The organism is Photobacterium marinum (assembly GCF_000331515.1).
Lineage (GTDB): Bacteria > Pseudomonadota > Gammaproteobacteria > Enterobacterales > Vibrionaceae > Photobacterium > Photobacterium marinum.
The window spans coordinates 346,028-461,370 of the sequence record NZ_AMZO01000002.1 but is presented as its reverse complement, the minus strand read 5'-3'; the positions used below and the strand labels follow the sequence as shown (position 1 = coordinate 461,370).

Annotated in this window: 86 protein-coding genes, 10 tRNA genes and 1 pseudogene (2 of these 97 running past the window's edge); 47 read left to right on the top strand and 50 right to left on the bottom strand. The window is 45.2% G+C overall.

Features of this window, described 5'->3' with window-relative positions; translation table 11 throughout:
* On the bottom strand, nt 1–16 hold the 5' portion of the coding sequence (gene yccX / locus C942_RS03335) for an acylphosphatase (protein WP_007462410.1). Its footprint begins 257 nt before the window's first position; 16 of the gene's 273 nt are visible here — the first part of the coding sequence; it begins with the start codon at nt 14–16; the stop codon falls past the left edge of the window.
* Between the two features lie 102 nt (nt 17–118).
* On the opposite strand from yccX, the gene C942_RS03330 reads away from it, so the two are divergent.
* Nucleotides 119–1,519 carry a methyl-accepting chemotaxis protein gene (locus C942_RS03330; protein ID WP_007462408.1) on the top strand — a complete coding sequence of 467 codons (1,401 nt, stop codon included), beginning with the start codon at nt 119–121 and terminating at the stop codon, nt 1,517–1,519.
* A gap of 145 nt (nt 1,520–1,664) precedes the next feature.
* A complete protein-coding gene (locus C942_RS03325; RefSeq protein WP_007462406.1) occupies nt 1,665–2,855 on the top strand; it encodes a class I SAM-dependent methyltransferase in 1,191 nt (396 codons plus the stop codon).
* An 86-nt stretch (nt 2,856–2,941) separates the two neighbouring features.
* Here C942_RS03325 and C942_RS03320 read toward each other — a convergent pair whose 3' ends face one another.
* Complete coding sequence (locus C942_RS03320) at nt 2,942–3,703, bottom strand: sulfite exporter TauE/SafE family protein (RefSeq protein WP_036798548.1); 762 nt, start codon at nt 3,701–3,703, stop codon at nt 2,942–2,944.
* A 244-nt stretch (nt 3,704–3,947) separates the two neighbouring features.
* Between C942_RS03320 and C942_RS03315 the strand changes: the two genes are divergently transcribed.
* Entirely contained in the window at nt 3,948–4,568 is a 621-nt protein-coding gene (locus C942_RS03315) for a YccT family protein (RefSeq protein ID WP_007462402.1), read from the top strand.
* Nucleotides 4,569–4,606: 38 nt separating this feature from the next.
* Here the strand turns inward: C942_RS03315 and C942_RS03310 are convergent, their stop codons facing one another.
* Entirely contained in the window at nt 4,607–5,767 is a 1,161-nt protein-coding gene (locus tag C942_RS03310) for an EAL and HDOD domain-containing protein (RefSeq protein ID WP_007462401.1), read from the bottom strand.
* A 507-nt stretch (nt 5,768–6,274) separates the two neighbouring features.
* Here C942_RS03310 and C942_RS03305 point away from each other — a divergent pair.
* Both C942_RS03305 and C942_RS03300 read left to right on the top strand, forming a co-directional pair.
* Nucleotides 6,275–8,911 (top strand): annotated as a pseudogene (locus C942_RS03305) (chitinase C-terminal domain-containing protein); the annotation flags it as partial.
* 763 nt (nt 8,912–9,674) lie between these two features.
* Nucleotides 9,675–10,322 (top strand): murein L,D-transpeptidase catalytic domain family protein, encoded by a 648-nt coding sequence (locus C942_RS03300; RefSeq protein WP_007462395.1) that lies wholly within the window; start codon nt 9,675–9,677, stop codon nt 10,320–10,322.
* Between the two features lie 844 nt (nt 10,323–11,166).
* Here C942_RS03300 and ald read toward each other — a convergent pair.
* The 10 genes from ald to C942_RS03250 form a co-directional block, all read right to left on the bottom strand.
* Entirely contained in the window at nt 11,167–12,282 is a 1,116-nt protein-coding gene (ald, locus tag C942_RS03295; RefSeq protein WP_007462392.1) for an alanine dehydrogenase, read from the bottom strand.
* Nucleotides 12,283–12,777: 495 nt separating this feature from the next.
* Nucleotides 12,778–13,044: a hypothetical protein gene (locus C942_RS03290; protein WP_007462391.1), complete on the bottom strand. Its 267-nt coding sequence runs from the start codon at nt 13,042–13,044 to the stop codon at nt 12,778–12,780.
* 58 nt (nt 13,045–13,102) lie between these two features.
* Nucleotides 13,103–13,759 carry an HAD family hydrolase gene (locus C942_RS03285; protein WP_007462389.1) on the bottom strand — a complete coding sequence of 219 codons (657 nt, stop codon included), beginning with the start codon at nt 13,757–13,759 and terminating at the stop codon, nt 13,103–13,105.
* A 155-nt stretch (nt 13,760–13,914) separates the two neighbouring features.
* Entirely contained in the window at nt 13,915–16,866 is a 2,952-nt protein-coding gene (locus tag C942_RS24270) for an EAL domain-containing protein (protein WP_007462387.1), read from the bottom strand.
* 263 nt (nt 16,867–17,129) lie between these two features.
* Nucleotides 17,130–18,362, bottom strand: a complete 1,233-nt coding sequence (arsJ, locus tag C942_RS03275) for an organoarsenical effux MFS transporter ArsJ (protein ID WP_007462385.1) — start codon at nt 18,360–18,362, stop codon at nt 17,130–17,132.
* A 102-nt stretch (nt 18,363–18,464) separates the two neighbouring features.
* Nucleotides 18,465–19,466 carry an ArsJ-associated glyceraldehyde-3-phosphate dehydrogenase gene (locus C942_RS03270; protein WP_007462383.1) on the bottom strand — a complete coding sequence of 334 codons (1,002 nt, stop codon included), beginning with the start codon at nt 19,464–19,466 and terminating at the stop codon, nt 18,465–18,467.
* 229 nt (nt 19,467–19,695) lie between these two features.
* A complete protein-coding gene (locus C942_RS03265; protein WP_007462380.1) occupies nt 19,696–20,199 on the bottom strand; it encodes a phosphatase domain-containing putative toxin in 504 nt (167 codons plus the stop codon).
* A gap of 51 nt (nt 20,200–20,250) precedes the next feature.
* Nucleotides 20,251–21,012 carry a metalloregulator ArsR/SmtB family transcription factor gene (locus C942_RS03260; protein ID WP_269744759.1) on the bottom strand — a complete coding sequence of 254 codons (762 nt, stop codon included), beginning with the start codon at nt 21,010–21,012 and terminating at the stop codon, nt 20,251–20,253.
* 179 nt (nt 21,013–21,191) lie between these two features.
* Nucleotides 21,192–22,268 (bottom strand): PGAP1-like alpha/beta domain-containing protein, encoded by a 1,077-nt coding sequence (locus C942_RS03255; RefSeq protein ID WP_007462376.1) that lies wholly within the window; start codon nt 22,266–22,268, stop codon nt 21,192–21,194.
* A gap of 271 nt (nt 22,269–22,539) precedes the next feature.
* Nucleotides 22,540–24,177 carry a GMC family oxidoreductase gene (locus tag C942_RS03250; protein WP_007462373.1) on the bottom strand — a complete coding sequence of 546 codons (1,638 nt, stop codon included), beginning with the start codon at nt 24,175–24,177 and terminating at the stop codon, nt 22,540–22,542.
* 274 nt (nt 24,178–24,451) lie between these two features.
* Here C942_RS03250 and C942_RS03245 point away from each other — a divergent pair, with 274 nt between their 5' ends.
* Nucleotides 24,452–26,446 carry an SDR family oxidoreductase gene (locus C942_RS03245; protein WP_007462371.1) on the top strand — a complete coding sequence of 665 codons (1,995 nt, stop codon included), beginning with the start codon at nt 24,452–24,454 and terminating at the stop codon, nt 26,444–26,446.
* A gap of 50 nt (nt 26,447–26,496) precedes the next feature.
* Nucleotides 26,497–26,763 (top strand): acyl-CoA-binding protein, encoded by a 267-nt coding sequence (locus C942_RS03240; protein WP_007462369.1) that lies wholly within the window; start codon nt 26,497–26,499, stop codon nt 26,761–26,763.
* A 108-nt stretch (nt 26,764–26,871) separates the two neighbouring features.
* Here C942_RS03240 and C942_RS03235 read toward each other — a convergent pair whose 3' ends face one another.
* The 3 genes from C942_RS03235 to C942_RS03225 all read right to left on the bottom strand — a co-directional run bounded on the left by C942_RS03235 (nt 26,872) and on the right by C942_RS03225 (nt 30,321).
* Complete coding sequence (locus C942_RS03235; protein ID WP_157372536.1) at nt 26,872–28,008, bottom strand: hypothetical protein; 1,137 nt, start codon at nt 28,006–28,008, stop codon at nt 26,872–26,874.
* 204 nt (nt 28,009–28,212) lie between these two features.
* Nucleotides 28,213–29,874, bottom strand: a complete 1,662-nt coding sequence (locus tag C942_RS03230) for a wax ester/triacylglycerol synthase family O-acyltransferase (RefSeq protein ID WP_007462365.1) — start codon at nt 29,872–29,874, stop codon at nt 28,213–28,215.
* Between the two features lie 81 nt (nt 29,875–29,955).
* Nucleotides 29,956–30,321, bottom strand: coding sequence for a phasin-related domain-containing protein (locus tag C942_RS03225; protein WP_007462364.1), 366 nt, complete (start codon nt 30,319–30,321; stop codon nt 29,956–29,958).
* Nucleotides 30,322–30,702: 381 nt separating this feature from the next.
* On the opposite strand from C942_RS03225, the gene C942_RS03220 reads away from it, so the two are divergent.
* From C942_RS03220 to C942_RS03205, 5 genes are all read left to right on the top strand, one after another.
* A complete protein-coding gene (locus tag C942_RS03220; protein WP_007462362.1) occupies nt 30,703–32,958 on the top strand; it encodes an acetyl-CoA hydrolase/transferase C-terminal domain-containing protein in 2,256 nt (751 codons plus the stop codon).
* A gap of 35 nt (nt 32,959–32,993) precedes the next feature.
* Nucleotides 32,994–33,143: a hypothetical protein gene (locus C942_RS25285; protein ID WP_007462360.1), complete on the top strand. Its 150-nt coding sequence runs from the start codon at nt 32,994–32,996 to the stop codon at nt 33,141–33,143.
* Nucleotides 33,144–33,577: 434 nt separating this feature from the next.
* Nucleotides 33,578–33,835, top strand: a complete 258-nt coding sequence (locus C942_RS03215) for a YgjV family protein (RefSeq protein WP_007462357.1) — start codon at nt 33,578–33,580, stop codon at nt 33,833–33,835.
* Nucleotides 33,836–34,286: 451 nt separating this feature from the next.
* Nucleotides 34,287–34,643, top strand: coding sequence for a diacylglycerol kinase (locus C942_RS03210; protein ID WP_036798443.1), 357 nt, complete (start codon nt 34,287–34,289; stop codon nt 34,641–34,643).
* A gap of 27 nt (nt 34,644–34,670) precedes the next feature.
* Nucleotides 34,671–36,323 carry a phosphoethanolamine transferase gene (locus tag C942_RS03205; RefSeq protein WP_036798440.1) on the top strand — a complete coding sequence of 551 codons (1,653 nt, stop codon included), beginning with the start codon at nt 34,671–34,673 and terminating at the stop codon, nt 36,321–36,323.
* Nucleotides 36,324–36,546: 223 nt separating this feature from the next.
* On the opposite strand, the gene C942_RS03200 is transcribed toward C942_RS03205, so the two are convergent.
* The 14 genes from C942_RS03200 to C942_RS03135 form a co-directional block, all read right to left on the bottom strand.
* Entirely contained in the window at nt 36,547–39,024 is a 2,478-nt protein-coding gene (locus tag C942_RS03200) for a hypothetical protein (RefSeq protein WP_036798438.1), read from the bottom strand.
* Nucleotides 39,025–39,444: 420 nt separating this feature from the next.
* On the bottom strand, nt 39,445–41,223 hold the full coding sequence (locus C942_RS03195; protein WP_007462348.1) for an oxygen-binding di-iron domain-containing protein: 1,779 nt from the start codon (nt 41,221–41,223) through the stop codon (nt 39,445–39,447).
* Nucleotides 41,224–41,432: 209 nt separating this feature from the next.
* Nucleotides 41,433–42,350 carry a GGDEF domain-containing protein gene (locus C942_RS03190; protein ID WP_007462346.1) on the bottom strand — a complete coding sequence of 306 codons (918 nt, stop codon included), beginning with the start codon at nt 42,348–42,350 and terminating at the stop codon, nt 41,433–41,435.
* 529 nt (nt 42,351–42,879) lie between these two features.
* Nucleotides 42,880–42,953, bottom strand: a tRNA-Cys gene (locus C942_RS03185).
* Between the two features lie 15 nt (nt 42,954–42,968).
* Nucleotides 42,969–43,055 (bottom strand) — tRNA-Leu (locus C942_RS03180).
* An 83-nt stretch (nt 43,056–43,138) separates the two neighbouring features.
* Nucleotides 43,139–43,212, bottom strand: a tRNA-Cys gene (locus C942_RS03175).
* Between the two features lie 262 nt (nt 43,213–43,474).
* A tRNA-Cys gene (locus tag C942_RS03170) sits at nt 43,475–43,548 on the bottom strand.
* A gap of 6 nt (nt 43,549–43,554) precedes the next feature.
* Nucleotides 43,555–43,630 (bottom strand) — tRNA-Gly (locus C942_RS03165).
* Nucleotides 43,631–43,641: 11 nt separating this feature from the next.
* Nucleotides 43,642–43,728 (bottom strand) — tRNA-Leu (locus C942_RS03160).
* Between the two features lie 145 nt (nt 43,729–43,873).
* Nucleotides 43,874–43,949 (bottom strand) — tRNA-Gly (locus C942_RS03155).
* 19 nt (nt 43,950–43,968) lie between these two features.
* Nucleotides 43,969–44,042: transfer RNA gene (locus C942_RS03150), tRNA-Cys, on the bottom strand.
* A gap of 225 nt (nt 44,043–44,267) precedes the next feature.
* Nucleotides 44,268–45,401: a carboxynorspermidine decarboxylase gene (nspC, locus tag C942_RS03145; protein WP_007462344.1), complete on the bottom strand. Its 1,134-nt coding sequence runs from the start codon at nt 45,399–45,401 to the stop codon at nt 44,268–44,270.
* 179 nt (nt 45,402–45,580) lie between these two features.
* Complete coding sequence (locus C942_RS03140; protein WP_036798530.1) at nt 45,581–46,825, bottom strand: carboxynorspermidine synthase; 1,245 nt, start codon at nt 46,823–46,825, stop codon at nt 45,581–45,583.
* Nucleotides 46,826–46,926: 101 nt separating this feature from the next.
* Nucleotides 46,927–49,815 (bottom strand): pyridoxal phosphate-dependent class III aminotransferase, encoded by a 2,889-nt coding sequence (locus C942_RS03135; protein WP_007462339.1) that lies wholly within the window; start codon nt 49,813–49,815, stop codon nt 46,927–46,929.
* A gap of 971 nt (nt 49,816–50,786) precedes the next feature.
* Here C942_RS03135 and C942_RS03130 point away from each other — a divergent pair.
* Nucleotides 50,787–51,809: a PTS sugar transporter subunit IIC gene (locus tag C942_RS03130; RefSeq protein WP_007462334.1), complete on the top strand. Its 1,023-nt coding sequence runs from the start codon at nt 50,787–50,789 to the stop codon at nt 51,807–51,809.
* A 179-nt stretch (nt 51,810–51,988) separates the two neighbouring features.
* Nucleotides 51,989–52,891 carry a LysR family transcriptional regulator gene (locus tag C942_RS03125; protein WP_036798527.1) on the top strand — a complete coding sequence of 301 codons (903 nt, stop codon included), beginning with the start codon at nt 51,989–51,991 and terminating at the stop codon, nt 52,889–52,891.
* Nucleotides 52,892–52,968: 77 nt separating this feature from the next.
* On the opposite strand, the gene C942_RS03120 is transcribed toward C942_RS03125, so the two are convergent.
* The 5 genes from C942_RS03120 to uvrY form a co-directional block, all read right to left on the bottom strand.
* On the bottom strand, nt 52,969–55,809 hold the full coding sequence (locus tag C942_RS03120; RefSeq protein ID WP_007462330.1) for an FAD-binding and (Fe-S)-binding domain-containing protein: 2,841 nt from the start codon (nt 55,807–55,809) through the stop codon (nt 52,969–52,971).
* A gap of 391 nt (nt 55,810–56,200) precedes the next feature.
* Nucleotides 56,201–56,274, bottom strand: a tRNA-Cys gene (locus tag C942_RS03115).
* 253 nt (nt 56,275–56,527) lie between these two features.
* Nucleotides 56,528–57,085 (bottom strand): CDP-diacylglycerol--glycerol-3-phosphate 3-phosphatidyltransferase, encoded by a 558-nt coding sequence (pgsA, locus tag C942_RS03110; RefSeq protein WP_007462327.1) that lies wholly within the window; start codon nt 57,083–57,085, stop codon nt 56,528–56,530.
* 43 nt (nt 57,086–57,128) lie between these two features.
* The gene (gene uvrC, locus C942_RS03105; protein ID WP_083882289.1) at nt 57,129–58,964 is read right to left on the bottom strand and encodes an excinuclease ABC subunit UvrC; all 1,836 of its coding nucleotides are present in this window, start codon (nt 58,962–58,964) and stop codon (nt 57,129–57,131) included.
* The gene (gene uvrY / locus C942_RS03100; RefSeq protein WP_007462322.1) at nt 58,964–59,608 is read right to left on the bottom strand and encodes a UvrY/SirA/GacA family response regulator transcription factor; all 645 of its coding nucleotides are present in this window, start codon (nt 59,606–59,608) and stop codon (nt 58,964–58,966) included. The genes uvrC and uvrY overlap by 1 nt, the downstream gene beginning before the upstream one ends.
* A 931-nt stretch (nt 59,609–60,539) precedes the next feature.
* On the opposite strand from uvrY, the gene C942_RS03095 reads away from it, so the two are divergent.
* The 6 genes from C942_RS03095 (at nt 60,540) to C942_RS03070 (ending at nt 67,417) form a co-directional block, all read left to right on the top strand.
* Nucleotides 60,540–61,091, top strand: a complete 552-nt coding sequence (locus C942_RS03095) for an ECF-type riboflavin transporter substrate-binding protein (protein ID WP_007462321.1) — start codon at nt 60,540–60,542, stop codon at nt 61,089–61,091.
* Nucleotides 61,092–61,094: 3 nt separating this feature from the next.
* Nucleotides 61,095–62,792, top strand: coding sequence for an ABC transporter ATP-binding protein (locus C942_RS03090; RefSeq protein ID WP_007462319.1), 1,698 nt, complete (start codon nt 61,095–61,097; stop codon nt 62,790–62,792).
* Nucleotides 62,789–63,628 carry an energy-coupling factor transporter transmembrane component T family protein gene (locus C942_RS03085; RefSeq protein WP_007462317.1) on the top strand — a complete coding sequence of 280 codons (840 nt, stop codon included), beginning with the start codon at nt 62,789–62,791 and terminating at the stop codon, nt 63,626–63,628. The genes C942_RS03090 and C942_RS03085 overlap by 4 nt, the downstream gene beginning before the upstream one ends.
* Nucleotides 63,629–63,861: 233 nt before the next feature.
* A complete protein-coding gene (locus C942_RS03080) occupies nt 63,862–65,100 on the top strand; it encodes a cation:proton antiporter (RefSeq protein ID WP_007462314.1) in 1,239 nt (412 codons plus the stop codon).
* Between the two features lie 68 nt (nt 65,101–65,168).
* Nucleotides 65,169–65,597 carry an ion channel gene (locus C942_RS03075; RefSeq protein WP_036798435.1) on the top strand — a complete coding sequence of 143 codons (429 nt, stop codon included), beginning with the start codon at nt 65,169–65,171 and terminating at the stop codon, nt 65,595–65,597.
* Between the two features lie 344 nt (nt 65,598–65,941).
* Complete coding sequence (locus C942_RS03070) at nt 65,942–67,417, top strand: peptide MFS transporter (RefSeq protein WP_007462308.1); 1,476 nt, start codon at nt 65,942–65,944, stop codon at nt 67,415–67,417.
* Between the two features lie 120 nt (nt 67,418–67,537).
* Here the strand turns inward: C942_RS03070 and C942_RS03065 are convergent, their stop codons facing one another.
* Nucleotides 67,538–68,041 carry a DUF4442 domain-containing protein gene (locus C942_RS03065; protein WP_007462306.1) on the bottom strand — a complete coding sequence of 168 codons (504 nt, stop codon included), beginning with the start codon at nt 68,039–68,041 and terminating at the stop codon, nt 67,538–67,540.
* Nucleotides 68,042–68,379: 338 nt separating this feature from the next.
* On the opposite strand from C942_RS03065, the gene C942_RS03060 reads away from it, so the two are divergent.
* Nucleotides 68,380–69,744: an 8-oxoguanine deaminase gene (locus tag C942_RS03060; RefSeq protein WP_007462303.1), complete on the top strand. Its 1,365-nt coding sequence runs from the start codon at nt 68,380–68,382 to the stop codon at nt 69,742–69,744.
* Between the two features lie 45 nt (nt 69,745–69,789).
* Here the strand turns inward: C942_RS03060 and C942_RS03055 are convergent, their stop codons facing one another.
* Nucleotides 69,790–70,404 carry a TetR/AcrR family transcriptional regulator gene (locus C942_RS03055; protein WP_007462300.1) on the bottom strand — a complete coding sequence of 205 codons (615 nt, stop codon included), beginning with the start codon at nt 70,402–70,404 and terminating at the stop codon, nt 69,790–69,792.
* Nucleotides 70,405–70,609: 205 nt separating this feature from the next.
* Between C942_RS03055 and C942_RS03050 the strand changes: the two genes are divergently transcribed.
* A complete protein-coding gene (locus C942_RS03050; protein ID WP_036798432.1) occupies nt 70,610–71,929 on the top strand; it encodes an ABC1 kinase family protein in 1,320 nt (439 codons plus the stop codon).
* A 247-nt stretch (nt 71,930–72,176) separates the two neighbouring features.
* Entirely contained in the window at nt 72,177–73,091 is a 915-nt protein-coding gene (locus tag C942_RS03045) for a DMT family transporter (RefSeq protein WP_007462297.1), read from the top strand.
* A gap of 19 nt (nt 73,092–73,110) precedes the next feature.
* Here C942_RS03045 and C942_RS03040 read toward each other — a convergent pair whose 3' ends face one another.
* Nucleotides 73,111–73,452 carry a histidine triad nucleotide-binding protein gene (locus C942_RS03040; protein WP_007462295.1) on the bottom strand — a complete coding sequence of 114 codons (342 nt, stop codon included), beginning with the start codon at nt 73,450–73,452 and terminating at the stop codon, nt 73,111–73,113.
* A 136-nt stretch (nt 73,453–73,588) separates the two neighbouring features.
* On the opposite strand from C942_RS03040, the gene C942_RS03035 reads away from it, so the two are divergent.
* Nucleotides 73,589–74,512 (top strand): histone deacetylase family protein, encoded by a 924-nt coding sequence (locus C942_RS03035; RefSeq protein WP_007462293.1) that lies wholly within the window; start codon nt 73,589–73,591, stop codon nt 74,510–74,512.
* 274 nt (nt 74,513–74,786) lie between these two features.
* On the opposite strand, the gene C942_RS03030 is transcribed toward C942_RS03035, so the two are convergent.
* Together C942_RS03030 and C942_RS03025 are read right to left on the bottom strand one after the other, a co-directional pair.
* Nucleotides 74,787–76,052, bottom strand: a complete 1,266-nt coding sequence (locus C942_RS03030; protein ID WP_007462291.1) for a RidA family protein — start codon at nt 76,050–76,052, stop codon at nt 74,787–74,789.
* Between the two features lie 944 nt (nt 76,053–76,996).
* Nucleotides 76,997–77,087: transfer RNA gene (locus C942_RS03025), tRNA-Ser, on the bottom strand.
* A gap of 229 nt (nt 77,088–77,316) precedes the next feature.
* On the opposite strand from C942_RS03025, the gene C942_RS03020 reads away from it, so the two are divergent.
* The 4 genes from C942_RS03020 (at nt 77,317) to C942_RS03010 (ending at nt 80,404) form a co-directional block, all read left to right on the top strand.
* On the top strand, nt 77,317–77,640 hold the full coding sequence (locus tag C942_RS03020) for a hypothetical protein (protein ID WP_007462287.1): 324 nt from the start codon (nt 77,317–77,319) through the stop codon (nt 77,638–77,640).
* Between the two features lie 107 nt (nt 77,641–77,747).
* Nucleotides 77,748–78,899, top strand: a complete 1,152-nt coding sequence (locus C942_RS03015; protein ID WP_007462286.1) for a PQQ-dependent sugar dehydrogenase — start codon at nt 77,748–77,750, stop codon at nt 78,897–78,899.
* Between the two features lie 117 nt (nt 78,900–79,016).
* Nucleotides 79,017–79,178: a hypothetical protein gene (locus C942_RS25280; protein ID WP_007462284.1), complete on the top strand. Its 162-nt coding sequence runs from the start codon at nt 79,017–79,019 to the stop codon at nt 79,176–79,178.
* Nucleotides 79,179–79,189: 11 nt separating this feature from the next.
* The gene (locus tag C942_RS03010) at nt 79,190–80,404 is read left to right on the top strand and encodes an MFS transporter (RefSeq protein ID WP_007462281.1); all 1,215 of its coding nucleotides are present in this window, start codon (nt 79,190–79,192) and stop codon (nt 80,402–80,404) included.
* A gap of 63 nt (nt 80,405–80,467) precedes the next feature.
* Here the strand turns inward: C942_RS03010 and htpX are convergent, their stop codons facing one another.
* Nucleotides 80,468–81,346: a protease HtpX gene (gene htpX / locus C942_RS03005; RefSeq protein WP_007462278.1), complete on the bottom strand. Its 879-nt coding sequence runs from the start codon at nt 81,344–81,346 to the stop codon at nt 80,468–80,470.
* 413 nt (nt 81,347–81,759) lie between these two features.
* Between htpX and C942_RS25275 the strand changes: the two genes are divergently transcribed.
* Nucleotides 81,760–81,924 (top strand): hypothetical protein, encoded by a 165-nt coding sequence (locus C942_RS25275; RefSeq protein WP_007462276.1) that lies wholly within the window; start codon nt 81,760–81,762, stop codon nt 81,922–81,924.
* Between the two features lie 263 nt (nt 81,925–82,187).
* Complete coding sequence (locus C942_RS02995; RefSeq protein WP_007462274.1) at nt 82,188–82,844, top strand: hypothetical protein; 657 nt, start codon at nt 82,188–82,190, stop codon at nt 82,842–82,844.
* A 144-nt stretch (nt 82,845–82,988) separates the two neighbouring features.
* Here C942_RS02995 and bioD read toward each other — a convergent pair whose 3' ends face one another.
* The 4 genes from bioD to bioB are packed head-to-tail and all read right to left on the bottom strand — an operon-like array spanning nt 82,989 to nt 86,678.
* Nucleotides 82,989–83,669, bottom strand: coding sequence for a dethiobiotin synthase (gene bioD / locus C942_RS02990; RefSeq protein ID WP_007462272.1), 681 nt, complete (start codon nt 83,667–83,669; stop codon nt 82,989–82,991).
* Nucleotides 83,662–84,486: a malonyl-ACP O-methyltransferase BioC gene (gene bioC, locus C942_RS02985; protein WP_007462270.1), complete on the bottom strand. Its 825-nt coding sequence runs from the start codon at nt 84,484–84,486 to the stop codon at nt 83,662–83,664. The genes bioD and bioC overlap by 8 nt, the downstream gene beginning before the upstream one ends.
* A complete protein-coding gene (gene bioF / locus C942_RS02980) occupies nt 84,479–85,639 on the bottom strand; it encodes an 8-amino-7-oxononanoate synthase (protein ID WP_007462268.1) in 1,161 nt (386 codons plus the stop codon). The genes bioC and bioF overlap by 8 nt, the downstream gene beginning before the upstream one ends.
* Nucleotides 85,626–86,678 (bottom strand): biotin synthase BioB, encoded by a 1,053-nt coding sequence (bioB, locus tag C942_RS02975; protein WP_007462266.1) that lies wholly within the window; start codon nt 86,676–86,678, stop codon nt 85,626–85,628. The genes bioF and bioB overlap by 14 nt, the downstream gene beginning before the upstream one ends.
* Nucleotides 86,679–86,897: 219 nt before the next feature.
* Between bioB and bioA the strand changes: the two genes are divergently transcribed.
* Nucleotides 86,898–88,157 carry an adenosylmethionine--8-amino-7-oxononanoate transaminase gene (gene bioA, locus C942_RS02970; protein ID WP_036798516.1) on the top strand — a complete coding sequence of 420 codons (1,260 nt, stop codon included), beginning with the start codon at nt 86,898–86,900 and terminating at the stop codon, nt 88,155–88,157.
* Nucleotides 88,158–88,300: 143 nt separating this feature from the next.
* Complete coding sequence (locus tag C942_RS02965; protein WP_007462262.1) at nt 88,301–88,870, top strand: LON peptidase substrate-binding domain-containing protein; 570 nt, start codon at nt 88,301–88,303, stop codon at nt 88,868–88,870.
* A gap of 126 nt (nt 88,871–88,996) precedes the next feature.
* Here C942_RS02965 and C942_RS02960 read toward each other — a convergent pair whose 3' ends face one another.
* Nucleotides 88,997–89,362, bottom strand: coding sequence for a DCC1-like thiol-disulfide oxidoreductase family protein (locus C942_RS02960; RefSeq protein ID WP_007462260.1), 366 nt, complete (start codon nt 89,360–89,362; stop codon nt 88,997–88,999).
* Nucleotides 89,363–89,859: 497 nt separating this feature from the next.
* On the opposite strand from C942_RS02960, the gene C942_RS02955 reads away from it, so the two are divergent.
* The 5 genes from C942_RS02955 to C942_RS02935 all read left to right on the top strand — a co-directional run bounded on the left by C942_RS02955 (nt 89,860) and on the right by C942_RS02935 (nt 95,558).
* On the top strand, nt 89,860–91,440 hold the full coding sequence (locus C942_RS02955) for an L-lactate permease (RefSeq protein ID WP_007462258.1): 1,581 nt from the start codon (nt 89,860–89,862) through the stop codon (nt 91,438–91,440).
* Between the two features lie 105 nt (nt 91,441–91,545).
* Nucleotides 91,546–92,265: a (Fe-S)-binding protein gene (locus tag C942_RS02950; protein WP_007462256.1), complete on the top strand. Its 720-nt coding sequence runs from the start codon at nt 91,546–91,548 to the stop codon at nt 92,263–92,265.
* A gap of 12 nt (nt 92,266–92,277) precedes the next feature.
* A complete protein-coding gene (locus tag C942_RS02945) occupies nt 92,278–93,687 on the top strand; it encodes a LutB/LldF family L-lactate oxidation iron-sulfur protein (protein ID WP_007462254.1) in 1,410 nt (469 codons plus the stop codon).
* A 37-nt stretch (nt 93,688–93,724) separates the two neighbouring features.
* Nucleotides 93,725–94,480 (top strand): LutC/YkgG family protein, encoded by a 756-nt coding sequence (locus C942_RS02940; RefSeq protein ID WP_036798515.1) that lies wholly within the window; start codon nt 93,725–93,727, stop codon nt 94,478–94,480.
* A 175-nt stretch (nt 94,481–94,655) separates the two neighbouring features.
* A complete protein-coding gene (locus C942_RS02935) occupies nt 94,656–95,558 on the top strand; it encodes a LysR family transcriptional regulator (RefSeq protein ID WP_007462251.1) in 903 nt (300 codons plus the stop codon).
* Nucleotides 95,559–95,659: 101 nt separating this feature from the next.
* Here the strand turns inward: C942_RS02935 and C942_RS02930 are convergent, their stop codons facing one another.
* Nucleotides 95,660–97,573 carry a pyridoxal phosphate-dependent decarboxylase family protein gene (locus C942_RS02930; RefSeq protein ID WP_007462249.1) on the bottom strand — a complete coding sequence of 638 codons (1,914 nt, stop codon included), beginning with the start codon at nt 97,571–97,573 and terminating at the stop codon, nt 95,660–95,662.
* Nucleotides 97,574–98,167: 594 nt separating this feature from the next.
* Here C942_RS02930 and C942_RS02925 point away from each other — a divergent pair.
* Nucleotides 98,168–98,851, top strand: a complete 684-nt coding sequence (locus tag C942_RS02925) for a GntR family transcriptional regulator (protein ID WP_007462243.1) — start codon at nt 98,168–98,170, stop codon at nt 98,849–98,851.
* A 140-nt stretch (nt 98,852–98,991) separates the two neighbouring features.
* Here the strand turns inward: C942_RS02925 and C942_RS02920 are convergent, their stop codons facing one another.
* The 3 genes from C942_RS02920 to mlc all read right to left on the bottom strand — a co-directional run bounded on the left by C942_RS02920 (nt 98,992) and on the right by mlc (nt 102,520).
* Nucleotides 98,992–100,506, bottom strand: coding sequence for an AGE family epimerase/isomerase (locus C942_RS02920; RefSeq protein WP_408633475.1), 1,515 nt, complete (start codon nt 100,504–100,506; stop codon nt 98,992–98,994).
* A gap of 274 nt (nt 100,507–100,780) precedes the next feature.
* A complete protein-coding gene (locus tag C942_RS02915; RefSeq protein ID WP_007462239.1) occupies nt 100,781–101,065 on the bottom strand; it encodes a hypothetical protein in 285 nt (94 codons plus the stop codon).
* Nucleotides 101,066–101,305: 240 nt separating this feature from the next.
* Entirely contained in the window at nt 101,306–102,520 is a 1,215-nt protein-coding gene (mlc, locus tag C942_RS02910) for a sugar metabolism global transcriptional regulator Mlc (RefSeq protein WP_007462237.1), read from the bottom strand.
* A gap of 446 nt (nt 102,521–102,966) precedes the next feature.
* Here mlc and queE point away from each other — a divergent pair, with 446 nt between their 5' ends.
* From queE to C942_RS02875, 9 genes are all read left to right on the top strand, one after another.
* Nucleotides 102,967–103,635 carry a 7-carboxy-7-deazaguanine synthase QueE gene (queE, locus tag C942_RS02905; RefSeq protein ID WP_007462235.1) on the top strand — a complete coding sequence of 223 codons (669 nt, stop codon included), beginning with the start codon at nt 102,967–102,969 and terminating at the stop codon, nt 103,633–103,635.
* 271 nt (nt 103,636–103,906) lie between these two features.
* A complete protein-coding gene (locus C942_RS02900; RefSeq protein WP_007462232.1) occupies nt 103,907–106,738 on the top strand; it encodes a hypothetical protein in 2,832 nt (943 codons plus the stop codon).
* A gap of 304 nt (nt 106,739–107,042) precedes the next feature.
* Entirely contained in the window at nt 107,043–108,656 is a 1,614-nt protein-coding gene (locus tag C942_RS02895) for a methyl-accepting chemotaxis protein (RefSeq protein WP_007462228.1), read from the top strand.
* A gap of 89 nt (nt 108,657–108,745) precedes the next feature.
* Nucleotides 108,746–110,146: an asparagine--tRNA ligase gene (gene asnS / locus C942_RS02890; RefSeq protein ID WP_007462225.1), complete on the top strand. Its 1,401-nt coding sequence runs from the start codon at nt 108,746–108,748 to the stop codon at nt 110,144–110,146.
* A 370-nt stretch (nt 110,147–110,516) separates the two neighbouring features.
* Nucleotides 110,517–111,095, top strand: coding sequence for a hypothetical protein (locus tag C942_RS02885; protein ID WP_007462223.1), 579 nt, complete (start codon nt 110,517–110,519; stop codon nt 111,093–111,095).
* 230 nt (nt 111,096–111,325) lie between these two features.
* Nucleotides 111,326–111,544: a VF530 family protein gene (locus C942_RS24540; RefSeq protein ID WP_007462221.1), complete on the top strand. Its 219-nt coding sequence runs from the start codon at nt 111,326–111,328 to the stop codon at nt 111,542–111,544.
* A 290-nt stretch (nt 111,545–111,834) separates the two neighbouring features.
* A complete protein-coding gene (locus C942_RS24970; protein WP_157372535.1) occupies nt 111,835–112,113 on the top strand; it encodes a hypothetical protein in 279 nt (92 codons plus the stop codon).
* A gap of 282 nt (nt 112,114–112,395) precedes the next feature.
* Complete coding sequence (locus C942_RS02880) at nt 112,396–114,813, top strand: TonB-dependent receptor (RefSeq protein WP_007462215.1); 2,418 nt, start codon at nt 112,396–112,398, stop codon at nt 114,811–114,813.
* Between the two features lie 318 nt (nt 114,814–115,131).
* A protein-coding gene (locus tag C942_RS02875) for a leucine-rich repeat-containing protein kinase family protein (protein ID WP_007462214.1) crosses the window boundary here: on the top strand, nt 115,132–115,343 show its start. The gene runs 1,030 nt beyond the window's last position; the window shows 212 of its 1,242 coding nt (coding positions 1–212); its start codon is at nt 115,132–115,134; its stop codon lies beyond the right edge, outside the window.

Here is a 115,343-nt window from a genome sequence, read left to right as displayed (position 1 = left end):
CACAAATTTGTGACATCCATCACCTCAAGAAATCCGCAAATTATTCGATAATCCCCTTGTATCAGTTTCCTAAAAACGCCTGATACATGACTCATTTGCTACAGCATAGGATAATAAAATGAAAGAAGTTGCCTTTCGATGGATCGATAAGTATTTAATTCATATAACAATACAGGAAAAATTCTATCTTCTGTTCATGCTCCCTATCATTGCTATGCTGAGTATCAGTGCAATTTTAGTTGATGCCGCGAATGAACAACGTATTGAAATTACGACCAGTCAATTAAATGCAACATCAACTTTACTTTCAGAATACAAAGTAAACCAATCTGATGCCGCATTCATGCTGGCAAAAACCGGATTCCAAATTGGCAGTGGCGAATTATCCGCCCCAGTGTTTGGAATGAACTATTCAATCGCTGCAACCGAGCTACCAGGCTTGCTAAGCTACCTTTCACCACTACAAATCATTCTTGCCTCCATTGTACTGATTGTGGCTCTGGCGACTGTGTACTACATCATGTCCTTCATCGGCGGTGCGATGTTTACCACCAATAAAGCCCTGCAGGCACTTGCTGACGGTGATTTAACTAATCGCTTGAATTTCTTCAAGGTCAGGGACGAATTCAGCACACTGGCAATCACTATCGATAAAGTCAGTGAACGTGAACAGAAACTGGTTCTGGCGACCCAGGAAGCCATCGCCCTGATGCAGCAGCTTAGCAGTAACCTACGCCAGCGCAGCCATGAAAGCGAAAGCCTGTCTTCAGGTCAGCAGCAACACCTGGATTCACTGGCGAGCGCAACTGAAGAAATGGCAACGTCTATCCGTGAAGTAGCTGAGCATGCTCAGGAAACTTCCCTACAAACACAAGAGGCTCAGCGTGTATCTGAACAAGGGCGTGCCCAGGTTGAGCAAACTCGTGGGGCTATCGCTCAACTGAGTAATGAAATCAGCCAGGCTGCCGATGCCGTTGCCGAACTCGACAGTAATGCAGCTAAAATTGACGATGTCGTGACTACCATCAACGGCATTTCCGAACAAACAAACCTGCTGGCACTAAACGCCGCAATTGAAGCAGCCCGTGCCGGTGAACAAGGCCGCGGATTCGCCGTTGTTGCCGATGAAGTGCGTACCCTTGCTGGCAGAACTCAGACAGCAACTGTCGAAATCCAGCAGATGATCGAAGCATTACAACAAAACAGCCAGACGCTGATGAGCGTAATGAAAGATACTGTTAACAATGCCCAGAATAGCGAACAGCAGATGGATTCGGTAGACAGCGAAATTAGCCAGATGACCGAACGCAACCAGCTGATTTCTGATCGAAGCACCGAAATTGCAGCCGCAGCCGAACAACAAGGAGCAGTGGCAGACAATATTGCATCAAGCGTAGAAGAAGTGCGCAGCCAGTCCAGCAAAATTAATGACGCTATCAGTCAATCTACCAATGAGATTGAGCGCCTGAACCAACAGTCTGAAGTCCTTGAGTCACTAATGAATGGCCTGAGAGCTTAAATTAATGAGCAACAGCTAAACCTAAAGGGTGTACCAACGCGTACACCCTTTTTTGTATTCTTGTTCTGCGAGCAAGATATATTTGCTTTTCTGCTTTGCGGACAACATAATACGCGACCATTCTGAACTCCATACTGGGCATGTCATGACAGCTTCAATTTATCTGGTTAAAGGCCGTGAAAAATCACTTCGCCGCCGCCATCCTTGGGTATTTTCACGTGGTATTCAACGTATTGAAGGTAAACCATCTCTTGGTGAAACCGTAGATATTTTTGATCACAAAGGCGAATGGTTAGCACGCGGTGCATATTCTCCGCAATCGCAGATCCGTGTTCGCGTATGGACTTTCAACAAGAAAGAAGCCGTTGATGTAGATTTCTTCGTTAACCGCCTGAAAACAGCTCAGGGCCTGCGTGACATCCTGGCTGAACGTGACGGCCTGACAGGTTACCGCCTGATCGCTGCTGAATCTGATGGCCTACCGGGCATCACTATCGACCGCTACCAGAACTTCCTGGTGTGCCAACTTCTGAGTGCCGGTGCCGAAGCACAAAAAGACGCACTGGTTGAAGCCCTGAAGACCTGTTACCCGGAATGCAGCATCTACGAACGTTCTGATGTGTCTGTTCGTAAGAAAGAAGGCCTTAAGCAGCGCACTGGTGTTCTGCATGGTGAAGAGCCACCTAAATTCGTAACTATCGAAGAGAACGGCGTGAAAATTAACGTTGACATCGTTGGTGGCCACAAAACCGGTTTCTACCTTGACCAGCGTGACAGCCGTCAGGGCGCCGTGAAATATGTCAATGGCAAGCGTGTACTGAACTGCTTCTGTTACACTGGTGGCTTTGGTTTGTACGCGCTTAAAGGCGGAGCAAGTGAAGTTGTGAATGTTGACGTTTCACAGCCTGCTCTGGACACCGCTCGCATGAACGCAGAAATGAACGACCTGCCGGTTGAGAATGCGCAATTCCTTAATGCAGACGTATTCAAACTACTTCGCGACTACCGTGAGCGTGGCGAAAAGTTTGATGTTGTGATCATGGATCCACCAAAATTTGCAGAGTCGAAATCTCAGCTGGTTGGTGCCTGCCGTGGTTATAAAGATATCAACATGCTAGCAATGCAAATCCTTAATCCGGGCGGCACGCTGCTGACTTACTCATGCTCAGGCCTGATGGACAACAACCTGTTCCAGAAGATCATTGCTGACGCAGCACTGGATGCTCACCGCGAAGTTCAGTTTATCGAACGCTTTAGCCAAGCGGCAGACCACCCGCTGGATAGTGCTTATCCGGAAGGTTTCTACCTGAAAGGTTTCGCCTGCTACGTTAAATAACAGCTGCAATACCAAAGAACACAAAGGAGCCTGACAGTCGTCAGGCTCTTTTTATATCTACATTAGTTACGGCTATGACTACTGTGCTAATCACTTAGCATAGCTGCGATACATCCACACAAAGTCATGATGAACAAAAACCACTTCAATGTTTCCGGTTTAGCTTTAATCGCCATTTTCACCGCAATATGAGCCCCGAACATCGTACCTAACGCCAAAATCAGCCCAGGCAACCAAAGTATTAATCCTTCTGCTGCAAACAGAATCACCGATGCCAGGGTAAAAACCAGCGTACAAAGCATCTTCAACGCATTGGCTCTTACCAAGTCATACCTTAATGTACCCGCTAACGCCACCAACAACACAAAACCGACACCAGCCTGAACAAAACCACCGTAAAAGCCTGCTAAGCCAAGCCCCCACCATGAAGCAGGTGTATTCTTAACTTTGCGGCATGGCATGCCAGGCTCAGGGGCAACCACAGACGGCCGGATTAGCATTACTAACGCCATTGCCAGCATAGTGCCAAGCAGTAGTGGTTTTATCCATATCGAAGGCGCATAAGCCGCGGCGGCTGCCCCCAGCAAGCCCCCGATAATACTCGGTATCAGTATCGGCACCGTATCATCAGTCTCAAGCTTACCGTGTTTCTTAAATCCTCTAACTCCAACCAGATTCTGAAGCAACACCCCGACTCTATTAGTCGCATTGGCGACTTCAGCTGGCATTCCCATCACCATAAGTGCAGGTAAAGTTAAATTCGAACCGCCACCAGCGAGAGTATTGATAATACCGGCTAAAAAGCCGGTAACCATCAATAATCCGACCTGAAACAAGCTAATGTCCATATTCATTACAAAATCCCTGTAGCGACAATAGGTAGCTCTTACACTGTGTTGATGATTTTTAACGCAGAATAATTGTATTTTCAAATTTCGGAGTAGCTAAGAACCAATAAACTCTTTTTGAACAAGTAACTTGAGGTGACTCAGGTATATCAATTATTCTGTGCCCAATACGCTATAGCATTCAGGCTATATTCAGGCATTCAGCGCGAAACTGCCATGATAACAGGAACATCAAGGATTCGACATGAAACTTAGAACAGCCATTCTCGCCCTTACCGCATGCGGTCTGAGCTTCCCTTCACTTGCAGATATAAACCTGGAACTTCCTTACAGTGCCGAGCTTGTTCTGGTCAACGGTATCAAAAAAGATGGCAACGAGCCGCTTGTCCTGAAAAATGGCGAAAACCAGATTGCTTTCCGATATCAGGACGGTTATCGCGAAAATGGTGAATACCAACTGTTCAAATCTGACGTAATTATTGTCAAATTCAATGGTGAAGATGCCAATTACCGCCTTGAAATGCCTAAATTGCGAAATGAGATGGAAACATTTAAATTCAATAACAACCCATCTATTAAACTGACTGATAATAACGGCCAGACTATCAATTTTGAACAAGACAAACTAATGAAGTCAGGTATTCAGTTCGGCCGCGATTATGAAGCAGAAATGGTGGCCTATAACCTGACAGATAATGCTGCAGCAATGAAATCAGCAGCTATTACCACACTACCGGCAAAAGTGAATCTGGATGGTAAGCAACAAGGGGAAAATGTTGCAGAAACTATGTTGAACTACTGGTATGAACAAGCCGATCCGGCAACACAAGCCCGCTTTAAAGCCCGCATCAACCAAGTTCAGTAACCCAAACAAAAAGCTCAGCATTGGCTGAGCTTTTTGTATTAATTCATCAAATAAGTGTCGGTTTGCATTTCTTCCAACATTTGTTGGTAAAGCTTAGGAACAGAATCAACCGACAACTTACAACGAGCACTTAGCTGATTAAGACGTTCCCAATCCGCGTCCTCATATGCAAGAACAATATCAACCACTTGCTTAAGCTCACATTGCTTTCCAGTCAGCGCTTTTCTTATATCTTGATGAACCTGCAGTAATTCCAGTGCTTCTTCCATATCAAGACCAAGAATATCCGGTAAACTGGAGAACAAACCGCTCAAAAATGCTCTGTCGATGACCGAACGTTTTTTCCCCATTTTTTTCGCAAGTAACTCACAGAAACGAGCCCTTCCTGCGGCCTTAAAATAAATATCTCCCGGCCTGGAGTCCGTCAGTTCCTGTGCTGTCAACAGAGAGATAAACTTACGCATATTATTCTCTCCAATAAAACAGATAGCCTGCTTTATGGAGTAAATACCCGACTCTCTGCCATACATGGCTGAGTTCAAAAAAGCGATAAGCTTATGAGCCAGTTTGGAATCAAGAGTAAGAATGTCAGTAAGCTTTTTATAGCAATAATCTTCACGCATCACATGCTGAAAAACATTAAGTAGTGATCCTTCATTCAACTTATTTGTCCTGACTTCTGACAGGTCTTGCTTGGCAAATAAGTCACCGATAAAGAAATCATTATTGAATGCACTTAACTTTCTGAACTCATCATCAGATCGGATCTGATCAAAAATGATCTTCGTTTTATATGCCTGCGCTTTTTCAACTTTCTTACGAATATATTCTGATGACTTATTACGTACATCAAGTTTAATGTGGCTGGCACACTTTAAAAATTCTTCTTTCCCTTCATGAAGAGCGCGCTCATCAAGAATAATAAAGAACTGATTTCGCTTGCCGATCCGTAATAAATCCAGCAGTTCATCATCAAAAACTTCTTCTGATGAGAGCTCAATACCTGCAGTCCTGGATGAGTAAAAATATCCCAGAACACTTTTAAGAGTTCGTCGCTCAAAAGGAATAATAACGGTTTTATTATCTGACAAATGTTCAAGACCCGCCTTAACCAGCACATCATTCAACAGTTTAGAATCAAACTTCCCACGAAAAACAGAAAGCGGGATACATTTGTTAGACAATTGATCCGGATTCATAAAACTCAGTTGAAAAGCTACTTTGTTCTTTTTGGCGTTATAAATCGGTTGTCGGACAGCAGATAGTTCCATTTGAGACAGACTCAGACACCTGTATATGTTTTGAAAACATCAAACCACAGCTATATCACAGCTGAATATTATGCCATGCAGTTATACAAGCGCCCTATTAACAAGTCAAACAATAAGGTTAAACGCACGCTGTTTTAAAAATCACTTAATAACGCCTAGTAAAGGCACATGCTGTTAAGTTACTCATTAATATAAATAACCTCCCCTGATAAAAATAACCGACTACTGTCGTTATAATTTTATTATCGATGCAAATTAAGCACTTTGTAATTTCACAAAATCAACAGACAGTTGCGACGAGACATGTGAAAATCAACAAATAAAGCTGCTATTTTTTCCTCTTTTTCTATAGTTGTTTTACGGCGGATTTTAAGTGCAACAATGCCGTTTATGATTTCTAACCAATTGATGAAACAGTTAGTTAAGGATGAACCAATGACTCAATCGAAACACGGAAAGATGATGAAAAATGCATTCAGGCTCAGTACTCTCACCGTTTCCTGTCTGCTTGCTTTCAATGCACACGCAGCGATGGATTGCAGCACAATAGATGCATGGGACAGCAGTAAAGCGTATACAAGTGGCTCCCAGGTCCAGGAAGGCAATAAAGTCTACAAAGCAAACTGGTGGAGCAAAGGAAACAACCCAGCCACGCATTCAGGTCCTCATCAGGAATGGATTTTTATTGATGACTGCGGCACAGGCGGTTCTAACCTGCCACCAACGGTTGATCTTAATCTCTCTGTTTCAACTGTTGATATCGGTGGCACTGTCACTTTCACTTCAGCTGCGGCTGATAAAGATGGCAAAGTCGCTAAAGTTGACTTCCTTGTGAACGGTGCTCTGGTCGGCACTGCAGCTTCAGCGCCTTACACTCTAACCTATACTGCCTCTCAGGGCGGTACATTGAAAGTGGTAGCGCGTGCAACAGATGATAAGGGTGCAACCACAAATTCAACAGCAGTCCTACTTACAGTTAACGGCGGAACCGTTGTTAAAAACTGTCGGCCTGACGGCCTGTATCAGACTGAAGGTGTAAACGTACCATATTGTTCAATTTACGATGAAGACGGTCGCGAAATCATGGGGGCGGACCACCCTCGCCGTGTCATTGGTTACTTCACCAGCTGGCGTGCAGGAGATGACCCGCAAAGTTCTTATCTGGTCAGTGATATTCCATGGGAGCAGCTTACCCACATAAACTACGCCTTTGTCAGCATCGGCGCTGACGGCAAAGTAAATATTGGTAATATCAATGATCCTAAGAACCCGGCAGTCGGCATGGAATGGAACGGTGTCGAAATCGACCCGGCACTAGGCTTTAAAGGACACTTCGGTGCCCTCGCAACCGCCAAAGCAAAACATGGTGTTAAGACGCTAATCTCAATCGGTGGCTGGGCTGAAACAGGTGGCCACTTTGGCGCTGATGGTAATCGCGTCGCTGACGGTGGCTTCTACACCATGACAACCAACGCCGATGGCAGCATTAACCATGCAGGCATTCAGAAATTCGTCGATTCTGCCGTAGAAATGATGCGTAAGTACAAGTTCGATGGTCTAGATATCGACTACGAATATCCAACCAGTATGTCTGGTGCCGGCAACCCGGACGACAAAGCTTTTGCCGAACCTCGCCGCCCTCACCTAATGAAGTCTTATCATGAACTGATGCGCGTACTGCGTGAAAAGCTTGACCATGCCAGTGCTCAGGATGGCATTCACTACATGCTGACAATCGCGGCTCCATCCTCCGGTTATCTGCTTCGTGGCATGGAAACCATGGATGTCACTAAGTACCTCGACTACGTCAATATTATGTCTTACGACCTGCATGGTGCATGGAACGAACACGTCGGCCATAATGCGGCGCTATATGACACAGGTAAAGACTCTGAACTGGCAATGTGGAATGTTTACGGAACCCCTCAATATGGCGGTATCGGTTACCTGAACACTGACTGGGCTTACCACTACTTCCGCGGCTCAATGCCAGCAGGCCGTATCAACATCGGTGTTCCGTACTATACACGCGGCTGGCAGGGCGTCAGCGGTGGTGAAAACGGGCTGTGGGGTAAAGCTCCGCTGCCTAACCAGTCTCAGTGTCCTCCAGGAACAGGTGAAGGTCAGAAGAATAATTGCGGCTTTGGTGCAATGGGTATCGACAACCTGTGGCACGATAAGAACGCTGCCGGAGATGAAATGGGGGCAGGCTCTAACCCAATGTGGCATGCCATGAACCTCGCTCAGGGTATTTACGGTAGCTATACTGCAGCTTATGGCTTGGATCCAGCCAAAGCTCCACTGACCGGTACTTATGCTCGCCATTATGACAGCGTGGCTGTTGCACCATGGTTGTGGAATGCCGAGAAGAAAGTCTTCCTGTCAACTGAAGACAAAGAGTCAATCAATACCAAAGCTAGCTATGTCATCGACAAAGAGATCGGCGGCATCATGTTCTGGGAGCTGGCGGGGGACTATAACTGTTATGTTATGGATGCCAATGGCAACCGTACCACTGTCGATTTAACCGAGAAAGCCTGTCAATCCGGTAATGGTGAATACCATATGGGTAATACCATGACTAAGGCTATCTACGACAAATTTAAGTCAGCAACACCATACGGTAATAAGATTGCGACTACAGCACTTCCAACCGAAGCACTTGATATCAAAGTCGCGGTCAGTGGCTTCAAAGTCGGTGATCAGAACTATCCAATCAATCCAAAACTCACCTTCACCAATAACACAGGTCAGACACTGCCTGGCGGTACGGAATTCCAGTTCGACATTCCGGTTTCAACCCCGGACAATGCTAAAGACCAGTCTGGTGCTGGATTGAAAGTGATTGCTTCAGGACATACCAAAGCCAATAACATTGGTGGACTTGACGGTGTGATGCATCGGGTGGCATTTACACTGCCTAACTGGAAGTCACTACCAGCAGGCGGCACTTATGAATTGGATATGGTTTACTACTTGCCAATCTCTGGGCCTGCTAACTACACAGTGAACGTCAATGGCAGAGACTATGCGCTGAAATTTGAACAACCTGATCTACCATTGGGTAATCTACAGCAATAAGCAAAGCTGTGCCGGATAATTGCATTCGGGCAACTCAATGCCAGCCCTGACTCAATATGGCGGGGCTGGCCATTGCGAAGCCTGTTTCCAAATAAACTCTACTTCTTACACTGAGCTTTTACGTCCAAATAACTTCAACATGACCAAAGAGAGCTGAGCTAAATCAAAATACCTGGTTATCTATATGGTCTAATTCTAACCCCTGCCGCTTTATCACAATTTTATAACACCAACAAATCCTAATCATAATCTCTTACTGAAGCATTTTACATTTATTAACTGCATGATAATTAAGTTATTAAGTACCTAAGTTCAATAACTTCTACCACAACAATCCACCGCAATAAGAAACAGGTTTTACTTTTTTGACTTAAACAAGTGTTTGAGAGTAAAAAAATGCGATACCGTGCTCATTTTTTATCCAAACAGCAAAAAGTTTATTTTTTCATCATTTACTACTATTTTCTGTATCTTTTATATTTGATATCAATAAATTATACATATATAAAAACAGACTATCTTATATATGATCCACTTGTCTCATCCTTAATAGTCAATGTCAGAAAAAAGTAAATTTACGAATTAACGCACTGTAATTGAAATAAATTAGCAACCTCTTCCTTAATTAAACTTTATTTTATTTTGCTCTCACTAATATCCCCTGCTGTTTTTTGACACTATAAATTCACAACGTTTGTGGTAAAGTCACGACCTCATACTAATAAACCCAACAATAGAGTGTTCTACGACAACAATGAAGAAGGCGATCTTTTTATTCATCTGCGCACTTTGCACGTTACCTTTAAAGGCTCAGGCAAGTGATAGTCATGAAAATTCATATACTAAAATTGAAGATCATGATGTTCTTATTGATTACGTATATAAAGAAGCAAACTTGAAAGGAGTCATTGACTATCAGGTATTTAAAAAAGGTTACAACGCTTACTTTAAAACCCAATCAAGGAAAAAACAGCTACTGACGATTATTGACTACAGTAAGCCTTCAACTGAAAAGCGATTTTTTGTCATTGATTTGAAGCGCAATAAATTAATTTACAACACTTATGTATCACATGGTGTAAACAGCGGCGGCCGAGTCGCGACTCGTTTCTCGAACACGGTCAACTCGCGACAAACCTCTTTAGGGACATTTCTTACCGATACAACTTACTACGGTGGAAATGGCTATTCTCTGAAGCTTGACGGACTGACTCACGGCAAGAATGACAATGCTCGTCGCCGCTACATTGTTGTTCACGGTGCAGACTATGCGTCAGAAGCATTCATCAAGCGTAATGGCTATCTGGGCCGAAGCTGGGGATGTCCTGCTCTGCCACGCAGCCTTGCACGCGATATCATCGATACAATCAAAGGTGGAAGCGTCATCTTCGCTTATGCATGATTTCAACAATTGGAGGGCATTTATATCAATTAAATGTCCTCTGGCTGTTTTGCTTAAACTTTCCATCTCAGGTCTCCCCTCTCTAACCAGACATAAACAAACCACAATTTGGTTCAAACTATGCCTGCGTTGCTTTCAATGAAATCATTTCTTTCCGGCTCATCATATATCCGCACATAAACCAGAAAACCAACAGCAGTGAAGTTGATACTAAAGTAGCTAATTCCAGCTTAATAAAAGCTTAAGGAACGACCAATTTAAAAGCATTAAATCCCTACATTTAAAAATACGGCTTAAAAATCAACTGGTAATATTTCTAATTTTTAGTGTCAGCAACACCTAAATCAATAACAGTAATAACCGACATAAAATAACTCGCATACATTCATCCTCAGAGCAAAAGAAAAACACCACAAATAATTAAAACTAAAAATTAAATTAACCTTTAAAATATCATCAGCATATAATGTGCTTTAATCTTTTTGTTTTCACATAAACAAATAAGTACCACAAAAAAAACACAAATATTATTTTCACATACCATCTAGTGGTTGAATTTTTATATTCAGCTAAACAATAGATGCTGTCATTTCAAGCGTGTTGTAGCAAACGGGGGCTTGCATTGCCCACTTGCTTAAATAAGACATGTCCTACCACGTCCGAAAGTACATAATAAATCAGATGATCAATATCGATAAACTTGGATCTGGCTATACAACTAGTTACAGCACTGACTACAGGACGAAAAACAGCAACGACAAATGTCCGAACATCATTGGTGGGTATGCAACACAATAAAACAAAAAATCCCTGCATGAGCAGGGATTTTAGATGAGGAAGGTAATTAAACCAGCGCCTCTTCCGCTGATACGTATGGTAAATCCAGAGCAGTAGAAACTTCTTCGCAGGTAATCTTACCGCGATAAACGTTCAGGCCATTAAGCAAATGCTTATCTTCTTGCAGGGCAGCTTTATAGCCTTTATCTGCCAGCTTCAGGATGTAAGGGAGTGTGACATTATTCAGTGCAAACGTTGAGGTTCGAGCCACTGCGCCAGGCATGTTAGCAACACAGTAGTGAACAACATCATCAACAATATAAGTCGGCTCACTATGCGTAGTTGCATGTGATGTCTCAACACAGCCGCCCTGGTCAATTGCCACATCAACAATTGCTGAACCCGGCTTCATATTCTTAATCATTTCAGCAGTTACCAGCTTAGGTGCAGCCGCACCAGCCACCAGCACACCACCAATAACCAGATCCGCTTCCAGGACGTGCTTTTCAATCGCATCTTTAGTGGAGAAGACACATTGAACATCACCAGCAAATTGCGCATCTAGCTTGCGGAGAACGTCAATGTTGCGATCCAGCACAACGACATTGGCACGCAATCCTACGGCCATTTGTGCAGCGTTGGCACCCACTACACCACCACCGATGACGACCACTTTAGCTGGCTCAACCCCTGGGACGCCAGCCAATAGCATTCCTCGACCGCCTTTGGATTTTTCAAGGGCAAAAGCACCAGCCTGAACAGACATGCGACCAGCAACTTCAGACATAGGTGCCAATAGAGGCAAGCGACCAAAATCATCAGTTACTGTTTCGTAAGCAATACAAACAGCTTTACTGTTGATCAAATCAATCGTTTGTTCCGGGTCCGGAGCAAGGTGAAGATAAGTAAACAAGATCTGGCCTTCCCGAAGCATTGCACGCTCAATAGCCTGCGGCTCCTTAACCTTTACGATCATTTCAGATTCAGCGAATACATCTTCCGCTGTTGGCAGAATTTGAGCACCTGCATCAATGTAGTCCTGATCACTGAAACCGATACCGGCCCCTGCTTGGGTTTCAACATAAACGCGATGGCCATGCGCTACAGCTTCACTGACAGAAGCCGGCACCATACCTACACGGTATTCATGAACTTTGATTTCCTTCGGTACACCAATAATCATCTTCGTATCCTTGCTGCCTTCGTTAAAAGATATGTAAACAATAAATAAAAAAGCCTGAAATGTGCCACTGAATTTTAACCAAATAACAACAAATGAATCTGGTGTTTTCTACTGCCACAGCACAATTAACCGTTTTTGACTCAGCTCACATACGAAAAATTCGCAATAAGCAATATAACCAGTCTGGTTATCCACCATTAGCGGCAAAACTAGACTTAAATAGCATTTTGCGATGACATATCAGCATTAACCGCTGTGACATACTGGTTAAAAACAATGAGTTAAGGAGAGTTTTAAATGCTCAATGCAGGATAAATAAGATCTTTTTTACATTTAGCAGCAGAAAAGTCTATCTGGCAGAGTAACTTTCTTTTCCATCAATGATAACAATCGATACATTAATCAAACATCCACTGACTTGATGCTTACAACAATAGAAATATACGGCACAAAAAAAGCCGCTTTCGCGGCTTTATTGATTAATAAACCAGGAGGTTAGTCCTCATACTCCCACGGCATATCCGGGAGAGAATCCAAGTTTTCACTATAGCGCTTAAGATTAAATGTACCTTCATTTTTCACGACATCGAAAACTTCAACCGACAGTGCACAAGCAATCATCTGAATCGCTTCTTCTCGTGGCGTACCTGTCATCATCAAGCGCATCAGCGTCTCTTTCACTTTCAGCGGATTGCCTTCTGCCAGCTGGTTTTCTACTGTTTCCACCAGCATTTCACCGGTCATAATCTCTTCGTTTTGCATAATTCTGCCTTTAAGTCTTGCCTCAACCCAATGTTATATTGGATGGAAAGTAATGTACTTAGTTCTGCTCAGGGTTCAGTAAACCAGCCACCACCGGACGGGCATCCTGTATTGTTGAAAAATGATAGTCAGGAGTGATACGCCAGTCATTCTGAATATCATTAACTAAAACGACCTTCAAACCAGCTGACGATGCTGACTGTAAGCCCGTCAGGCTGTCTTCAATAGCAATTACTCGTGAAGAACAATAGCCCAGCGTCTTACAAGCCAGTTCATAGATATCCGGCTCAGGCTTATTATTCTCAACATCTTCACCACAAAAAACGTGATCAAACAATTCGAGCCAGCCATGACGCTGCAAAATACCTTCAACATAATCACGCGGAGCACCGGTCACAACTGCCAATGGCAAGTTGCCATGGAACTCACGTAGCATTTCATCAACACCAGCTTTTGCAGGGATTGTACCTTTCATCAGAGCATCATGGGTAATGGCAACCATTTGCTCTAGAATCTCTTCAATGTCAGGCTTGAGAAAAAAGCGGCTTTTCAGATCCTGTGCAACTTTAATCCAAGTCACACCAGCGTAATCACGCAAAAATACCTCTGATGACATATCAACTTCATGACCAGCCAAATAATCTGACCAATTCTGTGCGTGGAACACCTCGGAATCGACCAAAGTTCCGTCAAAATCAAAACAAATTGCCTGCATATAGCCCTTTATCCCACCGTTACCAACTGATAGATCCGATAATGATAACAAGCAGAAGTATATAACGTCGAAGCAATTTTCTAACAGACGGCGGGGATGTATGAAAATGAGAGGGAACCTGTAATATCGGCTCCCTCTATATAAAGTGAACAGGCCTAGAAAACCGGTACTTCCGAATGCCGATAAGACTGAGATAAATAAGTAAGACACTGGTCGAAAGGCAGTGCCTTACTGAAGTAAAAGCCCTGAACATACTTACATTGTAATTTTTGTAAGATATGAAGTTGAGCTTCGGTTTCTACCCCTTCAGCTATCACCTTGATCCCCAGCTTATGACTGAGATCGATAATCAGAGACACCAGTGTCAGGCTGTCCTGGCTGCGGCAGATTTCTTTTATAAACCCACGATCGATCTTGATGATATCCGGCCGTAAATCGACCACCGCGCTTAATGAAGAATAACCAGTACCAAAATCATCAAGCGCAACCTGCATCTGGCGCTTTTTAAAAAAGCCCAACAAGCTTTGAATATCACTACTTTCCTTCGATGCCGTCGACTCTGTGATTTCGATGATAATAGATTTATCAGGCAAGCCATATTGCTGAGTGATCTCCCAGATTGCCGGGTCATCATTGTGATTAATGAACTCTTTTACCGAGCGGTTGATCGAAAAACTAACATTGGTATAACCGGCATCATGAAGCGCTTTAAGATCGCGACAAGCCTGATGCAGAACAAATGAGCCAACCGGCTTAATCAAGCCATACTTCTCGGCAATCGGAATAAAACGACTCGGCGGAATATCACCATAAACCTCATCTTTCCAGCGAACCAAGGCTTCAAACTTATTAACCTGACCGGTCTGTGCATGCACTATCGGTTGATAATTAACAGTCAGTGAGCCCTCAGCGATTGCGTTTTTCAACCTATCACGCAACTTCAGCTTTTGGATGTATTCAGACTGAAGTTTACCGTCATACTCGCATACACCGTTACGTCCCTGCCCTTTCATATAGTACATAGCGTAGTCAGCATTCTTCAGCAGAGCATGATGCGTTAGGCCACTTTCGGGAAAAGCTGAGATGCCGATACTTACCGTGGTATTAATGACAACTCCATCGATTTCCAACGGCTGTGAAATAACGGAGACAATTTCCTGCGCTTTTTCTCGTGCATCAGCCGCAGTCAGGTTCGGCAAGAGAATACAGAATTCATCGCCACCATAGCGACAAATATTATCTTTTTCCTCAAAAATGGATTTTAATCGTTCAGCTATTTGGGTCAGCAGCCTATCCCCAAAGTCGTGACCATAAAGGTCATTAACCGATTTAAAATCATCCATATCAATAAACAACAAAGAGAAAACTGAATTTTCCTTCTGCACCATATTAATATGCTGTTCGACCCGATGAACAAAACTTCGACGGTTAACTAATCCGGTTAACGGATCATAGAAGGCAAAGAAGGTCAGTTGCTCTTCAGCCTGCTTCCAGTGACTAATATCCCTGAATACAGCGACATAGTTGACGATTTCATCATTGCTGTCACGGATGACATTGATCGACATCTCTTCCGGGTACATTTCGCCATTTTTTCGCTTGTTCCAGACTTCACCTTTCCAATGCCCTTTGGTCTCAAGGCTGTACCATAGCGACTTATAATATTCTTGATCATGGATACCGGAGGAAAGAACTTTCGGCGTCAGGCCTAGCAGCTCTTTTTCACGATAACCAGTGGTTTGCTCAAATGCCCGATTGACCGAAATAATGCGATTATGTTTGTCGGTAATAAGAATACATTCAGAGGTGTTATCAAAAACCACTTGTGCGCGGTTAAGCTGACGTTTAGCCTCCACGCTGTTCGTTATGTCGCGCTGAATGCCAGCCACACGAGCGGGTTTTCCGTCTGCATTTTTAGCAATAATATTGCCTTTGAGCTTAAACCACCGTTCGTGGTGCTCTGTTTCATCTTCCTGTTTTTTGAGATTCAGACGGAATTCAAACTGAAATACCCGATTCTGGTTTTGCTCAATAAAGTTATGGAAGAAGTTCATCCCTTCAATGCGATCTTCAGGATGAATACAGTCTATCCAGTCTGAAAAGTCATTCCCCCTGCAAGGCTTTTCTCGATCAAGGATGCTCCAGAACTTTGGTGAGGTAAAAAACTCCCCGGTCACCAAATCGTATTCCCAGATCCCTTCTTCAACTGAATTAAAGGTGGTGTTCAGCTTGTTAGATGCTCGCGTTAACTTGGCTGATATCTGGTAAACATCAGTGACATCATGAACGGTTCCCCGCATTTGTAACGGGTTACCATTTCTATCTCGGGTGACATCAGCACGCTTTCGCAAATACTTGGTTGAACCATCCGACAATAATGCCCGATGAACAAGATTATATGTTACATCGTCTGATTCAATGGAGCCATAGAGTGATGACAGAACCCAGTCTCTGTCTTCTGGATGGATCAGCTTAGATAGAAAGTCGATGGATGGAGTAATTGAAGAGTCATCAATACCATAAATTCGATAGACCTCCTGACTCCATGTAATAATGTCAGTCGTTAAATCCCAATACCAACTGCCCACTTTGGCAACCCGCTGTCCCTCTTCAAGCTCCCATAATAGTTTCTCTTGCTTAGACTGAAGCGCTGAGAACTTAAGTTCAGCACCGAGTAAATGACAGAGCTTTTCATAGCATTTTTGTGTGTCTTCAAAGTGATCGTAAACTTGATCAAACAGACATACCACAATACCCACCGGCTCTTCGCTATGTCCGAATACAGGCAGACCGACATACCCTTCAATTGATATATTCAGAAATGTCATCACATGGGGAAATAGTGTTTTAACATCTTGAGGATAAAAGCAAAACTGACTTTTTTCTTTTACATGTTCACAAGGAGTGCCAGAAAGCGGGTAAGTAAAATTCTCTTTTTTCTCGCCATTTTCTCGAAAAGACAGCGTATGTGCATATTGCCTGGACTCATCGAAATAAGCTACAAAGCATTGCGACGGCGAAAGATGCTCAGACAGGATGTGAGTGATTTCATCAAACAACTGGTTTCCATGGAGGTTCTGTAATGCTTGTTCTATTGTTTTTTTCATCACTCATTTGACAGCTCTCAAAAACATCCCGTCCGAGAGCATTCTTCCTGTTTTTATATGCAAAGCGGTGTGGACTTTACAGCATGAAGATTGTCAAGAAAAGTTAACAAGCCTTATTGACTAAAGCGTGTTCTGAAAAGATTGACAGAAATCACTAAAAAGTCACCCGCGGTGATAATTTATGCGTATATAGAATAATTTACAGGCCGATATGAAGTAAAGCAGTAATAACAGGGTGCTATTACTGCTTATCAATGAATCACTCAGCTTACAGCCTGAGCTTTAGGGTGGACAGGAAGACGAATAGAAATAATTGTGGTGATCAGAAGAAAGGCAAAGGAAACCCAGAGACAAACGGTCAATCCTGCAATTTGATAAATCCATCCCGAAAGAATTGTACCAATCAGGCGGCCCATAGCATTCGCCATGTAATAAAAACCAACATCCAGTGATACGCCGTCATCTTTTGCATAACTAACGATCAGATAAGAGTGCAGTGACGAATTCACTGCAAAAACGGCACCAAAAATCATTAAACCAGCAACAATAGTGATTTCTGGCTGTATTTCACTTTGCACACCCAAAGCGACAAGTGCCGTAATTGCCGAAAGCAAACCAGCCCATGCCAAAGCTGATCTGCCATCAGGAACCATGCCTCTCGTCTTACCGGTTATTCTTGGTGCAATCCCCTGAACAAAACCATATGCGATGACCCAAAGAGCTAAGAAGCCACCGACCCAGGTATGCTCCCAACCAAAGACTTGGCCCAAATAAATTGGTAAGGCAACAACAAACCAGACATCACGCGCCCCGAACAAAAACATTCGGGCAGCGGACAGTATATTGATACTGCCACTCTTAGAGAAAAGATGGGTAAACTTCACTTTCTTTTTCGCTTTTCCCATGCCCTTTTCAAGCCAGACTAAACTCATTACCAGAACAACAGTCAGCACTGTTGCCATAGCAATCACCGCTCCTTTAAAACCAATTGTTGCCAGCAGAAAGCCACCAACAAAGAACCCAGCCCCTTTCAAAGCATTTTTAGAGCCGGTCAAAATGGCAATCCATTTATAAAGTGCACCTTGCTGGTCTCCGGGAACGAGGGTTTTAATGGCACTCTTGGCACTCATCTTATTCAGGTCTTTTGCAATACCGGATAATGCCTGTGCCAGCATAACCCAGGGTACTGTCAGATATGCAGAAGGCACCGCCAACATCAATAGCGCAATTATCTGCATTCCCAGGCCGAGATTCATGGTTCTGTTCAAACCAAGTTTTGCGCCCAGCCAGCCACCAACCAGATTAGTAACGACACCGAAAAATTCATAGAACAAAAACAGTGATGCGATCTGCAGCGGAGAATAACCCAACTGGTGGAAATGCAATACCACCAGCATGCGCAGTGCACCATCTGTTACTGTGAAGTTCCAGTAGTTAAACGTCACCAGCATATATTGGCGCACATCTTTCGACAGTGCAGAAAAAGCGGCAATCATGTAAAACTCTCTTTAATCGTCGTATTTCTTGAACCAGTTAGTTTCGCCTGACAAACAACAACGTCAGTAAGCCAGACGAAACGCAGATCTAAGTGGTTTGGATTATGCCAACCCAACTTTTCGGATAAGTTCTGCCGTACGGGTCGCATAACCCATCTCGTTATCATACCAAGCATAAACTTTGACCATACGGTCATTCACCACCATAGTCGACATCGCATCTACCACAGTTGAACGCTGGTCGCCTTTGTAATCAATAGATACCAACGGTCGCTCTTCATACCCCAGGACACCAGCCAACTCACCTTCAGCAGCTTCTTTTAGCAAAGCGTTAACTTCTTCAGCAGTCGTATCGCGGCTAACATCAAAAATAATGTCGGTCAGCGAAGCATTCGCCAGAGGCACTCTAACAGCGTGGCCGTTAATCTTACCTTTGAGTTCAGGGAAGATTTCAACAATAGCTGTTGCAGAACCTGTTGTGGTAGGAATCAGGCTCATACCACAGGCACGGGCACGGCGCAGATCTTTGTGTGGCGCATCCAGAATCGTCTGAGTGTTGGTGAGATCATGAATAGTAGTAAATGAAGACTGCTCAATACCCAGCTTTTCGTGAATCACTTTGACGACTGGAGCAATACAGTTAGTGGTACAAGAAGCCGCTGTCACAATGCGGTGTTTCTCGGCATCAAAGAGATTGTCGTTCACACCAACAACAACGTTCAACACACCTTCTTCTTTGACAGGAGCCGAAACGACAACACGCTTTACCCCCTGATCAAGATACTTTTGCAACAGTGCTGTTTTACGGTGAACGCCAGTCGCTTCAAGAACAATGTCACAACCTGACCAGTCAACAGCATCAATATCTCGTTCCTGAGTACATAGAATTTCACGTTCACCAATGCTAATCGTCTTTTCAGTCGATTTAACTTCGTGATGCCAGCGTCCCTGCACTGAATCAAATTCCAACAAATGAGCAAGAGTTCGGGCATCACCGGCAACATCATTTATCTGAACAAATTCAATTTCTGGCCAGTCATACGCAGCTCGTAATGCAAGACGACCAATACGACCAAAACCATTGATTCCAACTTTAACAGCCATCGTTACTTCCTTCTTCGACCTTACTACAAACACTATAGCCAATATATACGCAAAACCGTATATATGATTTTTCACATATACTCGCGAGTTCAAAAAACTGTTGCCACATCTTTCTGGTATTTTTTGTTCAACTATTCATTTCTCAGTTTTCAGGTACAAAAAAAACCTCACACCAAAGCGTGAGGGTTTCAATGAATCGACAAAATAAATTTTGATTAAGCCATTGAATCTAAATAGCGTTATCAAACTGGCGAATATAATTCACATGCACTTCGCGACTGAATGCGCCTGGTCGTAATTCTCTGATTTGTTCAATCGCAGAATCCAGCGGAGCGCCACGGTCCAACATCAAACGTGCAGCAATCAAACCAGTACGACCCGAGCCCCCCATACAATGCACAACTAATGCGTCACCATTGTCCAACATCGCCTGAGCAGCTTTATTTGCTTCAGGCCAGTTAGTATCAAACACCTCACCCGGAGCACAATCATCTTCAATTGGCAGGTGGAACCACTTAAGACCTAATTCATCACACTTATCTGCCAATTTCTGCAAACCGTCATCAGGCAAATCACCTGGCTCAAGGGCAGTGAGCACAGCAGCAGCTCCGGCATCTTTTAGTTGCTGCAGTGATGCATGTAAATCAGCGTCTTTTGTTCCCGGACATGGCGTCAGCAGCAATTTAGCGCCACCATCAAGTGGTAGGGTCCAGAATGGATGCGGTTGCGTCATAGTCATTTTCCTGTGTATCAGATTAAAAATTACGTTTGGAGATCAAGGCTATTACACCAACACTTGATGTTGGCTAAAACCTGGTTTCTTCCTGTCAGTCAACTGGCTGATTTTCAGCTTTTCTTCATTAATCATTCCCGGGTTACCATTTCTGACCGTAGCCAAGGTATGACGAACCCAGACAGGCAAGGCATCGGATAAACGGTAAAAGACCCACAAACCTTCACGCTGATCCTGCAAAACTCCACCATCACGCAGCAAAGCCAGATGGCGTGAAACCTTGGGCTGACTAACTTCCAGTACTTTAGTTAAATCACCGACCGTGAGGGCTTTTTCATCCTCAATCAGCATTAGAATCCTCAACCTGAGCGGATCGCTCATAATCTTGAACAGCTCTACCGGGCCCAGAACATCAGACGGTTCTTCACCGTTTAACATAAGGAACAGGGCTATTCGTGATTTAAGTCCATCAAAAGTATCTCTGAAACCCTGAGCACCTTTGTGAGGCTTAGGGTCTTTAAAATCCCAGTGAATAAGAGCATCGGAATCTGAAAACAACGCACATTCATTGCTGGCTTTATCACACAACGTGATCACCACATCAAAATGCTGATCTTCGAGATCAAGCGCCGACTGGCTGTGCAAGTTATCTGAATTTATCCCATGCTCTTCCAACACCTGATAAACGCGAGGATCAACCTCTTCCGGCTTCATGCCCGCACTTTGAACGTCGAAGCTGTCCCCAGCCATATGTCGCATCATAGCTTCAGCTAACTGCGAGCGGGCAGAGTTTCCCGTGCAAAGAAAAAGGATTCGTTTTTTTACGCTGTCCACGGAATCAACCTCAACAGTTAGTACATTCGTTTATTCACATATATCAAAAATCAGATATACATCAAGCAAAGATTGTTCACTAAACGTCGATTACCTTATCGTAGACATGAAAACGCCCCGAAAAACGGGGCGTTAAAAGATCTGGCTATGAATTATTATCAGGCATTATCAACGGTGTTACTTAGCACCCATTGCTCCAAAATACCTGTTACCTGAGGATGAGTGAGCAAATCAAGGTGGTTAATACCAACCCCAACCCACTTGTTTTCTTCGGGATAATTCAAAGCCTGTTGCTCCTTGGTCGATTCTCCCAATGCACTGGATACCGGCACTAAACCGTCCCCTAACCTAAGGTTCTTATCGTCATTGAGATTATGGCCAAGACAACTGGCAATGGCATAACACATCACCCCATCAGGCAACATCGCTCTTTCCAACAGCTGTTCTTCGCTTTCTGACAGCGTATTCCAGTCATTATGGCGAATATATCCCTGGCTGAGGTCTTTAGTGCCACTACTGCGAATTTCAGATAGCTTGTTCAGCATTTTCAGATATGGCGCTTCCCCGACTCTGTTATCAATCCAGCAAGCAAGCTGCGCCAATGGAGCGCCGTTATGCGGAGTACCAAGAGTTACGAAGGTTCTAAGCACTGATAACCATTCATGTTGGTGCTGCTGCCCGAAATGACAAGCACTGCGAGTTACCAGCCCCCCCATACTGTGACCGATAATCACCAGCTCCCTTACCTCACACGGCCACGCAGATATCAGCTGCTCCAGCATCTGTGCAAATGATTCACCATTGTGCGAAATGTGCTGTCCGGTGTTATAACGAAGATAAATCGGGGTATAGCCGTATTTACCAAGACTACGCCCGTGATCGTGTTCTTTCCATTTCCACTGGACATCGTTCATGCACCAGCCATGAACACAAAGAACAATCCTTTCTGTGCACCGGGTTAACTGCTGGCTTAATATTTCAGGCTCCAGGCTCAACGTCTGCATTTGATCACGGAAAACCATCTCTTGCACAAAGCGGCTATTGCGCTGTACCAGATAGTCCCCAATCAAGCCATTCAGTGTCGCGACCACTGCCTCACTCTGACCAGGCGGCAAACCATGTTCAATAAAATCACAGAGCTTTTCCTTCGCTACAACCCGATTTTCTGCCACCTTTGAAGACAACTCCCCCATAAGGGACTGGAACTTCTGACTTAGGTTATTCCTGGAAATCATACATCAACCTTATTTAAGCCATTTTCAATTTCCATCATTGATTAGCATGAAAATTAAATCAAGTGAATAAAGGTATGTGATGGAAGGATTTATTATTTTATGTGCGATAAAACAGAGTGATAAATAGTAGGTGGATAATGAGTTAATTAAAACAATAAGAAATGCTTCGAAATTATGGCACTCAATTTTAGAAAATGCACTCTAACTTTTAATATATTATTAAAAAAACAATTCAGGCCGATAAATCAGCCTGAATCATTCATCACATATATTACGAAATACTCGCAGTTACTTCTTCACTCTTTACCGACTTTTTTAAATAATCTTCCAGGATCATATCTGAAGCTTTTTCAGCAATCATGATGGTCGGTGCATTAGTATTACCGCCAACCAGTGTCGGCATTATTGATGCGTCTACAACACGTAAACCAGTAACACCTCTAACTTTGAGGCGTGGATCCACAACAGCCTTTTCATCTATTCCCATTTTACAGGTACCTACCGGATGATAAATGGATTCAGCCTTACGGCGAATAAAGGCTTCCAGCTGTTCATCAGTCTGAATATCCTCACCCGGGTAAACTTCCTTCCCTCGGAAGCGGTCAAAAGCTTGTTGTTTCAGAATCTCACGCGACAACTTCACCGCTTTCACCATGACGTTGATATCTTCTTCATTTTCAAGGTAATTAGCTTTAATTCTCGGCGGACTCACGGGATCACGGTCACGTAAAGTCAGCTGTCCTCGACTCTTAGGGCGAAGGTTACAGGCATGAAGTGAATAGCCGTGACGAATTGTCTGCCACAGGTTAAGCCCGTGATTATCAAGAAAACATGGAGAAAAATGAAACTGTACGTCCGGTGCTGCCTGGTCCGGTGAGGTTTTTGCAAAACCACCAGCCTCTGCAATATTACTGGTAAAGTTGCCCTTGCGGAAAAGGATATAATCGACAATCCCTTTCAGGGATCTGAGCAGTGCGACCGGTGAAAATCCAACCGAATAGAAGGTTCGTTCTCGTGTTACCGCCAACACATCAAGGTGGTCCTGCAAGTTTTCACCAACCCCTGGCAGGTCACATAAAACAGGAATATCATGTTGATTAAGCTGTTCTTTTCCACCAATCCCCGAGAGCATCAAAAGCTGAGGGCTATTGATTGCACCACCACTGAGAAGCACTTCACCGCTACATTCTAATGTGTGCGTCTTTCCGCCTTTACGATATTCAATTCCCTTAGCTCTGGTGCCATCAAACAGAACCTTGGTAGTCAGAGCATCGGTAATCACAGTCAGGTTCTCACGCTTCTCAGCAGGCCTGATAAAGGCCACAGCCGCACTACAGCGCTGTCCGTTCTTCTGAGTAACCTGATAGTAGCCTATACCCTCTTGCTCCTCACCATTGAAGTCCTGAACGTGTTTATGGCCTGCTTGTTTGCCCGCTTTGATGAAAGCTTCCGATAGCGGATTTCTTATCCTTAAATCAGATACATGGAGAGGGCCATCACCGCCGTGGTAATCATCACCTCCTCTTTCCTGAAACTGAGATTTCTTAAAGTAAGGCAAGACATCCTGATAGTTCCAGCCTTCATTCCCCAGCGCAGCCCATTCGTCATAATCACAAGCATGTCCGCGAATATAGCACATTGCATTAGATGCACTACTTCCCCCCAGTGTTTTACCCCGGGGCCAGAATAGTTTTCGGTTATTTAAATGGGGTTCTTTTTCAGTGTAATAACGCCAATTCATTTTTTTTGAATGCATCATGCCAATAATACCAAGTGGCACATGAATCATTACACTTGAATCTTTTGGTCCGGCTTCAACCAAACACACTTTAATTTCCGGATTTGAAGACAACCTGTTTGCAAGTACACATCCCGCTGAGCCTGCCCCCACAATTATGAAATCGTACATAACATCCTCTCATGTTAATTGTGTTTTTTGCCAGCCAACTTATTTACAACCCAGTCATTTAATTTATTTATATACACCCTTTCAAATAATAGATTATTTTTATCTAAATTAAATTTATTTCCCTGAAAATAATGAGGAATAGCGATTTAAATTAAATAAAAAGGTGATCTAGCTAATAATTTTCACTTTTAAATAAAGACAACAACTCTGACCAGTGTAACGTATATTGCCGTAAGGAATATGAAAAGTGTTGTAGATACATTAAGGAGAGAGAATGGCGTACTTTTTGACTGGTGGTACGGGCTTTTTGGGCCGGAACCTTATCACCCGTTTGTTAAAACGTGAGGGCGAAATCTATGTGCTTTGTCACGATCAGATCGCACGTGATGCCCTGACAGCCTATCAGGAAGAACACAATGTTCCGGAAGGTCGTTTAACCGTAATTCAGGGTAACCTGACGGAAGAATGTCTGGGTTTAACAGAATCAGATATTGCAACCCTGAGGGGTAAGATTTCTCACTTCTTCCATCTTGCAGCTATCTACGATTTGAAAGCAACGGCTGAGATTCAAGAAGCTGTAAACATCGCCGGTACACAAAATGCCGTTGATGCTGCAGCAGCTCTGGAAGCTGGTTGTCTCCACCACATCAGCTCAATTGCTTCAGCCGGTCTGTACGAAGGTCACTTCCGTGAAGATATGTTTGAAGAAGCAGAACATCTGGAGCACCCGTACTTCTCAACCAAGCACCTGTCAGAAAAAGTGGTTCGGGAAAAATGTACTGTCCCATTCCGCATCTACCGCCCAGGTATGGTTGTTGGTGACTCTAAAACAGGTATCGCAGACCGTGTTGACGGCCCTTACTACTTCTTCAAACTTATTCAGCGCATTCGTGAAGTATTGCCTGCATGGGTACCAACTATCGGCCTTGAAGGCGGCTTCCTGAACATAGTACCGGTTGACTATGTGACTGACGCACTGGATCACATCGCTCACAAAGATGGTTTGGACAGCAACTGTTTCCACCTGACAGATCCTAAGCCATACCGTTCTGGTGAAGTACTGAATATTTTTGCCGAAGCTGGCCACGCTCCTCGCATGGCTGTCCGCTTCGATACCAAGTTGTTTAGTTTTATTCCGAACCAGGTTCGCAATGCCATTCTTTCACTTCCTACCGTCAAGCAAATTGCAGACGTTACCTTGAAAGATCTTGGCATTCCGTCTTCTGCATTGCAGTTTTTCTCTTATCCGACAGAGTTCGACTGCCGTGAAACCCAGAAAGCCCTGAAAGGTTCTGGCATCGAATGTCCTCGTCTGACTTCTTATGCGCCAGCTATCTGGGACTACTGGGAACGTACACTGGACCCTCAGATCTCAGGTGATCGCAGCCTGAATGCTCGTATTAAAGACAAGATCATTCTGATCACAGGTGCAAGCTCCGGTATCGGTCAGGCAACAGCCTACAAACTGGCAGAGAACAACGCTGAGTTGATTCTGGTTGCCCGTGACGAAGAAAAACTGGCGAACACCAAACTGGAAGTTGAAAAACGCGGTGGTATCGCTCACACCTACCAGTGTGACCTTTCTAACATCGAAGATATCGAGAAATTGTCAGCAGAAGTGCTAGAAAACCACGGTAAAGTCGACATTCTGATCAACAACGCTGGTCGCTCTATCCGCCGCTCTATCGCTAACTCGATTGACCGTTTCCACGACTTCCAGCGCACCATGCAGCTGAACTATTTCGGCGCACTGAAGCTGACTCTGAATCTGCTTCCATCTATGGAAGAAAACGGTGGCGGCCATGTCATTAACATCTCATCTATCGGTGTTCTGACCAACGCGCCACGTTTCTCAGCCTATGTTGCTTCAAAAGCAGCTCTGGATGCATTTACCCGTTGTGCAGCATCTGAATACTCAGATGTGAACGTTAACTTTACTACCATCAATATGCCGCTGGTGAAAACGCCAATGATTGCACCGACTAAGATTTACCAGTCAGTGCCAACATTAACACCGGACGAAGCAGCGGATATGGTGGCAACCGCTATCATTGATAAGCCTAAGCGCATTGCAACTAACTTGGGTATCTTTGGCCAGTTAGTTCATGCCCTGTTCCCTAAACTGGCTGAAATTATCATGAATAGCTCATTCCGAATGTTCCCGGATTCGAAGGAAAGCGAACAAGGGAAAGAAGCAAGAAGCAAAGAAAAAGCCTCTTCGGCAGAACTTATTGCTCTCTCTGCACTGCTGAAAGGCGTTCATTTATAAGAAAAACGAACACTTAAGTGTTTTAGGAAAATTAATTTAAGGAAAAAATCATGGCTGATCTAAAAGCAACTTTTGAACAAGCTCAAGTAGACGTTAAAAAACTGACTCAACGCCCTTCTAATGACGAATTGCTGGCTCTTTACTCTCTCTACAAGCAAGCGACTGAAGGTGATGTTCACGGTAAACGTCCTGGCATGTTTGATTTCAAAGGCGCTGCTAAGTACGAAGCATGGGAAGGCCTGAAAGGCATGGATGCAGAAACTGCAATGCAGAAGTATGTAGCTAAAGTTGAAGAACTGACTAAAGCTTACGCTTAATCAGTCAACTTCTGACTAGAAAGGCCGCATTTGCGGCCTTTTTTAGTAACTGGTAATTTTAAGTATCACACCAAATGAATACCTGCGCTAAAACAGATTCAGCCGGTTTTACATACCATTCATCACCGTACTGCGAAATGCAGCCACATCGTCAATGCCGTCATAAGTTACACTATGCGCGTTCATCACATAATCAAATGCTGCATGGAACTTTGATTTCCCCGGCTCTGATTTACCTACAATGTGATCCTCAATACTTCCTGAAATAATGACTCCATTCCATTGAGTTGCACCTGTGCTATACACATTTGCATTACCGGTACAAGACGTTGACTTTTCATCAATAGGGTTAACCATTTCATGGTTATCAATTGCTTTTTGATGATCGGTTTTACAGCTTTTTTCAATCAGCTTCATCGTTTTAAAGACTTCCCAAAAGTCCTGTACAGAAGCGCCCTGAGTTTGGAGGTAACGAAGCGCCATATTATAAGCGCCGTATTCAGTGCTCTTATCTGATAACCGCATCATTACACCTTCCTGCAACCCATCGTGCGTTACCTGAGTAGGTGTCATACCTGTTTGTGATATAAATGCATTCAGGGAAGCAGCATTAACTGTTTCGTTGGTTGACAGAAAGGTAGCAACAGCTTCAGCAAACCAAACATGAGCATCATTTAACCCTGTTGGACCAATAAATCGCGCCTGATAAGTATGTTTTAGTTCATGCTGAACCAGTTTATCCAAATTCGAACCTGAACGGTCAGGGCCTATAACAAAGCCAAGTTCGTTGCCTGCACCATTAGCTCCTTCACTTGCAATAACACAGACTTCCAAAGGCTTAGAATAGCTGACACCAAGATCAGACCATGCATCCCAACTAAATTTGGCTAAATCATTTTCAAAAGTATTCTGGGCAACACGTGCTATCTCTTGCATCTTTGCATCACTGACAGAGCCTTTCGAGCCAATGATGAAATGATCAGTACGAAACTTAGAATTGGTGTTGTAACAGTAGCTGGCCGGATTCATTGCAGTGTTATCTGCTCGTACCGAAATATTCGGATAAAGATTACCAGGAGCGGATGTCCCGCTATTATTTCCACCACTCCCGCCACCACCACAGCCATACAGTTGAACAGAAGATAATAAGCACAAACATAAAACGGCTGTATTCGAGCGCATAATTTCCCTAATTACCAGATTATCAATAAGAAAAATGGATGCTAGACGTTTAGACAGGTTCAAATTATGACTTGAATCAAAAATGCAACATTTATATTGGTTAAGTTCAAATATTAGAGTTTGAATAACTAGAAAATTTCTATCGAGGTTATTTATTCAACCAAGGAGAAAGATAAAAATGGGGTTGATAAATGACAGTTACGTATATAACAAAAAAAGCCACACAACCTACGTTGTGTGGCTTCTGTCTTATTGTATTTATTGTTTTTAATGAAGATTGACTGCTGCTTTCTCTTGACCTTCTAACTCATCCTGGTTCTGAGCGGAGAGTTGGGGATTTAACTCTACCGTCTCTGAAAGCATTTCCGTCAGTTTAGCCAACTGCTTTTCCAGTTCTTCCACTTTCTTTTGCTTTTCAGCAAATAGAGTTTCAAACTCTTCATCTTCCGGCGTCAGAGAACCATTAGCCGCTTCAACGGCAGTCTCTACCGCCAGAGAACTATCATCACGATACTCAAGCTGATCAGCCACTGCTGATGCCGCTGTAGCCATCACTTCACACTTAAGTTCATCCAGCGCTTCTTTCATATAATCAGCAATAACTTCAAAGCCTGGTAATGACTGACAACAAGCAACCAATGAATAGTACATGGTATCAGCGTTACTGAAGAAAGTGATATTCAACGTCTGGCCCGGCATTAGCAGGGATACCGGATACTGCTCCTGAACTTTTGCCCCCATGAAATAGAGCTGTTCTTTCGCACCGGGAACATTAGAAATCAGCAGATTACTAGCTGGCGGAATGAAATTATTCAGACCAAACTTTCCGCTGATCAGAGAGACACCATTCACAATCATGGAATAGTTCACATAAGCATCCGGTGAAATATTGATCGCTTCACGCTTCAAATCACTTGTTGCATGCTCAATAACTTCCAGTCGTTCAAGCGGTGTTAAATGCGGTCGGCCTAACTCTACATGCCCTACCGACATTTTATTGCCTTTGCTTGCCACATCGTCTTTCTTGCGAAGATTGATTGGCATCATTGCCACAAGCGGCTTGCGTAACGGAATAGCTCTGTCATTCAGATAGCGATTCAGCGCAATATCACTGACTGTAAACAGGACATCATTCATTGATGCGCCGGTGATATGGCTGATATGTTTCAGCTCAGAAATCGAGAATTGCCCCGTGCTGACAGCACGGCTCCGTTTAGGGCTTAAGTTAAACGGTGTCTTTGGTGCAGTAAAAGGAACCTTAAGATCGCAGTCCGCTAATTTAACTGCCTTCAGTGCCAACTTACTACCTAGCCTCACCATCGATGGAATCAACGAAATTTGCTTCGATGCAGCCATCACGGTTTTTGTCACCATATCTGTAAGGTGAGTTTCAGCGCGGCGCTGAGAAGCACTCTTACGCAGATCACATTGCCAGAATGGCTTGCCGAATGAATCTTCGATAGTTGAGGAGCAAGAGCGGGTAAAGAGCGTTGCGGCACGTACGCCATCTGCCATTGAGTGGTGGATTTTCATTACCAAGGCAACGCGATTATTTTCAAGCCCACCGATTACCCACAGCTCCCACATCGGACGGCTACGATCCAGTACCTGGCTGTGTAGTCGGCCAACAACCTGCTGAAGCTGTTTTTCTGATCCCGGAGAAGGCAACATGGTGATCCGTAAGTGATCTTCGAGGTTGACTTTAGATACGCTATTCCAGCGAGGCTTACCGGTTAATGACCAGCTTAACTTCCAGTTAAAAGGGGCTACTGTATCTGTTTGCTGCAAAAAATGATCATAGATATCCTGAGCAAACGTATGTTCCTGTCCTTCGGGCGGATCCAAAATCACCAGCCCGGTCACATGCATTGGTGTTTTTGCTGTTTCAAAAACAATAAAACTGAAGTCAAGTAGAGACAAACTTGGCATATGATGTTCCTTTATCTAACTTGCTTTGGGCCAATCTGCCTCAGGCAATAATCAGTGGACCTAAAACAATCGTTGATATAATTACTTTTCCTTTTTAGCCAGTTCGTCGATGGCTTTTTGCAACTGATCAATTTTCGTTTCAAAGTTGCTCAATCGCTCACGATCAATGCCACAAGTTTTATTCAGCGCGTAATTAAACTGGTGGCCTGCGCGATCCATAATTACAGATTTAGTGTCATCTACACGCCGAAGAGTTTCAGCTTCAACTGCTTCACCCCTTTCAACCAGACCATTTAAACGCTTAGTGACTAAATGCTGAGCCATGCCAAACTGTTCGATACCTGTACTATAGGCACCCAGACCAGCCAAGATAACAGTTCTGACTGATGATTCACCCATGTGAGTCACAGATTTAATATTTCCAATCATTTTTACCGGATTGATCATAACTAATTTCCTATTAACTTCTCTTTGTATGCCGGAATTAGACCTATAACAGACTCAAAGCCTAACAATTGGAATTAGATAATTCTTTCTAATCTTTTCTTTTTTGAACAACATCCATCACACGGTATACCAAATCAACAATCATCATTCATTTCAATGATTTATTTATCAGTAAAATTAACGCTTTCGCATTTTAGAATGCTCAACCTAATTAACAAATAATTATAAAAAAAGCACTTGATGTGACTAACTTCAATTTATTGAAATAAAACTTTAATCAGATTAGAAAAATAGAGTGAACACTCTACTCTATAGGGGAAGAATATTACAAAAATAATAAGAATCTGCCTCCAATAATAAACATCGGACAAGGAATGCATAATGTCAGTATTAGAGTTAGTTGATACAAATCTTACTACCGCCCCTGCAAAGGAAGAATCTGCAACTATGGCTAAAGCACCAGCAAAGGAATTTGCTGAAGCAGAAGAGCTAGTTGATCAGGTACTGAAAACAGTTGGCAATAACGTTGTTCTTGGGGCCCCACTTGCAATCGGTAAGTCTGTTACCTTCATTAATGCGCTTTATCAACGGGCTAAAACCGATCCAAGTATTAACCTTCGTATTGAAACCGGTATTTCACTTGAAAAACCGGTTGGTAAAAGCAAACTAGAGAAGAATTTCCTCGAACCTTTTGTGGAACGTGAATTTGCCGGTGTACCGGATCTGGATTACATGATGGATCTCAGAAAAGGTGCGGTGCCGGATAATATTTCTGTTGGCGAGTTCTTCTTTAAAGCAGGCAGCTTCTTAAATAGCCCGCAACAGCAGAAATACACCAGCACCAACTATACGCATGCAGCTCGCGACCTGTTTGAAAAAGGGATCAACGTTATCACTCAGGTTGTTGCTAAGCGTACAATTGATGGCGTAACAACCTACAGTCTGTGCAGTAACTCAGACCTGGCGCTGGATATGATCCCGGAAGTTGACAGACTGAAAGCTCAGGGACGTCCTTTTGCGGTTGTCGGTGAGGTGAACAGCAACATGCCGTTCATGGAAAACCATGCGGAAATTCCGGCGAACATGTTTGATTTTGTTCTGGACGGTAACCTCAAGCCAGACCACAAAGATTACGCCCTGTTTGCAGCTCCGCAAGCCAGCATCTCTCCAGAAGATCATATGATTGGCTTCTACGCCAGCTCATTGCTGAAAGATGGCGGTACACTTCAGGTCGGTATCGGTTCACTAAGCAGCGCATTAATTTACAGTACTCTGCTTCGCCACCAACACAATGATACTTATAAACAGCTGCTTCAAGATCTTAAAGTCGAAGAAAAATTCCCTGTCACCAAAACCATTGGTGAAACCGGTACTTTCGATGAAGGTCTCTATGGCTGTAGTGAACTGATGGTTGATGGCTTCTACCATCTCTATGAAGCCGGCATTCTTAAGCGTGAAGTATTTGAAGATCTGACTATTCAGACACTGCTGAATAAGAAGAAGATCACTACTGACGTCTCTGTCTCAACATTACTTGCTCTTTTAGAAGTTAATGCCATTCAGAAACAATTAACAAAGCACGATGTTAACTATCTGAAACGCTTTGGTATCTTTAAGCCTGAGGTGAAACATACCGACGGTAAGTTGGAGACTGACGGTCAAACCATTTCTGGCGATCTGACAGACAAAGAAGCGTTAGACATGATCACTAAACACTGTCTGGGTAACAAACTGAAAGGCGGTATTGTGATGCATGGTGCCTTCTTCATCGGCCCTCGCGATTTCTATGAAGCGCTGAAGAATATGTCACCGGAAGATCATAAAAAGTTCTGCATGACCAGCGTGAACTACGTGAACGATCTTTATGATCACTTCCTCGGCAGCCAGCAGTTGAAACAGGCGCAGCGTAAGCATGCCCGCTTTATCAACTCTGCGATGATGGCTACCCTGAATGGTGCTGTTATTTCTGATGCACTGGAAAACGGTCAGGTTGTCAGTGGTGTTGGCGGTCAATACAACTTCGTCGCTCAGTCGCACCAGATGCGTGATTCACGCTCAATCATTACTTTACGCAGCTGTTCGTTCCGTAAAGGCCAGCTGGAATCAAATATCAAGTTTAACTACGGTCACACCACAGTACCTCGCCAGCTAAGGGATATCGTGGTTACCGAATACGGTATTGCCGACCTGCGTGGTAAGCCGGATCATGTGGTCTACACCGAGTTAATCAAGATTTCTGACTCTCGTTTCCAACAGCAGCTTCTGGAGCAAGCCAAAGCAGCAGGTAAAGTGGCTAAGGACTACACCATTCCGGTTGAGTTCGGTAACAACACACCTGATGCAATTCGAGCAAAACACAAGCAATACCTGAAACAGGATATTTTCACTCCGTTCCCATTTGGCTGTAGCTTCACTGATGAAGAACTTCAGCTAGGGAAAGCGCTGAAATCACTGAAAGTGAAAACAGCAACACCTGCAGGCAAACTAAAATCTGTCTTAAATGCCCTAAAAGCACCTAAGCCAGATCAAAATACAGTGACACTTCTGAAACGCATCGGCTTGGATAATCCTCAGAATCTTCAGGATAAAATAACTCAGCGTGTACTAATATCTGAGTTGTCAGGCAAGAAAAAATAACAGCCTGCAATGTGAGCAGCTAATGAGGAAAGCTAATGGCAAAAAAAAATAAGGAAATGGCATTGTGTCCCTACGCCGCTATTTGGGGTTGCCCGAAGTGCCCGGTAAGAAAGGTTTGTCCGGGAAAAACCACTATCGGAGATCAGCCGCTAAAACCAAAGGTGGAACCAGCACAACGCAAGTAAATCGCACCAGATAGTGCATTTGCCATCATGACAAGAAAGAAAGCCTCGGGCTTTCTTTCTTTTTTATATCCGAGTGAAATCATTCTCACTTCGCGCGCAAAATGTGCTAATTAATCATACAAAACCATGTTAACAGCAGCTCCAACAAGGAACAGCAACAAAACACACATCAAACTCATAAGAAACCCGTCTCATCAATTATCGTTACAGCGCCGATCACAAAAAGTAACAAACACACCGCCAAACGATTGCGCAATCGCTATCCATCCCTTTATGGAATATTGAGTATTCACCATCACATTTCTAATTGTTATAGTTTCAACATAATTTATACATAGACCATTCGGGGCACGGAAACTCCCCTTCTATCAATTACTCGATTGATAAAACGCTCATGATGAGTGACTGGCAAGACATGAGAAGAGGGTAACATTATGGATTTCAACATGGTTGAAATAGTGGGCTATGCGTCATCTCTGATGGTTGCAATATCTCTGATGATGAAAGACATCGTATGGCTTCGTATTTTAAACTTCATCGGCTGTGTACTATTCACAACATATGGTTTCATGATCGATGCCTGGCCAGTTGTGGTTACTAACGGTTTTATTGCCTGCGTAAATATTTACTTCCTTGCGAAAATGCAGCAAGAGCGCGGCAAACAAAATACGATGGCATGCGAATCAGCCTGATAAGCCACCAATCATAAATTTTAAAAGCCAGTTTTCATACTGGCTTTTTCATTTCATCTACAATCACCTCAGCACTATATCTCAACTCTCCCCTCCAAAGACATACCAATACAATTTAATACAAATTCACCCCTGAGAAAAATCAAACAACTTAATACAGATATCTATTTTCCTTTTCTTAATTGCTATTTAATGCTCGTTTTCCGCTAATTAATTACCGCCAGCTAATTTGTACATTCCCATACATAGAATGTAGCTACGAGGGACAAGCCCTTACAATGCACTGTTTTATTAGCAGCAAGATTTCGTTTTTAATAATTTCAACTTTTAAAAAGCACAAAAAATCGTCAAAGCATAAAAACGATTTCACTTTTTATCCACATGGCCTCTTTTAGACTCATTAGCTTCCAGGCTAAGAGTGATCGCGGCTTCAATAAGTGTTGAGATTAATATGAAACCAGGAGCTACAGGATTAACCCGTGTTATTCATGCCACAGGCTACTCGATGAAGGGATTGAGTGCCGCATGGAAACATGAAGCTGCGTTCCGACAGGAAGTTGTCTTACTGAGCCTATTATCTGCCATGACATTCACCTTCCCTGTAACCAGACTGGAACAACTCGCTTTAATTGGCAGCTTAGTGCTTGTTGTCATTGTTGAGTTGATGAATTCGGCAGTAGAAGCCGTCGTCGACAGGATTGGCCCGGATTGGCACGAACTAAGTGGTCGTGCAAAAGATATTGGCTCGGCAGCCGTTTTTGTCAGCTTAGCTTTTGCTGGCCTGACATGGTTTGTGATCCTGATTTAATACACGGAATTCTTGTTTAAAACTATTATGAACAAACTAAAGCAATTTATATCTTCAAAGGAAGTATCTTTGGTCAGCCTGACATTTATGCTGGCAATATATTTTACCTTTATTATTAACATTCCAATCCTGTCTGAACTTAATTCAATTTTAAGCAAGCTAGATAATGTAAAGGTTGGGTTTATTATTTCACTCCCGATTTTTTTTACCGCTGCATTTAACTTTTTATTTAACCTGTTTAGCTGGCCATATATAACCCGCCCTTTCTTTATACTGCTGCTAGTTGTATCAAGCGTCGTCAGCTATGCCATGTACAACTATGGTGTTATTTTTGACTATGGCATGATAGAAAACGTATTTGAGACTGACAGTAGTGAAGCCAGTTCGTACCTAAGCGCTTATTCTGTCTTTTGGACTGCTACAATGGGAGTTCTGCCTGCTTTCATCGTCTCGTTGGTCAAGTTTAAGCCTGTGACCCGACCGATATGGTTCGTGGTAACAAAATTGCTGTCTATGATTATCTCGCTGATAATCATCGCTATTATCGCTTTTTTCCTTTACAAGGATTACAGCTCGGTAGGCCGCAACAACAGCCATCTAAAAAAAATGATCATTCCGACTCACTACATTTACAGTGCAGTTAAATACATCAATAACACTTACTTTTCCGAGCCAATTGAGTACCAACAAATTGGCCTTGATGCTCATCAAAGTGAAAAAGCACTAAAAGATGCGGAAGAAAAGCCAACTCTATTTGTATTTGTACTGGGTGAAACTGCCCGTTCTCATAACTATGAAGTAAATGGTTACAATCGCCCGACAAACCAGCATACCCGCGATTTGGGGATGATCTCATTTAAAGACGTTAGCTCCTGTGGTACTGCCACTGCAGTATCTGTACCTTGTATGTTCTCAGCTTTGCCAAAAAGTAATTACGACAAGCAAATTGCAACTAATCAGGATAACTTCCTGGATATAATGAAACGTGCCGGGATTTCATTACTATGGAAAGAAAATGACGGTGGTGACAAAGGTGTAGCGCGCCACATTCCGCTAAAAGAAATTGCTCGCAACGTCGAAAATCAATTCTGTAACGGCAGTACCTGCTATGACATGGCATTGCTAGAAAACTTTGAACAGGATGTCGATAATATGCCGGGTAATCGAATGCTGACTATTCACCTGATCGGTAGTCACGGGCCTACATACTTCCAGCGATACCCTGAAAGTAAGCGCTTCTTTACCCCGGACTGTCCACGCAGTGATATTGAAAACTGTACGACAGAACAAATCGTCAATACTTACGATAACACCATTCTGTATACTGACTATGTGCTCAGTGAAACGGTCAGTAAACTGAAAAAACTGGAGAGCCGCTATAACACTGCCCTGCTTTATATCTCTGACCACGGTGAGTCACTAGGTGAAAATGGCATGTATCTGCATGGCGCACCTTATAGCCTGGCACCAGAACACCAGACCAAAGTACCTATGATGGTTTGGGCTTCCGAAGGCTTCAAGAAAGCAAAAAGGCTGAATACGTCCTGCCTTGCACAGGCCGCAGAGAAGAACAGCTACTCCCAGGACAACATATTCCATTCGATGCTGGGCATCATGGATGTAGAGACCCAGGTCTACAACGCAGATATGGACATTTTCAGTCAGTGTCGTCGTAGCTAATCAATTACTGACAGGCGGTTATTCCTCTACAGGGAAAGCCGCCTTATCAAGTTTATTAAACGTCTTATCATACCTTACTGCCACATAACGCTTACCGTCATTAAACTGCATCAGATAATGACGCGGGCCAGCCAGTCTCCATCAGTAATTTGTCTACAGCAACCACATCAGGTACAAACAAAAATACCGCTCAACTTATGAGCGGTATTTTCCTATATCGGTTTTACTGAGCTTCAACTGTTATAACAGCAGATAGCTCCTGTACTGTTCCATCATCATCACGGACTCTGACCTTCAACGTATCATTAAGCACTTGTAATCCGGCAGTTGCTGTGTACTCCCCTTTCGGAGTAAAAGTAAACGAACAACTGTAGGTGTATCCCGGATCTATTGTTGTGCTGCTACAGTCGATATTTGCTACCGTGAATTGATCAAAGGTGCCACTGAACAAAGGCTCATCCAGCGTTGTTTCAGCTGCATTCGGATCCTCAGTCGCAACCATAACAATGACGTCAGACAGCGGTTCAAAACTAAGAACCTCTACATTGTCCGCATGAGCCGTCACAGACAATTTCACTGTTGCTGACATATCCAGCCCCAACGCAATGCTATTGCCAACCGGATTAAATTCCACCATTGCATCATCGGTATCAAATCCCTGTCCGATACTGCCACCAGCCTCTTGCTCACCATCCGAGACCAACACCCAAGCGATATTGTCGACACTATCGCTATCATCACCGGCAACTTTGAATGACATAGTGCAGGCGACCGACTCGTTAACAGCAACAGAAGAACCAATCAAACCAGAGCAGGTATCATCAACGGGTACAGTATCAGCGATATTGCTATCAAACACCTGAGCCGGAGGATTCAGCCCGAACGTTTCCGCCTGAGCAAAATCGACAAAATCCATAATCTCGAAATTTTCGAAGCTACTGTTACTAACTACAAATAAAAATGTCACCACAGGAGCCCGAGACAAATCTGTTAACTGATATTCATCGACACTGGTTGACATGTCATGATAACCAGCCGGATCCAGCGGATTCACTTCCGGTGCGAGCCCCGCCCTGACATACTTTTTCAGAGTAACAACAGGATTAACATTTTCAACACTGATACTGGCAGCCGCTGTTTTCAACTCCCCCGATGTTCCCTCTTCATCTGTCGGGATCACTTTGACCGTATTTTTATAAACATCACCAGCATTAATACTTGAATACAATGTCCCCATATTAACACCATAATCACAACCAGAACCCTGTGTATAAGTCAGCCCGTTAATCGCACAACCAGTATAGCCAACCGGCTTCGGCTCAGAAATGGTGTTCATTTCCTGAACTAAATCAATGAAATCAGTATCTTTAACATGAATTTGATCCCAGCCTGATTCATTAGAGTAAGTCACATAATAGTGAACATAATCGAACCCTGTTGGGCCTGTTTCTGGAATTGATGTCGGTGAGGCCACTTTAGCTATCGAAATAATTGGCGGTACATCAGAAATGCTAACAGTTAATGAATTTGATGGTCCCATGTATGCTTCAGGACCATCATCGAATTTCCAGTGAACACCAAATTGGCTAACTTTATCTTCACGCACCCCCTCTATAGATGAATCAGTATCCACCAATATCAGGCTCTTCCATCTCAACGTCACCGTACAAATATATGTTGCTCCCGGAGCAATCGTTTCTGAACCTGAAGCCAGGCATCTGCCATCGTTGTCAACGGCATTAACCAGTACTACCTGATCCTCATTAAGCGAAACAGTAGACGATGATAAAGAGCCGGAAATAAGAAACTCTTCGCCACCGAATTTTTCAACCAGTTCTGTAATAACCAATGAGGTATTAGTATTGGGATTAGTTACCTTCAAATCGAAGCTGAAAGAATCATTCCCTGCAAAAATATCTGATTCTGGCCGCGTTGCATCACCGTTTATGGCTTTTTCCAGAACCGGTTCACTAGGTAGCACTTTGACCGGAATTGTCACTGTTTCACAATTACATTTAGACGGAGCGCCTGGCGCAGGTAATAATCCGGACTGAATTTCACCGCCGGAGCTACACAAGTTGTCATCATTCTGATCCCAAGTCGCGCAGTAATCTAAATCGACAAAACTGTCTCCGTCTGTATCCTGACAGAAGAAAGTAATCACTTCTTCCTGATACACAGCATCTTGTGATTTAGTCACATCTGCACATAAATCACCGTTCGCTGACTGAGAATTAGGTAATCCTCCGGCGTCACCAACTTCCCCAACCCAGATAAGACACTCATTACTGTTACCCCCGGGTACTCCGTCAAGAGGGTTGGCTAAAGGGTTGGTCGTTGTATAAAACGAGAAGTTATAACGAATATTTGCAGTTGATGTGACTTTAAAATTCAGCTTTTGACTAACCGTCTCTCCGGCTTTACAGGTTGATGGGGCTCCCTGAGGTAAGGTAATTTCCGCCAAACTTACATCATTAGCAGAACAGGTCAGGCTATTCAAACCAGCTCGGGAGCGAACGCACTGCTCTCTGTTACCAGGCTCAACATCATAGTTGTCAGGGAAAATGCGTATACTCGAATACACATCTTCAACGACTCGCGGAGCTGCATTAACACTGCTGATAATCCCAAAGAATACAATAAAGACAAGAACATTAAGAAAAGCAGTTTCCTTTCTACATCTGAAATGACACCTTTTCATAACAGGTCCTCAAGGCCCGAGCCCCTCATTTCTCAGCATCGGACTTGTGTCCTTTGCTTTCAGAGTTTCAATCACCAAGCCCGGTTATAAATTAATGGAAATACAAAGCGCAAATTTCTTTAATCTTCCTAATCTAGCTTTTCTCTAAGAGCCTATTTCTAAACAGCAATGCCATTGGGCATAACAAAACAGTGCAATTTGAAATTTTTCTATGACAGGAAAATACAAGTAAGATAGTGCAACCAACTATGAGTCATTTCTGATTATTGAGAATAGCGTTCTTATATTTGCTTTCAGAAAAACAAATATATTCGTAAAACAGTGGCATAAGCTTGGAAATATCGAAATAAATAAGATTGAAGAAGGTGTTATCCGAATCCGACAGGTTAATTTAGAACCAAAACGGATCCGGATTTTCCATCAGAGATAAATACAAATCTGATTACGCCCCTGACGCTTAGCCCGATAAAGAGCTTCGTCAGCGCGAGAAATAAAAGCATCCAGAGGCTCACCATGTTGCCTGTAAGCAATGCCAAAACTTGCCGTTACTGATGTAGCCGCCAAAGCCCCAGTCCATTGCAGGCTTTCAATATGACTTCGGATTTTCTCAGCAACATGCCATGCATTATCACTGTTATTTCGGGAAAAAATGACAAACTCTTCTCCACCGAGGCGAATTGGGATATCTGTGCTGCTACAATGCTCCAGCAATGAGGCAGCAATAGTCTGGAGTACGATGTCTCCCTGATTATGCCCATATGTGTCATTGATACTTTTGAAGTAATCGACATCAATCATGATAGCAACAGTATCGGATACGTTATCTCTGTCCTGTTGATCCAGTAACTTCTGGACCACATCTTTCATGTATATGCGAGTGTATAAATTGGTCAACGGATCACGAACAGAACGCTGATAAATCTTTTCCCGTTCTTTTTCCATTTCTCGGTAGATCATTTCCCGCTCAATTGATATCTGCAAAGGCAGGTACATTTGCTCGACAACACGCTCTATCTTTTCCCGATCGCTGTTAATATTTTCCAACTTCAGCATGATAACAGCCTGAGCTGTCCCCTTGTCTGGAAGCAGCAATGGTATGAGCAGGCTCTCAAATAATGCACCATCTATGCTTTCTCGCTTAAGTTCATAACTTCCGCGATGATGCTCTTTCTCTTCAACAGAACGAGATTGGAATGCTTTAGAAACTGTTTCCGGAAGCTCAGTAATGATATTGCCGCGATAATGATTTTTTTCCGAAAAATACAGCATTTCGCCGTCATTATCCTGGACATAAAAGTCGAGATCAGAAACAGCGATTTCATCACGGATCAACTTAAATAATGCGCTGGCTATCTCCCTGAAGTCACGGTAGATCGTCATAGTCTTAGTGATATTCTTCAGGGTTTCATTAAATTTAGCCAGTTTGGTGAAATCCGTTGTTCCACGCAGTAACAGATATAAACCGCAATCAAGAGACTTTAGGCCATCAATCATATATGGGATAAGCGGCTTCCTGATAATCGACCCGTGCTGCGGGGCTATCATCTGCATCGGATACTGCTCAATCTCACTCAATACATACTGCAAAATGTCATTGCTGGGAATATAGTGCTGATGGAAAGGCTTCATGGCTTCCAGATAGGATTCATCCTCCGCAAATAAAACAAATTCATCTGTCAGCCCACCGAATAAATCACTGGAGAACATCACACCGGACAGAGGATCAAAAGTCGTAAATGCACCAGGGAAGTGAGCATAAGGTGTAAAACAGAAGTTTAACGTTCTATCAGCAAGCGGTAATTGCCAGTCATGCTCTTCAATAAGCCAAAAAGGAATATCAAAACCATAGTGCTTCAGCAGCATTTTGGTACGCCAGTGAGTAACAATGACAGCATCTTTTCGGCAAAGCAGTTGCTCTATGAGGGGGATAGCGCCTGTTATATCAGGGTCCTGGTGTTGGCAAATAAAATACTTTATCGATGTGAATGGTATAACTTCATTAATCTTACGAAGCGTATTAGCAAAAGTGAGCTTTGAGCCGGGATCAATTAAAACAGACTCGTCACCCTGCTCAATAAGATACACGTGACATTGAAAAGGGTCATCTTCCTGAACATGCCCTACCCACCAGACACGAGGAGCAATCTCAATGGCATGGTCTGTATCATATTTTTTTATTTCTTTATCTAGCCCCTTCATCAGAAAGGCCTCAATTGTAATATTCTCAGGTCGGCATAATATTAATGATTCGCCCTATCAATAAATTGATGTAAATCATCATAGCTTAATGTCCTGTCCCTATATGCCGGGTTGATTTGAGATAACAAAAAAGATAAGAGATAGTTTTTACAATACAGTTTCAAAAACACATTATTATTAACCACTTACAAGCATAGTAACACTTCGCTTTATATCTGTACTTCTTGCGGATTATGACACTCATCAGCTACACGCCAGCAATTTCGACCATTACTCTTAGCTTCATAAAGTGCATTATCTGCCTGGCCTATCAGCTCTTCCAAAACACCAGGTATAGGGTTACAACTAGTTGCCAATCCTAAACTGACGGAACAGGTTATTTCATTTCCATCATGAGAAATGGTCAGTTGCTCTATACAGTTTCGAATTTTCTCCGCGACCTGTTTAACACCATGAAGATCGGTGTCGTACAAAAATAAAACAAACTCTTCACCACCAAGGCGCGCTAAATAATCATTTTTACGAATTACCGACTTCACCGCAGTAGCAATCTCCACCAAGACGATATCACCGACCTGATGTCCAAAGCTGTCATTAACTTGTTTAAAGTGGTCTATATCAAAGATGATCACACTGACAATCGTATTTTCAGGAACAGGACCACTTAAAAGTGAATCCGCCCTCATAGTCAAAGCCCTACGATTTAACACCCCTGTCAAAGGATCTGTCTCTGCAAGCCGGCTCATTAACTCACACTGCTTTTTATGAAACTTAACCCATTGCGAGCAACCAAACAGAAACAATAAAAAGCCAGCTGCTTTTAATATATCTTCAATAATATCCTTAGAATCAAGCACATTGGTCAACTCATCAGCAAAGTCCCAGAAATTAGCCACAAACATCATCGTCGAGGCAGCTAACAGGATGCGATATATCTCACGAGATTCTTTTAGCTCTTCAATATTAAACATCAAATACAAGCAGCACAGCGCCATACCGCCATCGAAAAGCAGATCAGCCAGAATCAATGGCTCTGTTGTTGGATAGATGATTACTACAGCAACAAGCAAAGGCAAAAGAATGGCAAGACAACCTAACTGAAACTTGTATTTAAATAATTCAACCACTAAGCATTGGTTCCGAAATCAACTATTAATATTACCGAGCGAATATAACATATATAATTATCAATAACATTGATGGGAATAACAGCTCTGTTCTTTAAGAACGAAACAAAAAACTGATCATTATAAAAATATTTACAATTCAAATTATTACATTACTAATAGCAGATAAATTTCAGACAAAAAATAAGGTCGCATGCACTTTAATTACGGTTATAAGCGTATTCGGATTATACATCTGTGTGATTGACACTTGCTGCTTATAACAACAAGACTGTTAAGTAATTGAATTTCGATATGGGCTTGCTAATAAATCGAAGGTAACAACTATCTTGCTTTAACAGTATTAGTTAAAAACGTTTCATACCAATAGACAACCTAATATAGGAGAATTCTCTTTCTAAAATACAACCTATATTAGTTAGCATTCATATACAGCTTTTAATTTGCTTTAAAGTAACCAACTTAACTGCTCATTACATTAAAATTCAGGCACAAAAAAACCAGCTTTCGCTGGTTCTTTTGATAATGATGGAGGCGCGTCCCGGAGTCGAACCGAGGTCCACGGATTTGCAATCCGCTGCATAGCCACTCTGCCAACGCGCCTTAGATTGTTTGAGATGGTGCCCCGGGCCGGACTTGAACCGGCACAACGCGAACGTCGAGGGATTTTAAATCCCTTGTGTCTACCAATTCCACCACCAGGGCACGCAAATTCTTTTGCAATGCCATTAAACTGAAACAGTTAAACACCATCTTTGATACCGCTATAGAGCCATATCATTTATGTATGGAGGCGCGTCCCGGAGTCGAACCGAGGTCCACGGATTTGCAATCCGCTGCATAGCCACTCTGCCAACGCGCCTTTATGTTCACGAGCTTCCCCGTGAGAACGAGGCGTACTTTACTGGATTCTGAAAATGAGTCAACAATATTTTTTTGCTTTTAACTCAAATGCTTAAAAACAGTTCACACCGATTAATTCCCCTTCGGGCAAACTTCATTTTTGTTCAAATTAAAAGCCTGAACTCAGAAAAAGCAAGGAGTAACAGCGGGAGTTAAAAAGAAAAATGCACAAAAACTGCGGGTACAAAAAAACCAGCTTTCGCTGGTTTTTTTGATAATGATGGAGGCGCGTCCCGGAGTCGAACCGAGGTCCACGGATTTGCAATCCGCTGCATAGCCACTCTGCCAACGCGCCAAATTTTGGAGCGACACACGAGGTTCGAACTCGTGACCTCAACCTTGGCAAGGTTGCGCTCTACCAACTGAGCTAGTGTCGCATAATTTGAGATGGTGCCCCGGGCCGGACTTGAACCGGCACAACGCGAACGTCGAGGGATTTTAAATCCCTTGTGTCTACCAATTCCACCACCAGGGCACGCAAATTCTTTTGCGATGCCATTAAACTGAAACAGTCAAACACCATCTTTGATACGGCTATAAAGTCATATCTTTTAAATTGGAGTGACGCGGCCAGCTTGGTACACGAAGTTCCTCGTGTGTTTACCACATAACCTTTAAATTGGAGCGACACACGAGGTTCGAACTCGTGACCTCAACCTTGGCAAGGTTGCGCTCTACCAGCTGAGCTAGTGTCGCATCATTCTGCTAATGAGAATGGAGGCGCGTCCCGGAGTCGAACCGAGGTCCACGGATTTGCAATCCGCTGCATAGCCACTCTGCCAACGCGCCTTAATTTTCAAACCACTTTGGAACACTCCGCTGCGGTACGAGGTGTAATTTACTGATTTTAAATAATGAGTCAATGAAAATTTATGTTTTTTTCTTCAACTGGTCAAAAATCAGCACAGATTAATAAAAATAGCGCCAAAATCGATTAAATCAACACCGTCATTAAAAAACAAAGAAGGCCGCATTACACGGCCTTATTCACTCATCTGGTTCAAGCTTACCTGATTAACTCACACTCCACTGCGAAAGTGAACGCTTGAAATCTTCGTAGCCAAACTCATTGAGCTTCTCAATATCACCATTTTGACGCAGGCAGTAAATCGAAGGCATCTTCAGGCCGTTAAACCAGTTCAGCTTCACCATAGTGTAACCAGCACTATCCAGAATATGCAGACGCTGACCAATCGCCAATGGCTGGTCAAATTGCGTCACACAAAACTGATCTCCGGCAAGGCATGAACAGCTTCCAATCACATAGGTGTGTTCACCGTTCTCACTCGCTTCAGCAACAGAAGCGGGCTCATCATAAATCAGCGTATCGAGGCGATGAGCCTCTGTTGCGCTGTCTACAATCGCCGTTTTCATATCGTTTTCTACGATATCAACAACTGTTACAACCAAATCAGTAGTCTTGGTGATGATCGCTTCTCCCGGCTCAAGGTAAAGCTGAACACCATGTCTCTCGGAGAAGTGTTTCAGGGCAAGAGCCAGTTTCTCGATATCGTAACCCGGCCAAGTGAAGAATACGCCACCACCGAGGCTTACCCACTCCAGCTTATCCAGATGCTGACCAAAATTTTCTGAAATCGAGTCAAGCAATGCAATAAAGGCATCTACATCTTTGTTCTCACAATTCATGTGGAACATAGCACCGTTCAGGTTCTCGAATATGGACGGATCAATATGATCCATCTGTACGCCCAACCGAGAGTATTGACGAGCAGGATTCGCCAAGTCCTGACCGGCATAGCTCACACCAGGGTTCAGGCGAAGGCCAAGCGAAGCCTTACCTTCAACAAGGTGACGATAGGCCAACAGCTGACTTTGCGAGTTGAAAATCATCTTATCGCAAATATCAGCTACTTCTCTGACGTCATCTTCGCTGTAGCCCACGCTGTAAGCATGAGTCTCACCACCGAAGGTTTCATAACCCAGCTTTACTTCATAAGGACCACTGCTGGTTGTACCGTCCAGATACGGTTTGATGATGTCGAACACCCCCCAGGTCGAAAAGCATTTCAGGGCCAGTACCAGCTTAACCCCAGACAGCTCTTTAAGGCGCTTTACCTTCTCAAGGTTCGCAATCAGCTTTTCTTCATCAATCATGAAGAAAGGTGTTTTCAAATCTTGTTTCTGCATCTTAATTACCAATAAGCCGATGCCACAACTGACATCGGCTTGATATATTCACTAATTGACGACAAGAAAGCTTCTCACACGCAGGAATTTCGGGTCAGGGCTAGGAGGAAGGACGGAGTTTATATTCATAAATGAGCACTTCCGACAACGCCATGACCCGAAATAGCAAGTGTGAAAACTTACTTGAGGATGTTGATTGCAGGCTGCCCGACTTCCAGCTCCTGAACATGCCAGTCCAAGCCGATCTCAGGCATTGTTTCCAGGAACGGATCCGGGTCCAGCTGTTCCATATTGTATACGCCTGCTTCAGCCCACTTACCACGGAAGTACTGTAGCGCTGCTGTAATTGCCGGTACACCAGTGGTGTAAGAAATAGCCTGATGTTCTACATCTTTATAAGCGACCTGATGATCGGCGTTGTTGTAGATAAATACGCTGCGCTCTTTGCCGTCTTTCTTACCCTGAACCCAGGTACCGATGCAAGTTTTACCTGTGTATCCCGGAGCCAAAGAAGTCGGGTCAGGCAGAAGAGCTTTCAGTACTTTCAGCGGTTCAACAACTGTACCGTCCTGAAGCGTTACCGGATCCGGGCTTAACAGACCGATATCACGCATGCAGTTAAAGTAGTTCAGGTAACGATCACCGAAGCCCATCCAAAATTCGATTCGCTTCGCAGGGATGAATTCTTTCATAGAACGAACTTCATCATGCGCCATTGAGTAAACTTTGTGGGAACCTACCAGCGGGAAATCGAACTCCATCATACGGGTGTGACACGGAACCTGCTTCCACTCACCTTCTTCCCAATAGAATGAGTCGCCCTGGATTTCAAGCATGTTGGTTTCAGGGTCGAAGTTAGTAGCAAACTTCTTGCCGTGATCACCGGCGTTTACGTCCATGACATCAATCGTGTCGATTTCATCGAATAGGTGCTTAACAGCGTAAGCAGCAAACACACTCACTACGCCCGGATCGAAACCTGCGCCAAGAATACCCGTGATACCCGCTTCTTTGAACTTCTCACGGTAACCCCACTGCCAGTCATATGCTTGCGGTACCTGCTGACCTTCTGAGCACAGATCAACAGCCACTGATGTATCAAGGTATGACACTTTAGCTTGGTAACAGGCTTCCATGATGGTCATGTTTACCCATGGAGGGCCAGCGTTGATAACCAGATCAGGCTGGACTTCTTTAATCAGTGCAACCAGTGCATCAACGTCATCAGCATTTACTGCGCGAGCTTCCAGTTTCTTAGATGGATCTTTCATATTTTCCATCTTCTTGATGGATTCAATGATGCTCTCACACTTAGAAACAGTACGAGATGCAATGGTAATATCACCCAATACATCATTGTTCTGAGCTGCCTTATGCGCAATAACCCAGCCAACACCACCAGCACCGATTTGTAGAATAGCCATAGTTAAATTTCTTCCCTTAATAATCTGATTCTCGTGCTGTTTGGCCCGGATAATCGCAAGGCCGAACAGCACTAATTACATTACTTTTAGTTTGGTTACCGTTAGCTCGCCAATGAACGGGCAAGCTGATTAATTTGATTCAGCAGTGATTCAAAGTCTGCCATTGTCAGGCACGGATTCAGAATGGTGAACTTCAGTGCAACCTTACCGTCCACAACCGTTTCACCCAAAACCGCAACCCCTTTCACCAGCGCTTCCAAGCGAAGCTGTTTGTTCAGCTGATCAACATCTACCGGCTCACAACCGATATGACGGAACAAAACAGTCGACAGCGAAGGTGATGCCAGCAGCTCAAAATCAGCAGACTGGTTCACCAAATCCGCGACACTCTGGGTCTGACTTAACAGATGGTCATACATAGAACCCAGAGCCTGAGTCCCCACACACTGCATTGTCATCAGCACTTTCAGCGCATCAAATCGCTTAGTTGTCGCAATTGACTTATCAACCAAATTCGGCAGCAGATCGTCTTCACGATTCAGGTAATCTGCATGGTGAAGCAGGTACTTAAAATTGGTTTTGTCCTTCAGTAGTACTGCACCACAACTGATTGGCTGATAGAACAGCTTATGGAAGTCCACACTCAGTGAATCTGCCCGCTCTATACCGTTCAGGCGTGTTTTATGACGGCTCAAAATCAAGGCACCACCGTATGCGCCATCGACATGTAGCCAAAGCTTGTGCTGCTCGGCGATATCAGCCAGCGCATTAAGATCGTCAATAGCACCGTGATCCGTCGTACCGGCCGTACCAACAAGGGCAAACGGCAACAAACCTTCCTGCTTAAGGGATTCAACCGTTGAAATCAGTGATGGCTGCTTGATAGTGCCGTCCTGATTGGTATCCACACAGACAACAGCATGCTCACCCAACCCCATCAGTGATGCAGTTTTCTGTACGGTGAAATGCGACTTCTTCGAACAAAGGATACGCAGCTTGCCGGCATATTCAGGCAGACCGTTTTTCTGGATATTGTGACCGGACATCGTATCGGCCGCCCAGTCACGCGCCAGCAAAAGCCCCATCTGGTTACTTTGCGTACCACCGCTGGTAAATATACCGTCAGATTGACTGCCAAGATTGTAAACACCGCACAACCAGTCAATTACTTTCTGCTCTACATAAGTTGCAGCACTTGCCTGATCCCATGAATCCATGGACTGGTTCAGGGAGCTGATGAAAGATTCAGCCGCGACTGCCGGAAGCAATGGCGGAGTATGCAAGTGTGCAATGCAGTTCGGGTGCTGAACCATAATTGAGTTCTTAGCAATCAGCTCACCTGCCTGCTCAATCACGGTCTCAAGCGGCAACTGTTGGTCATCAAGCTTGATTTCGTTAATGCGCTGCTTAAGCACTTCCGGCTCCAGGCCTGAATATGGCGCATCTGTTGTTTCAAAAACTTGCTTAAGAACCTGAGTCGATTTATTCAGCGCAGCTTCGAAACTATCTGCACCACCTTCACCGGTGTGAATAAAGTATGAACGCCACTGTTCCTGTTCAGAACCGACTGTCGCTTCAACCTCTTTTGCCGGGCCAGCAGTCGCCAGAATTGCCTTGCTGATAGCATCGAGGGCAAAATCAATTTGCTCATAGCTGATTATCAATGGTGGAAGAAAGCGAATAACTGACCCCTGACGACCACCTTTTTCAACGATCAGGCCACGCTCCAGTGCGGCACGCTGAATGTTCAAGGTCAACTCAGGATCGGCTTCTGGTTCACCAAATTTGTTTTTCTTACCGCCAGGCTTAACAATTTCAACGCCAAGCATCAGGCCTTTACCGCGCACTTCGCCGATACAATCTGTGTATCCGGCAATACGCTCTAAACCTTCTCGCAGGTACTGACCTGCTTTACGAGCATGTTCAACCAATCCGTCACGACGAATAATTTCCAATGCTTTAGCACCGGTTGCCATCGCCAGCTGATTGCCACGGAATGTGCCTGTGTGCTCACCCGGACGCCAAGTATCAATTGACTTGCCGAAAACAAGAATTGACATCGGCAAACCACCACCTACGGCTTTGGACAAACACAGGATATCCGGAGTTACACCTGATTCTTCAAATGCAAATCGATAGCCGGTTTTACCGATACCACACTGAATTTCATCAAAAATCAGTAAAATGCCATGTTCTTTAGTGATTCGCCGCAACTCTCGCAGCCAAAATGCAGGGGCCGGAATTACACCGCCCTCACCCTGTACTGGTTCAACAATGATAGCTGCAGGTTTCTGAACACCACTTTCATCATCGCTCAGCATACGTTCAATATAACGAATACTCTGTTTAGCCCCTTCATCACCTTTCAAGCCAAACGGACAACGCAATCTGTACGGGAAAGGCAAGAAATGGACATCCGACATCAGCCCCTGACGACGGGCTTTTGTATTCAGATTACCCATCATGGCCATAGTGCCGTTAGTCATACCGTGATAAGCACCGTGGAACGCCGCCATGATATTACGGCCGGTTGTCTGCTTGGCCAGTTTTATTGCCGCTTCAACCGCATCGGCACCGGAAGGGCCACAGAACTGAATACGCGCATTAGCAGCGAATTCTTCAGGAAGGAAGTTCATCACTTCCTTGATAAATTTATCTTTGGCTGGCGTCGTCATATCCAGAGTCTGATACGGCAGCCCCTGATTAAGCTGATCGATAATCGCCTGGTTAATTTCAGGGTGGTTATAACCCAATGCCAAAGTACCGGCACCAGCCAGGCAGTCCAGGAAAACCTGGCCGCGACTGTCTTCTACCAGTACGCCTGATGCTTTCTTGATTGCAAGAGGTAGCCTGCGAGGATAAGAACGCACTTCTGATTCATAATGTTCCTGGCTCAAAAGCAGTTCATCCGGGGTCAGGTCATACAGTTCATGTACAACCGGTACGTTAGAGGCCAGCTTGATATCCTCTAAATCAAACACGTTACTCATAGGTGTAATCCATGATTTCCGCCATTTTGATGGCATAAGCCAAGAAAAAGCCGCAACAATCCCAACCCTTACAATCAGCCAATCGTTCAACTGGTGGATTGCAAGCACTACACATTGAATTTATTGCGCTTATAAATTCTTAGCCGATAAATACACAACATCATCAGCAGTAAAGCTGATAACAGCAGGGATCCGGCATTTCGCCGAAATGATTTAGAAAGGAAAAATCAAGGTTCAGTAATAATACTGCAATTAGGTAAGATAAAGCTGACTTGGGTTTTCTTTGATTGAATGTTCACTGTTGGGTTCCCTCAATATGCTGCCGCCTTTTTTCTTTCCAGCAAAGCAGCGCTATTAATGCCCTTCTACTAACGATGCACCGTTAGTACCTACGGCGTATTGCGATAACATCAGCTTGAATTAATCGCAACACATGAGTCTCAGAACAACACGTCTGAGATTGCGCAGAAAAGTAACATATTGTTGTCTTTCATGCCAATTGTAATTTATCAGCTTAGACCACATCCTCATCAGTGGTTAATTAAAAGACTAAACCATTAAATTAAGTGCATAATTTATTCTTTGTGAACAGGATCTACCAATAGCACTCTACTTCATATTGGAATATGAAACAGTTCAAATAACACACAGATATGTTGTGTTAACGTAAATAAAGTGAAACATAAATCATATTAGGAACAAGGTGTACATTATGAATAACCGTATCCTGCAATATGGTAAGTTCCCGACGTTGATCGACCTCAGTCACCTGTGAGCACATCATTTCGCTGACGGTCTGTACAGCATCATCGCCCTCTTACCTCCGATAAAACTTCGTACCTTCCTGAACATTACGATTCCCGATCCCGGCTCTCCTCCTCGGCGTCTGCCAGCATTCATTCTTAGTCAACCGTTACTCTCATCATGGCGTCATTGGATATCGCCATCGTTAACAATGATAAGGAATTAATATGGAAATTGTTCTGGGTATCGCTGCATTATTAGCAGCACTATGTTTATTCTCATTATTCAGTTTTAAAGCCCCCAATGGCAGCGCCGCCATGAGTGGCCTTGCTGATGCTGCAATCGCCACGTTTCTGGTTGAAGCCATTCATAAGTTCGTGATGGGTAACCTCTTTGGTATCGAATACCTTGCTGACTTCGGTAACATGGTCGGTGCTATGGGCGGTGTCGCCGCAGCAACACTGGTAATGCTAAGAATGGGGATTCAGCCAGTCTTTGCGATTGTTACCGGCCTGGCAATGGCCAAACTGGGTATCCTTGAGGGCTTCATTGTCGGTTACCTGTTCTCGTTTGCCGCGCCACTGTTTAAGAAATACCTCCCTGAAGGAGTTGACGTAATTGTCGGTGTGCTGACTCTGGCACCGCTGGCTCGACTTGTTGGTATATTCATCAGCCCGGCTCTGGATGTGCTGATGGGCACCCTGGCTAACATGATCACCGAAGCCACTATGTTCTCACCATTAGTCATGGGCTTCCTGCTTGGCGGCTTGATGAAAATGGTCTGTACTTCCCCGCTCAGTTCTATGGCATTAACAGCGATGCTGGGTCTGACCGGCCTGCCAATGGGGATCGCTGCGATCGCTTGTGTCGGTGGCTCATTTACCAATGGCTATATCTTCCATACACTCAAGCTAGGCAAATCAAGTAACACCATCAGTGTGATGCTGGAACCTCTGACTCAGGCTCATATCGTTACCCGTAACCCTGTACCAATCTTTATGTCGAACTTCATAGGCGGTGCACTGGCAGGTACTATTGCGGCTTACTTCGGCATCGTTAATGATGCACCGGGAAGCGCAGCACCAATCCCTGGCCTGCTGGCTTCTATTGCCTTTAACGCACCTCAGACACTCTTTATGGCAACCATAGCTGCCGCATTCGCCGGTATCGTCGGTGGTGTTATTGGTAACCAAATCTACAAACGCCTACTTGCCGAACGCATTCCACTACAACAGTTTGCAAATGGCTAATCGCTAATTGCAACATGCGTTATACAAAGGCTTACCTGGCTGGTAAGCCTTTTTTCTGTGACAAGAACAGCAAAACATCCTTATGGCACATAAAAGCCCTCACTTTTATCCGGCCTTTCTCTGGTTTATTTGCCATAATGACAACACTCCCTACAACTGTTGCAAAAAATACACTAATAATGCGAAATACTGATGACTTTCTGATTTTCTACCACCTCATTGAGCAAGGCTCTTTCAGTAAGGCTGCCGAACAGGTCGGGCTGACAAAATCAGTCGTAAGTAAAAGAATTACCAGGCTGGAACAAGAGCTGGGAGTTCAACTACTCTATCGAACAACCCGAAAGCTGACCCTGACTGAAGCAGGCGAAATTTTTTATCGTCATGCGCGGGAGATATTTCTTTCGGTTCAGGAAGCAGAAGAAGAACTGAGCGGCTTAGGGGAAAGCCTTTCCGGCACCATTCGGCTTACAGTACCGACAATTTCAGGAGAACTGATTCTGCCGCAGGCCATCGCTGAGTTCAGCGAAAAGTACCCGGATATAAATATTCAAATGGATCTGGATAACCGTTTTGTCGACATCGTTGAAGAAGGCTACGACTTGGCGATCCGAACTGGCGTATTACCTGATTCCAGTTATATTGCCCGTCGCCTGCTGGATGTCCACTGGGTGATTTGTGGGGCTCCGGCTTATTTCCAAAAACGCCCGGCCCCGAAAAACTACAAAGATCTGGTGAATCACAATTGCCTTGCCTACAGCTACCAGGAAACTGGTGCCAACGAGTGGTTATTCAAAGGCAAATCAGAACCCTTTACTGTCAGGGTGGCAGGAAATTTCACTACGAATAACGCATCGGCCTTACGTAAAGCAGCTCTGTTTGGTCAGGGACTGGTATATGTACCAAGAGTGTTAGTTGCTGACGATCTTAAGTCAGGAAACTTGGTTGAGATACTGGAGGATCAGGTTGCCAAATGCCTGGGTATCTATGCAATTTACCCTTATACTCGCCACCAGCCGAAAAAGGTTCAGCTGTTTATTGAGCATTTATACCAATGCTACCGAAGCAATGAAGATAAATTCTGAAACTAGAAAGAAAAATGAGCTAAAAAGAAGTGGTCAACAATGACCACTTTTTTTATTTCAGATAAACAAGAACATTATCAGGCTGGTACCTGACTCACCTTATCCACCAAATACAGAATTGAGCGATACTCAATGCCGCTGTGCTCAGACAAACCAATCTCACAGGTTTTGCTATTTGAGTAGCCTTCCTTACAATTTTCAGGCACCTGTGCTTTCAGTGGTGCCAGCGCAGAAGCATTCAGTTCCGGCGTGGTAAAGCCCTTATCACCGGCAAAACCACAACACTGAATATCTTCAGGAATGATAACCTGTTTAGCACACGCCTCTGTTACTCGCTTCATCACATCAGCCAGCCCTTTACGACGGGAGGTACACGTAATGTGAAGCATCACCGGCTCTTCCTGTGGCGTAATCGACAAACGCGGCATCACAAACTCAGCCACAAACTGAAATGGCTCATAGATTGTCAAATCCCGTTGTAGATTATCCCGGCTCAGGCTGGCACATGGACTGGTATCCATCAATACCGGTAATGAACCTTGTTCAGATGCCTGCCATAAGGCTTCTTCCAATTGTTTTGCTTTATCTTCTGCGGTCTCTACAAAGCCCTTACTTTTATATGGCATACCACAGCACTGGTTATTCAGGTCGTCCGGCAACACAACCTCATACCCGGCTTTATTCAACAGAGAAATGGTCACATCAGCAAGCGGGCGTGGGTCCATGGCCTGTTTTTCGGTGCCCATATTGCGGGAAGCACAACTAGGGAAATAAACAATCTTTTCTTTACTGACCGAGCGGATTGTCAGGCTCTCTCTATTCAAGCTTTTTGCCGCCCTAGGCATGTGCGGTGTCCATAACGGGACTTTACGCGCTGTCAGATTATGTGCCACTTTTGTCAGGGTACGCATCTTATTCGTACCCAGCATTGCGTGCATACCATTGGCAACACTTAGGCCAACACGAGTTGCAGCAGTTACGCCATCAAAGTGATTTGCTGTCCAGCGTGCAATACTTTTTGCTATATCAGAATGGTCTTCTCGCAGCTTCCGCATTAAATCACCGGTATTGATATCAACCGGACAGCGATCTGCACACAAACCTGTCGCCGCACAAGTTGCCACACCCTGATAACGGAATGTCTTTTCCATTTCCGCCAAACGCGCCGGATCTTCATTGGTTCTGCGCAATCTGCTGATTTCCCGATAAACAGTATTACGTTGGCGCGGTGTCAAAGACAAATTCCGAGAAGGGCAAACCGGTTCACAGAATCCACACTCAATACATTTATCAATGAGAGTATCCGCAGCAGGCATCGCTTTAAGGTCTTTCACATGAGCCTGATGATCATTATTGAGAATCACCCCTGGATTCAGAATGCCTGTTCCATCAAAAATATGCTTGATCTGCTGCATCAAAGCATAACCTTCAGCCCCCCACTCCAGCTCCACAAAAGGAGCCATATTGCGCCCAGTACCATGCTCTGCTTTCAACGACCCCTGGTAATCCACTGCAACCAATTGGGCAACGGCATCCATAAAGGCACTGTAACGTATCACTTCTTTTTCTGTATCAAAAGCTTGTGTGAAAACGAAATGCAGGTTCCCGGCCAGAGCATGACCAAAAATAATAGCTTCGTGATAGTCGTACTTTACAAACAACTCTTGCAGTTCACGAACTGCCGGAGCCAGTTGTTCAATCGGGAACGCCACATCCTCGATGATGACAGTCGTACCGGTTTCACGCACGGCACCAACCGCAGGGAAAAGGCCTTTACGGATGCCCCATAACTGAGCACAAACACCTGCATCACGACTGAAGGACACCTGCTCCATCGGAGTGAACTCATCAATCAATGCCATAGTTGAATCAGCCTGGGCAGACAGGTCTGCTTCATTTTCGCCATGCAGCTCAATCAACAATGCCGCAGCTTCGGTATTACCTTCCTCACCCAGTCTGGCAATGAAATCCGGCATTCCCGGCTTATCGGCAACTGATGCCAGCGCCCTGCTATCCATCAGCTCAACAGCCGCGACTTGTGTTTTACTAAGCGCACTGACGGCAAGACATGTTTTCTCGATATCCGCGAAAACAAATAACCCGGAAGCCTTGAAGGCATGATCAATCACTGTGTTATAAGTGATATCGGCAATGAATCCGAGTGTACCTTCCGAGCCAATCAGCAGATGCTGAAGGATTTCAATCGGATCGTCATAATCCACCAGCGAGTTAAGGCTATAGCCGGTCGTGTTTTTCAGGCGGTACTTATGCCTGATCTTATCTGCCAGCTCCGGGTTATTACGACAACTCTCAGCTAATTGAGATAAATCAGAAAGCAATAAAGAATGACTCAGTTTGAATCGTCTGACGCTGTCGCGATCCAATGTATCCAGCACCGTACCGTCAGCAAGTACAACAGTCATTCCTGCCAGAGTCTTATAGCTGTTCTGTGCAGTACCGCAACACATCCCTGATGCATTGTTTGCTGCAATACCGCCAATCTTACAGGTATTGATGGAAGCCGGATCCGGGCCGATTTTACGTCCGTACGAAGAAAGGTATTTATTGGCGTCAGCTCCAATCACTCCCGGCTGTAGCCAAATCTGTTCACCACTATTAATAATTTTATGCTTACGCCAATTATCAGTCAGGGTGATTAATACAGAATCGGACAGAGCCTGCCCGGAGAGGCTGGTCCCGGCGGCGCGGAATGTCACTGGAATGTTCGACGTATAACAGGCTTTAAGCGCAAATACGACTTCGTCCAGTGTATCCAGTTGAAGGATCAGTTTGGGAACCAGGCGGTAAAAACTCGCATCAGTGCCATACGCCAGGGTTAATGTAGGGTCAGTAATAATTCGCTTTTCATCGATCTGAGCTTTCAGCTGCTCAACCAATGCAATGTAGGGCTGCTGCATTGTGTCTCCGTGTAGGTCAGTATGCTCATCTTATTTTTTCCGGACCTGCTAATTATAAATTTAGCCGGATAGTGTTATTCAGCTATTTTACCGAGCCACTTTTAGTGAATATATCACCAGCAATACACTTGTTTGTTGCAAAAGGTTTAACAATCTACCAAATACACCCACCGGCTAATCGGCAGACTAAAACAAAATAAAGAAACGACAAAAAGAAAACAAAGACTTAAAAGCTGGGTTTTAAAAGCAAGTGACATGAAGAGCACTTAGGAACAGCCCCAAAGATAATTGGCCACGAGAATTTCAAAGAAGAGATTTTGGCGAACGCCAGATACAAAAAAACCAGCATAAGCTGGCCTGTCATATTCAGATTAGTTAAACCTGAAAGAGATGGAGGCGCGTCCCGGAGTCGAACCGAGGTCCACGGATTTGCAATCCGCTGCATAGCCACTCTGCCAACGCGCCATCTTTTATTACTACCGTTTGGGACAATGTCCTGTTCGGTATGGCGGCCATTTTACAGATACTCCCCACTGTGTCACGGAAAAAATAAAAAAAAACAATCGTTCGCTTTAAATTTCACCATCCACATCAAACATTAGCCAATAAGTACTTTTTATTCCCCAAGAAACTCATCACTTATGCCGATAGACAAAATAGAGTGAACAAAGAAAAGGCGGCTCATTGAGCCGCCTTTCGAGATTTCTTTTACAAGAGATCAAATATCTTCTGAGTTCAGCAGATCATTTTTTGCTGCCTTCAGGTAGATATACATTGACCAGTATGTCAGCACCATCGCGACATAAAGAGCGGCATAACCGGTCCAAACAACCCACTCATTCGGGTGCCACAACAGAACCAGCAACGCAAACATCTGAGACGCAGTTTTAACTTTACCAACCCATGAAACAGCAACACTAGAGCGCTTACCTAGCTCTGCCATCCACTCACGAAGTGCTGAAATAATAATCTCACGGCTAATCATGGTAACAGCAGGGATTGTTACCCAAATTGAATGATAGTGCTCGACAACCAAAACCATCGCAGTTGCAACCATCACCTTGTCGGCAACCGGATCAATGAAAGCACCAAAACGGGTGGTCTGATTTAATTTACGAGCAAGGAAGCCATCGAACCAGTCTGTTACACCGGCACCAAAGAAGATCATCGCAGTTGCAAAAGGCGCCCACTCATAAGGCAGATAAAAAGTGATCACAAAAAATGGGATAAGCAACAGGCGGATGAAGCTGAGTATGTTAGGAATCGTTAAACGCATAATTCTTAGTTCTTATGATTGACTTCATTGGGGAGCCGCATTGCTAGCCATGCTGCAATGCGTCATAAATTTTATCTGCCAAAGACTTACTAATACCAGGAACTTTGGCAATTTCTTCTTTGCTGGCTCTTTTCAGTTCTTGTAATCCACCCATGTATTTCAGCAGAGCCTGACGACGTTTCGGGCCAATGCCTTCCACATCTTCCAGAACGCTACGTTTTCTGACTTTCGCACGCTGAGCACGGTGACCACTGATTGCATGATTATGACTTTCGTCACGAATATGCTGGATCAAATGCAAAGCAGGCGAATCGGACGGCATCGAGAACTCCTCTCCGGTAACCAGAAGCAGGGTTTCCAGCCCGGGTTTTCGGGTTGTTCCTTTTGCCACACCGACCAACAGCGAACGTTTAGGCCACTCTTCCATCAGTGGACTTACTACATCATACGCTCTTGACAGCTGACCTCTACCCCCATCGATAAAAATAATGTCGGGAATCTTATCTGGATCCAACTGTTTATCGTATCTGCGAGTTAAAGCCTGAGCCATCGCAGCATAATCATCACCGCCGGTAATACCGGTGATATTGTAACGACGATATTCCTGCTTCAGCGGACCGTCCTGATTAAACACCACGCAGGAAGCAACCGTCTTCTCACCCATGGTATGACTGATATCAAAACACTCCATCCGCTCCAGGACACGAAGATTTAGCGCATTACTCAATTCAGAAAAGCGCTGCTGAATCGTCATTTTATGGTTGAGCTTACTTGTCAGTGCAGTGCTGGCATTAGTTTGTGCCAACTTGAGATAACGAGCCCGATTCCCCCTGGAATGGGTTTTGAGCTCGATTTTACGGCCAGCCAATTCTGTCAGTGTTTCTGCGATGATTTTTTTCTCTTCGCCCGGATCTGCGCCGAGCAAAATAACTGAAGGAATCACCCTTCCTTCAGCCTGATTCAGATAGAACTGACTGACAAAACTGGATAAGACTTCGGTAAGCTCCGCGTCAATTGGCATCTTCGGAAAATAACTGCGACTACCGAGGATCTTACCCTGCCGGATATACAACGCATGGATACAAGCCATTCCCTGCTCATGAGCTATACCAATCACATCCATATCATCTTCGCTGTCATGGCTGACAAACTGCTGCTCCTGCACCCGGCGTAACGCCTGAATTTGATCTCGATAAGTGGCAGCTTTCTCAAATGCTAACTGTTGGCTGGCTTGCTCCATTTTTTCGACAAGAGATGCAATAACCTGCCGATCTTTACCCTGTAGGAACAAACGCACGTAGTTAACCTGTTCTTTATATTCCTCTTCACTTACCAAACCTTTCACGCACGGGCCTAGGCAACGACCAATCTGATACATCAAACATGGCCGACTACGGTTAGCATAAACAGAATCTTCACACTGGCGGACAGGGAAAATTTTCTGCAACAGGTGAAGGCTTTCGCGCACTGCGCCGGAATCAGGGTAAGGGCCAAAATATTCGCCTTTGCGCTTTTTGGTGCCGCGATGAATCGTTAAACGAGGGTGTGCATTGGCACTGAGGAAGATATAAGGGTAGGACTTATCGTCCCGAAGCAGCACGTTATATTTTGGCAGGTACAGCTTAATGTAGTTATGCTCAAGGATCAGGGCTTCGGTTTCGGTATGGGTTACCGTGACATCCACTTTGCAAATGTTTTTAACCAAAGCCCGGGTTTTCTCTCCCGCTACATTCGCCCGAAAGTAGCTGGAAAGACGCTTTTTCAAATCCTTTGCTTTACCGACATAAATAACCTCACCAACCGCATCATACATTCTGTAGACGCCGGGTTGGTGAGTAACAGTTTTCAAAAAAGCTTTTGAATCAAATGGTTCGGACACTACAACGTCTCTGTGTCTAGCATTCCATGTCGTATTGCAAGGTGGGTCAGCTCTACATCGCCATTAATGTCCAGTTTATTGAACAGGCGGTAACGGTAACTGTTAACCGTTTTAGGGCTCAGATTCAGTTGCTCCGAAATCTCAGTCACTTTCTGCCCTTTGGTGATCATCATCATGATCTGCAATTCACGTTCAGAAAGGTCTTTAAAAGGATTTTCTGAATCCGGAACAAACTGGCTCAGGGCCATTTGCTGTGCAATTTCAGGCGAAATGTAACGTTGGCCGCTGTTAACCGTACGAATTGCATTCACCATTTCATCAGGCCCAGCACCTTTTGTCAGGTAACCGGCAGCGCCCGCCTGCATGACTTTCGTCGGAAACGGATTCTCGGTATGAATGGTCAATACGATAATTTTAACATCGGGATTAAAGCGAAGAATCTTACGGGTAGCTTCCAGACCACCGATCCCAGGCATATTCATATCCATAAGAACGATGTCTGCATGATTGCTACGACACCATTTTACGGCTTCTTCACCACTGTCGGCTTCCCCTACCACTTTAATACCACGGACATCTTCAAGCAGACGTCGGATCCCTGTGCGAACCAGTTCGTGATCATCTACAAGGAATACATTAATCAAGCTGTATCTCCAATATGATTTGGCTCTGCACCCAGCCGGAATTGGCGGGATAGCTATAAATGATATTACCCAATTTTACCCCAACTTGAAATCTGAACCCATGCTGTTTCTGTGTATCAGCGCAAGTTTTCGCTTCAAGTTACAACTTGACAAAATTGGCCCTTCGTAAGTTTTTTGCAAGCTTCAATAGAAATCGTGCTGAGCAGCAGTATTTACCAAATATGCAAAAAAATAAAGTATAAAATTCAATATATCCGGTTGCTTACAAAGCAAGCAGAAACATTGCCTAAGACCGATATCTATACATCAGGCTTGTTAGCTGTATTTTACATGTAAAGTTGGTGATTTAACCACGTGGACTAAATTTATTGCTCTCAAACCTCAAAAACTCATGATTTCTCTATTCAAGTCAGCAGTTTATTTGTCATAAAAGATAAAGTTCTTGATTCTGTAAACTCATCATTAGTGACTACCAAACAATACAATACTATCTGAGATGCTAGCCAATCAGCTCAAACCATCTCACCATTTCGGGTAAAAAAGCTCATTCTGTGTTGTTTATGCGACACCGGCACACATGCTTCCCTATCTCTACACTTCTTCTCCTCGATTTTTCTCACATAAAGATAATCACAAATAAGTCGTCATTTATTTTCTCCATGACCCGATCTTCTGCAAAACGCTTATTCCTTAGACGTCTAGATGTAAAGCGTTCCTTTATGCTTTCGCTTCATGTATGATTGCCGCCGCTTATGTCTACCCACATAACCGCTCTTGCTCAAAAAAGGATATTTGCGCACAGGCCCATACACACCATTGGTGTGTTTTTTTGTTCCTGTAGATCAGGCAGTGCGGCGATAGCTTCAGGTTAAGCATCTCTGGTGGACATAAAAAAGCAAATACCCATAGAGAGTTAATTGAAGGTTATGTCATGAATCTTTCTGCCAAGACTGTGGTTCTTATTGCCATCGGCGCAGCCCTGTACGGCATAGGCGGCTTGCCTATGTTTGGTATCCCTGTCTTTGCTAACACCACCCTGAAGCCAGCTATGGCTGTTTTAGCATTGTTTGGCGTTCTTTTCGGCCCTCTTGTTGGCTTCCTTGTCGGCTTCATTGGCCACTGGGTTACTGACCTGTTCGCGGGCTGGGGTGTCTGGATTACCTGGGTTCTCGGCTCAGGCATTGTCGGCATGCTAATCGGCCTGTACCCCAAAATTACCAAAGAGCGTCTTGAGAAAGGCCTGTTCTCGAAACTGGACTTTACCCTGTTTGTACTTCTTGCCTTTATTGGCAACGTTGTGGGCTATGGCTGTTCCGCCTTCCTTGATGCCGTCCTTTATGCAGAACCTTTTACCAAGGTATTGGCTCAGCTCACCATCATTGCTGCAGGTAACACTGTGCTTATCGCCATTGTCGGCCACTTCATCCTAACCGCTGTTGCCAAGCGCAAGCAGCAAAGCTACAACCTGAAAGAGGCTTACTAAAGCATGACAATTAAGTTTTCTAATTTCTCGTTCAAGTATTGGGCGCTGGAAAAACCGACCCTGAAAAATATTGATCTGACGATCGAGAAAGGCGAAAAGGTTGTCATCGTTGGCCCAAGTGGTAGCGGTAAGTCCACCCTTGGCCAATGTTTGAACGGACTCATCCCATTTGCAGTCAAAGGTGATATCACCGGAAGCCTGACTATCAATGGGCACGACACCCAAAAAATGGATCTCCACCAGTGTACGAATATGGTCGGAACTGTACTTCAGGATACAGACGGTCAGTTTGTAGGACTGAGCATTGGTGAAGATATCGCATTTGCCCTTGAGAACCAGATGATTCCTCAGGGAGAAATGCACGATATCGTCAAAAAAACAGCCGAGATGGTTGATCTTGACGAGATGCTGGAACTGTCTCCGTTTGATCTCAGCGGCGGCCAGAAACAACGTGTCTCACTGGCAGGTGTAATGGTCGATGATGTCGACATCCTGCTTTTTGATGAGCCATTGGCAAGCCTGGATCCGCAAACAGGCAAAGCAACCATCGAAATCATCGACCAGCTACATAAAAACACTGGTAAAACAGTGATTATTATTGAGCACCGTCTGGAAGATGTGCTTCATCGCGATGTCGACCGTATCATCATGATGGAGCGCGGCGAAATTGTAGCCAACATGACACCGGATGAACTGCTGGCAAGCCAACTTCTTCAACAGCACGGCATCCGTGAGCCTCTTTATATTTCAGCAATGAAAGCAGCTGGCTGCACCATCACGGCTGAAGACAAACCTTCCAGCCTGTCATCAATGACAATTGACGACTTCAAGCCACAACTACTTGAGTGGTTTGAACAAGGTGACGTCGTCAGCGAGAACCAAGGCAGCACACCTTTGCTGTCGGTTAAAAACCTGAGCTACTCCTACGATGATCAACGTAATACGTTGGATAATGTAAGTTTCTCAGTCAATAAAGGTGAGTTCGTTTCGATTCTTGGTAAGAATGGTTCGGGCAAATCAACCATCACCCGCCTCATCATGGGTGTACTGGAACCGGACACCGGCAGCATCGAATTTAATGGCCGCAATCTGGCTGACTGCTCCATTTTTGACCGCAGCCAGCATATCGGTATTGTACTGCAGAACCCGAATCATATGATTTCTCATCACATGATTTTCGATGAAGTAGCATCTGGTCTGCGTAACCGCGGTGTTGCCGAAGACATCGTCGATAAGAAAGTACATGATGTACTGGAACTGTGTGGCTTAGGTCGATACCGCCACTGGCCTATCGAAGCATTGAGCTATGGACAGAAAAAGCGAGTAACTATTGCAACAATCCTAGTGCTTGAGCCTGAACTGCTGATTCTTGATGAACCGACTGCAGGTCAGGATTACCACCACTACACATCAATGATGGCCTTCATCCGTGAACTCAACAAAAAGCTGGGTATTACGATTGTGATCATCTCGCATGACATGCACCTGGTACTTGAATATACCGACCGTGCCATTGTTATTGCCGACAGTCACTTACTGGCCGACCAGCCTGTAAACTCAATTTTCAGCCAGCCTGAATTACTGGAAAAAGCCAACCTGACAGTAACCAGCCTTTATACATTGGGCAAAAAGTTGGGCATCGAACGAATCGATAACTTTATTCGTTGCTTCATTAACCATGAGGCAAATAAAAACGCATGAAAACAAATAAAATAAAATTCGGTATCAGCTACGTTAATACCGGTTCACCTTTGCACGCGCTAAACGGTATAACCAAGTTCATCCTGTTTATGAGCTGGGTTACCATGGTTTTGATCACCTTTGATCTGCGAGTAATTTGCGGACTGATTCTGGTCGGTTTCACCCTGTTAAAACTCAGCCGTGTACCTTTTGCTGTCTACAAATCCCTGATGATTGGTACAGCGACAGTGTTGCTAATGAATGCCCTGTTCATGTTCCTGATTGCACCTCAGCAAGGGACTGAATACATGGGAACTGAAACAGTTCTGCTATCAATGGCAGGTAACTACTCCATCACCACAGAAACGCTATTCTACCTACTGACGGTAACCCTTAAATACTTCAGTATGTTCCCGATTGCTCTGGTCTTTGTGTTCACAACACATCCGACAGAATTCTCTGCCAGCCTGAACAAGCTCGGCGTACCTTATCGTATTGCTTATGCCGTCAGCCTGACCCTGCGCTACCTGCCTGAAGTAACCAAAGATTTCATCAACATCATGCATGCCCAGCAGGCTCGTGGAGTGGATATTTCAAAGAACGCGCCGGTACTGACTCGAATTAAGAATGTTGCCAAGATCCTCGGCCCTCTGATTTTCTCAAGCCTTGATCGTGCCGACGTCATTTCCAATGCGATGACACTGCGTGGCTTTGGCCGCAACAAAAAGCGTAGCTGGTATAGCCTGAAACCGATGACCAAAGCTGACTACGCCGTTCTGGCTGTTATCACCATTGTGCTGATACTTGGTTTTATCCGCCGAGCTCAGTCTGAGCAGTTGTTCTGGTATCCGTTCTGATACCCTCTCAACCTCGTTCAAATCATTCTGAAAAGCCGCATCATGCGGCTTTTCTTTTATGTCCGAATAAACACGCAGCCCTCTCAAGCTGAGCGAAGGATATCCATCAACAACGGCTTGCTCTCTTATCCGACGAAAACTATTCTCTATTTAAAGCCACTGAAAATAAAACAATTACCCTGACACTATTCGCCATCTACTGTCGACATCATGCTCGCCGCCCAGGATAGGTTATGGAACTTTTTTTCATTCTGCTCACTCTCCTTGTAACTACCCGAATCTTTGGTGAAATTGCCGAACGTTTAGGACAACCTAGCCTGGTCGGCGAACTCATTGCCGGGATTACTCTTGGCGTAATTGCCGCACAATACACCGAGTTACTCCCATTCCTGCATGGCGTTGAACATGATCCGGTATTTCACGCCATCACAGATCTTGGCATGTTCTTCATTATGTTGCTGGCCGGACTGGAGCTTCAACCCAACAAACTGATCGAGTACTCCCGAGGAGCACTAATAGTTGCGATATTTGGTATGATTTTGCCGATGTTGCTGGGAGTCGGGCTGGGATGGCTGTTCCTGCCTCATTCAGATGTCTTTTTTGCTCAGTGTATTTTTCTTGGTACCGCCCTGTCGATTACTGCTGTCCCGGCGACTGTGCGAATTCTGATGGATCTTGGCAAACTTAATTCAGCTTCCGGGCAAATAATCGTTTCTGCTGCTGTTTTTGATGATGTATTAAGCCTGCTGCTGCTAACTTGGCTGACGGCTTTAATCGCCACAGATCCTTCAGTCAGTAATGTCGAAATCATTCCGCTTGTGACTAAAATGGCCGCCTTTTTCATCATCACAATTTTTGTCGGGGTGTTCATCTTCCCGCTGGGTGGGCGTTTCATAGGAGCAATTAAAGAGCGGGAATTTAAGTTTACCTCCCTGCTGGTCGGAGCGATGGCGTTTGCGGTGCTGGCGGAAGTTCTTGATTTGCACTTTATCATCGGTGCCTTCATAGCCGGCCTGTTCTTCGACAGGAAAACCATCGACCCGGAAGCCTACGAAGAAGTTCGCAACAAAGTTTCTGCCATCACCTATGGTTTCCTGGCACCAATCTTTTTTGCTTCCGTCGGGCTTCATTTAGATATTACAGCCATTTTTGTTGTCCCTGTATTTGTCGGACTTCTTTTGCTAACGGCATTCTTAGGTAAGTTCCTGGCAGCCGGAGTTGCTGCAAAAATGATTGGAATGAGCTGGCAGGAAGCCACTGCGATTGGTGTCGGTATGAGTGCCCGTGGTGCTGTAGAGCTAGTCATCGCCGATATCGCCCTGAAAGCTGGATTATTTGATTCTCTGACAGTTAAACACCCGATAATTGACAACATATACTCTGCAGTCGTCATTATGGCCGTTGTGACAACGCTGCTAACCCCGATACTTTTGAAACTTATCTATGCGAGGCCCGAGAATACAGAGCCGTGATTAAGATAGGTTTAGCAGGGAGCACAGCATATTTCACCTGAGGAATACACAGCATAAGGAATGGCAAAGTGATTTTCATTTTTATCGTCAACAGCGCCATAGCTGTCATTGCGGTCATTATCCATTACGAGTTTCTGTACCACCTCACAACTCTCATTCCTAAAATGACCATATTTCATCGCTTCAGAATTGTTATAGGTGTTTTCGGCGCACTCATTGCGCATACTGTGGAAGTCTGGATTTTTGCATTCGCCTATTATTGGATGCATCACCACGAAGGCTGGGGAGATTTATCCGGTAATTTTGACGGTAGCTTATTAGATTGTACTTATTTCTCTTTTACTACATTTACGACGCTGGGCTTCGGTGATATTGAACCGACCGGTAACCTGCGTTATCTCACAGGTATCGAATCATTAACAGGATTAGTTTTAATAACCTGGACAGCCTCTTTTCTTTATTTGGAAATGCGACGTTATTGGAACCTTGGAAAATAACTCACTTGTATTACAAATAGCGATATTTGAGCTCATTCTATCATTATCAGAAATATTGCAAACACAAAAACTCAACTACATCAAACATTTAACAATGTCTTGAAAAAGACATGAACCTCATACAATTCCCCACATAACCACCAAAAAACAAAATAAATCGCTATCAAAAATAACCACATCAATGAGAAAAATTAAATTTAAATATAAAAAAAAGTAATAAATAAGGATGCGTTTTTGCGACTTAAAACAAAAGTCACCAACCACTACTAATGGTAGAATCTGCGCATATTTACAAAGTCTTACAAACACACTTTCCGATCATCCATTAACACAGAGAATGAGTTATGTGGAATAAATTAAATAAGTCCATGATGATTTGCCAAATGATGTTTGGCCTGTCTTTTTACGGCGTAATGGTTATTTTGACCCGCTTCTTCTTAGAAGATCTCGGGTACAGTGAAGCTGATACCATGATGGTTGTTGGCGCGTTTTCATCTATTGGTCCTTTATTCGCGATTGCCGGTGGTTTTATTGCCGATAAATTCCTTGGAGCTTATCGCTCACTAACCTTCAGCTTCAGCGGGTTTGCTGTCGGTTATACCCTCTTGGTACTAGGCGCATCGACACTTAACGTACCGATGAGCCTGGTGGGTATTGCACTGGCAAGTTACTCCCGAGGCCTGATGTCACCATCTTACCCAAGCCTTTACAAACGTACTTTTGCTACAGAAGAAGACTTTGAAAACGGCTACCCGGTAAACTATTCCGTTAACAACATTGGTGCATTCCTTGGTCAGTACCTGTTCCCTATGTTTGTTCTTGTTCTGGGTTTCAACGGTAGCTTTGCCCTGTCTGCATCGATGGCATTCATGGCTTTCGTTATCCTGGCTATATTCCGCAAACAACTAAAAACCGTTGCCGCAGAAATCGATCAGAAGCCTGTCAGTGCTAAAAACTGGGTTGCATTTATCGCCGTTTCTATCTCAATGATTAGTCTGGTGTTCTTCATGTTCTCTAACATGGATATCGGTCAGAACATCGTATATGCGATTGGTGCAGCAGCGATCTGTTACTTCATTTCTCTGATGCTAAAAGCAGAAAGATCAGACGCACTGAAGATGGGTACGATCCTGATCATGACCGCGCTGACTACCGCTTTCTTCGTTTACTACGGCCAGATAATGACTTCCATGACCATGGTAACCATCAATACCATGCGTGGCGATCTGTTCGGCTTTATTCCATTTGCGCCAGAAGCCTCTATGGCGATGAACCCGCTGTGGTGTATCGTCGGTGGCCCAATCGTTGCGATAACTTTTTCTAACCTGGAAAAACGCAACATCAATTTCTCTACCGCAACCAAAGTCGGCTTTGCCTTTATCCTGACGGCTATTGCATTCAGTATTCTTACTATGGCTGTTATGTCTGTTGGCCCGGATGCGATTATCCGTCCTGAGGTATTCCTGGCAGTCCACTTCTTCCAATCTCTGGCTGAAGTTATTGTTGGTAGCCTGGTGGTAGCCTTCATCCTGTCTGTGGCACCAAAGCATATCGAAAACTTCTCAGTCAGCCTGTTCTCTGTTGCTATCGCACTGAGTGGTATCGTTGGCGCGGTATTCTCTACTTCTATCGCTCTGGAAAAAGGGCAGGAAATCACTCAGGAAATCGTACAAACAGTTTACGGTAGTTACTTCAGCACACTAACCGTACTGGCTGCAGTGATGGTAGTTGTGGCTCTGATGGCTTCACGCATCATCCGCGCAATGCTAAAGAGCAGCGAAGAAGCACAAGGTGTGGCTGTACCGGAAGCTGAAGGTTAATATCAGCTCACCATCAATTATTCGTTATTCATAACAACGGCCTCCCTTGGGAGGCCATTTTATTCCAGGAAATGTTTAAGAGCATATTCAGGAAATGTTCTTGGACTATCCAATAACTATTCATGAGCCTGTCTGCTGCTGAGCAACCGGCGATGCAACCTTTAATGATAATGTCAGACTGAAACTGGCAACCGGTTCATTACCGTCTTTATCCGGGCAGGTAACCGTTATAGACACCGGTTCATTAATCCGTTCACCAGTCATACAACTTCTGTCCAACATCTCACGAATCATACTTCCCTGATAACAGCTAAATACCACATCTGCTTCCGGGCGGCGGAAGAATTCACCCTGAACCGATTTGAATGCCAGTGAGACATCCATTCCCGAGTGACCGGCCATCTCCATCGCCAATAGTCCTGCTGCCACATCAGCGCCAATAGCCAGGGCTCCGAAGTACATACTTTCCAGGTGATTTTTCGTTTTATCATTCAGCGGAATTTTCAGCGAAAGATGTTCATCACTGATTTCCACTATCTCCGGCTCGCAATAATCAATCAGTTTTACCTTCTCTTGAGCGAACCTTTTCAACAGCTTATTTGCCTGAGCGACTCTGCTATCCATGGCCTTGCCTCTTTAAGCTAACTCATTAGACCAGTTAAGTCGCCAATATGAAAATTGTCAATTTTCTATACATCAATAGCTAAAAACTACGAATAAACCACCTGAAAAGAACAAAAACAACACACAAAATGATGAATGACACAATAAACCGGATATCGACAATTAAGATATTGATCAAAAGCGCAGACACATTACATAAAGCCCTGATAATCTTCCCATGCATTGCTTCCGGCCACGATCAAAACCGAGAGCAACAATCCGATATTTCCGATTAACTAAAAAATACGATTAAAGACCCTCTCCCCTGAAAAGGCTGAGATGGCTAAGGATTACTATGAATGGAAACCATTTGGCTTAAAAACCCATTAGCTATTTTCACCGGAACTGATGAAGATGCCCGCTGTGGTGTCGTTATCCAAGGTGATAAGGTTATTGAGCTTGTCGGTTCAGGTAAAGAACCGAGCCAGAAAATAGATGCTGTTATCGATGCCAGCCAGCATGTTGTCACTCCCGGACTAATTAATGCCCACCACCATTTCTACCAGACTCTTACCCGTGCCTATCCTGACGCACTTAACAAAGAGTTATTCCACTGGCTGAAAACCCTCTACCCCGTATGGGCAGGACTCGATGAAGAGATGATGAGCCTGGCTACCGAGTTAGCTTTGGTAGAACTCATGATGTCTGGCTGTACAACGGCTTCCGACCATCACTATCTCATCCCTACCGGGCTTGAACACGCAATTGATCTCCAGGTTGAAGCAGCCAAAAAACTGGGCGTACGTGCGATTTTCACCCGGGGCTCAATGAGCTTAGGTGAAGACGACGGTGGCTTGCCTCCCCGTCATACCATTCAGAATGAGCAAACTATCATAGACGACAGCCTGCGCCTGATCCGTGACTACCACCAGCGCGGTAACGGAGCCATGATCCAGCTGGCTCTTGCGCCCTGCTCCCCATTCTCTGTGACTACCTCGCTGATGAGGGAAACCGCCCGGATCGCAAAAAATGAAAATATCATGGTTCACACCCACCTTTGTGAAACCATTGATGAAGAAGACTTCTGCCTGCAACAATTCGGATTAAGGCCAGTTGATTACCTCGAAGATGTCGGCTGGCTGAACCACAGAACCTGGCTGGCACATGGTATCCATTTTAACGACGAAGAAATTAAACGCTTAGGTGAAGCAAACGTCGGGATCTGTCATTGTCCATCATCCAATATGATGCTGGCCTCAGGCATATGCCGAAACAAAGAGCTGGAAGCCGCTGGAGCAAATGTCGGCCTTGGCGTTGACGGCTCTGCATCCAACGACGGCTCCAATATGATCAATGAAGTTAGAATGGCGCTATACATCCAGCGACTGCGCTATGGCTCCGCTGATGTTACTCACTTCGACGCCCTGCGCTGGGCAACTTCAGGGTCAGCCAACGCGATGGGCCGCAGAGATATCGGCACTCTTGCCGTCGGTAAGCAAGCTGATATTGCTATGTTCCGCTTAGATGATATCCGCTTCTCCGGAGCCCATGACCCGCTAGCCGCGCTGCTCCTGTGCGGTGCCCACCAAGCAGACCGTGTTATGGTTGCCGGTCAGTGGCGGGTTCACGATGGTCATGTTATCGGGGTTGATCTTGAGCAGTTGCTGCACAAACATCGTAATGCAGCCAAACGTCTGGCCATGAAAGCTCAGCAAGCCAGATAATTAGTTAAAATCTATTAAGATCTAAGCCGATCCAAATGATCGGCTTTATTCATGTTCCTCTAGCCCACAACCTCTGAGCACCATACGAGTCAGAAATGCCGCAGCTTCAGTAAAGTCCTGATCATCAAGCTGTTCTTTTTCCATCACCTTACAAATCTGCCAGCTGAAGTCAGCATAGGTTTGTGTTGTTGCCCAGATAGTAAACATGAGATGCTGCGGCGATACATTGTCCATCGCACCCTGCTCAATCCAGTTTTCAAACTTGCTGATGATCATCTTCGACTGGCTTTGCAACTGGTCGGCAATGTCCTGAGGCAAATATTCAGCACCGGACATCATTTCATTCGCGAACACTTTCGAAGCATAAGAGTGATCGCGGGAAATCCTCAACTTGGCTTTGATATATTCACTCAAAGCTTCAGCCGGATCGTCAAGCAACTCAATGGGTTTTGAGGCTTGAAGCAAAGGCTGAGTCACACTCTCCAGCACAGCTCTGTACAACTGATCTTTCGACTTAAAGTAATAGTAAACATTCGGTTTCGGCACTCCAGCTGCTTTGGCAATGTCGGCGACTTTCGCAGCAGCATAACCCTGCCCAGCAAAATACTGGCAGGCGGCCTGAATGATCTGTTCCTGATTTTTCTCTCTGATTCGCGACATTAAAGCCCCGTCTCCTACACTGTACGTATTCAGTACTTTGTTTTTACTGCGATAAATCATAATGGATCTGGTATGACATCGAAAGTGACATCAAAACATCCGTAACTCAATGCCAATGACATTAAACCCTTAGCAAGATTTGAGCGTATCTGCTACCGAAAAGACCCAATATCATTAGCAAATAGTGCCTTGAACGGAGCCTGTAATGAACAAAACGGATGATCGGAATTTTGCTAGAGTCCCTAAAAGCCGCATAGCCAGAATGACCAAACTCGGCTCACTAGCCTCACGTGTAGCAACAGGTATGCTCACCGAAGGTGTCAGACAACTGGCTAAAGGTAACCGACCCAAAACCAGTGATTTGCTGCTGACACCGGCTAATGCGATTCGCGTTGCTGACCAACTTGCTCAGCTTCGTGGTGCAGCGATGAAGGTCGGCCAACTACTTTCTATGGATGCAGGTGATCTGTTACCAAAAGAACTCGCTGAGCTGCTTTCACGCTTAAGGGCGGACGCCAGAGCGATGCCGATCAGCCAACTAAACCATGTTCTTGAAACAGAATGGAATCCGAATTGGCAGGCTCAATTCAGTCAATTTTCATTTTACCCGGTGGCTGCGGCATCTATTGGTCAGGTCCATGCCGCCAGTACACATGACGGACGCCATCTCGCACTGAAGATTCAATATCCGGGCATCAAGGAAAGTATCGACAGTGATGTTGATAATGTAGCAACCCTGTTGAATATAAGCGGCCTTATTCCCAAAGAGGTCGACTTTAAAGCTCTGCTGGAAGAAGCCAAACACCAACTTCATGCCGAAGCCGATTACCAGCTGGAAGCACGCTTATTACGCACCTACAAAAGCCTGCTAGCTGATGATGATTATTTGCTGCCAGAAGTATTCGACGACCTGACAACACGTAATATTCTGGCAATGAGCTATGTTGAAGGTGAGCCCATTGAGTCACTGAGCAATCAGTCACAATTTATTCGTAACAGGGTAATGGAGCTGGCGTTCAAGCTCCTTTTCCGTGAGATTTTCGAATTTCGACTAGTACAAACTGATCCTAATTTTGCCAACTTTCTCTACAACAAAAGCACGCACCAATTGGTTCTACTCGATTTTGGCGCCACCCGCCCCTATCCTGACTTTATTTCGGAAGGCTACCGTCAGTTAATGAGCGGTGCCGTTACCGATAACAGAAAAATGATGCAAGACGCGTTGTGCCAAATCGGCTTCTTCAGCCAACCGATAGAACCTCAGCAACAAGAAGCTGTGATTGATCTCTGCGTTCAGGCTTGCGAACCCCTCAAATTCAACGGTGAATACGATTTTGGTGTAACAGATTTGGCTACCCGAATACGTGATGCAGGTACGGCACTAAGTATGGAACAGGGTTACTGGCATACACCACCGGCTGATGCCATTTTCCTTCATCGGAAGCTTGGCGGCCTTTACCTGCTTGCAGCCCGGCTGAAAGCCAGAGTCAATGTCAGCCGGATCTTTATGCCCTATTCAATGTAATTCGACTTCTTTGCGTCACTCACGGTGAGGCTGTTTTACGGTGGAGCCATATTCTTTAACACCTATACCCAGTCCCGGCTAAACCACCATCCCCGCCGGGCTAATCCATAGCCAACATAGCGGAAATACCTGTGCAAAATTGTCTGTGATTAGTGTCACATATTTCTTGACCCAAAAGTCAAGTATTGATTAAATAGCCCCCATCAACATTCCCTCCCCTTTCCAACCGACAACGAGTAACGAGCCTATGACAACAAACCGTGTTGCGCATCTGAAGATGTTTATCTTTACAGCATTGATTAGTCTTTCTTTTCCGATTGGCAGCTTTATCACTGCGCAACTGAATCCGTTGGTTGTCACCTGGGTACGTTATCTGCTTGCCAGCATTCTGTTTCTGGGATTATTGCTGGTACAGAGACAACTTCGACTGCCAAGTGCCAGAGATCTTGGTCGTTATACCTTGATCTGCCTGCCGGCGCTGACTTACTTTGTGGCTATGTTTATTGCCCTGCAAGATACCAGTGCGCTTGATACCAGTGCGTTATACACAACCGTACCCTTGATGAGCGCATTGCTAGCAGCAATCATTTTCAGACGCAGAACACCAATGACTGTCATCATTGCCCTGCTCGGCGGTATGCTCGGCGCCGGACTGATTATTTTCCGTGGTGATCTTTCTGCCGCATCTTCAATTGCACTGACAACATCGAATAAGATTTACCTATTCGGCTGTTTCGCCATGGCGCTGAACCCTATTGTTGTGAAAAAACTCTATAGGGGTGAGTCGATTACTTACATGACATGCTGGACATTAGTCTGTGCAACCGGCCTTCTTACTCTTGGTGCAGGCTCAAAGCTAGTCGCGACAGACTGGTCGTCAGTTTCAGTAGATATCTGGATGGGTATCGGCTATCTGGCGGTATTTGCTACAGCTCTTAGCTTCTTCCTGTTTCAGCAAGGAAGCGTAGCACTTGCCCCGGAACAGGTTTCAGCTTACACATACCTGATCCCGGTAATGGTATTGATCGTGAACCGTATGCAGGGGCATGTTGAGCCATGGTCACACATCGGCTATGGCGTGGTCATTGTGATGATTTCCATGCTGGTTATGATAGGCAGCTCTTCATTCATTGCCGCCATACGCCGTCATCAACATCACTAACCATGGTTAGCAATCAGGATTAACCCGGCGGCCATTTCATTTCGCGGCCGCCCAATAAATGCAGGTGGATATGGAAAACCGCCTGCCCGCCTTTCAGATTACAGTTCCATACCAGACGATACCCGTCATCCGCTATATCCAGCTCCCGCGCAATCTGGGTCGCCGTTAGCATCATATGGCTGATCAGCCCGCTGTGACTGTCATTGAACTCATTGATAGTCGAGATATGTTCTCTTGGAATGATGAGTATATGAGTCGGTGCCTGCGGATCATTATCCCTGAAAGCAACGACCTGATCATCCTCATAAACCAGACTCGTCGAGATCTCTTTGCTCGCAATTTTGCAGAAAATACAATCCATTAGATTCCTCGCTCAATCTTGGCAACTTAACTATATTTAGATAGCCAGAATATCTTAAGCATAAGCGCTACATCAGGATTTCTCTAAGTGGAGTATGTCGTAGCACTGAGATCATTTTCGGGAAGGAGCCGCAGCAATGACGACAACATTCATTACCCACGGAGATTACCTGCTGCATTCAATGGGGGAACAACACCCGGAGTGCCCCGAACGGCTTGGCGCCATCACCAGCTATCTGGCTTCTACAGAACTAGGAAACCAGGTCACATGGCTCTCTGCTGAATCAGCAACAAACGAGCAACTGGAAAGAGTCCACCCGGCTGACTACATCCGTAGGCTCGACAGTATGCAGCCGCAACGCGGCCTGGTTTATGCGGATCCTGATACCGCCCTTAATCCCCATACCATGCATGCAGCACGGCTCGCTGCCGGGGCGGTTACCATGGCAACAGAGCTGGTACTTTCAGGAAAAATATCGAATGCATTTTGTGCTGTACGCCCGCCGGGACACCACGCAGAGCACAACACTGCGATGGGTTTTTGCTTTTTTAATAATATTGCCGTGGGTGTCGAACAGGCACTGACTCATTATGAGATCGAACGGGTTGCCATCCTCGATTTCGACGTTCACCACTGTAACGGCACAGTAGATGCGTTCAAAGACAGGCCGGAGGTGCTGGTATGCTCCACCTTCCAGCACCCTTTCTATCCCCTGCGCTATTACGATATCCAGCGGCCAAACATAGTGAACTCACCGTTACGTGCAGGGACAACAGGTTATCAGTTCCGTAACGTCATTGAACAAGACTGGCTTCCGGCCCTGCATTACCACCAGCCACAAATGATTTTTGTCTCAGCGGGTTTTGATGCCCACAAAGCGGACCCACTCGGGCAACTTCTGCTTGATGAAAGCGATTATCGTTGGGTGACAAAACTCATTGTTGATGCGGCAGCGTGTTACGCCGATAACCGAATAGTTTCGACGCTGGAAGGCGGCTATGACCTTGAAGCACTGGCCCACAGCGTTCATACCCATATTGATGTGCTGGTTAATGGTTAATGGTTAATGCATTCTGAACTTCGAGCATAAAAGGAAAATCACATAAGCTGCATTTCGACTTTTATTCCATCATAGAGACATCATGGTTTTTAATTACTTTAGCAGTAATAATAAAAAACAAATAAACGAACGGTTTATAACTCAAATATAATAAAAAGACAGATTTTATTATTTAACAGTTATTAAAACCATCAAATAATAAAACCTGTCCCTACTTGATAAACTGAATACAGCTTATAGTGATTGAATGACTATAAGCTGTATTCATATCTTATTAAGCTTGTGGAAGAGTACCTTCGCCGTTAGAAACAACTGCGTCGATTTGTACCAGCGCATCCATCTCTATTTGAGAAACACCAACAACTGTGCGAGCTGGCAGGTCACCCTGGAAGAAAGTTGTGTAAACTTCGTTGATTGCATCGATATCAGCAACATCTTTAAGGTGGATGTTGATTTTAACGATATCGTCCATTACGTGGTCAACACTTTCAACGATAGCTTTGATGTTTTTCAGGCATTGCTCCGCTTGCTCTTTAGCACCACCAGCAACGATTGCATTGCTCGCTACATCAACAGGAAGCTGTGCTGCGATGTGGTTGTAGTGAGAGAAAGCAACTGTTTGAGTATGTAGTGGGTTACGTGGTGCAGCATCAGTGTTGTTAGCACGGATAACGATGTTGTGACGGTCTTCAACTTCTTGTGGTGGTGTACCGTCACCGTGAGAAACAGAAGCATCGATTTGTACTAGTGCGCCCATTGGTAGTGCGTCTACAGCAATGACAGAACGTGCTGGTACGTAAGCTACTGTGCGAGCGATAGCTGAATCAGGGAAGAAAGTTGAGTACACTTCGTTCACTGCATCAACGTTTGCTAGATCGCTTAGGTACAGGTTGATTTTAACGATGTCATCGAAAGGTACGTCGATGCTTTCAAGGATCGCTTTCATGTTCTTCAAACACTGAGCTGTTTGCTCTTTCACGCCACCTTCAACCATAGCGCCAGTTTTTGGGTCTACTGGAAGCTGTGCAGAAATGTTGTTGTAGTGAGAGAAAGCAACAGTGTGTGATGCTAGTGCATTTTTAGGAGCATTCTCAGTATTGCGAGTTAATTTTACTAGTGGGCAAGGCTCTTGAGGAGCAGTACCTTCACCGTTAGAGATAAGTGCATCCATTTGAACCAATGCATCGCTCATTGGCAACGCAGCAACTTGAACTACGGTACGAGTTGGAATCAGGTTGTCGAAGAAAGTTGCGTAAACTTCATCAACAGCTTCCATGTCTGCGATGTCTTTTAGGAACACGTTGATTTTAACAACATCATCCATAACATGGTCGATGCTTTCAACAATGGCTTTAATGTTAGTCAAACATTGTTTTGCTTGTTCTTTTACGTCACCAACAACGATTTCGCCTGTTTTAGGGTCTACAGGTAATTGTGCAGAAAAGTTATTGTAGTGAGAAAAAGCAACTGTTTGAGATGATAGTTCACTTTTTGGAGCATTTTCGGTGTTGCGAGATACTTTAATGATACCGGCAGCCATGTCGATATTTTCCTTATATGTAGTACAGAGATAATTATTTATCTTTAATAGGTTTTATTTGAATGAATAACGAAACTGGCGCAATGGTAAGGGAATTTATTTGGAGTGAATGTGACACGTATCAAAACATTTTTTCACTAAACGTGGGCCCAAATAGGATAAATAGTCACTTTACGATTAATTATCCACAAAATTATTAATAATCGGGCTGTAACAACATTTTATTTCTGCGATTGATTCGTCAATTGTGAATATAATCTCAGTGAGTTAATTGTCCCATTTGCCGAATTTTGTTCAATTCTGATAGGTCAATCACAATAAGTTCATTCGATTTCAAGCACTGACTCCATTAGTGTGCCATTTATTTCGTTATAACTGCATAAATTCCCCGAAAAGTCTGAAAAAGTTCTTTTTCCTTATAACAAAGAGCGTCGACAAAGAGACAAGTGCAAAAAAGCCAGCGATTAAGCTGGCTTTTTCTACAAGTAGCGGAGTGCTCGGGGTATGGCGGAGCCCTAGAGTTCCCATACAAAAAAGCCCCAGCATTTCTGCTAGGGCTTTAGAACCTGATGGAGTGCTTCAGGGCATGGAGGATTTGCATCAAATCCCTACCCACGCAAACTCAGAATGAAAAAAACCGCTGTAAGAACAGCGGTTTCTTCAAATGTGGCGGAGAGATAGGGATTTACTTCGCCCTTCGGGCCGTTGCTATAAAACGCCTTCGGCTAGCAACGTTGTCTCGCTTCGCTCGGCTGAACCCTTACTAGGGTCCTGCACCCTATCTCATTCTTTCCCATGCAACAAATGCAAAAAAGCCAGCGATTAAGCTGGCTTTTTCTAAAAATGGCGGAGTGCTATGGGTATGGCGGATTTGCATCAAATCCCTAGCCACGCAAACTCTAAACGAAAAAAAACCGCTGCAAGTACAGCGGTTTCTTCAAATTTGGCGGAGAGATAGGGATTTGAACCCTAGATACGCTACAAACGTATGCCGGTTTTCAAGACCGGTGCTTTCAACCACTCAGCCATCTCTCCGTAAGTGCGGCGTATATTACACATCGCTTTTTCAACTGTAAATACCCTCGCAAACCGAGTGCTTAATATTCAGACAAACCAAACAGCCAACAGTTTATTTATTATCCAAACCCACCATTCTCAGTATTAAATCGATGATTTTTCACGTACATGAAAGCAATTGCGCTATAAAACATATATAGCCAAAACTGGAAAATATAACGAATAGCAAAAAGCAGAAGGAGTGCGCATGGCTGTTTCTCGCCCGTTGTTAATTTTGATCTCACTTAGTTACGTCGCAATTGCCCAAGCCTCATCACCAGAGGCATGGGATGAATTTGAAGACAGACTCAAAACTGCATGCAGCCGCCTGTTTGATCGCGAATATTCTCACTATCAGATTCATACCGATCCCTTTGGTTCCGAGCACTTTGGCTTCGCTATAGCCAATGGAAAATTACGTTCAAGCTCCGGTCTTCGAGCACCAAAATCGCTGATGGTCTGTGTCTATGACAAACAATCTCATACAGCAGAACTGAGCCGAAGCTTCAAGACATCACAGTTCGGACAATAGCTAACTTATTCTGACTCGAAGCTACCCCACACTCTTCCTACGATTTATCAGCAAGTATCGAATAAATCGTCTTTACTTACGACAGAGTAATATCAAAGGTATTCCCCATGAAAACAAAGGATAAGCATTACTGGCTGGTCTCATTTATTCTTTTTTTGTTCGGGCTAAGTTTCTCTCTTGTCAGTAATGCCTCAACAGTAATGACAGGGATAAGTGACGGAATGAATTACCAGATAAAACTGGTAACCCAGAATCTGGGTATCCCGTGGGGAATGACATTCATCACAGAAAATCAAATACTTATCACCCAGCGTCAAGGAAGCGCACTCCTGCTGGATTTAACAAACAACACCCGCAAGCCTGTCAGAGGACTGCCAAAAATTGCAGCCAGTGGACAAGGAGGTTTAATGGATGTGATTACTGAGCCAAATTACCAGTATCCAGACGGGTGGATTTACTTCACTTACAGCCAAGATACCAGCAAGGGAGACATTACGGCTCTTGCTCGGACCAGGCTCTCCAACGAAACCCTGACCGACTGGCAGGAACTGTTGGCCACTGACTCTGCCAGCGGGACATCTCGCCACTTCGGCAGTCGAATTACGTTCGACGAACAAGGACACCTATTCTTTTCAATCGGCGATCGCGGTGTCAGGCCAAATGGCCAGGATCTCACCAACCATGCAGGTAGTATTCTTCGCCTTAACCTTGATGGCACCATTCCGGCCGACAATCCGTTTGCCAACCAATCGGCAGCCCGTCCTGAAATCTGGAGCTATGGCCACCGTAACCCACAAGGTCTTGCCTATGATTATCAGACAAATCGTTTATGGGCGATTGAACACGGGCCTCGGGGAGGTGATGAGATAAACCTGATCATTAAAGGGAAAAATTATGGGTGGCCAATAACGTCTCACGGCAAAGAATACTGGGGACCACTAGCCGTGGGAGAAGCTACAGAAAAAGAAGGGATTGAATCGCCTAAGAAAGTTTATATTCCGTCCATCGCACCAGGCAGCCTGCTGCTTTATACCGGCGAAGCGTTCCCGAATTGGCAGGGAGATTTATTTGCCGGCGCACTAAAACTTCAACACATCAACCACCTTTCCCTTGATGAAACAGGAAACATCATTAATGAAGAGCGGTTAATTACTGAGCTGGAAGAACGTGTCCGTGCGCTAATTCAAAGCCCGGACGGCCTGATCTATTTTTCTACGGACAACGGTAACTTGTACCAAATTTCACCTGTTCAACCATAACCGCTTTATTTAGCATCACAATGCGTAAAATGCATAATTTTGCTGATTTTTATTCATTTGCATCATAGAGAACCTTCTTCTACCATCCCGCCTCTTTTTTCACACTAAGAGGCATTGATGTTTTCACAATCCCTTATTGCGCAACTGGCTCGGATGACCCTCTTGCTGATAATCACCCTTTTCGGTGTTCATCACTGCCAACCATTGCTGGACTCACTGGCTCATCAAGCCATGAATGGCGGCTGCCATCAACACAACAATATTGAACTTAACAATTAAGATCTTTAACCATGAGCATTTTTCGTTTTCCACTATTAGTATGGATGGGAATAGGGACACTCATCATCAGCCTAGGGATCAGGCAATCATTCGGTATCTTCATGATGCCTGTTTCGCACCATTTTGATACCGGGCGCGAGTTCTTCAGTCTGGCAATTGCACTACAAAACCTGCTGTTTGGTGTCTTTCAGCCTTTCGTTGGTATGGCTGCAGACCGCTGGGGTGCCCGAAGAGTGATCTGGGTAGGTGCCGTCGCTTACGGTCTTGGTCTCTACCTGACTTCTATTGCTATTGAACCGAGCTGGCTGTACCTGACATTAGGTACATTGGTTGGTCTGGGACTCAGCTCCACCAGCTACGTAATCGTACTTGGTGCAGTAGCTCGTGTAGTTCCGCCTCAACACACCGCGAAAGCTTTCGGCCTGACGACAGCAGCTGGATCATTCGGTATGTTTGCGGTTATACCGGGTGCTCAAACGCTGTTAAACCAATTTGACTGGCAAGCAACACTACAGATCTTTGCCATGCTTTGTACTCTGATGCTGGCTTTCTCCTGTTTCATGCGCACTGACTCGAAGAAAGACGCTGAATCGTCATCAGCTGAAGCTCTGCCGGAGCAAACACTGCGCGAAGCATTAAAAGAGGCATTCAGACACAAAGGCTACTGGCTGATCCACATGGGCTTCTTTGTCTGTGGTTTCCACGTAATGTTTATTGCCACTCATCTGCCAAGTTACCTGGCCGACAAAGGCCTGCCGGGTTCAACTGCAGCAATGGCACTGGCATATGTGGGTATCTTCAACATCTTCGGGACCTACTTCTGGGGACTGGTCGGCGATAAGTTCAATAAACGTTATGTAATGTCATCTCTGTACCTTATCCGTACTGTAGTCATAGCAGCATTTGTTGTCTTTCCGGTTACCGTTGAAACCGCGGCCTTCTTTGGCGGTGCTATCGGTTTTTGCTGGCTTGGAACCGTACCGTTGACATCTGGCCTTGTTCGCCAGATTTTCGGGGCACGCTACCTGTCAACGCTGTACGGGCTGGTCTTCTTTACCCATCAGGTTGGCAGCTTCCTCGGCGCTTGGTTCGGAGGCCGTATTTACGACTACTACGGAAGCTATGAGCCTATCTGGTGGACTACTGTGGTAATGGCTTTCCTGGCTGCATTGATTCACCTTCCGGTTGATGATCGCCCAGTGCCTCGTCTTGCTGAGGCAAACTAAACCCAACAAAAAAGCCTGTGCAAAAATGCACAGGCTTTTCTATTAATTTAGCGTCAGTCGCTGTTACAGGTGCTCACCACGGCGAAGCGCATCAATACGCTTATCCAGTGTAGGGTGCGTCATGAACAGCTCAGAAAGCGACTTCTTACCAGTAATACCGAACGCCATCATTGAGCCTTCAAGCTGAGATTCCTGTCCCATCTTCAGTCGCTCCAGCGCAGCGATCATTTTCTCTTTACCCACTAAATGTGCAGAGCCAGCATCAGCTTTAAATTCACGGTGACGGCTGAACCACATTGTCAGGATACTTGCCAGGAAACCAAACAGTACTTCCATAATCGATGAAACAATGAAGTAAGTCATGAAGCTTCCGCCTTCACCGCCCTCTTCTTCATCATTCATTCCGCTAACCGCGCCGGCAATCAGGCGTGAGATGAAAATAACAAAGGTGTTCACCACACCCTGCATCAGAGTCATAGTTACCATATCACCGTTGGAAATATGGCTAACTTCGTGTGCCAGTACAGCTTCTGCTTCATCACGGGTCATGCTGTGCAGCAAACCGGTAGAAACCGCAACCAGAGAGTCATTACGCTTTGCACCGGTCGCAAATGCATTGATATCTGGTGAGTTGTAGATAGCAACAGTCGGCATACCAATGCCTGCCTTCTGAGCCTGACGAGAAACAGTTTCCATAAGCCAGTGCTCAGTTTCGTTACGAGGATGCTCAATGACCATACCGCCGACAGAACGCAGTGCCATTGATTTCGACATAAACAGTGAAATCAGAGAACCACCAAAACCGAACAGCGCAGCCATTACCAATAAGCCGTTCATGCTTCCTGGCTGCAGGCCGGTAAAGGCATAAATAATGTTCAGCACGACACTGAAGACAAGCATTACGGCAAGGTTAGTCGCCAGGAACAATGCAATTCGCTTCATCTTTATATTTTTCTCCAATAACAAGAAATCATTTTTATATAACTCAGACAGTTATGTTGCACATTAGGCACGTTATCTGCCCGGTTGCAATTTATAGTATGGTCGATCAAAGTAAATTCAAGGGAAAGAGTTAAATTGTTACGTTTCGTTAGGATGATTATTAATACTGAAAGCTACCCAACTTTTCACTCTTCACCGACTGATTACTCAAATAAACCAGTAACATATATTACCAAAGATGTCATTCCCAGAGTGAATGATCTTTGCTGACCCGATGCTGAACAACCAATATTTAACACAAAATTGACGTCTTTAGACTTTGGTCTTATTGCATAAGAGGATGCATTCCACTATTGTCGGGTCTAAAGCGTTATATAGTGTGTTCACTTAATTCGGTTTATCAAGGAGGAATGATGGCTGATCACGAAAACTACCAGGTAGCAATTGACATTCTTCGCTGTCATCTTGGTATGTCTCTGGATGAGGCCCAAAAAGAGTTGGGGCTTGATGCAGTCAGTAAAAAGAAAAAGTTGTCAGATGCAAAAGAAGCCCTTATCGGACTAACCCGCGACAACTAATCCCGCAAGACAAGGACTAGTTAAAACTAATTCTGAAAACCTCCTCACTATGAGGAGGTTTTTTTATTTCTGACATACATAATGCCAAAAAGGATAATGTGATTTTCATCACCAAATACAGTCTGCATTCAGTATCACAAGCACATAATAGCCATATATAAACCAACCCCGTATGTCTTTTAAACGCCTCGAAGAGCACCAGCTAAAATATCATGGCTAATTCACAATTGATTAGGCAACGGGCGAAACACTGGCAATGTATTATGCAATCAACTCTAATCAAGAATGAAAGCACCCGAAATGAGGTGCAACCATTACACCCGTTACTGACATCAACCCTGTTTTTCTTTGGTTTAGCCCTGCTACTGGCGACTTCTGCGTTTGTCATCCACCTGGATGTCGTCCACAACCAAAGTGGTATCGGTGAAAACTCACTGATGGAGTATTTACAGGAGGGATACCTACTTATCGTCGTCGCCCTGTTTGCTACGGTAGGAATAAAACTGCGCGATCAACGTGGTTTTGCATTTCTGGTCAGTGCTTTTTTCTCAATAGTACTGATCCGTGAATTAGATTCAGTTTTCGACCAAATCAGCCATGGCTTCTGGAAATATCCAGCCTGGCTTATGGCAACAATGGCAATTATTTATGCTCTGTCGCATAAAGAGTCGTCCTTACAGCCACTGATTTGCTATACAAAACACCGCAGCTTTGGTCTGATGCTGGCAGGAATGGCAACCCTACTGGTTTTTGCCCGGATCTACGGTATGAGTGATTTATGGCAGTCCATAATGCAAGACAGCTACATACGTCCGGTAAAGAACCTGGCAGAAGAAGGCGTTGAACTGCTGGCATACAGCCTGGTGTTTTTCGCATCTACATGGTACTGCCTGCCAGAGCTGCTTAAGAAGAAACAATAGCAACACAAACAGCAAAGATTTGTTACGGAACAAAACAAAAAAACGGCGCAGTGAATCCTGCGCCGTTTTTATGTCCTGAACATAAAAAAAACCCTGCATCTCTGTAGGGTTCTTTGGGATTATTTAAGTTGGGTCTGTTAAGAATTAAAGGCCCAGTGGCGACAGATCAATGTATTTAGACAGGTCGCGTTTTTTAATACCCGGCATATATGGGATTTCACCCAGTTTTTTACCTGGCAGGTTTTCTTCCAACATACGGATAATTTCCGCATAGTTTTCCAATCCAGGATTAATGCGGTTCGCTACCCAACCAACCATCTCAAGCCCATCATTTTTGATTGCTTCAGCGGTCAGAATTGCATGGCTCAAACAGCCCAGTTTCACGCCAACAACCAGAACCACAGGCAATTTTTCCTGCTTCACCCAGCTGGACAGAAAATCGTTGCGAGAAACCGGTACACGCCAGCCGCCTGCACCTTCCACCAGAACAACATCTGACTTGGCTTTCAGATGCTCAAGGCCTTCTGTCAGTACATTAAAATCGATAACCCGATTCTCTTGCTCAGCAGCAAGGTGTGGAGATACCGCTGCTTCAAACGCATACGGGTTAACTTCGTTATAGTTCAGCTCCACAACGGAAGCGTCCTGAATATATAGTGCGTCTGAATTACGCATCCCCTCAGGCGTCGGCGCACTGCCCGACGCAACTGGCTTATAACCCGCCATCTTAATATTCGCGCTGCCAGCAGCGTGTAGGATTGCGCGAGAGGCTACAGTTTTACCAACTTCGGTATCTGTACCTGCTATAAAGAAAGCGTTAGTCATTAATAATTACTCCGAAACAGACTTGATATGTTGCCGGCAGTTGACCGTTCTCATCTCGAAACTCATCATAAGCGCGTTCTAATGCCTGAATCGTTTTACGACCGGCCAAGCCTGCTTTGCGCTCTTGCTGCAGATGTGTCGCCCCTATCCCTTTAAGGTCTTTCATGAGTTCAACTGCCGTATTGTATTGCATAATAACGGGCGTAAATTCTAGGGCATGATTCGGGCACCCCGCTTGCGCCAGCGCAAGTTTTATAGCCTTTGGCGAAAGAAACTCGTTCACATGTTGATATTGATCAACCTCACGCCATGCTTGTGAAAGCTCATGTAATGAGCCGTCAGAAAGGGTGGTAAACATAATTAGCCCACCCGGTTTTACCACCCGACGCAGCTCTTTAAGCGGCAACGATAAATCATCACACCACTGCAGAGCCAGGCTGGTGAAAGCAATGTCAAACTGGTTATCGTCGATTGGCAGTGCTTCTGCGTCTGCTTCAAGATATGTCGCTGCGCTGCCACAGCGTAACTCGGCCTGAGCCAGCATTTCTACTGACAAATCGGCAGCACAAACCTGATAGCCACGCGCAATAAGCGCCTCGGTGAAATAGCCGGTTCCGCACCCTAAATCCAGCGCCCGACTACCCATCGGGGTCACGGCAGGCAATTTATCCAACAACCGATGCCCAACACGACGCTGGAATGCGGCGGCTTTATCATAGTGCTTTGCCGCTCGGCCAAAAGCGGCGGCAATCGCTTTTTTGTCGGTTAGCTCTGTCTCTTGCTGACCATGAGTGACTGCATTCATTCCGTTAGTCATGAATCACCTCATTAATCGCTGTTGCCAGCTTGTCGATATCTGCCCGGGTATGAGCAGCAGTAAGAGTAATACGCAGACGGGCAGTATTTACCGGCACTGTTGGCGGCCGAATGGCGCTGACCCAAATCCCGCGTTGCCTCAATTGTTCTGAAACCGCCAGTGCTTTTTCGCTGCTGCCGATAAGCAAAGGCTTAATTGGCGTCGGCGTCTTAATCAGTTCAATACCCTCATTCACTTTTTCACTCAGCAATGTGCTCAGTTCGAGAAGCTTGTCCCGTCGCCACTGATCTTCACGGATCAGCTGACAGGCTTTACTCAGAGCATGGGCTTGCGCCGGCGGCATCGCGGTCGAATAAATAAAATGACGGGCAAACTGAATCAGGTATTCCGCAGTATCGTCATTACACAGAATCGCTGCGCCCTGAAGGCCGAAAGCTTTACCAAAGGTCACCACCAAGACATCAGGCTTGATACCGGCGTGGTCACAACTACCGCGCCCCTGCTCACCCAAAACCCCGCAACCGTGGGCATCATCAACCACCAGCCAGCTGTTGTGCTGTTCACAAAGCAGCTTCATTTCTGCAAGCGGTGACAGATCACCGTCCATGCTGAACACACCTTCTGTGACCACCATAGCGACGGTATTCGGCTGATCGCTATATCGGGATAACGTTCGCTGCAAAGCTGCCAGATCGTTGTGAGCAAAACGACGCATGGTTGCCGGGGAAAGCATACCGGCTTCCATCAATGAGGCATGATTCAGTTTGTCCTGGATCAGTACATCGTCTTTCTCAAGCAATGTGAACAGCAAAGCCTGATTAGCACTGAACCCACTGTTGAACAGCAACGCTCGTTCATAACCGAGCCAGTCTGACAGTTGTGCTTCCAACTGATGGTGCGCGGTATGAAAACCTGTCACCAAAGGTGACGCTCCACTTCCAGTTCCGAATAATGTCAGACCTTCCTGCCAGGCTTTGACCAAATCAGGCTCCTGCGCCAGACCAAGGTAGTCATTACTGGAGAAATTAATAAAAGCATCACCATGGTGCTCGACACATTGTTGCTGACGGCTCAGACAAGCTCGACGGCGATACAGTCCCTGAGCCTTACGCTCACTCAGGGACTTTTCTATACGTTGCTTAAAGTGAGGCATCGTAGAACAGGTCATCTTCACCCGGACGTGCAGCAACGCGTTCTGCGACCTGCTCCAGCAATTCCTGCTCCTGAATCTGATCAGGCTTGGAAGACTGCTGCTGGCTGTTAATACCCAGCTTGGCAAAAAGCTGCATATCTTTGTCTTCACCCGGATTCGGTGTAGTCAGCAATTTACAGCCGTAGAAAATAGAGTTCGCGCCCGCCATAAAGCAAAGCGTCTGCATCTGATCATTCATGTCTTCACGACCGGCAGACAAACGAACAGCCGATTTCGGCATAATGATTCGGGCAACGGCAATAATACGGATGAAGTCAAACGGGTCGACATCCTCTGCAGTTTCCAACGGCGTACCTTTAACTTTAACCAGCATATTAATTGGCACACTTTCAGGGTGAGTCGGCAGATTCGCCAGTTCAACCAACAGAGCAGCACGGTCTCGGGAAGTTTCGCCCATACCAATAATACCGCCCGAACAAATCTTCATACCGGCCTCACGAACGTGAGACAGGGTATCGAGGCGATCCTGGTAAGTACGGGTTGTAATGATGCTGCCGTAATACTCCGGCGAGGTATCCAGATTATGGTTGTAGTAATCAAGACCGGCATCAGCCAGTTCATTAGCCTGATCACTAGAAATCATTCCCAGCGTCATACAGGTTTCGAGTCCCATTGATTTTACGCCACGTACCATATCCAACAGATATGGCATATCGCGCTCTTTCGGGTTCTTCCATGCCGCTCCCATACAGAAACGGGTCGCCCCAGAGGCTTTTGCTTTCGTTGCCGCATCCAGTACCCGTTCAACTTCCATCAAGCGCTCACGCTCCACATCAGTACGGTAATGAGCACTTTGCGGGCAATATTTACAGTCTTCCGGGCAAGCACCGGTTTTAATTGAGAGTAGTGTGCTGACCTGAACTTTATTCGCCTCATGATGCTGACGGTGTACCTGTTGTGCTTCAAACAACAGGTCCATAAACGGCTTATCAAATAAGGCTTGAACTTCCGCGACTGTCCAGTCGTGACGTACTTCCACGTGCGTAACCTCTTCTTGTCTGTAACAGCCTGGCCATTGGTTTTGTAGTAGGGACCATGGCATTAACAGTGGCTATTTCTGGCTTGTTTTCATTCGAATCAGTGAATTAAAACTCAATTCAAATGGGTATCAATACTTGGCTAGTCTACTTCCAGTTAGTAGACTGTCAACTATCAACAATAAGCAAGGTTTACAACTGTGCAAGATTTACACAATAAAATCGATCTGGAATTTGACCAACAGCACGTCTGGCATCCTTACACATCGACCCTCAATCCCCTGCCTTGTTACCCGGTAGAAAGTGCTCAGGGGGTTTACCTCAAACTTGAAGACGGACGTGAACTGATCGACGGTATGTCATCCTGGTGGTCAACGATTCATGGCTACAACCACCCAGCACTGAACGAAGCTGCAACCAAACAGCTCGAAAAAATGTCTCACGTAATGTTTGGCGGGATCACCCACCAGCCAGCGGTTGAATTGTGCCGGAAGCTGGTCGATATGACACCGGAGCCGCTACAGCATGTATTTCTGGCTGATTCAGGATCGGTTGCAGTTGAAGTCTCGCTTAAGATGGCCCTGCAATACTGGCATGCAAGAGGCGAAAGAAAGCCGAAATTCCTTACCGTCAAACACGGCTATCACGGCGATACTTTCGCGGCAATGTCGGTGACAGATCCGGAAAATTCCATGCACAGTCTGTATAAAGGATTCTTACCTGAACACATTTTTGCCCAATCTCCTGAATGCGGTTTTTATAATGAATGGCAGGAAGAAGACATTGAGGATTTCAAAGATAAGCTGGCCGAGCACCAAAGCGAAGTCGCCGCTGTAATCATAGAGCCGATTGTACAGGGTGCGGGCGGCATGCGGATCTACCACCCGACCTTCCTGAAACGCGTCAGGGAGCTTTGCGATGAATACGGCATCCTGCTGATAGCTGATGAAATCGCGACAGGTTTTGGCCGTACCGGCAAGCTGTTTGCGTGTGAACATGCCGGAGTCAGCCCGGATATCATGTGTGTCGGGAAAGCACTGACCGGCGGCTATATGACGCTTTCAGCTACACTGACCACCAAGCATGTTGCTGACACCGTATGCGGTGGAGAAGCCGGATGTTTCATGCACGGACCAACCTTTATGGGTAACCCGTTAGCCTGTGCTGTCGCCAATGCCAGCCTGACTGTGCTTCAACAAGGAGACTGGCAGCAGCAGGTAAGTAACATTGAAGCACAACTGGCAGAGACTCTGCCTGAAATCGGTAAGCTGGAAAAAGTGAAAGATGTCCGCTGGTTAGGTGCAATCGGCGTGGTTGAACTTTTTGAACCGGTGAACATGGCAGAAATACAGAAAGCTTTTGTAGACAGTGGTGTCTGGATTCGCCCATTTGGCACACTTGTCTACATAATGCCTCCATTTATTATTAAGCCACAAGAACTTAGCAAACTGACATCTGCAATATTGAGAACTCTTCAGTAGTATCGAAATGCAGACAGTTTCCAAAAATTGTCTGCTTATACTAGTTATCAATATAACGCCATGCTGATTATAAGGCTTTTGTAAGTGATGAGTCCTCAGCATGGTTCCGCAACAGCGACATAACGTAAATAAGGCTATGAACTATGCAGTTACCCCTTTTTCCGTTACAGCTATATTTGTTGCCGGGCGGTATCAGTAAGCTGAGGATCTTTGAGCCTCGGTATACTCGCCTGGTCAAATTAGCAATGGCGTCCGGTGATGGTTTTGGTCTTTGCATGAAAGATGAAGACTCCCTTTGCCATTTCGGAACTCGCGCCATCATTACAGACTTTGAACGCCTGTCCGACGGCCTGCTTGGCATCACAGTCAAAGGCGTTGAAAAATTCGTTATCAACGACCATTGGCAAGAAGATGATGGCTTAAGGTTCGGAGAAATAACCTTAATGAAAAACTGGACGCCAACCAAAACCCGGTTTGCAGACAGAGGGATATCAAACAGTCTCAAAGCCCTTTTTGAAGAGTTTCCTGAGCATTCAGACAACTACCCGCTCCCCGACTTTGACGATATGACCTGGGTCTGCCAGCGCTGGCTTGAATTACTTCCTTTAGAAACCAACCAAAAACAATGGTTCATGAGCCGAAGTGATCACAGAGCTGCGCTGTCTTTTCTGCACAATATTATCGACGAGCAATACAAACAAGAAGCTGAGTAACACCTACTAATGTGCAGTTTAAAAGCACAGCAATAACCGTAATATCCAGTCAACTCAATTTATGTCGAGGATGTGCTGTTTCACAATGACATAATTGAGCGCAAGAAAAATCCGATAAACTCTACATCACCCTCGCCCTTCACGAGCCAGTCGCTGATCTACATGTTGCCGATACCACTGAGATACCCAACGCTTTAACGGCGGAAACTGCAAAAACCATATCACAGGCTTAAGCCACCACACTAACCTGAGCAAAATTATGTAGGCGTCAAGTTCACGATAGACAACACCGTTACAGTCCCGGACATGCAACTCACGTAATGCCAGTGCAGGATCAATATCTATATCCCACAGCTCGTCATCCTTATCAGTTATGTCAAACCATTCAATTTGACCGCTTCGTTTTCCCAGCCATTGTTCAAACCTAAATCTGTCCCTGACACAGCTTTCACATGAACCGTCATAAAAAACTGTTACACAATGTTTATTCATCAGCTTATACCACGAGTTTCCAGATTGTCTGCTCTTCACTTAATTTTAGAAAAAGAAGTACATAACAGGACGTAAAACGTGACTTTTGTTGTTAACTTACAACATTTTGCACAAACACAATTGATAACCATTTTTATTTACAAAAAACAGCTGAAAAATTAGCTATTTTCTCATCAATTGAATTGATGAATTATCGGGAAATGATTGTTTCCAATACTGAACCAATGAAAAGAAATCTCGTTTGCAAACAAAGATAAGCAACTGATTTTATTGAAATTGGTCAAGAATTCAATTTTAACATTTAAATACCTGTCACAAACAATTCATTTGTCACACTAAGTGTGAGGAAAAAACAGATAGCCAGATTTTTTTTCCCCCCTAGAATACTCCCCCCACAACGTCGGCAGGAATTACTTAACAAGACCGACACATAAAAATAAAAAAATAACACCAAAAATTAGACGTTCCGAACATCTACCAATAAAGTGGGATAAACAATGCTGAACCTTGCAATATCTGTAGTGCCGATTTTGCTGCTCATCTGGATGATGACCAAAAAAGATGCCCTACCATCACACATCGCGCTACCCGTTACCGCGTTAATCATTGGCTTACTTCAACTCTTTTACTTCGGCTCAGATCTGACCCTGATCTCTGCCAATATCATCGCCGGCGCCCTGTCTGCTATCACCCCAATTTCTATTATTGCCGGTGCAATCCTACTTAACCGTGTTATCGCACTCTCTGGTGCAGAAAACGTAATCCGCCAGTGGCTTGAAGGTATCAGCCGCAACCAGGTAGCACAGTTGATGATCATCGGCTGGGCGTTTGCCTTCATGATCGAAGGTGCATCTGGCTTCGGTACTCCGGCTGCTATTGCCGCACCTATTCTGGTCGGCCTTGGCTTTAACCCACTGAAAGTTGCCATGCTGGCGCTGGTAATGAACTCTGTACCAGTCTCTTTCGGTGCAGTAGGCACACCAACCTGGTTCGGTTTTGCCAGCCTGGGACTGGATGAGAATACCGTACTTGAAACTGGCCGCCAGTCAGCGCTACTGCACTCTATTGCTGCGTTCATCATTCCGGTTGTCGCACTGAAGTTTGTGGTGAACTGGCAGGAAATCCGTCGTAACATCCTGTTCATCCAACTGAGCATCCTGTCTTGTACCGTACCTTACCTGCTGTTTGCCCAGTGGAACTACGAGTTCCCGTCACTGATCGGCGGCGCTATCGGTCTGACAATTTCAATCATGCTGGCACGCTTCAACGTTGGCCTGGAAACACGTGAAACATCAATCAAAGATAAAGTAGAAACGATTCCGTTTGGTACGCTGCTTAAAGCAATGAGCCCGACTCTGCTACTGATTCTTATCCTGATTGTCACCCGTATCCAGCAACTGGGTATCAAAGGCATGCTGAACGACGCAACGCCGCTGTTCAACCTGAACCTTGGCTTTGCCGACCTGAGTGTCAGCCAAGCTCTGATCATAAAACTGAGCCACATTCTGGGCACAGATACAGCATGGGCATACAAGACACTGTATGTACCGGCACTTATCCCGTTCCTGCTGGTTGCTCTGATCTCTATCCCTGTACTGGGTATGAAAGGCGAAACAGCCAAGCAAGCATTTACTGAAACGGCAAGCCGCATCAAGATGCCATTCATCGCACTTATCGGTGCACTAATCATGGTTAAGTTCATGATGATGGGCGGCGATAACTCACCAATCATGACCACAGGCCAGGCATTCTCTGACCTGATGGGTACAAACTGGCAGTGGGTTGCTTCCTACCTTGGTGCTCTGGGTGCATTCTTCTCAGGTTCAGCAACTGTATCGAACCTGACTTTCGGTGGCATCCAGCAAACCATCGCTCAGACAGTTGCACTACCTGAAACCACCATTCTTGCCCTGCAATCTGTTGGCGCTTCAATGGGTAACATGGTTTGTATCAACAACATCATTGCCGTTTCGACAATTCTAGGCATTGCCAACAAAGAAGGCTTCATCATCAAGCGTACCGTTGTTCCTATGGTGCTGTACGGTGTGATTGTCGGTCTGGCTAGTGCCTTTATCTAAAAATAAACAAAACTTACTTCTGTAACCCTGGTACAGCGTGATCACTTCACGCTGTACTCCGTAGAAAATTATAAGCAACGGTTTAACCGTCACTGGAGCAATATCATGAAGGTAAACTTTTTTGCCACCTGTCTGTGCGACACGGTCAAGGCCGAGGTTGCCAAAAAGACTGTCGAGCTACTGGAGCAGCTTGGCTGCGAAATCATCTTCCCTGAGAAGCAAGGATGTTGTGGCCAGCCTTCATTGAACAGCGGCTATATTGAAAGCAGCAAGCCAGCAATGAAACAGCTGATCACTGCTTTCGAAGAAAATGATCACCCGATCGTCTCTCCAGCCGGCTCTTGTGCCGCCTCTATCAAGCGCTACCCGGAATACCTGGCTGATGAGCCGGAGTGGGCAGAACGAGCACAAAAAGTTGCTGACCGCCTGTTCGAGCTGACTCAGTTCATCGTTAACGAGCTGGGTGTAGAAAACGTTGGTGCCCGCCTGGAAGGCCGTGCAGTTTACCACCCTTCTTGCAGCCTGATCCGCAAGCTGGGTGTACGTGAAGAACCTCTTCGTCTGCTGGCGAATGTTGAAGGTCTGGAAATGCTGCCTATCAAGAACCAGGAAACCTGCTGCGGTTTCGGTGGTACTTTCTCTGTCAAGATGTCTGAAATCTCAGGCGAAATGGTGAAAGAAAAAGTCCACCACATCATGGATGTTGAACCTGATTACCTAATCGGTGCTGATATCAGCTGCCTGATGAATATCGGTGGCCGCATGAGCCGTGAAGGTCGTCCGGTAAAAGTTCTGCACATCGTTGATGTCTTGATGAGTCGCTAAGAGGACGTTGTTATGTCGATGAAAACCAGCAATATCAAATTTAAAGACCGTCTTGACGTTCAGATGAAAGACGACTTCATGCGCAAATCTGTAGCAAACGCTCAGGAGCGCATGTTTACCAACCGTGCCAAAGCTGCTGAAAAGCTGGGGAACTGGGAACAGTGGCGCGAAATGGGCATGGACATCCGTAACCACGTTCTGGAAAACCTGGATTACTACCTTCACCAACTGAGCGAAAACGTTCAGAAGAACGGTGGTCATGTATTCTTCGCCCGTACTGCGGAAGAAGCGACAGATTACGTAGAAAACATCGTTAAGCAGAAAAATGCCAAGAAGGTTGTTAAATCCAAGTCGATGGTGACTGAAGAAATCGGTCTTAACAAAATCATTGAGCGCAACGAGTGTGAAGTGGTTGAAACCGACCTTGGCGAATACATCCTGCAAGTGGATGACTGCGATCCACCATCGCACATCGTAGTACCGGCACTGCATAAGAACCGTATGCAAATCCGTGACGTGTTCAAAGATAAAATCGGCTACGACGGCTCTGATGATCCGGAAGAACTGACTCGCTACGTTCGTAACTACATCCGCCACGATTTCCTGGAAGCTGACATCGGTATTACCGGCTGTAACTTTGCCGTTGCTGAATCCGGCACGGTAACTCTGGTGACTAACGAAGGTAACGCCCGTCTGGCTACCAGCCTGCCGAAAACGCACATCGCCGTAATGGGTATGGAGCGTATCGTTCCGTCTTTCGAAGAGCTGGACATTGTTGTCAGCCTGCTGTGCCGCAGTGCTGTTGGTCTGCCTCTGACCGGTTACGTAACTGCCCTGACCGGCCCGCGTGAAGACGAACACTGTGACGGCCCGGAAGAATTCCACCTGGTTATTATCGATAACGGCCGCTCAGACATCCTGGGTTCAGAGTTCCGCGATATCCTGCGTTGTGTACGTTGTGCTGCATGTGTGAACACTTGTCCGGCATACCGTCATATCGGTGGTCAGTCTTACGGTTCGATCTACTCTGGCCCTATCGGTGCCGTACTGTCGCCACTGCTTGGCGGCTACGACGATTTCAAAGACCTGCCATACGCTTGTAGCCTGTGCCGTGCATGTCACGACGTATGTCCGGTTAAAATCCCGCTGTCTGATCTGTTGCTGAAGCATCGTCAGAAGATGGCGGAAAGCAAACAAACACCGCTGATGGAACGCGCAACTGTTGGCGCCTTCAACTTCATCAACGCACGCCCACTGCTGTGGGACACAACGGTGAAAGTAGGTGCAACAGTGGCCAGCGGCCTGATCCGCAACGGTAAACTGCCTGTGAATGTTGGTGTAAGCGCGTGGACTGAATCACGTGACCTGCCAGATCCTGATGGTCAGTCTTTCCGTAGCTGGTTCAAAAATCGCAAGGGATAAGGGGTAAATTATGGCTAACAACGACTCAATACAAAATATGGATCAGCAAGCTGATCAGCGCATCTACAACCGCGACAGTTTCCTGAACAACATCGCAGAAAAACTAGGCCGCGAGCGCAAAACAACACCTGTTGAGCGTCCGGCTCTGAAGTACACTTGTCACCACGAAGTAATGGCAGACAAGAGTCAGGAAGAGCTGAAAGTCGAACTGATTCATTACACAGAAACAGCCCTCGGTGCCCGTGCGATTGAAACCACTAAAGCCGAACTGAATGAAACCCTGAAATCGGTTTGTCTGCACTACTGCAACAACGAAGAAGAAGGTGAAACCGACGCCGAAGGCGAAACTATTCTTTCGGCAGATGAACGTCTGCTGGCAATGCTAGATCCGTCTGAACTGGCAACAGAAAAACATACAGTGCATGTATGGAACCAGGCTGCTGGTTACGAGCCGAACATCGAGATTGCAGAGCGTGCAAAAGTCGGTGTGGTATTTGCCGAGCAGGCACTGGCTGAATCAGGCACTATGGTGCTATACAGCAACCCGGCTCAAGGCCGTGCTGTCAGCCTGCTGCCTGAAGCATCTGTGTTTGTTGTTCCGCAAAGTGCGCTGGTTGCCCGTTTGACTCAAGCGACCGCAGCCCTGCATGAAAAAGCCAAAAATGGTGAGCGTATTCCTTCATGCGTTAACTTCATCTCTGGCCCGAGTTCAACGGCAGATATCGAACTGATCAAAGTTGTGGGTGTTCACGGCCCGGTGTACGCGACCTACATCATCATCAACGATATGTAATCCGTTCGTCCTGATTGTTAAAAGCAATCTCCACTGCCTTGCTTTTAATAAATTAAGGGACGGTGGCTCAGAAATGACACCGAAAGATGCAGCCGTAATGGCTGCATCTTTTTTATATTTCTGCCACCACCACATTCACCTATAATGCGGTGAGTTTCGAGGAGTATGCGTTGCTATGCCAAGCATTGATGATCTAGTTTTATTTACCCAGGTAATAGAGCACGGCTCGTTCAGTAAGGTGGCTGAACTCAATCAAATGACCAAATCCGTTATCAGTAAGCGTATCAGTAAACTGGAGACGGAACTTGGCGTTCAGTTAATCTACCGGACAACCCGTAAGCTCACCCTCACCGAGCCGGGTGAAATCCTGTATCACAGAGCGAAAGATATCCGCCCTGTCGCTCAGTCTGCATTCGATGCGGTTACCGGATTCAGCGAAAGCCTGTCAGGCCATATCCGAATGTCAGTACCGACCATATCCGGTGAGCTTTTGCTGGCCGAAGCCGTATCTGACTTTTGCCAAAAACATCCCGGCATGACCGTCGATATGTCGTTGGATAACCATTTTGTCGACCTGCTATCGGAAAATATCGACCTGGTGATCCGTACCGGATATCTCGAAGATTCCAGCCTGATTGCCCGCCATATTTTCAACTCGCGCTGGGTGATCTGCGCTTCTCCGGAATACCTTGAAAAGAACGGTACACCGACATCGCCGAAGTCCCTGCTTCATCACAACTGTCTGGGTTATAACCAGCAAAGTACCGGACCGTTTGACTGGCAGTTTATCCGCAACGGCGAGCTCTATACTCTCAAAGTAACCGGAAACTTTACCTCCGACAATGCTGCCGCACTGCGCAAGTCGACTCTTGCCGGTAATGGCCTGTCTTACCTGCCGACTTGCCTGATTTATGATGATTTGCAAAAAGGCGAACTGATTGAAGTGCTGCCGGATGACACCGGCAAAGTCGTCGGGATCTATGCGGTTTACCCTTACACCCGCAAACCAGCAAAACGTATCCAGGCGCTGATTGAGCACATCCGGGAAAGATATCTTGAGATTCAGGATCGCTTCTGATCCGATTGTTCAGATGCCAAATGAAAATAAAGAGGCGGCTCAGCAAGGTGCCGCCTCTTTCTGTTTTATAGCGAAGCATTCAGAGCCTGTAAGTGCTTCTGTTAAGCCGCGCTGTGTGACATGGCTTTTTTATTTTCCTCGTCCACAATCTCAGTCAGGATCTGAGTGAAGATATCACGCAGGTTACTCCAATACTGACTGAAGCGCATCTCATCACGCAGGAACGGCGTCATGATGGCTGCACGCAGAATATAAACAGAACCTTCCTTCTGCCACTCTTCATCAGTAAAACCACGCAGGCTGGTGTACGCACACGGTGTATCGCCGTATTCTTCAACACTCAAAGACGTCGAAGAGGTCAGGAAATCTTTACTGTATGCACGACCTGAAGCATATGAGCACAGCTCATAAATACGCTGGTTCAGGCTGTTATGATCCGCCAGGCTGTCATTGCCGATTTCCTTGAAAGTGAAGTTAACCATGTGGAAATCCGGATGCATCAACGGACGAACTTCAAAGCTGCGTCCCTGTATAACAAACGGTTCAGCAGTAGCCAGCTTGCTGGCAAACCAGTCAGCAGTCACAATACCGCGACCGATAACGTGACCATAGCCGGTAATGTTGAGCGGAACCAGACGGTGTGCAGCCCAGACCGCAGCTGCGGCTGCACCGGCTTTAGAACCTTCCATAATGGATGAGCCCAACATCACTGAATGCTCGTCACCGCTATCTTCTCCAGCTTCCTCAAACACATACGCCGCATGATAAGAAATCAAATCAACGATGCGTTTGTCTTTCATGGTGATGGCACCGGCAGAGTATTGGATATAGCCTACTTTATGCGGGTCCACGGTAATGGAATCCACTTCAGACATGGCTTTAAACGCATCGTAAACATCACGCTTCGGCCAGACCACACCTTCAGGAACGATCTCACTTTCACGATATGTCGCCACCAGCGCATCGTATTCCATGAACTGATCATTCTCATCCAGGAACATTGAGCGAACATAACCGCCATAAGCCGCATCAACATGGATGAAGAATGAAGAACCGAATTTCTCCTCACACTCTTCGCGCAATTTCAGCACTTCATGAACAGCATCAACTGAGCCTTCTTCTGTAGTACCCACCACTGAAACCATACCCAGAATCGGTGTCCCCTCTTCCATCAGTCTCAGTGTAGTTTCACGCATCTTCTGCACATCGGTACGGTAATTACCGTCCACATCCAGCTGGACAATATTTTCCTGTCCGAGACCCAGCAGATCCATCGCTTTCAGCCATGAATAGTGCTTTGAACGCGGAACAAGCAATTTACCCAATTTGCCCGGCTCAACGCCGGCACCACGGACAGACAGCTCTCTCACTTCTTCGAACATACCGCGCTTTTTCAGCTCATCGGTCAAATCAAGCACATCGGTCGGCTTCATATTCAGCAACTGATGCTCAGTCATACCAGCCACCAAATCTTTAGCCCCTTCATGGCGTGCTATCGCCAGCGGCATGGACTTCAAGTTACGGGCAACCCAAAGACCTTCATAGTTGGCAACCGTACCGCCGGAAGTAATATGGCCCCAGGATTTACTGACATCAAAGCCGAACATCCGGCATAAATCCTCACCGGCTTCCAGTTCCAAATCGGTGGTCACAGGCGAGGCTTCCACTGCACAGTTGTTCTGGTTGTATAGCATCGTCATTACGTAAGCCAGGTGCGACACCATGAAAGTATCAGCATTCATATGGCCAAGGTAACGCGGTGAAAACCAAGGAACAGATTTATTCTTCAGACGGGAAGACAGGTCACGAAGGATACCTTCGGTACGATAAAGCGTATCGCGAAAATCAGGCTGATGCTGGGCTCGAGGCGTCACAAGCGCCGAATCTTCCGGATGGAAACCCGAGCGCCAGTGCATGTGCTCGGTGATGGCGTACTCCATCATCTCTTTATAAAAAACCCGGTTTTCAGATTTCGGCCCCAGGAAAAGAGCATCAACATTCACTTCTTTGTTCATAATTAAACCCATACTGTGATCGTTTGGAAAACCAATGAAATAACTAATGAACCCGTACTCGAAGGCCCCTTTTCTCTACACTGCTTCTGATACAAATGAAAACACCGTACTAACGGCGAACATCCGAAAGTGACATGATCTGATCGTTTTTAATGTGTATTGGGAAATGTCTGCTGTCACAAATAAGCAAGCAGCAATAACAATGATCATGACCGATAAACTCATGGCTTTTATTAACTCAAAGCACTATAAAATCGATATTTTTTACCCCATTGAACAAAAATCGATTTTATAGCAATAATCGATATTTAGATATGCAACAAAAATAATATTCGCTATTGAAAGGGCTAAGAATGATTGAACTGTGTACCTGATCACTTATTTTGCAGATTAATCGACCAGATACTCACTGGCTTAGAAAAATGCGATCAGGCGCTGATTGATAATGCGACTGACCTTATTGACATCAAAAGCCTGCAATATGATAGTTATCTGGTTGAAATATATTATTAAATAGAAACAAACCAACATATCCGCAGCGTCATGACCTGCTGAGTCCCGGTGACGGAAGTGATGGAGCAAAGGAACAACGCAATGAGTGACATCAGCAAAGATAAATTTGCGACCTTGAGTGATCGGGTACAACACCAGATCCGCCACGATATTTTATGTGGTGAGTTTGAAGCCGGACAGAAACTGGTTCTCAATGAACTCAAGGAAAAATATCAGGTCGGTGGATCACCATTACGCGAAGCTATGGTTCAGCTCAGCTGGCAAAAATACGTAGTGATGAAGCCGCAAAAAGGCTTTTGGGTTGCGGATGTGTCGTTGAATGAACTGCGTGAAATCCTCAAGATCCGCCGGGCAATCAGTGGCGTAGCCCTGAAGAATGCCATTGAACATGGCGGTGAAGAATGGGAGTTATCAATTCTTACTGCTTACCATAAACTGAGTCGACTGGATCCATCCTCACCTGATTTTGACTACGACGAGTGGGAGCTTCGCCACAAAGAATTTCACCTGTCACTGATCCGCACACCGGGCACCGAATTTACCTCGGATCTGATGTACTACATTTATGATCAACAGGAACGTTATCGTCAGTTTCTGCTCAATGAGGCTTTTACTTCCGAACAGCAATATCATGATGATGGTGAGCACGAAGCCATAATGAAAGCAGTCCTTGACCGTGATGTTGAGCTAGCCCACCAGTTGCTAATCCAGCATACCGAGCGCCTTTACCACATTCTTGAAAAGCTGCTGGAAAACAAAGACTGAATGAAGCCAATCATTTCCTTTGACTAAACGATTGAGATAAATACAAAACCGGCTATTTCCCGAAAGACTGAGGAAATAGCCGGTTATCATTTTTGCCTCAATGTTCTTCTCGGTATACGAGAAACATTCACCAGAGACGATTAAGGACGAATATTCTGGTAGTTCACGGCCACTTTGTGCAACCCGCCAAAACCTTCTAACTGTTTGCCTTCTTCGATTTTTGTTCGTTCACCGTAGAAATAATATGGCTGCAACTTACCGTTATAGTCGAAAGGCAAAGCATAGTACAAACGCGCCTCTTTATTGTAAGCCGCCTGCGAGCCTAAATAGCCAACCAGAGCATGCTCAAACTGGTGATAACCATTGCCCCACTGGAACTGCTTGGTTGATTTAGGGTTCATCCCTACCCCGCCATACTGATGATCAACCCAAACATCGAAATACTGATTCAGCGTGTAATAAAGCTGTTTGTTTTTCGTACCCGGCTTAAGCATGTTCAGTGTATATGCGGCCTGATCCAGTTCCGCCCACTGCCATGAAGATATATACCAGCTGTACTTACCACTGCGCCAAGTTGGAATTTCCTGCAAGTCTTTCCATTGGCTATACAGGCCTTCTGACAATAATGATTTAGCCTGATCGTTCTGAATCCCGTAAGCCGCCCGCTCAAGGGTAATATTCATCCCTTCTTTACCCAGCTTTGCCCAATCTGGCTGATTGAGATAACGGCCGACCAGGTAAGTCATCCAGTAAGCTTTAATCGTATGTCCGTAGTCATTGTGGCGGGCATCCGGCATTTTTACCGCCGGATGGTGAATAGCACCAAAGAAGCGCTGTTCATCTTTTGAATGGAATTGCTGCACCATTTCGCGAGTCAGCCAGGTAAGATCGTCTCGCCATTTCTTCTGGTAAGGTTCTGGGAGCAACGGTGTTACAAGTAACAGATACGCATTAATCTGATCCAACTGGGCAACCAGTTCCTGCTGCGTACGGTATTGCTCATCACCATCTTCTATCACCCATAACAACTGGTTGGTCGCCTTGTCGCGATACTTATCGAAAATAAACGCCTGCTGCTCAATCAACGCCTTTTCAACGTCAGGATCGCGGGTGAGGTAGTAATAGAAAGCCAGACCGACAATAGCATATGCCTGATCCTGAGAAGTGCGTTGCTGCCATTTCAGGCCGGCTTTACCATCCTGACGGAAGCTGATCATCCCGCCGTGCTCGCGGTCTCTCAGCTCTGACAACAAATAATCTACCCCGGCCTTAGCCAGTTTCAGCGCTTCGGGATCACCTGTCATATGGTAAAGCACCCCGTAGGCATAAACCTGCCGTGATTTCATCCGGGTATAATCACGATCAAAATTACTGCGGATCCAGCCCTGATCCAGCTCTCGACACGGCTGTTTTACATCCGGCAGTGAACCGTCATCACAACGAAACGTCGGGAAATTCCCGATCGGTGCCCCCTTAGCGGTATCCATCATCCAGTAAGGAGCCAGGCCCTGGCTGGCATGCTCCAGCCATCTTTCTCCTGTTGGTAAAGGATAAGCCGCAGATGGCTGCTCAACAGAAACCTGTACGCCTGTTACCTGCTGTGCCATTACCGTTGCAGATCCCCCAATCCACAAGCTCAGTCCCAGCGCCAGCATCTGCTTAGGATAATTCACATTCATAGCCAACCTTTTTGATAACTCATTAAAAATATTGACTAAATATAATGATTTACGTTTGCACATACTGTTCTGGATATCACGGCTTATCTCAATCATGCTTGTGGCTGATATTTGGCACCTTCAATACCAAAAGCAGACAAAATAAACATCTCCTGCCCAGCTGAACTACGCATTCCGGCTATTTTTACTTGTTTATCGTTCACAGTAATTTTAAGTAACCACCAGTTATGGCCATACTCATTCTTCTTCGTTACTTTTTATTTCGCTTGAATGATGACTTCAAAAGATGAGTAACAGACATAACAAGAGCAGTAACAGGGTTAGCTGCGTTATATTCTTCTAATGAGTAAATAAAGCCTGACAAGAACTTATCGATTGCTTCCTTGTCACTTTCTGCGTGAATATAATCTCCATCAACCTCAAAACCCTGATCAATTAACTGCTGTTTTTCCTTCAAAAACGTTTCTGAATCAGAGCGAAGAAATGTATACGCCTTACGATCAGTGTTCGGCTTAATAAAAAACTGATATTTCATAAACACTCCAGTCTGTTTGAAGTAACTTTTTAGCAAGTGCAACTCAATGAACATACCCTTTAAAATATATTCGCTATACAAAGAAACAGATAAATTCTGGCAGGCTTCAAATAAAATCGCTTTAGTTTCAAAGCACTATAAAAAAACCATGATATACAGGCACAAAAAAGCCAGACCTAATGTCCGGCTTCATAGAACCTTTGATACGTACAATTTTCGCTACATTGCACGGAGCAGAGCCTAACCCTCGATCAGCTTCATCAGCAAATGACCGTTATACATTGCCTGCTTAACCAATGCCGCTCCTGGCATGGTGGCCTGAGTATAAAAACTGCTTTGTTCAATCACCAAGTCTTTATTATAAACGGGCAGCGACTGGGTACGGATACATTCCATAATAGCCGGATAAAGAACACTTTGAGCACGGTTAAACTCACCGCCAATCAAAATCTTTTCCGGATTAAACAGGTTAACCATAATCGCTATGGCCTGACCAAGATTATGGCCCAACTCGACAATAACCTGTCTTGCCAGCGTGTCGCCTTCAACGGCGGCATCACAGATCTTCTCAATGGTTACCACTTTGCCGTGCAGCACTGAAGGATGACCTTCACGCAGGCGCTGCTCTACCTGCTCCATCACAGCATTAAGGCTGGCAACCGTTTCCAGACAGCCGTGATTACCACAGTAACAACGCTTGCCGTAAGGCTTAATCTGAATATGACCTAACTCACCGATATTACCAACACGCCCCTGCAGTACCACATTGTCGAGAATAATACCGGCACCGACACCATGATGAATCGAAATAAGGATCGAGTTTGCAACATCTCGCGAGTTACCGAATAACTTCTCAGCCAATGCCCATGAACGGGTGTCATTACCGATAAAAACAGGTAAACCTGTCGCCTGATGAATTGCCGGACCTAACTCCATGTTATGAACATCATAATGCGGCATCTGAATCACAACACCACTCTCAGTATTGATCAACCCCGGCAGAGAAACAGCAATAGCAGTGATACGGTCAAGCTCATCGACATGCCGGACAAAGAAAGCATCAATTTCAGTCAAAAGCTTATCCAGCACTTCATCCTGATTGAAGACATTCACATCCTGACGTTCTTCAACCAAAATATCGCCACCAAGCTCGTGCAATGCAATCGTCAGGTAGCCCCGTCCCAATCGGGCAGACAGGAACTGCCAACCTTCATTTGCCGGAACTAAACCGATAGCCGGACGACCGCGACTAGTCGATTCCTGATACGGCATTTCCTTTATTAAATGCGCATCAATTAACTCACGGGTAATTTTGGTAATACTGGCAGGTGCCAGCAGGCTACGCTTTGAAAGCTCAATGCGGGAGATCGGGCCATACTGATCAATCAGTTTATAGACGCTGCCGGCATTATTTCTTTTTATGTGATCAATGTGACCTGGCTGAGCGACGTACATGCCATTACTCCCGAGAAACTTAGTGAATTAATAATAGATCCGAAATGAATTTTTTTACTTTGCGAAGTAATTGTGAAGCCAATTGTATCAAGGACGTGATACTCATCACGAGTAATGGAACGAAGAACATACTTTTTGTGCAGAAAACAACGTTTACACCCCAATCAGCCCATGATTTTTTTATGAGCAAAATTTAAATATTGCGCCTATCTGATGACAAAATGTTGCCACAATCAGTAACTTTCTACTAATTCCATCATTACAGGCAATGTCCCGATTCTTTCAATTTTATCTAATTGAGGGCAAACCCACCAAAAGGGGTCCCTAAGGAGCCGTGTAGGCCTACAGAGCAGAAGACAATCGCTGATAGTTTTGACATAATGGCCTGCTGCAATTTTGCAGATGAGTTATCGCAAAATGATGTTTAATTCGCCACGAGGTTAGCGGTGTACAAAATTAACGAAGTCTTTGAAACCATCCAGGGTGAAGGTGTCTTTACCGGTGTTCCAGCCATTTTTGTCCGTTTGCAGGTTTGCCCTGTTGGTTGCGCATGGTGTGATACCAAACAAACCTGGACGGCAGAACCACAGGACTTTACTTCGCTGGAAGAAATTATGGCGAAAAAAGCAGATTCACCGCTATGGACCAAGCTGGATGCACAAGGCATTGTTCAGCTTCTTAAAGATCAGGGTTATACCGCGAAGCATGTTGTGATCACGGGTGGTGAACCATGTATTTATGATCTTGTTCCGCTTACCGAAGCACTTGAAGAAGCCGGTTTCCGCTGCCAGATCGAAACCAGTGGCACATCTGAAATCAAAGCAACTACTGACACTTGGGTGACGGTGTCACCAAAAATCAACATGAAGGCTAAATTGGAAGTACTGCCTGTTGCTCTTGAACGTGCCGATGAAATCAAACATCCGGTCGGCACTGGCAAAGATATCGAACAACTGGATAACCTGCTGGAAGGCGTTAATCTAAAATCTGATGTGAGCATTGCGCTACAACCAATCAGCCAGAAACCAAGGGCGACAGAACTGTGCATTGAAACCTGTGTAAAACGCAACTGGCGCCTGTCTATCCAGACTCACAAATACCTGGCAATTGCTTAATACACGCTTGATGCTTCAATCACAACTGCGGCCACCCTATATCTAATCGGCCGCAGTGTCATCTCTTTCGCTCACGACTCACTTCCACTCCTCGCATCTCGCATACTCCCCCCCTGGTACAAATCTTCCCTCAAAATAATGCGTGATTGACAAAATTTTCTTAAATCTTGGATCCCTGAACTATGTCCGAGACAACGCTCCTGCTTTAACACAGCCAATTCCCCGTCCCCCTATACTGACCGAAAACAGAATAATGTTTGGGATCTTGGTTATGCGCGTTTATATAGGATATTACCTGCTGTTAATCAGTGGCTTATTTCTTACAGCATGTGGTGGTGGCAGCGACGAAGCCCCTCCAGCCCCTCAAGGTGAAGCCGCTCCGGTCGAAAATGAATTTCGAATCACAGTTGATACACCGGAAGCACTTCTTACATCTCAACGCGTCGTCCCCGGCGTTATCAGTAAAGCTTTCGCTCTGGCTCAGGCCAACCTCACAGAAGATAACTTTGCTGCAGTCTGGCTAGACGATAAAGGGAAAATACTGGAGCAAATTAATATCACCAGTTGGGAAAGTCAGGGGGATGGCACTTACGTTCTGAAAGCCCAAACCAACATCCGGCTAAATGCTGTTCTGCTTATTGATCTCTTTGATACACCTGAATTCACTATCGGCGAATCACTGCCGACGGACGTTTATCTGACTCCACTCGCAGACGAAAGACTGACTGTTAGCCTGAAGTCTACCTTAGCTTATTACGCCTTAACTCAGCGAGTTCAGTTGGATGAAAGCTGGGGCAGCTTTGAAGAGGTAATTGCAGAAGCATCACGAGGTAAAGTTTTCTCCGCTCTTCAGGATATCAATAATATCGCTGATGATTTTGAAGCAACCCTCATTCCCAAGCTCGGGCTTGAAAATGTTCGCCTAAGTGAGCTGATTTCACTATCGATTGTTCAGAGCATGACGAAAGGACGGATGGAACGTTTTGTCACAGAGCAAGCAGCAGCGCGAGCTGACATTTTGTCCATCCTCAACGAAGGCTACTGGCGACTAAGTTCAAACAACAACAATGACGGCAGCGGCATCATGGCTGACAAAATGGAATATGACGGCCAAGAAACGAAAAAAACTGAATACCGCTGGAATAAAAACGGCACTGACGATATCTCCCTGACAGAGTTTTTCACTTACTTGAGTGGCACAACCGCTTTCGGCACCGATGACGTAAAACGACAGGTACTGACTAACAACGATTGGGTCGGCCTGTTTGATTACCTGAAAGTTGAACTTGCAACCAATGCATCAGTGGTTATGGCTGATGCAGCCCTTAGTGCTAATGACAACATGGGCGTAACACTGGAAGCCAATTTCTATCCTCTGGTAAACAAACGTATGCACAATTTTCTCTCCAGTAAGGAGGATCATTACATCACGCGCTATATCAAACCAGATGAATTTTTTCAGGATGGAGCATTCGGTTTCTACTTTACCTGGCGACCAGAGAATGAAACATATCTGCTGTGTGATAACCGAAACGGTAGTACCGCCTGCCAGGTATCACCGGTCAACTCTCCCGAAGCAAGTTATACAGCTCTTGAAGATGTGCTGACAGCTGCAAGTGACGTTGCGTTTACCATACAGGATGTCAACGGCTTCAAAATTGCCGACAACGTTATTGTTGAAATGATTAACGATAACCAACTCACCTTACGTTACTGGGTTAATATCGCCGCAGACAACTGGTCTGTAATGGAAGTCAGTTCCTGGGCGCCGACTCAATTTGCCGGAAAATCCATCTTCCGCTTTGATGTCCCGGATGTGATCAAACAGCTGGCTGTTAATTACGATTTCGATCAGAGCAACCTGTTTCTTGTTGTCGATCGCGGTTTCATCAACATTGGCGAAACCCTACTGGATAACAGTGAGTTCCACTACTCCGGTTTCAATAACGGTGCCAAGAACCAAATTTTTACTGTCGCCAGCAGGGATAACCTGCCTCCATTCGGCGTTTGTAATTTCGGCAACACAGCACAGGCTAACGAAAGCCTGTTCCTGAACGCTGTAACCGAATGTGGTGGTGATGAGCGATTCACTAATCAGTCTATTAATGCACTTATTGACCAGCATCTGGTACAAATATCAGAAGACGGAGATATATCGGCGATGATTCTGCGCAGCAACAATAGCTGGGAACAATACAAAAACGGCCGCGCTGTTACCGGAAGCCGCAGCTGGGCTCTAACCAAAGAGGGTTACCTTAAACTCATCCCGGATACCTCAAAGCCAAATGATTTTGACTATTGGTCACTGACCAGCGTCGACTACAGCCGTAACATCCTTGCGGTTAAAACCTACTCATCCCGGGAAGAAAACAGCAATACCTCCGGCGATCTGATCTTCACGATTCTTACCAAAGAATATGCCCCGGATCAGCTCGCAGCTTGTCAAATTCTTGATTCAGGGTGGGATCAGACAACAACCAGCCCGATCACCAAACGTACGCTGACTGAATACGAGCAGCAAGCAGCCACATGTAAAGTGATCTGGGAACAACGCACACCACGCTTTACAGAAAAGCTATTGATTGGCCAGAGCGGCGAACTAAGCGATGACAAAGCCCTTCACTTCTTTGGTGACAGCTCTCGATTCCTGAAGCTGAGTGATAACTTCTCCGGCGAGTTTTTCCTCGGCAAATACGTCGACTCAGATGGCTGCGGATTTAACTTCGATATTCTGTGGAAATTAGAAGAAGACGGTAGTCTGTATTATGAAGCCGCTGACGGTTCTATGAATGAACGAATCACTATGACAGACACTGACGGCTTGGGTTTTGCCATCAAGGCATTCAATCACCAGACCCGCTGGACAACGGATGAAACCTTACAATTTACCGGTGATGAAGGGGAAATCTGGAGTGACATCGTGACATTGATTGATGCTTCAAGTGTACCAAATGTTGTGCCAATCGAACCACCGGCAAATTCTGAGCCACCAACAGAAGAGGAACAGCCAGCAGAAGGTGAACCTGCACCACAAGGCCCGCCTGCCGGCACAATCTTAAACGACGGCCAAACATGTGCATTTCTTAATCAGCAAGGCGAGTAAGAACTGAAAATCCGATAAATTCAAAGCAAACATTATTAACCAGTTGATAACTTAAAAGAAAAGCCCGCATGTCGGGCTTTTTCCTTTCCAGACCAGAAAATTCGGCACTTTCGACAAACTAACAGCTTTGTGATCCAACCAGCAAGTTTCAACTCACAACGTCTGCATCAACACTATTTTTTAACAATTGCCGACATTACAATATTAGTAATACATAAAATAACGATCGCGACAAAAATCAGAACAAGACTCTGAACTTTATTTGTCGCCAACAAATCAAGCCCTACACAAGAGATCACGGAAGATGCGTCTGACTATCGCTAATAAGCTCCTCTTCACCTTATTTACGGTATTCACCGTCGTACTTATCGCTTCGCTGAGCTTTGAATCCCGACAGCAAAAACAACTGCTTGAATCAGTGATTAGCGAGCAGACACTCGATAAAGCAGGAAACTACTTCGACAGCCTGAACATGATGATGCTGACTGGCACCATGTCCCAGCGTGAAACCCTGAGGGAAAAAGTTCTCTCTCATAACGGCATAGAAAGTGTTCGTGTTATCCGTAGTCCGGCTATCACCAACATTTTCGGCCCGGGGCTTGGTAATCAGGCTGCTGTCGATGAATTTGACCGCCGCGCCCTTAAAGGCGAACAGATTTCAGAAACCATACATAACGGAAATACCCTGCTTGTCGCCCTGCCGATGAAAGCCAGTAAAGACTATCGCGGTACTAACTGCCTGCAATGCCACATAGTACCGGAAGGTGAAGTATTGGGTGTCGTCAGAATGGAATACAACCTGATCCCGATCTACCAGCGCATTCATGAGCAGCTGATCGCAGCCGGCGGTATTATGTCAGCCATTGCGGCTACCGGCTTCCTGTTCGCCCTGTTCATGATCCGCCGGATTATCGTCCGTCCGCTGCGCCGGGTGTCAAACTACATGAAACGCACCAGCATCAACAAGGATCTGAGCGGACGACTCAATGAAAGTCGTACCGATGAGATCGGCGAGCTGTGCCAGAGTTATGATCAGCTGCTGGATAATTTCTCCTCGAGCTTAGAGCAGGTACAGCAAACGTCTGAATCTCTCACCAGACAGGCCAACAAGCTGATAAAAGTTTCGGCGGATACGTCTAATGCAGCAGACAGCCAGAAAAGTGAAACCTCGGAAATGTTGGTTTCAATTGACGACATGCAACACCATCAGCATGAAGTCGAACACCGCACAACCGAAGCTTCCACACTCAGCAATAAGGCCGCACAGTCAGCCATGCTCGGAACTAAACTGGCTGATGACGCAGGCAATGACATCAAATTCTTAGTCAGTGACATTGAAAATGTAAAAGTACAAATCGACAATCTTAACGATCAAAGCCAGCAAGTCGCCAGCATTCTCGATGTCATCCGTTCTATTGCCGAGCAAACCAACCTTCTGGCACTCAATGCCGCGATTGAGGCTGCCCGAGCCGGAGAACAAGGACGTGGCTTTGCGGTCGTTGCTGACGAAGTCAGAAACCTGGCAACCCGAACCCATCAGGCTACCGGTGATATCCGGTCGATTATCGAAGCACTGCATAATGACTGTGAAGCATCCGCACACGCGGTAGAAACAACCTGCGAAACGGCTTACAGCAAAATGGCTACTATTGAACAGCTTTCTAAGGCATTAGCAGAAATCGGTTCAGAAATTCAAGTAGTTAATACTCATGCTACCGATATCCAGCAACAAACCAGTAATCAGGCAAATATGGCCGACTCTATTCGGTCAAAAGTCGAAATCATTACCAGTCATGCCGACGATACTTCCACCCATGCGCTACAATCTCGTGAGATTAGTGTAAATCTTGAGCAGTTAGTGGAGCAATTAGAGCGATTACTTCATCAATTTACCCTTTCAGGCAATAACAACACTTGATGCTTGACGTAAGACAGGTAATATTGCTGTTTTGGACTGTATCTTAAAGCACAGATCTATAAAGTGCCTTAACGGAGAATGATTTAAACATGACTTACGCGCCTGTAACAGACGTATTGAGCGGTAAGCTTGCAGTAGACACTGAAGTCACTGTACGCGGTTGGGTCCGTTCACGTCGCGATTCCAAAGCTGGAATCTCTTTCCTTGCCATTTATGACGGCTCTTGTTTCGACCCGATTCAGGCCGTGGTCCCTAATGAGTTAAATAATTACCAGGAAGAAGTTCTTAAACTGACAACTGGTTGCTCTGTTGAGGTCACCGGCAAAATCGTTGAATCACCAGCAAAAGGCCAGGATTTCGAACTGGCAGCAACTGACGTTAAAGTTGTTGGTTGGGTTGAAGATGCTGAAACATACCCAATGGCAAAAACCCGTCACTCTATCGAGTACCTTCGTGAAGTTGCTCACCTGCGTCCTCGCACCAACGTAATCGGTGCGGTAGCACGTGTACGTAACTGCCTTTCTCAGGCAATCCACCGCTTCTACCACGAGCAGGGTTACTTCTGGGTATCTGCTCCGCTGATCACAGCTTCTGACTGTGAAGGTGCCGGTGAGATGTTCCGTGTATCTACTCTGGATATGGTGAACACCCCAATGACTGACGCTGGTGAAGTTGATTTCGATAAAGACTTCTTCGGTAAAGAAACCTTCCTGACGGTATCTGGTCAGCTGAACGCTGAAGCTTACGCTTGTGCCCTAAGCAAAGTTTACACATTCGGCCCTACTTTCCGTGCAGAAAACTCAAACACCAGCCGCCACCTGGCAGAATTCTGGATGGTTGAACCAGAAGTTGCATTTGCTGAACTGGATGACGTAGCTAAGCTGGCTGAAGACATGCTGAAGTATGTATTCAAAGCAGTTCTTGAAGAGCGCCGCGATGACCTTGAGTTCTTCGCTCAGCGTATCAACAAAGATGCGATCACTCGTCTGGAGCAGTTTGTTTCTTCTGACTTCGCACAGGTTGACTACACTGACGCAATCCAGATCCTGAAAGATTCTGGCCGTGACTTCGAATTCCCTGTTGAGTGGGGTATCGATATGTCTTCTGAGCATGAGCGTTACCTTGCTGAAGAACACTTTAAAGCTCCGGTAGTTGTTAAGAACTACCCGAAAGACATCAAAGCGTTCTACATGCGCATGAACGAAGACGGCAAGACTGTTGCGGCTATGGACGTACTGGCACCTGGCATCGGTGAAATCATCGGTGGTTCTCAGCGTGAAGAGCGTCTGGAACTACTGGACAAGCGCATGGTAGAGATGGGCATCGATCCTGAACACATGAGCTGGTACCGCGACCTGCGCCGCTACGGCACAGTTCCACACTCAGGCTTCGGTCTGGGCTTCGAACGTCTGGTAACTTACGTAACAGGTATGGCAAACATCCGTGATGTGATTCCATTCCCACGTGCACCACGTTCTGCTAACTTCTAAGACAGAAGTCAGCTAGATAAAAGGTAATCTATTTCGATAAGCTTATTTCGATAAACGGTATCCTTTCTCACAGGACGAGCCTTGCGCTCGTCCTGTTTGTTATCAGCCTTGCTCAAAACCAAGAGTTTCATAATTCGGTTTGGCTCTCTCCTACATCCCCTGTTATTTTGGTTTACCACACAAAGTAAGGAGACGGCAAAGAACCACTGACGCAGTCCCTTCCCATACCTGACTAACCGATATACCAGCAAGTTAGGTGAAATATAGGACGGGAAGACTCTCGTAAATAGACTTGGTTGCAGGGTTAGAATAAGCTTATGCCTATCCGCTTATTTCGGTAAGCAGTAACGCTAAACCATATGAGTCTATTATGATCAGAGAAACTACCCTCGCGCCAGCAAGCCTATGGGCCAAACCCTTCGTTGCAGAAGTCGCTGAAATTATCAACCTGCTAAAAGAGTATGATTATGATTCAGCAACCCTCGCCCGTTTAACTGGCCTACAAGAGAAAAAACTCTCTGATTGGATGTCACGCTATAAACGTGAACCTGAGAATATTTCTGATATTCCCTACCCTTGCTGGTGTTTTCTCGCTGCCCTCGCTGGCCGCCCGAACATTCAAAATAATGGTCAGCCTATTGATGTCGATGCCAGGAAAGTAATGCGCGCATTCAAGCCAACAGCATTTAAAAATAAAAGTGTTTTTGAAATGCCTAGCGAAAAAGAATTTAAGCGTATTATTGGCGACAACACCTTTACCGGCATAACGGTCGAAAGTCTTTGTGACACCTTTCAGTGGAAACCAGCTCAACTCTCTGAAAGCCTAGAAAAAGGAACGCTTCCTTTCTTAAATTGGTGTCTTATCCTCATGCTTTGCGGTTTCAACATCCAAAAAATGCTGTTGAGTCAGCATGAAGGAGAGATCACTCTAACTGAACAAGCCAGCTAGCTTATAGCAAGGCAGACTATTCCGCCTATAACAAAGGCTACCCTTGGTTAGCCTTTGTTTGTCACGCAGGATCTGACCTTTACACTCACGGTAATGCTTGTTGTTCGGCTGTCTGATGAATGCGCTGAGTTCTGCGTTATTCTAACAGAGATAATTGCAAACGATGATTTAATCGCACAATTCAAGCTGGTATAGTGCTCCCCCCCAGATCGCACAAAAAAGCAGGCTACATGAACCATCAACCCAACAATCCACTTCACGGCATTACCCTGCAAAGGTTACTTGAAGAGCTCGTCGACCACTATAGCTGGGAAGAGCTTGGACGCATCGTCAATGTCCGCTGCTTCAACAACGAGCCAAGTATCAAATCTAGCCTGAAGTTCCTGCGACGTACTGAATGGGCAAGAAAAGAAGTTGAACAACTCTATCTCGATACCTTCTTTATTTAACGCCACAATGCGGTAAACACCCTACAGGCTGTTAATCGCATCAACAGCTTTGAGTAGCGGCCTTTCGCCACTCGTACTTTCCCAACACCAGATAACAAAGACTGTCTGGCCGCTACTGTACAGATTTGCATTGGAGCCCCAACAAACTCTTTGTATTACTCGTCTGCAATAACCATGCAAGGCAGAGCAAACAAAAGCAAACAGGAACTCTATGTCATCTTTCAGCACATGATTATGCTCCTGACACTCTAGTAATATCTTCCGCAACTGATCAGAAGAAATTGAAATAATTGAACCGGCAAGCGAAGAAACAGCAACGGTTCTCCTCCTTACCTGAACCAAAAATTAGCGCTAAAGAAGTTAAGATAACCGAATTGCCCCAGAAATCTCTGGAAGCTTTTTCATTAGCTTATATCGATGCGCTAGCTACAAAAGGAATTCACTGGCTCAAACTAAACTGGAACATTGCGGAAAATGCGACACATAATCAAATCTGCCAATTAGACAACCTCCAGCCGAATAACTGCCGTTGTATTGGCGAGCTACTATCAGCCAGCAGTATCTGTTAAACAGAAAGTTGTACCACATACAAGCCTTTCAGGTTTGAATTATCCACGACAAAGCCGTCAATATTGATGGCTTTAACTTCAATTTTGGTGAATTTAAAAGCAATTAAACACCAACAGAGCTGGTAAACATACCCTCTCAAACAATTCAGATAAGCTCACCAATCAATAAGTAGCAAACGTCAGTCAGAAGGTAAAGATTGTAAATTCAGTTCAATTATTCACAGAAATGATAATTATTAGCAATCGCGTTATTTTGCGATTAGATGTGGATAACAAAACGCTATGAATAATTACAAGCTTTCACTTATTGCAGTTGCCTGTGCATCTGCACTTTCACCTTTTCATTCATTTGCTGAGACCGACGGACACACTCAAACAAACAGTGACATAGATACGATCACTGTAGTAGGCACACAACATCAGCTGATATTAGATTCAGGTCTTGCCACCAAATCTGATATGTCCCTGATGCAAACACCCGCACCTGTTGTAATTGTCAGCTCGGAGCTAATTAAAGAACAGGGAGCTGATGATCTGCAGGATATCCTGCGTAACATCAGCGGCATCACTCAAGCCGGTAATAACTATGGTATCGGCGACAATCTGGCTATCCGGGGACTAGACGTTAATTACACTTACGATGGTATGTACGGTGGCGCAGGATTAGGAAACGTATTCAACCCAACCCGCTCCCTCACTAATGTCGAATCCGTTGAAGTTCTGAAAGGCCCGGCGACGGGACTGTATGGTATGGGCAGCGCTGGCGGCATCATCAACCTAATTGAGAAAAAACCTCAGTTTGCCCCAAGCCATTCTGTTGATGTTGAAGTTGGCCAATGGAACACCCGCTCGGTAGCGGTGGATACAACCGCTGGTCTGACCGATGACCTTGCCTACCGATTGGTGGCAAAAGCCGCCCGCAGCGAGGGTTATCGTAATGTTGGTCAGGACAGAGATGAAATCTATGGCTCTCTGAAATACCAGCTAACAGAAGATCAGAATATTCTGCTATCCACCGCCTACATCAAAGATGCCATCAAGGTGGACTCAATCGGCGATCCGGTTCGTATCTACAATGCTGCTTCGGCCAGCGGAAAACCGGCCGGTGAAGTAACTGCAGCAGATCTTATGCCAGGCACAGCAAACCTAACTCCGGCCCAGCGTCAACAACTGATTGACAGCATGAGTAACAGCAACGGCCTTACACCGCACAACATCGGTAATGCCAGCCTGGTATCCCCTATGGCGAAAGCCAATGAAGGTGAAGAGCTAAGAATCAAGATCAGCCATAATATTGACTTAACCAGTGACCTGTTCCTGAACCAGCAGATTCAATACCGTGATTATGAGTCCGGTTTTGTCCGTCAGACCGGTGCTTATAACTATGTTTACTACAAACAAAACAAGGCTCCACGAGCACCACTGGTTGAAAATGACGTGCTCTACCCATTTGCGGCTCGACGTCAGGAATACCGTAAAGTCGCAGCGCATGAAAAATCATGGCAGTACTTCGCCGATCTACATTACCACTTTGACCTTGGTAACATCAGTAACGAATTGCTGCTTAACGCCAACTATGAAGACCGCAGCATTCGCTTCAAACAATCATCTAGTTATGACGCAGATAAAGTCATCAAAGACAAAGCTTCCGGCAAAGTAATCTACCAGGGCAACCTGCCCTATATTTATGACATCAATAACCCTAACTGGGGCTCTGGCAACTTTGAAGACTACGATCCTCTGGTTACTTCAAACTATGAAAAAGGTGTCCAGGCATGGGGCGTTGGCGTTCAGCATGTCGGGTATCTGGGTTACGGCTTTACCTCCCGCGTTGGTGTAGCCTTTAACGAAGTTTCCCAAACTTACCAGCATTTCGGCGTTGACCCGCGCTATCGTAAGAGTGCCGCCGAACCGACACCAGAGGCTGACACTAAAGATAACGGTATCACCTATAACCTTGGCCTAAGCTATATGCCAATTGATGATCTGTCGTTCTTTATCAACTATGCTAAAGGCCGAACAGCATATAGCGTCACCGGGTCTATTAAAGGCAATGACGATGACAGAAAAGACTCTGAATCCATCAGCTACGATTTGGGCATGCGGTATAAAGCCTTTGACGATCAAATGCTGACATCTCTCGTTCTTTTCGATACCCGAAAAACCAACCTGAGATACAGCAACCCAGACTATGAGGAAGGAGTATCAGGGCCGGAAATTGAGAAGTATTTCTACGACGGTGAGGAAAAAACACAAGGTGTCGAACTGGACATGAATGCCTTTATCGGAGAGAAGTGGAAACTGAATCTAAACGCCCTTTATCAGGAAGCGAGAGATAAAACTAATCCCAACAGTACAAGCTATGATACTCGTAAGAAAGGCATTCCGCGCATTACAGCCGGAGCCTGGATAACATATGGCGCAGACTGGTTCCCACTACAAAACCCGCTGAATATCAGCCTTGGCGGCCAATATGTTAGCGAACGCAGCATTGCAGCCAAGCCATTCGGTATTCCGGATGCTTATCTACCTAGTTATACCGTTGTTGATACCGGCCTGAGCTATGGCCAGGATAACTGGCAGATTCATCTGAACATCAATAACCTGTTTGACGAAAGGTACTACAGCAAGGCAATGTTCGCAGGCGGTATGCCTGGAGAAGAGCGTAACGCCACGCTTAACTTCAACTACAAGCTATAACCACGCAGAAAACCGTAGTTAAAAACTAATCTGGCGGTAGGGCTAACCTGTCGCCAGATTTTTTGATCAAGTTAATCAAGATAGTAATCAATATAGTGCCTTTAAAACCTTCTCCTCCCAAGCAGGAACGAACAAACCACAAACAGTATAGGAAACTGGAAAATAGAATCAGTATTCTGTACATCAGCCAATTAAAAAGCACTAACAAAGCTCCCAACAAGATCAAGCAAGATTCCAGCCTCACGCCCCCCTACCCTTACTACTCACTTTTCTAGTAGACTATCCGCCGTTTTTTACTCTCACCACGGGTTCACCATTTTGCATACAGTTTCTCAGCTAAAATCAGGTCAATTAACCGGCATCAAGCACTTAAAACTATCTGAAAGCTTAACATCATTTCCATTAGAGATTTTGCAACTGGCCGATAGCCTAGAGATTCTTGATTTAACCAACAATTCATTATCGTCATTGCCACAAGAGCTGACCCAACTCAAAAAGCTTAAAATCATTTTCGCCTCAAACAACTGTTT

What these genes read in the sequence shown, in the direction of transcription:
- C942_RS03330 (WP_007462408.1), top strand. Translation starts at nt 119, where the DNA reads ATGAAAGAAGTTGCCTTTCGATGGATCGATAAGTATTTAATTCATATA.
- C942_RS03315 (WP_007462402.1), top strand. Translation starts at nt 3,948, where the DNA reads ATGAAACTTAGAACAGCCATTCTCGCCCTTACCGCATGCGGTCTGAGC.
- mlc (WP_007462237.1), bottom strand. Translation starts at nt 102,520, where the DNA reads ATGTACGTCGCTCAGCCAGGTCACATTGATCACATAAAAAGAAATAAT.
- C942_RS03240 (WP_007462369.1), top strand. Translation starts at nt 26,497, where the DNA reads ATGGCTGATCTAAAAGCAACTTTTGAACAAGCTCAAGTAGACGTTAAA.
- C942_RS03060 (WP_007462303.1), top strand. Translation starts at nt 68,380, where the DNA reads ATGGAAACCATTTGGCTTAAAAACCCATTAGCTATTTTCACCGGAACT.
- C942_RS02930 (WP_007462249.1), bottom strand. Translation starts at nt 97,573, where the DNA reads ATGAACAAAGAAGTGAATGTTGATGCTCTTTTCCTGGGGCCGAAATCT.
- C942_RS02915 (WP_007462239.1), bottom strand. Translation starts at nt 101,065, where the DNA reads ATGAAATATCAGTTTTTTATTAAGCCGAACACTGATCGTAAGGCGTAT.
- C942_RS02950 (WP_007462256.1), top strand. Translation starts at nt 91,546, where the DNA reads ATGAAGGTAAACTTTTTTGCCACCTGTCTGTGCGACACGGTCAAGGCC.
- C942_RS02885 (WP_007462223.1), top strand. Translation starts at nt 110,517, where the DNA reads ATGATCAGAGAAACTACCCTCGCGCCAGCAAGCCTATGGGCCAAACCC.
- C942_RS03140 (WP_036798530.1), bottom strand. Translation starts at nt 46,825, where the DNA reads ATGGCTATTCTACAAATCGGTGCTGGTGGTGTTGGCTGGGTTATTGCG.
- C942_RS03010 (WP_007462281.1), top strand. Translation starts at nt 79,190, where the DNA reads ATGAGCATTTTTCGTTTTCCACTATTAGTATGGATGGGAATAGGGACA.
- C942_RS03205 (WP_036798440.1), top strand. Translation starts at nt 34,671, where the DNA reads ATGAACAAACTAAAGCAATTTATATCTTCAAAGGAAGTATCTTTGGTC.
- C942_RS03215 (WP_007462357.1), top strand. Translation starts at nt 33,578, where the DNA reads ATGGATTTCAACATGGTTGAAATAGTGGGCTATGCGTCATCTCTGATG.
- C942_RS03225 (WP_007462364.1), bottom strand. Translation starts at nt 30,321, where the DNA reads ATGATCAATCCGGTAAAAATGATTGGAAATATTAAATCTGTGACTCAC.
- C942_RS02955 (WP_007462258.1), top strand. Translation starts at nt 89,860, where the DNA reads ATGCTGAACCTTGCAATATCTGTAGTGCCGATTTTGCTGCTCATCTGG.
- C942_RS03050 (WP_036798432.1), top strand. Translation starts at nt 70,610, where the DNA reads ATGAACAAAACGGATGATCGGAATTTTGCTAGAGTCCCTAAAAGCCGC.
- ald (WP_007462392.1), bottom strand. Translation starts at nt 12,282, where the DNA reads ATGATTATTGGTGTACCGAAGGAAATCAAAGTTCATGAATACCGTGTA.
- C942_RS03035 (WP_007462293.1), top strand. Translation starts at nt 73,589, where the DNA reads ATGACGACAACATTCATTACCCACGGAGATTACCTGCTGCATTCAATG.
- C942_RS03290 (WP_007462391.1), bottom strand. Translation starts at nt 13,044, where the DNA reads ATGCAAAACGAAGAGATTATGACCGGTGAAATGCTGGTGGAAACAGTA.
- C942_RS02965 (WP_007462262.1), top strand. Translation starts at nt 88,301, where the DNA reads ATGCAGTTACCCCTTTTTCCGTTACAGCTATATTTGTTGCCGGGCGGT.
- C942_RS03130 (WP_007462334.1), top strand. Translation starts at nt 50,787, where the DNA reads ATGGAAATTGTTCTGGGTATCGCTGCATTATTAGCAGCACTATGTTTA.
- C942_RS03300 (WP_007462395.1), top strand. Translation starts at nt 9,675, where the DNA reads ATGAAGAAGGCGATCTTTTTATTCATCTGCGCACTTTGCACGTTACCT.
- C942_RS03265 (WP_007462380.1), bottom strand. Translation starts at nt 20,199, where the DNA reads ATGACGCAACCGCATCCATTCTGGACCCTACCACTTGATGGTGGCGCT.
- C942_RS03210 (WP_036798443.1), top strand. Translation starts at nt 34,287, where the DNA reads ATGAAACCAGGAGCTACAGGATTAACCCGTGTTATTCATGCCACAGGC.
- C942_RS24540 (WP_007462221.1), top strand. Translation starts at nt 111,326, where the DNA reads ATGAACCATCAACCCAACAATCCACTTCACGGCATTACCCTGCAAAGG.
- C942_RS02880 (WP_007462215.1), top strand. Translation starts at nt 112,396, where the DNA reads ATGAATAATTACAAGCTTTCACTTATTGCAGTTGCCTGTGCATCTGCA.
- C942_RS02935 (WP_007462251.1), top strand. Translation starts at nt 94,656, where the DNA reads ATGCCAAGCATTGATGATCTAGTTTTATTTACCCAGGTAATAGAGCAC.
- C942_RS03135 (WP_007462339.1), bottom strand. Translation starts at nt 49,815, where the DNA reads ATGAGTAACGTGTTTGATTTAGAGGATATCAAGCTGGCCTCTAACGTA.
- C942_RS03045 (WP_007462297.1), top strand. Translation starts at nt 72,177, where the DNA reads ATGACAACAAACCGTGTTGCGCATCTGAAGATGTTTATCTTTACAGCA.
- C942_RS02900 (WP_007462232.1), top strand. Translation starts at nt 103,907, where the DNA reads ATGCGCGTTTATATAGGATATTACCTGCTGTTAATCAGTGGCTTATTT.
- C942_RS02960 (WP_007462260.1), bottom strand. Translation starts at nt 89,362, where the DNA reads ATGAATAAACATTGTGTAACAGTTTTTTATGACGGTTCATGTGAAAGC.
- C942_RS03250 (WP_007462373.1), bottom strand. Translation starts at nt 24,177, where the DNA reads ATGTACGATTTCATAATTGTGGGGGCAGGCTCAGCGGGATGTGTACTT.
- C942_RS03015 (WP_007462286.1), top strand. Translation starts at nt 77,748, where the DNA reads ATGAAAACAAAGGATAAGCATTACTGGCTGGTCTCATTTATTCTTTTT.
- htpX (WP_007462278.1), bottom strand. Translation starts at nt 81,346, where the DNA reads ATGAAGCGAATTGCATTGTTCCTGGCGACTAACCTTGCCGTAATGCTT.
- arsJ (WP_007462385.1), bottom strand. Translation starts at nt 18,362, where the DNA reads ATGATTGCCGCTTTTTCTGCACTGTCGAAAGATGTGCGCCAATATATG.
- C942_RS03070 (WP_007462308.1), top strand. Translation starts at nt 65,942, where the DNA reads ATGTGGAATAAATTAAATAAGTCCATGATGATTTGCCAAATGATGTTT.
- bioC (WP_007462270.1), bottom strand. Translation starts at nt 84,486, where the DNA reads ATGACTAACGGAATGAATGCAGTCACTCATGGTCAGCAAGAGACAGAG.
- C942_RS25275 (WP_007462276.1), top strand. Translation starts at nt 81,760, where the DNA reads ATGGCTGATCACGAAAACTACCAGGTAGCAATTGACATTCTTCGCTGT.
- nspC (WP_007462344.1), bottom strand. Translation starts at nt 45,401, where the DNA reads ATGCAGAAACAAGATTTGAAAACACCTTTCTTCATGATTGATGAAGAA.
- C942_RS02995 (WP_007462274.1), top strand. Translation starts at nt 82,188, where the DNA reads ATGCAATCAACTCTAATCAAGAATGAAAGCACCCGAAATGAGGTGCAA.
- C942_RS03195 (WP_007462348.1), bottom strand. Translation starts at nt 41,223, where the DNA reads ATGAAGGGGCTAGATAAAGAAATAAAAAAATATGATACAGACCATGCC.
- C942_RS03285 (WP_007462389.1), bottom strand. Translation starts at nt 13,759, where the DNA reads ATGCAGGCAATTTGTTTTGATTTTGACGGAACTTTGGTCGATTCCGAG.
- C942_RS03040 (WP_007462295.1), bottom strand. Translation starts at nt 73,452, where the DNA reads ATGGATTGTATTTTCTGCAAAATTGCGAGCAAAGAGATCTCGACGAGT.
- C942_RS03055 (WP_007462300.1), bottom strand. Translation starts at nt 70,404, where the DNA reads ATGTCGCGAATCAGAGAGAAAAATCAGGAACAGATCATTCAGGCCGCC.
- C942_RS03030 (WP_007462291.1), bottom strand. Translation starts at nt 76,052, where the DNA reads ATGGCTGCCGGTATCATTAAAGTATCTCGCAACACCGAAAATGCTCCA.
- C942_RS03065 (WP_007462306.1), bottom strand. Translation starts at nt 68,041, where the DNA reads ATGGATAGCAGAGTCGCTCAGGCAAATAAGCTGTTGAAAAGGTTCGCT.
- C942_RS02920 (WP_408633475.1), bottom strand. Translation starts at nt 100,506, where the DNA reads ATGCTGGCGCTGGGACTGAGCTTGTGGATTGGGGGATCTGCAACGGTA.
- C942_RS02940 (WP_036798515.1), top strand. Translation starts at nt 93,725, where the DNA reads ATGGATCAGCAAGCTGATCAGCGCATCTACAACCGCGACAGTTTCCTG.
- C942_RS02895 (WP_007462228.1), top strand. Translation starts at nt 107,043, where the DNA reads ATGCGTCTGACTATCGCTAATAAGCTCCTCTTCACCTTATTTACGGTA.
- C942_RS03080 (WP_007462314.1), top strand. Translation starts at nt 63,862, where the DNA reads ATGGAACTTTTTTTCATTCTGCTCACTCTCCTTGTAACTACCCGAATC.
- bioF (WP_007462268.1), bottom strand. Translation starts at nt 85,639, where the DNA reads ATGCCTCACTTTAAGCAACGTATAGAAAAGTCCCTGAGTGAGCGTAAG.
- asnS (WP_007462225.1), top strand. Translation starts at nt 108,746, where the DNA reads ATGACTTACGCGCCTGTAACAGACGTATTGAGCGGTAAGCTTGCAGTA.
- pgsA (WP_007462327.1), bottom strand. Translation starts at nt 57,085, where the DNA reads ATGCGTTTAACGATTCCTAACATACTCAGCTTCATCCGCCTGTTGCTT.
- bioD (WP_007462272.1), bottom strand. Translation starts at nt 83,669, where the DNA reads ATGACTAACGCTTTCTTTATAGCAGGTACAGATACCGAAGTTGGTAAA.
- C942_RS25285 (WP_007462360.1), top strand. Translation starts at nt 32,994, where the DNA reads ATGGCAAAAAAAAATAAGGAAATGGCATTGTGTCCCTACGCCGCTATT.
- C942_RS03310 (WP_007462401.1), bottom strand. Translation starts at nt 5,767, where the DNA reads ATGAATCCGGATCAATTGTCTAACAAATGTATCCCGCTTTCTGTTTTT.
- C942_RS24270 (WP_007462387.1), bottom strand. Translation starts at nt 16,866, where the DNA reads ATGAAAAAAACAATAGAACAAGCATTACAGAACCTCCATGGAAACCAG.
- C942_RS03200 (WP_036798438.1), bottom strand. Translation starts at nt 39,024, where the DNA reads ATGAAAAGGTGTCATTTCAGATGTAGAAAGGAAACTGCTTTTCTTAAT.
- C942_RS03020 (WP_007462287.1), top strand. Translation starts at nt 77,317, where the DNA reads ATGGCTGTTTCTCGCCCGTTGTTAATTTTGATCTCACTTAGTTACGTC.
- C942_RS03125 (WP_036798527.1), top strand. Translation starts at nt 51,989, where the DNA reads ATGCGAAATACTGATGACTTTCTGATTTTCTACCACCTCATTGAGCAA.
- C942_RS03320 (WP_036798548.1), bottom strand. Translation starts at nt 3,703, where the DNA reads ATGGACATTAGCTTGTTTCAGGTCGGATTATTGATGGTTACCGGCTTT.
- C942_RS03085 (WP_007462317.1), top strand. Translation starts at nt 62,789, where the DNA reads ATGAAAACAAATAAAATAAAATTCGGTATCAGCTACGTTAATACCGGT.
- C942_RS03220 (WP_007462362.1), top strand. Translation starts at nt 30,703, where the DNA reads ATGTCAGTATTAGAGTTAGTTGATACAAATCTTACTACCGCCCCTGCA.
- C942_RS03255 (WP_007462376.1), bottom strand. Translation starts at nt 22,268, where the DNA reads ATGATTTCCAGGAATAACCTAAGTCAGAAGTTCCAGTCCCTTATGGGG.
- C942_RS03095 (WP_007462321.1), top strand. Translation starts at nt 60,540, where the DNA reads ATGAATCTTTCTGCCAAGACTGTGGTTCTTATTGCCATCGGCGCAGCC.
- C942_RS03245 (WP_007462371.1), top strand. Translation starts at nt 24,452, where the DNA reads ATGGCGTACTTTTTGACTGGTGGTACGGGCTTTTTGGGCCGGAACCTT.
- C942_RS03090 (WP_007462319.1), top strand. Translation starts at nt 61,095, where the DNA reads ATGACAATTAAGTTTTCTAATTTCTCGTTCAAGTATTGGGCGCTGGAA.
- C942_RS03120 (WP_007462330.1), bottom strand. Translation starts at nt 55,809, where the DNA reads ATGCAGCAGCCCTACATTGCATTGGTTGAGCAGCTGAAAGCTCAGATC.
- C942_RS03270 (WP_007462383.1), bottom strand. Translation starts at nt 19,466, where the DNA reads ATGGCTGTTAAAGTTGGAATCAATGGTTTTGGTCGTATTGGTCGTCTT.
- C942_RS03230 (WP_007462365.1), bottom strand. Translation starts at nt 29,874, where the DNA reads ATGCCAAGTTTGTCTCTACTTGACTTCAGTTTTATTGTTTTTGAAACA.
- C942_RS03325 (WP_007462406.1), top strand. Translation starts at nt 1,665, where the DNA reads ATGACAGCTTCAATTTATCTGGTTAAAGGCCGTGAAAAATCACTTCGC.
- C942_RS02945 (WP_007462254.1), top strand. Translation starts at nt 92,278, where the DNA reads ATGTCGATGAAAACCAGCAATATCAAATTTAAAGACCGTCTTGACGTT.
- C942_RS02925 (WP_007462243.1), top strand. Translation starts at nt 98,168, where the DNA reads ATGAGTGACATCAGCAAAGATAAATTTGCGACCTTGAGTGATCGGGTA.
- C942_RS25280 (WP_007462284.1), top strand. Translation starts at nt 79,017, where the DNA reads ATGTTTTCACAATCCCTTATTGCGCAACTGGCTCGGATGACCCTCTTG.